Below are 115,343 nucleotides of genomic sequence, written 5' to 3'. Positions count from 1 at the left end.
AACAAAGCAGCATGGGGAGGAGAATTTTCTTCATAGCTGTTTTTTCAAGGCGCAAAGAACGCCCTCAAAAGTAAACTCAACATTAACATCTGGTAACTTTCCAATTACAAAACAATACGTTTCTGTGAATTTAAAACGTTTTATCAACAAATGACGATAAAGATTTCGGATCTCGGATTTTCGATTTCGGATTTTGGGTCTGAACCGTGATTTGGGGGATTAAGGGATTTTGTCTGAATCAGAATTTACAGAATTATAGGATTTTCAGAATTCTTGTGTTATAATTTAATTCCGCTAATTCTCAAATTCTGTAAATTCTGATTCAGACAATCCCACTCCAAATTTGAATATTTGTAAATATGGAAAACGCCGCTTTATTAAAAGCTATTATTCAAAACGCTATCGATGGCATCATCACCATTGATGAACGCGGACGCATAGAAACTATCAATCCATCAGCCTGTAAGCTGTTTCAATATACACCCGAAGAAGTGATCGGCAAAAATATAACCATCCTGATGCCTCCGCCCTACAAAGCAGAGCACGATCAATACATCAACAGGTACCAGCAAACCAAAAATCCTCATATTATAGGCATTGGACGCGAAGTTACCGGCTTGCGCAAGGATGGCAGCACTTTCCCGTTCAGGTTGGCCGTAAGTGAAGTTAAGTTTTTGGGCAGAGACGTGTACGCCGGCTTTATTCACGATCTGAGCCGCGAAAAAGAAGCAGAAGAGCAGCTTAAGGAATACGCATCGCACCTGGAAGAATTGGTGGAAGAACGTACCCTCTCCCTGAAACAATCTGTACTTGAACTGCAAAAGGCTAAGGAGGAAGTAAGCCAATCGTTAGAAAAAGAGAAAGAACTGGGGCAACTGAAAAGCCGGTTTGTATCTATGGCATCGCACGAATTCCGCACACCTTTAAGCGCTGTGCAGCTTTCGGCCTCGCTTATTGATAAGTACGCCGAACCTTTTCAAAGTACCAGCATCAGCAAGCACGTAGGTAAAATTAAAAACGCCGTGGGTAACCTCACCACCATCCTCAACGATTTCCTTTCGCTCGAAAAACTGGAGGCGGGCAGGGTGGAGCTGTCATACTCTACTTTTGATATTGTAAAAATGGGTGAAGAAATTACCGAGGAAATGCAATTGATGGCCAAGCAAAATCAAAACATCATTTACCAGCATACAGGTACCACCAGCATGGTAACACTTGATGCCAACCTGCTTAAAAATTGCATTATTAACCTGATAGCCAACGCCATCAAATATTCGGGGGAGGATAGTTTTATCGAATTTAATACCGAACTGAATAAACAGGCCTGTATTGTTACCGTAAAAGATAACGGCATCGGCATTCCCAAAAGTGACCAGAAGCATTTGTTCGAGGCTTTTTTTAGGGCAAATAATACCGGTAATATTCCGGGTACCGGTCTTGGTCTTAATATCGTAACCCGCTATGCCGCATTGATGAACGGCAAGGTTGGCTTTGAAAGCGAGGTTAATGAGGGTGCTACATTTACCATTTCATTCCCAGTACAATGAGCCAAAAGATCTTGATTATTGAAGATAATAACGATATCCGCGAAAATGTGGTTGAGATTCTGGAGCTGGCCGGCTACACTGTTTTTGATGCCGATAATGGTAAAACCGGCGTTGAACTGGCCCTCAAAAATCTGCCCGATGTAATTCTCTGTGATATCATGATGCCCGAGCTTGATGGTTACGGCGTATTATACATGCTGAACAAAAACCCCGAAACCGCCGCCATCCCTTTTATATTTTTAACTGCCAAAGCCGAGCGGATTGACCAGCGCAAAGGCATGGAAATGGGTGCCGACGATTACCTCACCAAGCCTTTTGATGATATAGAACTGCTTAACGCTATTGAAAGCAGGCTAAAAAAAAAGGTAGCTCAACAAAATTTCTACAGCCAGTCGTTAGATAGCCTGAACACACTGATCTCTAAAAACAATGGTTTTGCCGAGCTTAAACGCATCATCAGCGAACGAAAAGCCCGGCAGTTTAAAAAAGACCAGGTTATTTATTACGAGGGCGATAAAGGCAACGGCATTTATTTGGTACTACAGGGGCGTGTAAAAACCATAAAAATGGCCGACGACGGTCGCGAACTGATGACGGGTATTTATGCCGAAGAGGATTATATCGGCACCACAGCCATGCTGGCCAACGAAGCCTACAGCGATACCGCATCTGCCCTGGAATACAGCCAGCTTTGCCTCATTCCAAAAGATCAGCTTGATGAGCTGCTTAATTTATATCCGGAAGTAGCCCGCGAGTTTATTAAATTGCTCTCCAATCATATCCGCGAAAAGGAGGAGCAGCTATTACAGCTGGCTTATAACTCGGTACGCAAACGTTTGGCCGATACCCTGATACGTCTCCACAAGCAGCAGGGCGAACACTTCAAAATCTCTCGCGAAGATTTGGCGGCTATGGCAGGCATGGCAACCGAAACGGTAAGCCGTACCCTGTCGGATTTTAAGGATGAAGGCCTTTTAGAGAAAAAAGGAAGTAATATCAATATCCTCGCGCCAGATCGTTTAGCAAAAATGAAAAACTGACGGCAGTCACTTTTTGGCGTGATGTTGCTCATTCATTAACCGCGCGCATGGTTATAGCTTTGCCCATGGTAAAACAAGTAAGGGATGAAAGCGATAGCCTACAGTATTAAACCTTTTGAAAAAGAATTTTTGGCTATTGCCAACCGCAAAAAACACGAGATTACGCTGATCTCGAACGCGCTTGATATAGAAACGGCAATGTTTGCAGATGGGAAGGATGCCGCAATTGTTTTTACAGGCGATGATTTGTCGGCCCCGGTTATCGAAAAGCTGGCGGATTTGGGAATCAGGTATATCGTTACCCGATCATTAGATACAGACCATATAGATAAGACCGCAGCTGCCCGGTTTGGCATTAAACTGGCCAACATCCCCTCGCATCCACCGCTCCATGTAACATTAACAAGCGACATCCTGCAGGAAACTGCCAGCCAAACCATCCGCAACCTCGATTTATGGCAAATGAACAAATGCGTAGGCAAAGCCTGTGTTTGTGCCGGCGGGTGTAAAGCCGTGGTTTTGGATTTAGAAGCAGCAAAATAGGGCACAGCTTTTTTGCATGCGGAGTCGCTAAACTTTCCCGGCGTCTTCGTATCCTCGTATGGCTTTTATAACTGAATGAAAGATGTATTTAAAACATAAAAATGAAACTATATAATATCAGCCTCACATAGATTTAGCACTTAGCATGTTGGGTATCGGAACAAATTTGGTATTTGGTTTTTAATTTTATCCCGCTGTTTCCATAAACTTTGCGCCAACCTTACTTGCCTGCTTAAGTAAAAAGCCCGGAGCAAGCCTGCTCATTATTTTCATTACACGGGCTAAGCCGGGATAAATCTCTAACTTGTCCTTACCCAAACCTGCAATTGCCATATCAATCAGCTTGCCCGGATCCATCATCAGGTTTGCGTTAATGCCATCCATATCCATAAACTGATCGTTTAACGGTGTACTTGATCCCGGGGCTATCAGCTCAAAAACTTTAACCCGGCTGTTTTTTAACTGCACCCTTAATGATTTGGTGTATGATCGTAAACCTGATTTGGTGGCTCCATAAATTGGCGAAACCGGGAACGGCATCAAAGCTATGCCCGATGTTACATTCATAATAGCAGCTTCGTTTTGTTGTTTTAACAAGGGCAAAAACTGTTGCACCATACGCATAGGCCCCATTAAATTAATCTCAACCTCGCGGGTAAGATCGCGCAAGCCGGTTGATGCATCATTAAGGCTGATTGCCCGCATTTCGCCTGCATTATTGATCAGGACATTAAGCGAGGGGAACTGAGCGCTTACTTGTTTATAAAGTTGTTCGATAGCCCCGGCATCACTTACATCGCTTTTAAAAGTGTGCACGCCGGGCAGTTTTTTATTTATTTCATCAAGTTTTGCCTGGTTACGGCCTGTTATGATTATGGTATTGCCTAAAGCCAATAATTTGGATGCAAATTCAAGGCCGAAGCCGCTTGTGCCTCCGGTTATAAGGATAGTGTTGTTGTTGAGTTTCATTATTGATATTTTATTTGATAAAGGTAGGGTGGGTGGTAAATCAACGTTTACCGATTTCAATCCATTGTTTATCAAATTCAAATAACGGATACTGAACGGTGGGTGATTATACTGGTGTTTGTGGTTTTAACTGCTTGTATTTTAGTGTAATGGGTGGTGAGTATATGACTCACCGCTGACCAGGCTGTTTACCTGTTTCGTTTTTAATCGATAGCTTTGTTAGCATTAATGGAAATTAGCGTATGAAAACTGTAACTGTAGAAGACTTTTATAAAAATGCCGCCGCTTTTGCAAATAGTACGGTCGAATCGTTATTGCCTGCCGGAATTAATAAGGAGATAGGGCACTTTAACGTATTTAATGTTAAAGAAATTTTTGAGCGGATAAAAAAGGAGCCCGGACATGTACCCTATAATCGCCGTTTATACTATAAAATAAACCTGGTACAGGGGCACAATATTGCCGAATACGCTGATAAAGTGATCCATATCGAAAAAAATGCACTGGTATTTGGCACGCCAAAAATTCCGTACAGTTGGCAACCGCAGGATCTGAATCAATCCGGCCATTTTTGCATTTTTACTGATGAGTTTCTGGTGCAATCAAAAAGCGGCGTGGTGTTGGATGCATTGCCGATATTTAGTCCCGGAGGTTGCCCCGTGTTTTTGCTTAGTGATGAGCAGGCTGATGAAATAGCTGCCATCTTTTTAAAAATGCAGCAGGAAATAGCTTCAGATTACCTGTATAAATACGATCTGATCAGGAACTATGTGCTCGAGCTGATTCATTACGGGCAAAAGCTACAGCCGCTAACCACCTATAACAACTCGCACAATGCTTCAGCAAGAGTATCATCATTGTTTATCGAGCTACTGGAGAGACAGTTCCCGATAGCCTCGCCCGATCAAAAGATTGCCCTGCGTACCGCTAAAGATTATGCCGACAGGCTGGCCGTACACAGCAACCATCTCAATAAAGTTTTAAAAGAAAGTACTGGCAAAACCACAACCGAGCATATTGCCGCCCGCCTCATCCAGGAGGCCCGTATATTACTGCGGCAAACCGATTGGAATATCTCGGAAATAGCATATAGTCTGGGTTTTGAGCAGCTCTCGCATTTTTCAAACTTTTTTAAAAAGCAAACGGCATTATCGCCGGTAGAGGTGAGGAATTTGGCGGGGTGAGGTGATGATCTTTTGTTAAAATTTGTATATTTACTATATGACTACGTTAACATTACAGGTTCCGGATAGCCTTGGAGAACAGCAATACGATACCATAAGATTTATTGCGGCCAAATTATACGAGTCGGGTAAATTATCGCTTGGCCAGGCTGCGGAAATGGCGGGTTTGTCTAAACGCACGTTCGCTGATTTACTATCGGATTATGGTGTATCGCTTTTGAATTATCAGGTGTCTGAAATGTTAAGTGATGCAGAAAATATATGAGGTTGTAATAGCCGACACCACCTGTTTTATTTTGCTGGATAAAATTGGTGAGTTAGAACTTTTGAAGTCACTTTTCGGCAACGTACTCACAACGCAAATAATAGCAGATGAATTTGGAAGCCCTCTGCCGGATTGGATTATTGTAAAGGAAGTTGAAAATCTATATTTTCAGGCAAGTTTGGATATTGATAAAGGCGAGGCAAGTGCTATAGCCTTAGCAATAGAATCGCCGCCCTCATTAATAGTATTGGATGATGATAAGGCCAGAAAGAAAGCAAGAAAGTTAAATTTAAACGTAACGGGCACATTGGGACTTTTGGTAAAAGCAAAAAAGAAAGGGATTATTCCGGATGTAAAATCAATATTAGATAAAATTCAGAACACCAATTTTCATTACTCGTTGGCTATAGTTGACGAAATTATGAGGCTTGCTAATGAGTAGGATGATTTCTCTTTTCACACCTCCGTATCCAACGTCAACCCAAACAACCCCTCATAGTTCAATATATTTATCTTCTTTCCGTTGGTACTGATCAATTTTTCCTGTATTAATTCATTCACCACCCTGAATACGGTTTCGTAAGTGGCACCGGCGTATGAGGCCAGATCCTGGCGGGTAAGTTCAACATTGATATGACCTTCCGGGTTGATGCCAAATTGCTCGTTTAATGATATAAGGGCCTGAGCTACACGGCCTTTCACCGGCATGTGGGCAAGGTTACGCATTTTGCGCTCGGCTTCCTGTAGTTCATCGGCAAAAAACAGCATTAACTCGTAAGTAAACTGTGGATTTACTTTTAAGGTAGCTTCAAAAAAAGCCATGTCGATGTAGCAGATAATGCCCGGCTCGAGCGCAGTAGCCGAGATAGGGTAGTGGGTAGCATGTTTGCCCAGCACGCGATGACCAAAAATGGCACCCTTATTAGCAAAGCGGATAATGAGTTCTTTATCAGTCCCCCATTTTTTATGCACCTTTACGTTGCCTTCGTAAACAAAGTAAATTCCTGATACCGGATCACCTTCGCTGAAAATAACCTGCCCCTTCTTTACCGCAAAGTTTTTTTTATTGGCTGCTATCGCCGGAATCCACTCTTTAATGCAGCTTTTACATAAAAAACACGTATTGTTATCGCACTGGATGTTTTTCTTCATTAAAATTACCCGTAATTGTCAACTTTTAATGTAAAAGTATTAATCAGTATTGTAATTTTTATAATTTTTTACTGTTTGTTGTGTGATTTTTTTTCTTGTAGTTGATTATTTGTGGTTTAATTTAAAATAGTTTGATTTTTGATCGATTTAATAGCGTTAAATTTGTGTCTTTTTTTATTTGTAGTGATTTTCTGTGTTTAATTTGCGTTTTATTGAGTTTTTTAGGAGTTTTAGTGGTCGCCGGGGTTTATATCATGCCGTTTTTAACCGCAAACATCACCAATCCGGCAGTATTTCGCACACCAACCTTGTCAATAAGCCGCTGCCTGATGCCCTCAACAGATCGCGGACTGAGAAAAAGTTGTTGTCCCATTTCAGCTGCTGTTTTTTCGGCACATATCAGTTTTAAAACATCCTGCTCACGTTCGGTAAGCTGCACGCCTTCGTTAAACGATGGTTTGATGTTACCTTTTATTACCAGCTTTTTAAGGAGTGCATTACTCACCACATTATTAAAATAATAGCCGGTTTCGTGCACCGAGTATACCGCCCGCCTAATCTCGTCGGCATCGGCATTTTTTAGCAGGTAGCCGTTGGCGCCAATTTCCATCAGGTGTATCACAAACTTTTCATCATCGTACATGGTTACCACTACAATTTTTATATCGGGATATTTCTTTTTAATGAGTTTGGTTGCTTCCATGCCATCCAAAACGGGCATCTTGAGGTCCATAATAATTACATCAGGGCGGTTGTTTTCAATGCCTTTCAGCAGGTCTTCGCCGTCGCCGGCCTCCAGTATTACTTCAAGGTTGTCGTCGGTTGCAAGGCCTACCTTCAGGCCATCTCTAAAAATGGTATAGTCGTCGGCTATGGCTATTTTGATGTTTTTCATCGCCTTAAATATTGAATGGTAAATGTTTTAATATTATGCAGGGATACTCATGTCAACGTAATATCCGTCTTCTTTTTTTGAAAAACTGAGTTCGCCCTTTAACAATATAATGCGGGTTTGTATGGCTTTTAAACCCATCCCGTTTTTGTTAAACTTAAAAGCTTCGTATTCTTCATGGGCAAGGCCTTTGCCATCATGAAAAATACTAATGTTTAGCATGCCATCGCCATACACTGATGTAATATTGATATTTTTAGGTACAGCGTGTTTAATAATATTGTTCATCAGTTCCTGCACCATGCGGTAAATGCTCATGTCGTTTTCGGCATTTAGCGGGGCGTACGCACCATCCAGGTAAGTGGTGATCTTGATTACATCGTGCAGCGCTATTTTTTCGGCAAAGTGCCTTATGGCTTCATTTAAACCAAACTCCTTCAAAATACTCGAGTGCAGGTTGTGCGAAATGCCGCGCACCTGTTTAATGGCACCGTCAAGCAGTTCCTGGCCTTTTTCGTACCGGGGGGCGTTATTTTTATCGGCGGTAATTTTAACGCCCTGAAAGTGCAGTTTAGCCGATGATAGTATAGCACCTACCTCGTCGTGCAGCTCTTCGGCAATGCGATGGCGCTCGGTTTCTTCGCTTCGTACGGCGGCCTCAATTAATTGGTTTTGCTGGGTTTGATGCAGCTTTTGTATGTTTTTATGATACTGGTATTTTTTGCGCTGAAAGAAGATAAAAATAAGCAATATACTTGCGAATAACGAAAGCATAACTGCTATCCCCATAAAAAGCAGGAGCTTAATATCATCGTTCGTTTGATTCATAAAGGCCTTTTGCTATAAATATACATAAAATGGTATATGTAAAATTGTGGATGTTCCACAGGCTTATGGCAAAATTATGAAGGCGCAGGGTTAACTGGTTGTAAAGCAAAAAGATAAAAAAGTTTACCGTATAATAAATACCTATACCGGTAACTATCCAAAAGTCGGGCTGTTTTTTGCCGGGTTCCTCATCTTCGGTTATTTTAAACAGGTAATACTGCATGCAGTAAAACATCATAATTACCGCTTCGAACGAGAGCAGGCGACTGCTTAGGTGTCCGTAATCAAAAAAGTTTTGATAAAAACTGAAATTGATCAATACCAGTGCTAAAAATACAAAAGGAACTACCCGTTTGGTCCGCGATAAAAATGGTTGGTTTAGCCTGATGAAAAATGAACTGAACAGTAAAAGCCTGATAACCGAATGTAAGTTATATAAATAATTGTTGGTGTTATAGGGGGGCGGCAACACCAGTTTTAATTTCCATACGGTATCAATTATGGTGTTGATTATTAATGCTACCCATATATATGCCACTACCGGTTTGCTGAAAACCGGCTGTTTTTTCTTGAAAAACAAAATGGCCAAAGGAATGAGCAAAGCCCAAACCTCCGACCAGTCAGCTATACTTTTTATTAATTCAACCACGTTAAACTGTGTCTTCTAATACTATGGCAATTTTGCCGGAGGCGACGGGTTTGAATCGATATCGCCGTTACCCGTATCGGCATCGCGGTAATCAATAGGCATATCATTTTTTACCAGGCCTATGGCGTATACAACATGTTGGTTTGAAGCCATTATTTTAGGCGTAAATGTAAGATAGTCATAATCGCGTTTTTTGCCGCTATCCGTTGATATGATCGCTATGATGGCTTTTTTGGTAAGGTAAGTGTTACCTAAAACTGCTTTACCGGTAAGGCATATCGTAGTGTCTTTCGCAATACCCAGGGTATCAGGGTGCAGGGCATTAAGATAATTGCCTGCAGTATCAATTACATAAGACACCAGTTGATAAGGATGTTTTGGATCATCAGCATTGGGCGTGTAAAACTGGAAAATAAAATTGTCGGTTTTCGCCGAGTCGAGCCAGTGGTTAACCTGGGCGGCGGTGTATTTTACCTGTGCAAATTTGGTAGCCTGCTTGCATGATGTCATAAACAGTAATGAGCCGGCTATAACGGCAAGGTAAAATAGCTTGATAAAACGAGGGTCGTGTTTTTTCATGATATAATTAGGTTTTATTGTTTAAGAAAGGTAGAGATATTATTTCGATAATGGCAAATAATGATAAATAGTGATACATTGTTAATTATTGCTCATTAGTTTATTCGTGTTCTTCTGCTCTTTTTTTCTGGTAGTAGAAAGCAGGTGTGTATTTTTTGGATAATGGTAAAGTTAGCTTTGTTTTATAAGGCGCTGCGGCGTATAAATACCTATATTTTATATAACGTATTTGTACGTTGTTTTTGATAGTAGGAGTTGAGATATCAATTAATATGTTGTTATATGTAGCGATTTACTTTTTGTAAAATTATAATCCATGCAGATAATTTCTCCAATCGGCCAGCAACCGGGCTGGGGTGATTTTAAGAGCTGTTAGTATTTCGCTATTTTGGGTGTAGGATAACAGAGCTTTTAGTTTTGCACGACCATATTTATAATTAATGTATTGAACAACACTTCCCGAGATACTGTACCTCAAATTAATAAGTCCGAAATTTGACAGAGCGTCCAGATTTTTGGGTAGCTTATTTTGTGCTATGGCCGCTTTGATATCTTTTATATCGGCGGCATCCAATTGGCCCGAAGCATAATAGGCCAGGCCTTCTGTAAACCAGTCTATTTTCATGTGTTCAAGGTCGGTTTGCGGGTTTAGCTGGCCATGGTATACATGTACCAGCTCGTGGGTTATCAGCTTTTGTGTTTTAACTCTGTCGGCATAATCGGTATACCTCGAATCGCAGGGTTCTTTATCCCAGGTTTTGGGCGAGATGATATTGATGCTGCGGCCACCGCCAACGGCCACCAGCCAGCATTCTGATTTATAATCGGGCTGATGAGTTGTTTGCCGCCGCGCGAGATCAAAAGCGGCCCTGTCAGGAAAAAAGGAAACGTTAAAGTGTTTTTGATAGTTGCCGCAAAAAAAATGTATTAACCTTTTTTACGCCGGTATTAATCAGGTTTAAGTACTGTTGTTTGTCGGGCTCGTCAAACGCGGTGTAACGGAGGGTATATTGCAGGTGCTTTTCAATTTTCCATTCGGGCACATTTGGCTTTAATGCAAGCAGGCCCGAAAGGCAAAGTATAACAAACAGTTTGTTTAAAATATGGAGGCTCATGCGTAGCTATAGGGTTTCGGCTTTAAATATTGGCTAAGCTAAGCAGGCAGATGTTAATATTCAACTCTTCCGATGATATATTATTGTTATTTAAAGCGTGAAGGGGCGCCGCTTCGGTGGGCGGACTTCAACAAAAAAGCCTCCCCGTAAAACGGAAAGGCTTTTGAGCGAAAGACGAGATTCGAACTCGCGACCCCGACCTTGGCAAGGTCGTGCTCTACCAACTGAGCTACTTTCGCAGTAGTAATGATACATTGTGTATCATTTTTTGGTGGTGCAAAGATATAAAATCCCGGCTATTTAAAAGTGTGTTAACAAAAAATACACATGGTAATTATTTAAGGCCGTGATTTTCAGTTGGAAAATTTTACAATTTATTACCTGTTCAATCAATTATGCCCCTGCCTTTTTACGTAACCTTACCAAGCCGTTGGCTGTTGTGGCATAAATAGTGCCCTTCGAATCCTGCATCAACTGGTGAATTTTAAAGCCCGGCAGCGGCGAGTTGTTGTTATGATAGTTTTCCCAGTTATCGGTTAAATTAAACCTTACCAGGCCCGACTGATCGGTGCCAAGCCATAAAACATGCTCAAACTTATCATACAACATGCAATTAACCTTGTTTGAAGGCATGCCCGAATTAACATCATTATAATGCAGCCATTTTCCGCGCGAAGTTATTACGGCTATACCTTCTTTATCTGTTTCGGTACCGGGCTGGTTGCAATCCTGTAATGAGAAATACACATTGCCTGCCTCATCTTCAACAGCACCTGTTATGCAGGTGTTTTTCAGCGGTGTGTTTAAGGTGTTGTATGAGGTTATAATGGTACCATCAATCATAATAGTTCCTTTGGATGTACCTATCCAAAGGCGTTTGTATTTATCAACATAGGCAAAAACAACATTGCTTGAAGGTAACTCCGGCATCGATTTTTTGTTGATCACCACCACCTTGTCCTTACGTTTTACTACAAGGCCGTTTTGGGTAGCAAAAAGCAGTTCGCCATTCCGGCTGTTCAGGATCTGGGTTACCCCGCGCGATAAAAACTGCTTAAAATCAAATAGCTGCCAGCCGCTTTGGTTGTACAGGTATACCTGGTTATTGGCGTATACCCATTTATTGTTGTCCTTATCAATCAAAACCTCTTTAATAGCCGCATCGCTGGCAAAGGGCGAGTTATATTCAGTAACAGGGATAAAGGTGGTGCCTTCAAAGCGAGTCATCCCTTTGGTTGTAGCATACCACAACATGTCCGATTGATCGATAGCGCAGGATTGACTGATGTTATCGGGTAGGGGCGAGTTATACTTAGTCCAGGTAGTGAATTCGTAATTTTTTAACGAAAGGTTGGCATATCCGTTTTTATTGTAAATCACCGGGTCGCCGGGAGGGGCTTGTTCGCTCAGATCCATCCTGGCCATCTGGCCATAGATCCCCCCGCTGATAAAGCGGAAGATTACGTTTACAGACGATGCTACCGGTTTTCCATTAACTATGGCCGGTTTCCAGGGGCAGCCGTTAAGATAGGTGATCAGCTCGGCAGTGAGGGGGCTTTTGGTTGCGTCGTTATGGCTAAGTACACAGGCAAAGCCCTTTTCGTCAACATACACCTGGAAGGTTATTGAGCCCTGGGCATCCCTGAGCATGTAGCGCGTATTGATCCTCGCGGCCACAAAATCAAGCGTGAGCTGATCGCAATAGGCCCTCGGATCGCCGCACTCAACGCAGAATTGGGCTGATTGACAGTAATCTATTTTTTGAAGAAACAGACTTTGCGCCGAAAGCATCGACGGTAAAAAGCAGAAAAACAGGCCTGTAAGTAACAGCCTGCGCGTTTTAGTGTTAAAAAAAGAAGCCAGCATTACGCTTATAAATAAAAGAAAGCAAACGCGAAACAACAAATGAATGATAGTTAAATTATGTTAAACAAAGTTAGGGATAATAAATGAGGATAAGGTGAAGTGAAAATAATGGTGTTTGGATTGTTGCAGTACCTGTTTAATATTTTGTTTTTATAGATATAGTATACTTGTTTCTGCCCTGTTTTAATGAGCTCTCCCCATTCGTGTAATTTTTTCTTTACTTTTACCCCCGGTTCCGGTTTGCAGATCAGATCCACTTTTTTTAATTGACTTGACACCTTGAATATTCAGGAGCTTGTACATCTTATTCAGTTTAATGATGATGAGGCTGCGTTTAACCGGCTTTACCGCCTGCAGGTAAACAAGCTGTACCAGTTTGCGTACTCATTTTTAGGTGATAAAGAACCCGCCGAAGAAATTGTTAATGACCTTTTCCTGAAAATCTGGCTCAACCGCTCTTCGTTGGATAGCATTCGCAACATGCCGGTTTATATGTATATCACCGTAAAAAATGCCTGTTTAAATTACCTGCGCGGTACCTCAACAAAACAATCAAAAGAAGCCAATATTGCCGAAGCTTATTATTTTCACCTCTCGGTTGATCCTGCGCAGTTACTTATTGGTAAAGAATTGCAGTCGGAAATTTTAATGGCTGTTGATAGCCTGCCTCCCCGTTGTAAACTTATTTTTAAAATGGTGAAGCAGGATGGCTTATCGTGCAGGGAGGTTGCCGATATTCTTAATCTCTCTCATAAAACGGTTTTCGCGCAGTTGGTTATTGCTTTAAAAAAACTGGAAGAGGTTATAAAGTAGGTCCCTACTTTATAATAATATCCATGCAAATTCAATATTTAATGTTCAATTTGCATGGTAAATCTCCGCTTTATATAATTCGCATCCCACTGAAAGTATTGAGAGACCCTAAAAAATGGTTATAAACTTTTTTTAATTTTTCTTTAGGAATATCCCTACCCTCATGTGTCCTTACAACAGAACCACTGAACTATATGGGAAAATCGAGGTTTATTGAACTGATGGCTAAAAAAATGGATGGTTCGGCTACTGAGGCCGAGCTTACCGAATTGCAGTTTTTTTTAGATCAACATCAGGCCAATAAAAAAATTGAAGCATTAACCAATGCGCTTACCGGTACACTTAAAAATGATAAAGAGGGTTTATCAGAAACAACAATAAATAATAGCCTTAGCGATTTATGGGTAAAGATTAAAAGCCATAAACCATCCGAAACTTTGTCTCAGTATAATAATGTTAAACCCGTTAACTACTTTAAGTGGATTGGCTGGGCCGCTGCTATTGCTGTTTTCGTAATAGGCAGCTTGTGGTTTTATAACCGGCGTACTATTGAGCAGGAAGCCGAAGTTGTAGTTATTAAAAAAGTTGATGTGCCCTACGGCAGCCTGGCGCAGGTTTCACTGCCCGATGGTACCACCGTAAAATTAAACGCAGGCAGTCATTTCACTTATCCATCGGCCTTTGTGGGGTCGCAGCGCGAGGTTACGCTGGAAGGCGAAGGTTTTTTTGAGGTAACAAAAAATGCTAAAAAACCTTTTTTGGTGCATACCGAAGGTTTTACGGTAAGAGTTTTAGGTACTATTTTTAATGTGAAAGCCTACCGTGGCGATAAATCAAACGAAACTACGCTATTAAAAGGTAAGGTACAGGTTGAGTTAAAGGATGACCCGGAAAAGAAAGTGATCTTATCCCCTCATGAAAAACTAACCATCAATACCCGCCAATATACCGGCAGGCAACAAACAGCTGCCATAACAGCTAAGGTAAAATACGAAGTTTCAACGTTGCCTTTAAGCACAGGTAATACCTACGCGGAAAATGCCTGGACCGAGAACAAGATTATGTTTGCCAATAACGATTTTGAAGATGTGGCCCTGCAAATGGAGCGTAAATACAACGTGCATATGGTATTTACCGATGAAAAGCTGAAGAAGGAGCAGATAAGCGGCGTACTCGAAAACGAAAGTCTGGATACAGCGCTGAATTATTTAAAACAGATAGTTGCCCTGCAAACCAAAACGGAGGGCAATACCGTTTACCTGGCTTATAAAACAAAGAGATAATAAACTAACAATACTAACTTAAACAAAACGCATGAGAGAAAACATTTACTTATCAGATTCCTGAAAAATCCAGTAAATAAATTAGGGAAGAGGTGCAACTCTTCCCCGCAAAAATCTGGGATTTATCATTGTGAGTAAGCGAGTTGGAACCGAGCTTACTCTATCCATTAATTTTCAAAACAAATGTAATGAAAAAAACAAGAAGGGCATTTGCCATTCCGGGTGCCCCCGTATGCCTTAAAGTTATCTTGCTAATGAAAGCAGTTTTCTTTGTGATATTGGCTACCTGTATGCAGGCTTCTGCAAGTGTGTACTCGCAACAAAAGTTCACCCTTAGCCTGAAGCAAACAGAGGTAAGTACTATCCTCTCAAAAATTCAAAAACAAAGCGATTACCGCTTTTTTTACAACTACTCGGCCATTAAAAGGCTGGGCAAGGTTGATCTGGATGTAAAAGACGCATCCATCAGCGAAGTACTGAACTCGCTTATCGACGACAAACTCCCCTATAAAATAGCTGATGATCATGTGGTTATCATTTTAACCCCCGAGGCAGGCAACAACCCTGTTATAGTAAAAGGTAAAGTTACCGATGCCAAGGGGGAACCACTGATTGGCGTAAACATCAGGGTGCAGGGAACTAACCAGGGCACCACTACCGATATTAACGGTAACTTCAACATCAACGTGGCTGATAAAGCCGTACTGGAGATCAGCTACATAGGCTACGAAAAAAAAACGGTAGTTGTTGATGGGGCGCAATCATTAAACATAATCCTGACGGCTTTGCCATCTGCTTTAACCGAGGTAGTGGTTGTAGGTTACGGTACAACTAAAAAAATAGATGTTACCGGTGCTGTAGCCAGTGTAAAAGGCAGCGATATTCAAAATCTTCCAGTTGCATCGGCAACGCAGGCTTTGGATGGCCGTGCGGCAGGTGTTAACATAGTACGTAACGATGGCTCGCCGGGTGCTGCGTCAAGTATCCGTATTCGCGGTACCGGTACGCTTAACGATGCCAACCCGCTTATTGTTGTTGATGGTGTACCAACCAGTAACCCCGACGCTTTGAGCGACATCAACCCTAATGATATTGCTTCGGTTGATATATTAAAGGATGCATCTGCGGCAGCTATTTACGGTACCCGTGCTGCCAATGGCGTTGTATTGGTAACTACTAAAAAAGGTACTTACAATCAAAAGTTATCTACCAATATTAATTTTTATGACGGCTTTACCAATACAACCAAATATCTGAACCTGTTAACCGCACCCCAACTTTACCAGTTAAAAAGGGAACGTTATACTAATGACGGTGTTGCTATTGATGCGCCATGGAATGACAGTTACTATGCCACTCAGCGTACCGATTGGCAACGTGCTATCATGAAAACCGGTCACGTTATTAATGGCGACGTTAATTTAACCGGAGGTAATGATGTATCAACCTATTATTGGTCAACCTCGGCTTATAATGAGGACGGTATAATTGATAAAACTAACTTTAAGCGTTTCAGCACACGTTTTAACTCAGAGCATAAGGTAACCGAATGGTTAAAACTGGGCGAAAATATCCAGTTAAACTATGCCAATAACGTGGGCTTTGATAACAATAACTCGCAAACCGGTCTTATTTTTTCGGCGTTGCGCTTTAACCCGGCTATTCCGTTAGTTAATCCTGATGGTACCTTTGGTTCGTCAAAAGCTTTTGCCAACCAGTTAGGTGATATCAACAGTCCTTATTTTACCATACAGCAAGCCGATAGGTTTAACAAAAAGTACCGCGCTTTGGCCAATGCCTTTGCCGAAATTTCTTTTTTGAAAGAGCTGAAACTACGTGTTAACTACGCTTATGATGGTACTTTGAACCGTACCTACAACTTTAGCCTTGCCGATATTACCCAGGCCAGGCAAAACCCAAGCTCGCAACTAACACAAACCGAGGGCGAAATTTCATCACAATTGATAGAGTCATTCCTTACTTATGATAAGGTATTTGGTAAAAGCCACATCACGTTTACAGGTGGTTACTCTTATCAAAACTTTAAAGCTTATGGCTTTAGCGCGTGGCGAATAGGATACGATGATACTTCGATAGATCAGCGTGTGCTTGCTACAGGTAACAGCCAGTTCAACACCAGTGCCCGTATCGAACCATCATCGCTGCAATCAGGTTTTGGCAGGTTCTTTTATGATTATGACGGCCGTTTCCTGGCAACGTTAACGTTCAGGGCTGATGGGTCTTCAAATTTTGCACCATCAAAAAGGTGGGGTTATTTTCCGGCATTCTCTTTAGGCTGGAGGTTATCTAACGAGCAGTTTATTAAAAATATAACCTGGATCAGTAACCTGAAGCTATCGGGCGGTTACGGCGAGCTGGGTAACCAGAACATCGGTCCGTTTCAATATAACAGCTTGATCAGGCTTGGCAGCACTTACGAAAATAACGGTTATACCTTTGGCGGCGTTGGCTATACCGGCGCAGCTGTTTATAGCCTTGCCAACCCGGATATTGCCTGGGAACGTACAGCCATGACCAACATTAGTTTAGATGCAGGCTTTTTGAATAACCGGTTAAGCACCACGCTCACCTGGTTTAATAAAAATACAAAAGATATGCTTTTATCGCCGCCTGTTGTAGGAACCGCCGGTTCGGTAACTATTCCTAACCAAAACATCGGTACCATGAATAATAAAGGCGTGGAGGTTGAAATTAACTACCAGGGTGGCGATAACAAAGTAAAATACACGGTAGGTGCCAATGCATCTTTCATCAAAAATAAAGTAACCAGGCTTAATGGCGCGGGTACTTTTGTTGGCTCAACTGTTTACGGCCGTTCAAGCCAGGAAATTTCCCGTACATATGAGGGGCAGCCAATTGCTTCGTTTTACGGCTGGAAAACAAATGGTTTATACCAAACACAGGCTGATATCGATAACGACCCTGCGCTTAAAAATGACTCGCGCAAGGCTAATATCAGACCCGGCGATGTTCGTTTTCTTGACCTTAACGGCGATGGCCTGATTGATGGTAACGACCGTACCAACCTGGGTAATCCTAACCCTAAAGTTACAGCCGGTTTACAAGGCAGTATCTCCTATAAAGGCTTTGATTTTTCCGCAAACTTTACCGGCGTATTTGGTGTGAGCCTTTACAATGCCGACAGGATGCAGGGTATTGACCCAACCTATCCGTTTAACCTTTATGCCGAAACTTTGGGCAGATGGACAGGACCGGGCACAAGCAACACGATTCCGCGTTTATCGCTTGACAGGGCCAATGATAACTACCGTACATCCGATATGTTTGTTGAAAGCGGAAGTTATGTAAGCCTTAAAAATGCCACTTTGGGTTATACACTTCCAACCACCTGGTCGAAAAAAGCAGCTTTAAAAAGCGTACGATTATATGCATCCGGACAAAATGTATTTTTTATAACCGGCTACAAAGGCTACACACCTGAGTTGGGTTATACCAACGGCAACCTGCAACGTGGGGTTGACGTAGCTCAATACCCATCGGTACGTACAGTAACATTTGGTGTAACAGTTAAATTATAACATCATCATGAAAACCAACAAAATAATATATACGCTTATATCACTGGCCCTTGTGGGTAGCGGCTGTAAAAAAGCGCTTGATTTGAAGCAACAAGGTGTTTACAGCTCTGGCAACTATTTCCGCAACGAGGTTGACGCTGTTAATGCGGTAACCGGTATTTACAGTATTTTACCCGAAGAGGATTACATAGGCCACGCCGAATCGACTTTCGATACACCATCAGATGATTACTGGCGCTCGGGCGACCACGGTGAGGATGAAGGCATTGAAAACTTAACTTACGATGCATCTAACGCGGCTATCCGTTACCCCTGGAAATGGAGATATGAGGAAATTAATCGTGCTACCAACTGTATCATCAACATCCCTAAAATAACGGCCATCAGCACAGCTGTGAAAAACCGTAGCATGGGCGAGGCTTATTTTTTAAGAGCTTTTGGTTACTGGAGATTGATGATCATTCATGGTGATGTGCCGATTATTACCGAGGCCGATTATACTTCGCTTAATTTTAACGTACCAAAATCATCTATTGAGGATGTGCGTAAGCAGATAGAATCCGATTTGTTAAAAGCAGTTGATCTGCTGCCTGAAAGCTACGGCCCTGTTGATCGTGGCAGGGTAAGCAAAGGTACCGCGCTTGGCTTGTTAACCAAGTTGTATATGTATTGGGAGAAACTTCCGGAAGCTATTGCAACCGGCCAAAAGGTAATTTCAAACCCGGCTTATGCCTTAGCTGCCAATTATGCCGATAACTTTACCCGCGCGAATGAAAGCAGCACCGAGTTGCTGTTTTCTATCCAGGCGGTACAAAACGTTGTTCAGAACGACTTTACCGTTTATTATATTCCACGCCCGTGGGGTGGCTATGGCTTCAGCCAGCCATTACAAGGTCTTGCCGACGAATTTGAAGCAGGTGACCCGCGTAAGCAGGCAACATTGCTAAGCGTTGGCGATAAAGTTGACCTGGGCGATGGTGCTGGTTTAACAACTTTTACTGCCGATCTTTCGGCAACGGGTTATGCATTCAAGAAATATGCTGTATTTAATACGGAAGCCAATGGCGGTGGTGTTGACCACAGTTTTGCGGTACCGTTAATGCGTTCGGCCGATATTTATTTATTGGTTGCCGAGGCTCTGATCCGCACACAAGGTGCAGGAGCAGGCGACGCGCTTATCAACCAGATCAGGCACAGGGCATCAGCCTCGTTGCCGGCTGTTAAAAACGCCGGTATGAAGGAACTGATTCACGAGCGCCGTGTTGAACTGGCGGGCGAAGATCAGCGTCACCAGGATTTGATGCGCTGGGATAAAAAGAATATTGTTGACATCGCGGCTATTTATAACCTCGCTGTATCAAAAGCTCCGCTTGATAAATCAAAAACAGTAACCTTTGTTCGTCCTAAAAACTATTACTTCCCGCTGCCGCAGGTTGAAATTGATAAAAGTAAAGGCGTTTTGGTTCAGAACCCTAACTTTAAATAAGCCATGCTGATAAAATGCCGGTAAACAGTTTGTACTGTTACCGGCATTTTTATTGAATTTTACATCCCTTAATTTATACCGGTAATATTGATGAAAAAAGGCATACTTACAGCTATTGTTATTGCATTGGGTTTTAGCGCCCAGGCCCAGGTTGACCAGAAGGCCAGTCATGATTTTATTGAAAGGGTGATACCCGGCCGTTCGGTTTCGTTTTTGGTTGAAGCTATTCCGCAGGAAAATGGTAAAGATGTTTTTGAGTTAAGCAGCCACGATGGGAAGATTGTTTTGAAAGGCAACAACGGCCTTTCCATTGCCTCGGCATTAAATTACTACCTCAAAAATTATTGCAACGCCGATATCGGCTGGAATGGCACCAACTTAAACCTGCCTGCCACGCTGCCGATGGTAAAAGGTTTTATTCATAAAAACACGCCTTACCAATACAGGTATTACCTTAACTATTGCACCTTCAACTACACCATGGCCTGGTGGGATTGGGAGCGCTGGCAAAAGGAAATTGACTGGATGGCGCTTAACGGTATCAACATGCCGCTTGCCATTACCGGCGAGGAAGCCGTGTGGCAGGATGTATACAAAAGTATGGGCTTTACAGATAAAGAACTCGACGCCTTTTTCAGCGGACCGGCCTATTTTTCGTGGTTTTGGATGGGGAATATCGATGCCTGGGGCGGCCCGCTGCCGCAGCATTGGAAAGATTCGCATAAAGAATTGCAAAAAAAGATATTGGAGCGTGAGCGTTCATTTGGCATGAAGCCGGTGCTGTCATCATTTACCGGTCACGTGCCGCCATCGTTTAAGGATAGGTTTCCGAAAGCGAAAGTAAAACGCACCAACTGGGATGCCGGTTTCCCGGATGTATTTATCCTTGATCCGGATGATGAATTGTTTGAAACCATCGGCAAAAAATATATCGAAGCTCAAACCAAAGAGTTTGGAACCGATCACCTGTATTCGGCCGATACTTTTAATGAAAATGTGCCGCCAACCAACGATTCAACCTACCTGGATGGCATGAGTAAAAAGGTGTTTAACTCGATGGCCGCTGCCGATCCGAAAGCGGTTTGGGTAATGCAGGGCTGGATGTTCCATTATAACGGTAAATTTTGGGGGCAACCACAAATCAAAGCTTTATTGAATGCCGTGCCCGATGAGCACATGATAGTCCTGGATTTGTACAGCGATGCCCACCCTGTTTGGAACCGTACCGAAGCTTACTATGGCAAACCATGGATCTGGAGCATGTTGCAAAACTTTGGCGGTAATATCAGTTTATTTGGCAGGATGCGCCATGTGGCTGCCGATCCGGCGATAGCCCTGCACGATCCGGAATCAAAAAATATGCAGGGAATAGGTATCACCCCCGAAGGTATTGAACAAAACCCAGCTCTTTTTGCCCTGATGTTTGAAAACGTTTGGCGCGATACCCCGATTGATGCCGATGCCTGGATACAGGATTACGCGAAACGTAGGTACGGGCAATTGAATGCGAATGCCGGCGAGGCATGGCACATTCTGCTAAATTCGGTTTATGCAGGCGGACTTACCGAGGGCGGTCCGGAATCGATCATTGTAGCGAGGCCTACCATGCTGCCTAAAATTGATCGTGTTTTAACTCACCTGGACTATGATCCGAAAAAGCTAAACAAAGCCTGGGAATTACTCATTGCGTCGGCAGATAGCCTGAAACAAAGCGACGGTTTTCAGTACGATCTGGTAGATGTAACCCGGCAGGTATTGGCCAATTATGCAAGCCCGCTGCAACAAAAAATGGCTGCTGCCTACAAAAGCGGCAACAAAGAAGATTTTAAAAAATACAGCACCGCCTTTTTACAGCTGATGGACGATATGGACGCGCTATTGGCCACCCGCAAAGATTTCCTTCTGGGCAAATGGATAAACGAAGCCCGCGCCAACGGCATCACCGATAAAGAAAAAAACCTGTACGAATTTAATGCCCGCGACCTGGTAACTCTTTGGGGCGATAAAGAAAGCGGCCTCCGCGAATACTCAAACCGTCAATGGGCAGGTTTAATAAAAGGTTATTACGAACCACGTTGGGAGCTATACTTTACCCAGTTGAATAAATCACTATCAACTGGTGTGGCTTTCGATGAAAAGGCGTTTGACAAACAGGTGAAAGATTGGGAGTGGAGCTGGGTTAACCGCCACGATAATGCTTATAGCGATGCAGTGAAGGGTAATCCAGTTGAGCAGGCCAAGGCTTTGTTTGTGAAGTATAATGATGTTGTTAAGCAGGCTTATTAATACATAGTTATTAAAAAAAGCGGTGGGAAGTGCGATTCCCTCCCTTGGGAGGGTGTAGGGAGGGGTTTCTTCACCATGCTTTCAAATAAGCAGGGTGTACAAACCCCTCCCTGCCACCGCGCAGTTCACCGCACCCCTCCCGAGGGAGGGAATTGAAATTTCATTAGTATGAAGAAAATCTTCCACCTGTTTTTAACAGGCCTGTTTTTATCGATTTGCACCGTATCGTACGGCCAAGGCTCCAACGATCATATCTTCCCCGCATCTGCGGCAGCAAAACCTTATATCGATTTCGATAGCAAAGGATTCCTCGTCAACGGCAAACGCACGTTCATCGTTTCGGCAGGATTAGAGTACGCTCGTATCCCGCGACAGCTTTGGTACGATAGGTTATTAAAGATAAAACGTGCCGGTTTCAACTGTATCGAGATTTACACCATCTGGAATTTTCACGAACCAACGGAAGGCAAATTTGATTTTACCGGCGATCGTGACCTGAATGCTTTCCTGAAAATGGTGAAAGATTTGGGCATGTATTCTATAGTTCGTGTAGGTCCATATTACTGTGCCGAGTGGGATTTTGGCGGTTACCCCATCTGGCTCAAATTTAAACCCGGGCTAAAAGTAAGGGAACCTAACCCGCAGTTTGAAAAATATGTTGATCGCTTTTTTGATCATCTGCTGCCTATCGTAACCAATAATCAAATAAATAAAGGTGGTTCGGTAATATTGGTACAGCTGGAAAATGAGCATCCCAACGGCTGGGGAACCGCGATGCCCGATAGCTACTTTAAACATTTGCAAACCAGGGCGCTTGATGCAGGCATCCAGGTCCCTTACTTTTTCAGCGGCCTGCACCACGCCAGCGACCCCGCCGGGGATGGAAAGCTTGACGATGCAAAACGCCCTAATCCATGGTTCTCTACCGAGTTTTGGAGCGTATGGTACTCGCAATACAGCGCGAAACCGGGCGATGATGACTTGTACAACCGCCGCACCTGGAAGATCATTGCTCACGGAGGAAACGGTTATAACTACTACATGGTGCATGGTGGATCGAATTTTGGTTACACCAATAATGATGAAGACGCAGCATCATACGATTACGGCGCCGCCATTGGTCAGGCAGGTGATTTAAGGCCGATATACTACACCTTTAAACGTGCAGCCCTGTTTAGCCGTAGCTTTCAGGATGTTTTAGAAAACAGCGTTGCTGATTCATCTTACAGTAAATTGATTACGGATACTGCATTAAAAGTAACTGCGCGTAAAAGTCCGGCGGGCGATATCGTTTTTATTGACAATCCCGGTAAAAAAGCAATATCAACATTATTAAACACCGCTGGCGGTAAAAAGCCATTAACTGTGTTGCCCGGCGAGATTTATCCCCTCATCCATAACTTTAAACTTAATGATGAAGTTACGATTGATCGGGCCTTGACGAGGGTATTTGCCGTTGTAAAGCAAGCCAATACTACAACGGTTATTGTTGATGTTGAAAAGGGACAGGCGATTGATCTGGGCTTTAAAACTAAGAGCACACCTTCAACTGCAAACCCGGCAGTGAAAATTAGTGGTTCATCGGTAAATATTACTGAAGTGATGACTGCCATCCAAAAGCCTTTAGAATATCTCTTCAAAGCCGGTAACCAAACTATCCGCGTATTGGTTATGAACAGGCAGTGGACTGATAAAACTTTCATTACCGAAGTTAATGGCCTGAATTATGTTTTAAGCGGGGCGGGCTATATTGCCGGTACAACAATAAAAAACAACCAATTATCGGCTCAAATTGAAAGCCCGCTGTTATCAACAACAAACACCGCGGTTTGGCTCTATTCCGATAAAAAATCGACACAATTAACAACGTCAGAACAAAATACCTTTAATCAACCATCATCAATAGCGTTAAATAATTGGATGATTAAGGATGCAACCGGTTTTGCCGCGGCAAATTATAAAACGGTTAATTGGCTACCATCTGTTAACCCGTTGCCGATGGGTGCTGATGGTGATATCAGCCCGGATGCCTGGTACCGTACATTGGTCAATATCCCTGAAACGGGTAAATACACTTTACAGGTAAACGGCGGCGGTAGGGGGCAGGCTTTTATTGATGGTAAGCCAGCTGCAAAATGGAAATTAAACAACGCTGAACTTACTTTAGATCTGAAAAAAGGAAAACACACTTTAGCCATATTCGCTGCACATGATGGCCGTGATAAACTTGCCGCTTATATTGGGCCTGTTGATGAGGTTGACAGCAAAGGAGTTTTCGGCAAAGCACTTATTAAAAAAGGGGGACCGTTTATCAGTGAATTAGGTAACTGGTATTACACGCCTGCGCAAAAAGGAGACGTTAGCCAGGGGCCGCCGGCATTTGATACCACCAGGTTCAAAAAATACAAAATAGGCACCGACGTATTTAACACCAAAGAGGGATATGCATGGTTCCATACCATTATCCCGCAACAGCCTGCAGGTACCAGTAAGCTTGCTCTTTTATTTAAAAGCGTTGATGAAAATGCAACAGTATTTATCAACGGTAAAAAAGTGTTTCACCACAATGGCTGGAACCAACCTTTCCAGGTGGAGTTGACCGATGCTGCTACATTAAAAGCACCGATAGCATTAAGCGTATTTATTGAAAACTACTCGAACGAAGGCGGTATCGATCAGCCTGTAAAAATAAACGCCATTGGCGATGCACAGGTAATAACCAACTGGCAAATGAAGGGCGGCCCCGGAAACCCGGCGGATAAAAATGGCTGGCAAAAAATGATCGTTGGTAAAGATACAACCGGCGGCCCGCATTTCTATCGTTCGTCATTCAGCACACCGCAGGTAAAAGGCAAAACGCTCATCTGGCGTTTTGATCCTAAAGGCCTGGGGCATGGTACAGTTTGGGTCAACGGGCATAACATTGGCCGATATCCCGAAAAGATCCCGGTATCAAGTTTATATATCCCGGAGTGCTGGCTTAATAATGGCTTAAATCAACTGGTGATTTATGATGAAGATGGCAGGCAGCCAAATCAATCAACCATTGTGGCCGAACAGGTGGCAGGCCGCACAATAACACTACAAAAAGCAGATCTTAACTAATAAAACATGGCAATAGCAACAGAACGCTTTACGGCATTGGATATTTTCAGGGGGATGACCATCTGTTTCATGATCATTGTTAACGCCCCCGGCTCTGGCGCAACGGTATGGGCTCCGCTTGATCATGCGGCTTGGTTTGGTTTTACACCTACCGATCTGGTTTTCCCGTCGTTTTTATTCGCGGTGGGTAATGCCCTGAGTTTCTCGAAAAAGAAATTTGAAACAGACGCAGCTTTTATCACTAAGATACTGAAACGCACAGCGATCATTTTTCTGTTGGGTTACCTGATGTATTGGTTCCCGTTTTTCCATCGCACGGCCGATGGATGGGCTTTTAACCCCTTAAGCCATACCCGCATTATGGGGGTTTTGCAACGCATTGCACTTTGTTATTTTTTTGGCGCGCTGATAGTTCATTACTGTAGCCAGAAAACAGCGGTATTGATTTCAGTGGTATTACTTTTAGGCTATTGGTTATTCCTGGTGATGTTTGGCGAATTGGGCAAAGAGTTTACCATGCTGGGCAATGCAGGCACAAAGCTGGATATCGCGATAATGGGTAACGATCATTTATACCACGATAAAGGCGGACCGATAGCTTTTGATCCCGAAGGTTTGCTGAGCACACTCACCGGTATTGTGAACGTGATAGGCGGCTTTTTAGCAGGCGCATTCATCCAGCGCAAAGGCAAAACTTACGAAACTGTAGCCAAACTGTTCATCTTCGGTGGTTTGCTGATCGTATCGGCATTATTCTTCGGCCAGTTTTTCCCGATAGCTAAAAAATTGTGGACCAGCACTTTTTCGCTGCTTACTATCGGCATCGATTTGGCGATACTCGGTTTGCTGATTTTTATTATTGAGATAGAAAAAGTAAAGAATGGTACTAATTTCTTCCTCATCCTGGGGCGTAACTCGTTAGCTATTTATTTGCTATCGGAGTTGCTGCTAACCGTATTACAAACCATTTGGGTAGCCCCGCAGCTAAGTTTTTACGATTGGATAAACCAGGTGTTTTATCAGCGGATATTTCCCGGTCCGCTGGGGACGTTGGTGTTTGCCATTTGTTATATGATGCTGTGCTGGGCCGTTGCTTATGTGTTGGATAAGAAGAAGATTTATATAAAGATATAGTTTTTAATATAGGTTAAAGCGAGGGATTGTGCGATTCCCTCCCTTGGGAGGGTGTAGGGAGGGGTTTCTACGATATGCCTGATCAAATGGCATCGCGAATAAACCCCTCCCTGCCACCGCATCGCCAACCGCACCCCTCCAAAGGGAGGGAATTAAAAAAACGCCGCTTTCGGTGTACCGATGTATTCTTAATAAGAAACTGATTTGAAAAAGCATCTTCCTCTAATTTTAATAGCCATTTTATCGCTGATATTAAGCGATAGTGTTATCGCCCAGCAAGCTAATCACCTGCGCTATGTCAACCCCTTCATCGGCACCGGAAAAAGCAATGTATTCACCAAATGGGGCAGCGAAGGCGGTACATACCCCGGCGCGGTTGTTCCATCAGGCTTTATCCAACTAAGCCCTGAAACGCGCACCGGCAAAGGCTATAATTATGCCGATACCAGCATCTGCTACTTCAGCTGCTTCAGGCACATGAGCGGTTTCCCGGAGGGCTCGGCAGGAAGTTTTCATATTATGCCGGTTAATCCGGAAGCAGGTATTTATGATCGAAAGTTCTCTCATGCCAATGAAACAGTCTCTCCCGGGTATTATAAAGTGGCTTTTAATGAGATAACAATCGAGGCTACTACAACTGCAAGATCTGGCTTATTTCGTTTTACGTTTGCAGCAGGTGTAACCCCAATGATTTTTATTTCGGATGCCGGCGAAATTTCCGGGGTAAACAATCGTGTATTGCATGCCTCAAACCACCATACCGTTATCAATTTTACCGGGCCTTTCACCGATAAAAAGCAGGTTAAAGATGGCTGGCTCTTCACTTTCAAATCAACCCCTGGCAATGTTATCGGTCTTAAAATAAGTGCTTCATCAGTAGATTATGCCGGTGCACAAAAAAATATCGATGCAGAAACAGGCGCGGCATCCTTTGACGAAATTCATGCCCGTGCAGAGCGTGAATGGCTCCAAAAACTTGCGGTAGTTGATGTTAACGACAGCAACGAGCAAAACAAAACCGTTTTCTATACCGCGCTATACCATTCGCTTTTAATACCCTGGGTTATTGATGATGCTGATGGCAGGTACAGGGGCGCCGATGGCAGTGTTCATCAAAAATCGGGAGCCGATCAGTACGGCGCTTTTTCTCCATGGGATACGTTTCGCTCGCTGCATCCTTTATTAACGTTGCTTTATCCCGATAAGCAGAAGGATGTGATATTATCCATGCTGGATATCTACAGGCAAACAGGCCACTTGCCTACCGAATCCATGACCGGCAACCACGCTATTCCTATTATTGTTGATAGCTATTTAAAAGGTATTACCGGTTTCGATAAGCAACTGGCTTACACGGCCATGAAAAAAAGCATTTTAGAATCTCCGTTTGTGCAACCGGATATGGAGGTATACAATCAAAAAGGATACATCCCCTTCACCCGTTCCGAATCAGTTACCCGCACGGTAGAGTATGCTTATGACGATTGGGCTTTATCGCAATTTGCAAAGGATGTGATGCACAATGATAAAGATTACAAGCTGCTGCAGGCCAGGGGCCTTAATTATCGCAATCTGCTCAATATTGATCAGTTGTTAATGTTGCCCCGCAGTGATGCTGAGTTTAAGCTAAATCCGGGAATGTCGGGTTATAAGGAGGGGGATAAATGGGTGTATTCCTATTTCGGTCCGCATAACGCCAAAGATCTGATTAACATCACAGGTGGAAACGCACGGTTCATAGCCCGGTTGGATTCGGCGCTTGCTGATGCTATCCCGTTTGATAATGAAACGGTATTTCATATACCTTACCTGTTTAACCAGGCCGGCAAACCATCATTAACCCAAAAATGGCTGCGCGAAATTATGCTGCAACGTTTTGGTAACAGCCCCGGCGGTTTACCGGGAAATGATGATCTGGGCTCAACATCAAGCTGGTACATGTTTAGCGCGATGGGTATTTACCCGGTTTGCCCCGGCAGGCCGTATTATGCCATTGGAGCACCTTTGTTTAAATCGGTTACGCTGCACCTGCCTAAAGGAAAGACGTTTACCATTAATGCTAATAATTCATCGTTAGAGAATAATTATGTAAAAGATTTGAAAGTTAATGGTAAATCTTGGCAGCAGTTAATTATACCACATCGGTTGATTGCTTCGGGGGGATTGTTAGCTTTTGATATGGCTGATAAGCCAACCCAATGGCCTGTTGATAAAAATCCGGGTGTGTTATCCGAAACTAAGCAAAGTCCACAATTTAAAATTCTTAGTTACACTTTATCAACCAAAAACATCAGAGTAAATGAGCCTTTCACCATTCATTTTTCAATCAAAAACACTGGTGCTGCAGGCGTTAAAATAGTAAGATTGCTGGTAGATGACAAACCTTATGCCTATAAAAACTGCATGGTAGCTTCGGGCGAGGTAAAAAAAGATTCGATAATCTGTCGTCTTTATCCATTAGGTAAAACGACGTTGATGCTGGAAGGGATGCCCTTTATAAATATTGAGGTGAAACAAGCATTAAATCCACCTTCGCATCCGTTTAAAGTTTCTGAATTGAGTATTATACAGATGCTTAGGTTAAACGAGCAGCAGCAGATAACTTACAGCGTGCAAAATATAGGGGGTGTTAAGCAAGTTTTTCAAATCCCGGTAACCCGGAACGATGAACTGCTTTTTACAGACACAGTTGAATTATTGCCGGGTGAAAAGAAACTGATAAAACATTCAATTGAAGGTATATCAATTGGCTTTCAAAACATATTGATCGGAGGAGAGAAATCTATTTACAAAGTTTATAAGGATAACCTTGCTTCGTTATTGCTTGATCTTTCACCGGTAGCTTATGTTCCTGATAAATTACTAAAAGATGGATCTGGTTATCAAAATAATGCGCACATCATCGCGCCTGTAAATGTAGCGGACAAACTAACTTTCGGTGAAAATACTTTTGTAGAAGTGCCTAACGCGCCATCTCTCGATAATATGGGCGAAACCTTAACCATGATGGGCTGGGTTTATCCAACCGGTAACGAAGCCGGATTGGTTGATATGATTACCAAAGGCGATAGCCACGTGTTACAGGTAAGCGATCATAAAACCCTTACTTTTTTTGCCGGTGGCTGGGGCAGAGGCGATTGTACCGTTAACCTGCCTGCCGGTTGGAACAATAAATGGCATCACATTGCCGGCGTGTGTGCAGGTAAAACGCTGTATTTATATATAGATGGGGTATTAGCGGGTAAAACGGTAGTTGAAACTTCGGCTAATTTATCCAATAACAACAAATGGACTTTGGGACGGAATGAAGAGTTTCCGTCCGAGCGTGTTTTTCATGGCTACATGGATAAGGTTAAGGTTTTTAAAGAGCCTTTAACAGCTGATGAGATCAAAGGGATTGTGGATAGTGAAGGTAGTGATTTGAAATAGACTGCTCGTTGCCAATGGCTACCGCAAGCGTCCTCCCCCTTGCGGCAGTTGTGAAAGTATCCTATGGCTGGGATAACACCGTTGCAACAACCGAATCAATCAGTTCCTGCGACATTTGCATAACATTAGCCGATGCATTCCGCCATTTTTCGCCTTGCTTGCGCAAAGTGTAAGGCGTGCTGTACATCGTGATCTTGATCTTCTCAGGTGTTTGCTCTACAACATAAAAATAAAAGATCCGGGTCTCTAACTGTGCTGCTAATCTTTCGGTGCTCATCGTGGGGCGAAGATAAAACATCTTATTGGGATACGATAAAGGATTAAAAAACTTACAGAACGTTAATTGGAAGCCTGTGGTAATCAAAACTCTTAATTAATATTTCTATTACAGCCGTGCGCATTGATGAAAATAAATGTCCATCCCACAATAAAAAAATACAGTAAAGGATGGCATTATCCGATAAGGCTTGTAATTTGCATCGAAATTATAAACCTGCTGAATTTACCATGAACAAAGCTAAATCAATTTACCTCGCATTGATGGCATTAACGTGCAACGCATTCGCCCAGGATAAAGCGCCGGTACCAACTCCGCACTGGCGACCGGCATATCATTTTACCCCAGCCAAAAACTGGACTAACGACCCCAACGGCCTGATATTTTTAAACGGCGAGTTTAACCTCTATTACCAGCACAACCCCTTCGAAAACAAATGGGGCCACATGAGCTGGGGGCACGCCACCAGTAAAGACCTCATCAGCTGGAAACATCTGCCGGTTGCTATCCCCGAGGTAATCAGTCATGATACCACCACCTGGATCTACTCAGGTTCGGCGGTGCTGGATGTTAAAAATACGAGTGGCTTTGGCATAAATGGTAAGCCTCCGCTGGTAGCTGTTTTTACTGCCGATCAGCCTAATCAGAAAAAAGAATCACAGTTTATAGCTTACAGTAATGATGGCGGTTTAAGCTTTAAGCAATATGCCAAAAATCCGGTCATCGATCTCCATATGCGCGATTTTCGCGACCCTAATGTTTTCTGGTATGAGCCAACTAAACAATGGGTGATGACCGTATCGATGGTGGATGACCACATGGTACGCTTTTACGGTTCTAAAAATCTGAAAGACTGGACTAAGCTAAGTGATTTCGGCCCGGCAGGTTACACCAAAAATGGTTGGGAATGTCCATCATTATTGCCATTAGTGGTTGATGGTGACCAGAAAAATATCAAGTGGGTATTGTTTGTATCCTTAGGCGGCGAGCATGGTCCGTTGATCCAATACTTTGTAGGCGATTTTGATGGTACCACGTTTACCAGCATCACCGATAAAAGTAAAGTAATGAAAGTTGATTATGGTGATGCTTTTTACGCCGCTATTGCCTGGCGCGATGCTCCCGAAAATAAAAAGATACTGTTAGGTTGGTTGCAAAACGGCAGGCAGGAAACTTATCCTTGGAAAGGACAGATGTCCATCCCACATGATTTATCACTAAAAACTACCGATGAAGGTTTGGTGCTTAACCAATTGCCCTCGGTATTTGTAACCCGTTCGCTATCAAAATATGCCAATGGTAAGCCTATTGAGAAAAAGAATGTGGCGGTAACTGATAAAGGATTGAAGCTGCCAACCAATAGTAACGCTTATTGGATAGATGCTGAAATTGATCTTAAAAACGCCAAAAAAGCGGGTCTTAATGTAGTTGAAAAACCCGGTACCGATAAAAAGGTAAGGGTAGGCTACGACATTGAAAAACAGGAACTGTTTGTTGATTGCACTACGTCCGAAAAAAATAATAAATCGCCGGAGAATCTGTTGCAAACAGCGCCCATGAATATTACCGGCGGGGTGCTTAAAATAAAAGTTTTGGTTGATGGCTCATCGCTCGAGGTTTTTGGTAACGATGGCGAAAAAGTGATCTCAACGATGATTTATCCTGATCAGGATGCTACCGGGGTATCTGCTTTTGCTGATGGTGAGGCGGTGATTAAGAGTTTGAAGATGTGGGGTTTGAAAGGAAAGAGTTAGGAACTCTCAAAAACGTCATTGCGAGGCACGAAGCAATCCCCGACTTTACAGGGCCGATTTGCATAGCCGCTTTGCATATCGGGGATTGCTTCGTGCCTCGCAATGACGTTGTTATATAACTATTCGTGTTAGGATCAATACCCCTCGTTCTGTATCAAATTGGGTTTATTCCTATCCACTTCCGATTGTGGCAATGGCCAAAAATCAAAGTTGTCTTTGTAAATGGTTTTGGTAGCCGGGATCAGCGGGTTTTGGATAAAGCCGTTCAGCTTATCTTTAGCAATCCCCCAGCGGCGCATATCAAAATAACGCAAACCTTCCAACGCAAACTCAACGCGGCGTTCATGTCTTATCTTATCGCGCATGGCAGCTTGCGATAAACCTGAAGCTAAAGCAGGCATATTCACACCCGGACGTGACCTTACTTCATTAACCTGTTTGTAAACGCTTGCATCCGGACCGGCTACTTCGTTTTGTGCTTCGGCATACATCAGCTTAATATCGGCAAACCTTATCCATACATAATCCTGGTCGTCAAGTAAACCAGGTTGCGGGTTGGTGATTTTTGGATCGAGCCATTTTTTTGATGGATAGAAACCTTCTGTCCAGTTATTAACGCCGGGCTTGCCAACAGTTTGGGTGTAAGGCCAGCCATCTGCGGGGGTATCGCCGGGGAAGAAGAACGTCATTTTTTTACGCGGATCGTTAGCCTCATACTCATTGATCATATCCTGGGTACCTTGCAAGTCAACATAACCTGGCAGGATCAGGATCATGGTCAACGCATCCGGGTGAGGAACAGTAGGCGCGCTATACTGCACCGAAAACATAATCTCCGGACTGCTTTTCTGATCGGGCTTATAAAAATTGCCCGAGTAGTTATCATTCAGCGAAAATAAACCGCCATCAATAATGGTTTTGGCCATAGCTGCCGCTTCGGTGTATTTCTTTTCAAACATCAGTACCCGGGTCATTAACCCCTGTGCCGAACCTTTAACCGCATGACCGGTAGTATATTTTTGATTGGGTAAACCGGCTATCGCGTTATTCAGGTCGCTTTCGATCTGTTTCAAAATATCCGTTCTTGGCGATTTACTTACTTTCTGCTTAAAATCCGACGTAATAGGATCGGCAGTTAACAAGGGAACATTACCATAAGTTTCGGCTAATAAAAAGTAGCTGAAGGCACGGATAAAATAAGCCTCGGCTTTGTATTGGGTCAACTTATCGCCGGTAAGCACCTTATCAACATTAGCCAAAAAAGTATTGGTAGATGCGATGCTTTTATAAGCGTTAATGTATAAGCTGTTATTGCCATCGCCCACAAAACCACCGCTTGATGGGGTTAAGCCTGCTACCAGCGCCTGCTGCGCGCCGGCCTGGTTGTTTTGCGTGTACGAATCGTCGCTAAAATTTTCGTACCACATGGGGGCGTAGGTTGCTATCTGTCCGCTACGGGCGTATAGGGTGGTATACATGCCGGTAAGGGCCAGGTCGGCATCGGCAGAGGTTTTCCAGAAATTTAAGTTCGATAATTTATCGGGAGGTGTAACATCCAGTTTTTTACATGAAGTAATACCGGCCACCGTTGCTATAAATATGATGATATATTTTTTCATTGTTTACTGATTAAAATTGAACGGATGCACCAAATGAGAAGGTCCTGTTTTGCGGATATCCGGCAAAGCCATACCAGGCATCAGGCCTGTAGTTGATGTCCTGCCTTTCGGGGTCGGCACCTTGTTTAAGCGGGGTAAACAGCGCCAGGTTATCAACCGAAGTGTACACACGCAGCGATTTTACGCCGGGAATCAGGTTCTTTTTGAAAGTGTAGCCAACCTGTACGTTTTTAACGCGCATAAAACTTGCGCTGTACAGGTGGAAGGTTGATTGTACGCTGGTAATTTTAGGATAGCCATAAAAACCCATATAAATTTTAGGCATGGTGGTAGATGGGTTTGTCGGTGTCCAGCGGTTCAGCCAGTCGGTTGTTGGCATGGCACCTTGCGCAAACGGGTCAACACCCCATTTGTACAGGAAAAGTTTAGCACCGTACGATCCGTATAACTGTACGCTCGCATCAAAATTGCCCCAGGTTGCACCCATGGTGTATGAGTACTCAAATTTAGGGTACTGGCCGGGAATGATGCTGCGGTCGTTAGCGTCCACTTTACCATCGCCGTTGATGTCTTTATACCTGATATCGCCGGGAGTTGGCGCACCACCAAGGGTTGATTGATCGGGCGCGGCGTTGATCTCGGCCTGGCTTTGAAAAATGCCCTGCATGGTGTACAGGTAAAACGAGTTGATAGGATAGCCGTTTTGCATAATGGTTTGCTGATCGGGACCGCCTACCTCCGGCGAGCCAAATTGTACCAGTTTGTTGCGGTACATCTGGAAATTGGCGGTGGCATAGTAGCTGAATTTTTCGTTAACGCGATCCTGGTAGTGCAGGCTAAGCTCAATACCTTTATTGCTTACCGCTCCGTTGTTAACGGTAGGAGCATTAACACCCAACGCCAGCGGCACCTGCGAACTTCTTAAAATATCGTAGGTGTATTTATTAAACCAGTCGAAAGTGAAGCTAAGCTTATTATTAAAAGCCGAGAGATCGAGGCCGATATCCGTCATCCGGGTTGATTCCCAGGTAAGCTTGGGATCTACGAGTTGATTAGCCTGGAAACCACTCGAAATTGAACCGTTAAAAGCATATACGCTTTGTACCAGGGTAGGTTGGTAAGGATAGTTACCGATGTTCTGGTTACCTAACACACCCCACGATCCCCTGATCTTCAAATCGTTTAACCAGGTTACGTTTTTCAGAAAATTCTCTTTCGAGATCCTCCAACCGGCCGAGAACGATTCGTATAAACCCCAGCGCGAATTGCTTGGCAAACGTGATGTACCGTCGTAACGCATGCTGGCACCTAACAGGTACTTATCATCAAAATTGTAGTTGGCATTACCGTAAAACGAGCTGATGGCCCATTGCGATGAGGTGCCGTTGTTTTGTAAGCCGTTTAATGATCCGGCATCAATTTCCTGCAAATCATTGGTAGGGTAGTTGGTACGGAACGCGCCTAAATTGCTGTAATGGTCAACTTCCTGCTGCGCACCGCCCAAAATGGTTAAATCGTGCTTGCCGAACAGTTTGTGAAAGTTTAACTGGCTATAAACGGTTGAGTGCGATTCGTCTTCTTCAGAAGATTTAAGACCCGGCGTACCCACATCGCTGTTGCGATAATACGACAGATCGCTGTACAAATACATCGGCACAACAGGCGTAAAAGTTTTTGATTTTACCAGGTTGAAGCTGATGCCCGCACGGTTTTCCCATTTCAATGCATCAAAAATCTGTACATCTAACGAGATATTGCCCTGCCCGTAATAGTTAGGGTTATGGGTTTGAATTTGCGAAGCCAGTACCGGGTTTTTGTTACCCAACTCTTTATCATAAGCTTTGGTTATCCATAAACCGTCGGCAGTTTGGGCCGGGTAAAGTGGTGATTGGGCTAAGGTAGAAATGTAAAGGTCGGTAGCGTTGTTAAACGGATAATTTCTGTCGCCATAACGCAGCTGGAAGTTTGTTCCTAAAGTTACCCTTTTATTGATTTTTGAGTTTAAACCCAGATCCAACGTATATTTTTTGTACTCAAAACCGCGCATGGTACCGGGCTGGTTGGTGAGGCCCAGGCCAATGCTGTAAGTAGTGGCTTCGTTACCACCGCTTAGGTTAAGGTAATGGTTTTGCACGGTGGCGGTGCTAAACATATCTTTCAGCCAATCGTGGTTGGGGTATTTTACCCGGTCGGTAGCGTTTTTATAAAGGTCGATCTGTGCCTGCGTATAAATAGGGGCGTTGCCCGAGTTGGCTTCGGCCTCGTTTAGTAATTCCATAAACGTTGCCGAGTTGGTGATGAGTTTAGGTAACCTTGTAGGAGTGGCAAAGCCAACATTGTAGTTATAACTCAGGCTTAAAGCGCCTGCTTTACCTTTTTTAGTTTTGATAACCAATACGCCATTGGCACCGCGCGAACCGTAAATGGTGGCCGCCGCCGCATCTTTCAGTACCGTGGCCGATTCGATATCATTTGGGTTGATAATGCCCAGGTTACCCGGAATACCATCAACAATTACCAACGGATCGTTACCGGCACCGCTAAAAGTACCCACGCCGCGGATACGTAACTGCACATTTTCGTTACCCGGTTCGGCCGAGTTTTGAATTACCGAGAGGCCCGGTAACTGGCCTTGCAATAAAGCAGTTGGATCGGTAGCTACCCTTTTGGTAATTTCCTCGCCTTTAACAGATACGATGGCACTGGTTAGGGTGTGTTTGCTTTGGGTGCTGTAACCTGTTACCACTACCTCGCCCAGGCTTTTTTTATCCTCGGCCAGCGTAACGTTTATCTCGGTTTTGCTGCCTACAGGTACTTCCTGTTTCACAAAACCTACAAAGCTGAAAACCAGCACCGCGTTATCATCAGGTACGTTTATGCTGTAAGTGCCATCACTTTTGCTGATAGTGCCGGTTTGGGTGCCTTTTACCTGCACGTTTACCCCGGGGAAAGGCTGGCCTTTTTCATCAACAATTTTACCTTTTACGGCGATGGCAATGGGGGCCTCAGGTTCGGGCCTGGCCTTGATGGTGATGGTTTTTTTATTAACGAGATAAGTAAGCGGCTGGTTGGCGAAAATAATATCCAGCGCTTTTTTAATATCCACATTTTTAAGCGATAACGAAACCGGCGTGGCCGAGTTCATTATAGTGGAGCTGTAAATAAAATCGTAACCGCTTTGCAGCCGTAAATCGTAAAGCACATCCTCAAGCGATGCTTTCTGCACATCAAGGCTCACCTTTTGCGCGTAAGTTCTGGCGCTTACCTGCATGATCACCATCATGACCAGGGCACACGTTAATTTCATAATCCGGATAAATTTGAGCAGCGCATAGTGGTGCCGCCTGAACTTTGATTCAGTAAATATTTTATACATTTGAATGTCAGGTTTTAATTAATAATTGGTTGGTGCACAATCGGTAGTTGATTACCCCGGCATTAAATCAGGGGCGCGCCAACGCTCCTGATCTTTTTTTACAGGGTAACCGTAAGTAAGTGTTAATTCATTACGATTATCCTCCTTTCTTCAATTTTAAAGTGAACAAGTCCGGTTAATTCAAGTCCTTTTAATAATTCGGTTATCTCTTTATTTTTTGAGTAGATGCCGCCAAAGGTTTTGTGGGTGATATTGCCCTGGTATTCAACTTCAACATCATACCAGCGCGAAATCTGTTTCATAATATCGCGGATGTCGTTTTCCCTGAAAAGGAAATAACCCGTTTTCCAGGCTATCACCTGGTTTATATTAGCCTTGCGGGTAACAATGCCCTGGCCCGCGCCTGTAACCCCCTGCTGCCCCGGAACCAATAGGGCCGATGCGTTTTTGTTAGAGAGGCTTACCGAGCCTTCAAGCAGGGTGGTTTTGCTGTTTTTATCGTCATCATAAGCCTGCACGTTAAAATGAGTGCCCAATACCTTTACGTCAACATTGCCGGTATGCACGGTGAAAGGTTGGCGCGGGTTTTTGGTAACCTCAAAATAAGCTTCGCCGCTTAAAGTAACATTTCGGGTTGCGCCGGTAAAGGCTACCGGGTACGATAGGGAAGAGGCCGAGTTTAGCCAAACCATAGTACCATCGGGCAATTTAACGGTATACTGGCCGCCGCGCGGTACCGAAATAGTGTTCATTGCCGCCTGGGCCGCAGGTTGATCGCCATTATTGCCGCTGTATTCGATAAGTCCGTTAGCCAGTTTTTTAATAGCTGTTTTGCCTGATGTTGCCAATACCCCGTTTTGGGCAGAATCTAAAGTAATGGTTGAGCCATTGGCCAGGGTAAGCACCGCCGTGTTTTTACCCGGTTTAATTGGTATAAAAGGCGATTTTTTTTCAGAATTTACAGCTATGGTATTTTGAACCGGCTGTTTTTTTTGAAAGAAGAAAATACCTGAAACCAATACAATAACAGCAGCGGCAGCTATCCGGCTCCACATTTTGAAGGTGCGTCCTTGTTGTGGCTGTTCAGTCAGCGATTCGCGGATGCGGGCATAGATGCGGGCGCGTTTTTGTTTATCGGCGCCGTTGACGGGGCCGTTGCTGGTTTCAGGTAAGTGAAACTCGTCCTGGTATTCCATCAGTCTCGCTTCTTCTTCGGGAGTGCAGCGGCCCGAAGCAAACTTTTCGTACAATTCGATGTATTCTTCCGGTGTCATTATTGGTTGGGCCGCTATGGGATTGGGGCCTTTACTTATATAGTGTATCCCAAAGGAAGCCTACACACATACATTTGAAAAAGAAGTATCAAATTAAATTTATGTACGGTTGACATTTGCAAATGATAAATAATTTCTAATTTTATCGCACCAATCATGACCAACAAACTTACTGACAACGAATTATGGGCCGCCGTTGTGTCGGATAGTTCCAGGGCTTTTGTGGTCCTGTACAACAGGTATTGGCATAAATTGTATCAAACGGCAAAAAAGTACCTGAAAGATGATACTGCTTCCGAAGAAATAGTTCACGATGTTTTTGTGGCCCTGTGGCAAAAAAGGCATACCTCAGGCATTATCGATTTTCAGAAATATATTTTGGTTACTGCCCGGTACCATGTTTACAAACAGATGCGTGTACTGGCAACCGAAATAGTTGAATACCGGGAGGAATTACCTGAATATCCGGCATTGGCAGTTGTTAGTGATGTTGATGTAAAACTTGGCTATGAAGATTTGCAAACCGAGCTGAGCAATGTGCTTAAACAATTACCGCGGCGCTGTCAGGAAATTTTCTGGATGAGCCGGGTGGAGAATTTGAGTAATGATGAGATAGCGGAAAGGCTTCATATTTCTAAACGTACGGTGGAGAATCAGATCACCATCGCTTTGAAGTTTTTGCGGTCCTGGTACCCGCAGTATAGCGGGGTTGCGGTTTCGTTGCTGTTTCTCTTTGTTTTTTGATTGAATGCTTTTTTCTTGCGCTCATCTGTGATGAGTGCTTAACGTGGGCTTACATTTGCAACGTAAGAAAAAAAACGCGTTACAAACGCGAGCCCAGGTTAAGCGCTCGTTGCAAACGAGCGCAAGGTATACATGTGGTAGGCGCATGTAATCCGACTCTGCAAAAATGAATTTTAAAATCACTGTGTGTAAAGCTTCTCTCATCTACACTATATATTCGTAACCTGAATGTATACCATGAGAAACCTCGCCCTGAAAAGCCTCGCAGTTTTGTGCTTAATGCTGATAAGTAACTTATTACAAGCCCGAAACAAACCGGCCGACTATATTTCAATCAAAGCCCGCCGCACATCCCCGGGCAATCAAACGTATTTTATCGACCCGGTAAAAGGCAACGATCAAAACAACGGAAAAAGCAAAATCAAAGCCTGGAAAACTTTTGTGCCTGTAAACCGACTTATTTTATCGCCGGGTGATGATGTTTCTGTGCTATCACCGGGCGATTTCCACGAATCGATGGCTGTGGTTGCCCGCGGCTCGTCTTCAAAACCGGTAAACATTAAATTCGCGCCGGGTAAATATAATTTTTTCCCGGATGGGGCTTTTAAAACGCAGTTGCAAATCTCTAATACCAACGATGTTCCTTATGGTTTAAAAGCCATCGCCCTGATGGTTGATAGCAGCAGGTTTGTTAATGTAGCAAGCGCAGGAGCCTTAATTAACCTGCGGGGTAAAATGATTGAAACTTATGTCAATCATAGCAACAACATCAAGCTATGTGGTTTAAGTTACGATTACCACCGGCCAACAGTTTCCGAGCTTACAGTAACCCAGTTGGCAGTAAATTATGCCGATGTGCGGGTTAACAAGGGCGACGAATTTGCTGTTAAGGATAGCGTACTCACCTGGATAGGCGAAGGCTGGAGTTACCAACCCGATGGGTATTGGCAGCAATATAACCCTGCCACGCGGGAACTTGAAAGGATTGAAATAGAGCAGCAACAGCTCCGCTACGTAAATACCAGCGAAAACCAATTGCGCATCTACTTTAAACAAAACCCCGGTTTTAAAACAGGCCTGACATATCAAAACCGTGATGTAACCCGTGATTGTGCGGGCATTTTTATTCAGAAAAGTAAAAATATCAGTTTCAACCATGTGCGTATTTATTTTATGCACGGCATGGGGGTAGTGAGCCAGTTTAGCCAAAACTTAACTTTTAACCACGTTAGTGTAAAGGCCCGTGCCGGGCGTACCTGTGCGGCCTGGGCGGATATCCTGCATTTTTCGGGCTGCAGCGGTAAAATAGAAGTGGCTAACAGTTACCTCTCGGCAGCTAATGATGATGCGATCAATATCCATGGCACATTTTTAAAAATCACTGAGCGACTTTCTTCAACCGAAGTGAAAGTGAAATTTATGCATAATCAAACCTATGGCTTCGATGCCTTTTCGGCTGGCGATAGTGTTGGCATGGTAAACCCGGCAAGCCTGCTTACTTATCAAAGCAACAAACTGTTATTGGTACAAAAACTTAATGATAAAGAGTTTATGTTAAAGCTGAGCAAGCCCTTGCCTGTCGAAATGCAAACCGGCGATGTAATAGAAAACGTAACCGCTACCCCACAGGTATGGATCCACCACGATACCATCGAAAAAATACCAACCCGTGGCATCCTGCTAACCACCTTGCGAAAAAGTATAATTGAGCACAACGTATTCAATCGTACGCACAACAGTGCCATCTGGATAAATGATGATGCTTCCGGCTGGTATGAATCTGGAGCGGTGAGGGATGTAACTATCCGTAATAACCGGTTTTTTGAATGTGGGGGACCGGTGATTGGCACCTTACCGGAAACTAAAGTGCCGGTTAAAAAGGCAGTACATTCGGGGATTAAAATTCTTAATAACAAGGCTGTTATAAAGGAAGGTTTGTTTTTAAGTGCTTCTGCTAATTCGGGGTTACGGGTTACAGGTAACCATGTAAAATCAAAAGTTCCGGTTAAAAATTTTGATGCTTTGATGAGTATTAAAGATTGTTTTGACTTGCCGAAAGGTGGGTTTAAGGGGAATGTTTTGGGGGAGTGAAACGCAAAGAAGCAGGCTTTTTTAGATTCCCCTCTTGAGAGGGGGAGCGAAGGATAGCGGGGAGCAGGGGTGTGTTGCGCAAGCGATAATCCGTGCGCAGAAACACACCCCTCCGCCCCTCTCAAGAGGGGAATCGCACAATCCGCCCTGTATTTATTCGGATTCTCCTACCTAAACCCAAACACCAACGGAAACACAAACGTCACAATAACCACCCAAACAAAATAAACGGGGAGGTAAAATGAAATAGTTTTACCTACGCTGCCAATCTCTCCTTGTTTAAATGCCGCTTTAAAAAGCTGTAAAGTAACCAGCAACAGGTTAACCATAATCAAAACATTTGCCCCTAAAACGGCGGTACGGTTAGGCGAAAAACCCCACTCCGAAATGCGCAGCACAATAGCCGAAAGCGCTACCCCGTTAACCACAATAGTCACTACTGACAAGAGGAAAAGTATAAGGGTTTGAACTTTGCTTTTATTCCCCCCGGTTGATTCTGCCACCGAGAAAAAGATAATAGCCATAACCGCAAGCAGGACCCCATTAAATATCATTAAAAAATCGCGGTTGTTGTATGGGTTTTCGCGCGAGGTGATCATGGCAAAAAGGTAAATAACCAGGGTGATCAATACCAGCGGACAAAAGATTTTGGCAATTACCGGCGAGATTTTACCTACCAGCTGCGGGTTAGTTTGTGTAAGATAGGTAGCTATAATTGGGGCCGCGGCAAGGCCCATAATACCGATGTTTTGGGTGTAAAATTTTTCGATGTTGAAATGAATGAGCGAGAAAAGGCCAATGGTTACACCCGTCATGATAGCGCCTGCAATTACAATGAGGGCCGTCATTACCACTACATCGCCGTTAACTTTTAAAAAGCTGAGCCGTTTATCTGTATCGTTTTGCGCCCCGCCAACAAAAGCGAACCCTAAAACCGACCATAAAAACAAAACAAGATGAATGCATGATAAAATGAGGGTATCGCTTTTATTATTTTGGGGAAGTAAATTGATAAAAATGATCCCCAAAAAAACAGCACCTGCTGTAAAAGCTATTTTACTGGGTGATAATTTGTTTTTCCACGCAAAATAGCTTGTAAGCAAGGGGAAAATGATAAACCCGATGTTGCGCGAATAAAAAGTTTCCTGGTTGATGGATAAAATAGCCGGGAGTTTGGCAATTAAACCTGCGGTGAGCGCGGCCAGTATTACCAAAACTAATTCGCGGCTGCTACCCCAGCTAATTTCGTCGTTTTCGTAGTTCAGCCGCTCGTTCCAGAAATCGGCTAAGGCGTTTCCTTTCACATCGGGATAAAGTGATGCAAATTCTTTTTTAAAAGGCCCGCGGTTGCCGCGGTACATTTTTTCAAGGTATCCGGCATCGTTTAGGTGAGCTATGATCTGATCTCTCATGGATTTATATTTTAATTTTTTGGTTGGAATATCAAAAGATTGCAGTGAAAATTAAATCGACATAAAGGTATGTAAAAGAACTTTGTATTTCAAAGTAAATGATTGAGATTTTTTATTTCGATGTGGATTCATTTGTAAGTATGTGAGATATTGTTCCTTGAGGTGCTTGATCAATTTAAAAAATAAATAAAAATTTGCGTAGCTAAATAACTACATATATATTCGTAGTCAAATAGCTACACGATGAATTTACGACGCGACGTATTCCAGGCCATTGCCGATCCAACCCGCAGGGCCATCCTCACCCTGGTTGCCACCCAGGCTATGACAGCCGGGTTAATAGCCTCTAATTTTGATACCGCAAGGCCAACAGTTTCCAAACATTTGCAGATCCTCACCGAATGCGAATTACTGAAACAGGAGCAAAGCGGCCGGGAAATTTATTACCATATCAACGCAAAAAAAATGAAAGAAGTAGCCGATTTTATCGAACCGTTCCGCCAGATGTGGGATGAGCGCTTCAACAAGCTGGAAGCCATCATGAAACAATACCAATCAAAACAAACCGAATAATATGGAACTGAAAACCAAAATTACCGCCCAAACCGGCAAGCAGGACCTGCTCATCACCCGCGAATTTGACCTGCCGGTGGAACTGCTGTTTAAAGCCTACGCCGAACCCGAAATTGTGGAGCAATGGATGGGCACTAAAGTGCTGAAACTTGAAAACCAAAATCACGGCAGTTACCGCTTTGAAACTTCCGATCCGAAAGGAAACGTGGTATTCAAAGCCAACGGAACCATTCACGAGTTTACGCCTAACCAAAAGATAGTCCGCACTTTCGAAATGGAAAACGCACCTTTTCGCGCGCAACTGGAAATTTTGTCGTTCGAAAAACTTACTGATAATACCTGTAAGCTAAATATGCATTCTATATATCAATCGGCAGCTTTGAGGGATGAAATGTTGAAACTCCCTTTCGCACAGGGCATCAACTGGGCACATAACCGTTTACAAGAAGTTGTTAACAAATTAAAATAAACCATCATGAGCAAAAGAAATAAGATCATTTACTGGGTTGCCACCCTTTGGCTGGCTTTAGGAATGACATCTACAGGAGTAGTACAGCTGATAAAAATGAAAGAGGAAACTGCGTTGATGACACATTTAGGCTATCCTGCTTATTTGTTAACGATCATTGGCGTTTGGAAAATTTTAGGTGTAATAGTGGTGCTAATCCCTAAATTTACTTTGCTGAAAGAATGGGCTTATGCAGGCTTCTTCTTTGTGATGTTAGGCGCGGTGTTTTCGCATTTGGCTGTGGGCGATGGCGGGAAGGAGTTTTTCGGGCCAATATTGTTGATCGTGCTAACTATCATATCCTGGTATTTTAGGCCTGCCGACAGAAAAATCATTTCAGCAAACCAATAAAATAAACCTGATGAAAAAAGAACTTTCTACCGAGCAACGCGAGGAGTTGCTCGGTATACTGAAAACCCGTTTTGAAAAAAATAAACATCGCCATAAGGGTATTGAATGGGCTGATGTACTGGCAAATCTTAATGCTAATGCGGTGAAATTATGGTCGCTTAGCGAAATGGAAATAACCGGCGGCGAACCTGATGTTGTTGGTTATGATGCAAACACCGGCGAATACGTTTTTTGTGATTGTGCAGCTGAAAGCCCCAAAGGTCGCCGGAGCTATTGTTACGATCATGAAGCACTTGAGGCCCGAAAAGAACATAAACCTGCCAACAGCGCCGTAGCTGCGGCTGAAGATATGGGCATAGAGATGCTAACCGAAGAACAATATCGCGATTTGCAAAAGCTGGGCAAGTTTGATCTGAAAACATCAAGTTGGGTAAAAACTCCTGCCAATATCCGCAAACTTGGTGGAGCTATATTTTGCGATAGGAGGTATGATACCGTTTTTGTGTATCATAACGGTGCCGAATCATATTATGCAGCCAGAGGATTTCGTGGTGTGCTAAAAGTTTAAAATTAATAAAGATGATGATGAACCCCAAGGTTGATTTTTATTTCGCTAAATCTGAAAAATGGCGGCAGGAACTGGAGCAATTACGAATAATAGCGCTTGATTGCGGGTTAACCGAAGAATTAAAATGGGGATCGCCTTGCTATACGCTTGGCCAAAGTAATATTGTACTGATTCATGAATTTAAAGAGTACTGTGCCTTCCTGTTTTTTAAAGGTGCTTTGCTGAGTGATACTGATAACATCCTCATCCAACAATCAGAAAATGTACAGGCAGCCCGGCAAATCAGGTTTACCAATCTTGAGCAAATAACAGGCCTTGCCACCGTACTCAAAACCTATATTTACCAGGCTATTGAGGTTGAAAAAGCCGGGCTGAAAGTGGAGTTGAAAAAGACCACCGAATTTCTCGTGGCCGAAGAGTTTCAAACCAAATTGAATGAAATGCCGGCTTTAAAAATCGCGTTCGAAGCGCTTACACCGGGCCGGCAACGGGCCTATCTGTTGCATTTTTCGCAACCTAAACAATCCAAAACAAGGCAGGAAAGGGTTGAAAAATACATACCCCAAATTTTAATTGGTAAAGGTTTAGCTGATTAATTTGTGTTTGATTATCAGTTATTTAAATTGTTTTTGATGTGCTTTTTTAACCCTTGCAACCAGGGCCGTTTAACTTTTTAGCAACCCTGCATTCAAAAAAAACGTACAACCACAAGCTTTCTTAAATCGGAATGCCCTGAAAGATGATTTGAGTAAATAATGTGATACGTACTTTTTTTAATTGACAGATGGGAACTAAAAATTACTTAAATTATCTGATAGCCGGTACGCTGATGCTGTCAACTTTTGGGGCTTGCACCAAAAAAATTAACACGCTGGAGAAGCAGCCCTTAACCTCAACCATGGCCGATGATACCGCGCGGGTTGGGATGCATGTAGCCGCAGTATCCAATTTTACCTATACTGTTAAGCCTAACGAGTGGATGGTTGACGGTACAAATATCCCCGCGGGTGGCGTAGTATACATTCCGGCCGGCCGGAGAGGAGCGCTGCTGCTCAAGAATTTCAAGGGCACATTAACAGCTCCTATCATTGTGGTTAACCAGGGTGGTAAGGTTACTTTTTCAACAGATGTAACAGCTTCGTATGGCTTTAAAACCCAAAACTGCCGCTATTTTAAAGTGTTAGGCAATGGCGATCCGGCTGTTAAATATGGCTTTGAAGTAGAAGGCGGAAACATCGGCATGACGATGGACGACCTGAGTACCGACTTTGAGATAGGCTACTTTGATGTACACAACAGCGGTTTTGCCGGTATCATGGCCAAAACCGATCCAACCTGCGATCCTGCTACATGGCGCGGCCATTTTACCATGCGCAACGTGAATATTCATGATAATTATATTCACCAAACCGGTGGTGAAGGCATTTATATCGGAAACTCTTTTTATGAAGACGGCGTATCATCATCATGCGGAACAGTTTTACCGCACGATGTGGTAAACCTTAGGGTATTGCGCAACGTTACTGATTCAACAGGTTCAGAAGGGATCCAGGTAGGCAGCGCCACTTCGGGCTGCATTATTTATGGTAACAACGTAAATCACCCGGGTATATCTCCGTTTTCGGCTTACCAGGATAATGGCATACAAATAGGCGAGGGGACCGGCGGAAAATGCTACAATAACGTAGTTAAAAATGCGCCGGGCAATGGCATTATAGTTTTAGGTTTGGGCGATAACCTGGTATACAATAACTATATCCTCAACTCAAAATCGTACGGTATTTTTGCCGATTCGAGATATACACCTGGTCCTAATTTTCAGTTTATTAACAATACGGTGGTTGGTTCGCTTTTAGGCGGTATTAAATTAAATTCAGAAACCATCCCCATGAATACCGTTATCAACAATGCTTTTATACAACCGGCCGGAGTTCAGGCCATCATCAAAAAAAGCAGCGATGTTAAACTTACTGCCCTGAACAATTATGTGGGTACCAATGTAAACGATTGTAAGTTTTTAAACTATAATGGCGGGAATTTCCGTTTGCAGGCATCTTCGCCGTTTATTGATAAAGGAACCGATGTGGCTGTTTACGGTGTACAAATAGATTACTACGGTAAAGACCGCGACAATGGCGAGGGTGTTGACGTAGGTGCAACCGAATATTGATTAATATCTCTTAGATTCAATAAAAAAAGGCTGCATCATAAAACAACGATGCAGCTTTTTTTTGAACGGCATTATTTTACGATATTACTTCACATCAGGCTTAAATGTTGAACTATCAACATCTTTTAAGAAGCCTAAAAGCGCTGTAAAGTAATTTTGCTGATCATCATACATAGCCATGTGGCTGCCTTTAGGGCAAAGATATGTACGACTGTTTGGCAGCAACTGCCCTTCTTTTTTCATACTTACGGGGTTCATCTCGTCGTTCATACCGCCAAGCACCAGTGTAGGCACTTTAATTTGAGGTAACTTATCCCAAAATTCCCAGTTTTTAAAATTACCGGTTACATGAAATTCATCCACGCCCTGCATCTGGATGTATACATTATGATTGGCTTTTTTAAAGGCGCGCATCAGCGGCTCGGGCCAGTTGCTTACCGGGATCTGGCAAATCACTTTTGAATAAAGTTTATTCATCAGCAGATCATTATACTGTGGCGAATCATATTTTTTAAGCCTGTCGAGCGAATCGTAAACAGCAATGTCTCTTGCCGAAAAAAGCTTTTTCTTCAACTCGGCCGAGTAGCCGGTATAGTCCTTCATACCTGCCGTCATGTTTGATAGGATGGCACCCTTAACATGCGATTGATATTTGTGCAGGTACTCCATGGCCAGCAGGCCACCCCACGAGTGGCCGAAGATATAAAAGTTATCAAGCCCCAGTCCTTTTCGTACCTGTTCAACTTCTTCAACATACCGTGCAATGTTATAAAGTGAAGTGTCGGCAGGCGCATCCGAGTTTCCGCAACCTAACTGATCATAATAGTAAAACTCAATGCCTTCTTTAGGTAAAAAATCTTCAAAGCATTCCATGTAATCGTGCGAAAAACCGGGGCCGCCATGCAATAGCAATACTTTGATTTTTCCCTCTCCGATTTTTTTTGTCCATACATTGTACTTGCCATCAATGCTTATAAGTTTGTTCCCCCCGGTTTTTACCGTTGTGTCTGTGAGGGGTGTTGATGAACCGGCTTTTTTTTCGGGCGCGTTGCAGGCCAACATAAACGCGGCCGATAGCAGAATGAGTAGTTTCTTCATTAAATAAATGTATTTGTATAAGGGAAATTATACTTTCCCGGTTAAAGGCCGCGAAAATAAAAATGTTATTTAATTATAGTATTAATAATTGTGCTAATTGTTAATTAATATGGATGTGGGATAAGCCATCGTTATAACGGGAAAAGCCAATACCTGCATGGTCCTGAACCGAAAAATGAGATTGAACAGCTTGAAAGAAACTAAAGCGTATTTGCGGCGCTTGCAATTTCAAAATCCTGGGCAGGGCTACCGCCTGATATGCCGATGTAGGCCACAATGGTATCACCATCCCTAACCGGCATGCCACCCTGAAAGCCGATAAGCCCGCCGTTTGTATCTATCATGCCATAAGCCCGTGCTTCGGGGGCAAAATAGGTTTCGCCTACGGTTTCAGTATTGGCCCTGAAAAGCATGGCAGTTTTTGCTTTTTTGATAGCGATATCAATAGCGGCCAGGTAAGCATTATCCATGCGCTGAAATAATTTGATATAACCCGAGGTATCCATAATAACAATGTTTACGGGCATGGCTATTTCTGTAGCTTTTGCAATTGCGCGCTGCATTATGGTAAGCGCCTGTACGGATGTTATTTCCATAGCTTTGTTGGTTGTTTGTGATTTGATTAACGCAGGCCAATACCGGATGTACTGCGATATTGGCCTTTTTATTTTAATGGATAGCTCCGAAAAAGCTATCCATTTTTAATTGGGATGAGGTTGGTGGTTAACCGCTATTTTTAAGCTTGATGTTTTTGCAGATGTATGATTAAGCAGGGCATTGAAACGATTAAAAATCCTGCACCGTAGGCCTTAGTACAATTTCGTTAATGTCAACGTCGGCGGGTTGTTCAATAGCAAAAGCAATAGCTTTTGCAACAGTATCTGCCGGGATGGCTTTCTCATAAAACGCATTTACGTTTACAGCGCTTGCCGAATGTTTTGTGCTGTGTTTTAATTCCGAATCAACTGCTCCGGGTTCGATGGTTGTTGTACGGATGGTACCGCCTACTTCCTGGCGTAACCCGTCGCTTATCGCCCTTACGGCATACTTGGTACCGCTGTAAACCGTACCACCCGGACTAAAAACCTTAATCCCCGCAACCGACCCTAAATTGATAAAGTGGCCCGATTGCTGTTTTATAAAAATTGGCAGGGCCGCTGCAATGCCATACAACACACCTTTTATGTTGATATCAATCATGCTGTCCCATTCGTCGGTCCGCACTTCGGCCATAGGGGCAATGGGCATGATGCCGGCATTGTTAATAATTACATCAAGTTTTCCGTAAGTGCTTATCGCTTTATCAACCAGTGCCAGTACATCATCTTTTCGGGTTACATCAGTAACCTGGTAAACTGCTTTACCTCCGTTTGCAGTTATCTCGTTTACAATATCTTTCAAATTATCTTCACGCCGTGCACCCAATACTAACATGGCTCCTTTTTTTGCAAGGTATTTTGCTGTGGCTTCGCCCAGGCCGCTGCTGGCCCCGGTAATTACGATCACTTTATTTGCTATCATGATTTTCGCTTTAATAATGCTCTAAATGATGTGAATTTGCCGGATGAATAATTCCACCGGCAAATGATATTGTTACCTGATATAAACTGTTTTGATGTTTACAAATTCGCGGATACCAAATTCGCCCAGTTCCCGGCCATAGCCTGATGTTTTTACCCCGCCAAAAGGCAAACGCGGATCAGATTGTACGCGCTCATTAACATAGGATGAACCTGCCTGTAGTTCGGTAGCGGCTATACGTTCGCCCTTTGCCAAATCTTGGGTAAACACCGCCGAACCCAGGCCAAATACACTGTCGTTAGCAATCCTGATGGCGTCTTCTTCATCTTTTGCCGCTATAATTGATGCTACCGGGCCAAAAAGTTCTTCGTGATATGAGGGCACATCGCTGTTAACATTGGTTAAAATGGTTGCAGGATAAAATGCATTGTTTCCCGGTGGTATTTCACCGCCCAATATGCAAACCGCACCTTTCTCTACCGATCGTCGTACCTGGTCGTGAAGCTCATCACGAAGATCAGCCCTTGCCTGCGGACCGATTTCTGTAGCCGGGTCAAGCGGATCGCCCAGGCGTTTGGCCTTCATTTTTTCGAGCACCAGTTGGGTGAATTTTTCCAGTACAGGCTCTTCAACAATAAACCTTTTTGATGCAATACAGCTTTGCCCGCTGTTAATTAAGCGGCTGTTTACACAGGTTTGTGCCGCCAGTTCAAGGTCGGCATCGGCCAAAACAACATAGGCATCGCTGCCGCCCAGTTCAAGTACAGTTTTCTTAAGCATTTCGCCGGCTTTGCGGGCAACGCTTATCCCGGCCGCCGTACTGCCTGTTAAGGTAACGGCAATGATGCGCGGGTTTTCAATAACCTTTTCAACCATCGAACTGCTAATGAGCAGGGTTTGAAATACATTGGCCGGAAAACCTGCCGCAACAACCATTTCTTCAATAGCCAGCGCGCAGCCCGGCACGTTTGATGCATGTTTCAGTACACCACAGTTACCCGCAGCCAGTGCAGGCGCCAAAAACCGGAATACCTGCCACAGCGGAAAATTCCAGGGCATCACAGCCAGCACAATGCCAAGCGGCTGATAGGAAGCATAACTTTTACTTGCTCCGGATGAGAGGAGCTTATCGGCCAGGTGGGTTTCGGCAAACTGAGCATAGTATTCACAGCAAACGGCGCATTTTTCAACCTCAGCCGCGCCCTGAATTACTGGTTTGCCCATTTCGTTGGCCATCAGTTCGGCCAGTTGTTGTTTACGCTCGCGCAGTACACCGGCAAGTTCATATAAAAGTGCACGGCGCAAATCATGACCTGTTTTTCGCCACGAAAGCCAGGCCTGGTGTCCCTGCTCAATTTTTGCTGCTACCTGTTCGTCGTTAAGGGTAGCATACTCCTTAATTTGCTGCCCGTTGGCTGGGTTTATTGAAATAATGCTCATGGATTTTTGTGGTTTTTAGTTTTGCTTTTCAATTACTGGTTTACCGTTTTATTAGCTTATTACAGCCCCGCAACGGGTATAAAATGCCCGCTGCCACAGGCGGGATAACAGGAGTTCAAGTTCGGTTTAGTTGGGGCTTAAACGAAATAAGTTAAATTATATAAGGTATTAGTTATGTGATAAATTGCTTGGTTTTGAGTTGATTATACTTTTGGGATAGCTGTAGGTAATTGATAATAAGAGATGTTTATCTTTGAATAAAGCGCAGGAAAATGTGTTGCCGTTTTTGCGCTTATTGTATTTTACCCAACTAATCGCTTGCAATAACTAATGATGAAGAAGCCTATACCTTTTGATTTTCTGCTTGATTACCTGCCTCAGGGCATTATCATCAAGCCTGCAATCGGTATGTTTAATATTTATTTTGACAGAAAAATTGTGCTGATCTTTCGCAAAACAGGCAAAAATCCACAGCACAACGGTATTTGGATCTCGACCAGGCGGGAATATCATGAAGGTTTGATGGCAGCAATACCGGCTGTTAGTCAATTTGAGCTGGAAGAAAGTTTTGATACATCATGGCTGTTATTAAGCGACAGCCATGATGAGTTTGAGAATGCTGCGATACAGCTTTGCCAATTGGTGGTTAACAGGGATGAAAGGATAGGGAAGGTTACGCCCTTGAGTGCTGCTTTGTTTAGCCGGTAAGCTTATTTATCAGGAGTGCCTTCGCCTGTGGTGATCAGCTCATGCAGGCTGTTGAGGTAATATGTCCAGCCGCCGCTGCAGCCCTCGTAACATGCCAGTTGGGGTACAAGCCCTATATGTGTAAACTGCAGCGTAGTGTTACCATCGTTTTCGGCTATATCAAATACTATGATAGTGCCGTTCCATTCGGTTTTATCATCAACAAAATTAATGCTGCTATCGGTAGTTACCCAAACCACCTTTTTATCGGGTATAACTTCGGTTAAGCGGTGTTTGCTGTAGTGGATATCTTTATGGCGGTAAACAAACTCATCGCCCTGCTGTTTTGATTGGCCTTCAAGGCTCTCAGACCACCAGCCGCGTACATTGGTTACCGCGTTAAAAACCTGTTGTGGTGTTTGGGTAAAGGTAAATGATGTTTTAAAATCGTTCATGATTTAATTATCGATCTTTAAAGTGAAATGTTTTTGGGTACAAACGGGCAAAAAATTGACATCAGTTTTTCGGAAAACCGGCATCTGCTTTTACTTCATCAATTTGCCGGGTATGCCTGTTGGTATGCGCTGCAATAAGCAGGATAAACTGGTAGGCATCATACGTGCCAAGAGGAAGCACCAATACATGGTTACGCAAATCCAGCTTTGTACTGCCAACAAAAGTTATCAGCTTTGCACGGTTTTCTTTAAATGCTGCAAGCGCCTCCGGTTCGGTTTTATAAGGCGAGTTTGCAGGCTCGAGGGCGGCAAAAGTTTTTGATTTATGCGAGCGGTCTTCCACCGCCGTAATCAATTGTTCATCACTAAATTTAATCTCCGCTCTTTTTTCGGGGTTTGCAGGTTGTTTTAATGAGGCTTCAGCCATATCCCAAAGGGTTTTTTCGGCTGCGGCAATGTGCTTAACGCAGTCTCCGGTGCTCCACTTATCTGCTGCGGGTTTAAAATTTAACTGCGTTTCATTTAAATCTTTAACTGCGTCAAAAACACCCGCTTCGGTTTGCGTTAAAAGTTTTATGGCATCAGCTCTTTCCTTTGCAGTAAGTTCGGCCGTTGCCGGGGTAGTTTGTGTTGCTATCATGGTTTTTATTTTAGGGAAGCTGTTTTTTATTATTGGTGTGCCGTTGTAAGCGCTAAGGCTTAACAGCGCCGGCAAAAGGCATAAGCTTATCTTTTTCATTGGTTTTTATTAATGGTTAAATATTTTACATAACAAATGTAATGCGCCAATGTCACCTTAACAGGGTGGTATTTAGACAACATGACGGGTTGATTTGGACATATTTAAACCCGTACCTTTACTGCAAACCTGTTGTTATGAAACACCTTACCATCCTTGTACCCGAAGGCGAAAACAACCTGAGCAGTATTGTGGGAGCTTATAAAATTTTTACCCGTGCCAATGCTTACCGTAAGCAGGCCGGTAAAAAAGAAGTATTTAATATTGAGCTGGCCGGTATTTCGGGCCAGGTTGATTTTTACGATGGGCTATTTACCGCCAGGCCACACAAGCACGTAGCTGCTATAAATAAAACAGACCTGGTTATTGTACCATCTCTTAATCATAACTATCAGCAGGCCATCAAACTCAATGGCGAATTAATTGACTGGATAAGCAAGCAATACCGAAACGGTACTTGCATAGCCAGCATTTGTACCGGGGCTTATCTGCTGGCCGCCGCAGGTTTGCTGGATGGGAAGAATTGTTCAACCCATTGGTCGGCAGCCGACCAGTTGAAACAACTTTATCCAAAAATTAACCTGCAAACCGACCGGCTAATTACCGACGAGCAGGGGATTTATACTAACGGCGGAGCGTATTCCTTTCTCAACCTGATCATCTACCTGGTTGAAAAATATTACGATAGGGAAACGGCCATTTATTGTTCGAAGGTTTTTCAGATAGAGATGGATCGGCAAAGCCAATCTTCGTTCATTATTTTTAAGGGCCAGCGCGCTCATGGCGACGAACTGGTAAAAAAAGCGCAAACCTATATTGAAAGTAAATTGGACGAAAAAATATCCATCGAACATTTGGCGGCCAGTTTTGCTGTTGGCCGGCGCAATTTTGATCGCCGGTTTATTAAGGCTACCGGTAATACCCCCACAGAATATGCGCAACGGGTTAAGATAGAAGCTGCAAAAAAAGCGTTCGAAACCAGCCGCAAAACCGTTAACGAAGTAATGTACGAGGTTGGTTATGCCGATTTGAAGGCTTTTAGAGAGGTATTCAGGAGGATCACGGGTTTTTCGCCATTAGAGTACAGGGGGCGGTATAACCATGATGCGGCAGTGGGATAAGCAACAGTTTATTCCTTTTTTATATTCAATCGGCACAACACAAAGCCATACACTCCGTATAATTGTATATTGTTAAAAATGGCGGTGATGTTAAATTGATGCGAATAATAAAAATACTACTAAAAAGTTCTTTTTTTAAACTTTTAATACTAACCCAGTTTTTATTTTCGGGCGTTTATGCCGATACGCCTTACCAGGTAGTTTACCTGAAAAACTACAGCGCGCCTGATGGTTTGCCAAGTTCGCGGGTTAATTATTTGATGCAGGATAGTAAAGGCTTTACCTGGATAGCTACAGACAAGGGGGTAAGCAGGTTTGACGGGCAGCATTTTAAAAATTTTACTTCGGCGGATGGATTGGAAAGTAATGAGTGTTTCCGGATAGCCGAAGACAATTACCACCGCATTTTTTTTCAATGTAATAATTACAGGGTTTGCTATTATGAAAACGGGAAGATTCATAAACTCAGCAATCCGCAAAAAATTGTGGTATGGCCCTTTGCCAATTTCTTTTTTAACCGCTATAACGAGCTTTGTGTAAATTACAGGCTAACCACCAAGGTTTACAATTTTCCCGAATTAAGATCAATACGGCATCCTATTCAAAATTTAACCGGCAATATTTATGGTGAAGAAGGAGAAGAAGTTTCTCTATCCGAAAATGATCTTGATATACTTCAAAAAGAGCTTTTAGCCGGGCAGCTAAGCTATCAAACGGCCAATAACAATTTCAGGCCGTACAGGCTGGCCGTGCATCAAAATCATTTGCTATTGATTACTAAAGATTGGGTGCACGTTTATCGCTATCAAAACACCGGGATAGTGCCGCTTAAAAAAATTTATTTTACGGGCAATGTTACTTCTGTTTACGTTACCGGCAAAAATACATTTGCCGTTACAACAGTGAAGCAAGGTACCTATGTTGTTAATTACATTACCGGCGAGCGGAGAAATTACCTTAATAATCATATTACCACTTCCACGCTTATCGATAAGGAAAATAACTTATGGTTTGGCAGCTATGATAAAGGCTTTTTCCTGAGCACCAACCCCGAGGTAAAAGTGATTAACCAGGAAAGTGGTCTTGAAAATGAAGATGTTTTAAAGCTGAGCATAGCAGGCGGGTATCTTTTTACAGGCCATGTTTTAAGCACATTGAATTATATTAAGCTTGATACCAATCAACGCCCGGCCATAGGCAGCATGACCATTATGCAGGATCGATCAGATTTTAACCGGATCACCAGCCTGGTCACCATCCCCGGCGATACATTGATCATTGGTACCGATAATGGCATATTTGGTTTAAACGTATCCCGTAACAATCCGGCAACGTGGCAGGCGAAGAAAATTTTCTATGGCCCTATAAAAGGAATTACCTGGCGACCCGATACGGTGTATTTTATCTCGCAAAATGCGGTGGGTATAGTTTCGCACCAACTTAAAAGCCAGGTAGGATTCAGGTTTGAATCCATCCGCATGACCTCACTTGCCTGGTATAAAGGCAGGCTGCTGGTAGGTTCGCTTTATGGTTTATACACGTTTGTACCTAATATCCCCATGGTTGACGCAGGCGAGTATAAACGCGAACGGATCCTGGCCGACAATGGAATAAATGTAGTTAAAAGCCTGGCGTCTACCGATAAGGTATGTGCTATAGGCACCGAGGATCAGGGAGTATTTTTATTGGTAAATAACAGAGTTGTTCAGTTTAGCGCGCCCCTCATTTCCTCGGGTGATATCCGCAAATTGATATGGACTGATACTAATACCCTTTGGGCATGCACTGCAAATGGTGTAAGCATCATCCGCTTTAGCGATAATTATCAAAATTACAAGGTAAGCCTGCTTAATACCAGTAACGGGCTTCCGTCAGATAATGTTGCAGATGTTGTTAGGTACAAAAATGATTATTATATAGCCACAGACCGGGGCATTGCTGTTACTCAAAACTTAGGGAACGCCAATTTACCCAGACCAGTATTAATTAACGACGGCATACCCGGCGAAGCGAGCTTTACCTATGGTCAGTCAGTCGTGTTTAATTGTGTTGCCCTATCCTACAAAAGCATGGGTAAAATACAATACAGGTTCAGGCTTAAAGGCGTTGATAAAAACTGGAGTATTGCGCCCACTGGCGAAAAACGCTTTGATTTGCTGCCCCCCGGAAACTATGAGTTAGAAGCCGTTGCTGCAGATCGTTTCAATCAGCTGAGCCGGTCGCTCATTTTTCAATTCTCGGTTACGCCCTTGTGGTACCAACAGCTATGGTTACAAATTATGGCCGTTATAGGAGCAATAGTTATAGTTTTTTTCCTGGTGAGGAAATATTATTTGTCTATCATCGGTCTGCAAAAAAAAGATTATGAAAATGAGCTTGCCCTGCAGCGCGAGCGCCAGCGCATCAGCAGCGAAGTACATGACGATCTGGGGGCGAGCATATCAGGTATTAAGTTGCGAACCGAATTATTGAGTAATAAAGTAGCCGATCAGCCTGCTTTTAAAGATATTGATGGCATTCATGAGGCCATTACGGATATATCCACCCAGATGAGGTTGATTATCTGGAGTTTGGACCCGGAAAATGATGAAGTAAGCAACCTCGTTAACTTTATCCATAAGCAGGCTGTTAAATTGTTTGAATACAGCAACATCCGCCTGCACGAAAGTACTGCAATTGGCGAAAACGTTGTTGTTATCAGCGGCGAAAAAAGGCGGCAGCTGTACCTGTTGGTAAAAGAGGGTTTAAATAACGTTATTAAACACTCTGACGCAAAAAACGCCTACCTCGAAATCGGCCTTTATAAAAAACGGCTGCATATAATCATTCGCGATGATGGTAAGGGTTTTGATGCCGAAAGCCGTAAACACGAAAACATGGGGATCCGCAACATTTACGCGCGGGCGAAAAGGCTGGAGGCCGAATTAAAAATTGATACAGCTCCCGGAAAAGGTACCTCCATAAGCCTTAAAATACACCTGTAAACTACTCCATAATAGGTATAAGTAAAGCAGGGATAATTTAGGATATTAGCGCGTCATATTTAAATGAAGGCATGCTCCAGATTGTTTTAATAGAGGATAATTTACATTTCAGGCGCGGACTGGAACAGATTATTCATGATATGAGCGGTGTAAGTTTGATGGGATCGTATGCCAATGCCGAATCGGTATTGAAAAAGATCAGTCAGCTTAACCCCGATATTTTTATAGTTGATATCAACCTCGACGGGATGTCGGGCATCGAATTTATACGGCGGGCTAAACCCTTGCTGCCGGGTGCCGAGTTTTTGGTATGCACCATAAACGATGATAATACCAATATCTTTGAATCGTTGAAGAGCGGTGCCACTGGTTATGTACTCAAAGAATCATCGGCCGATGAGATCAGGAGTGCCATTACCGAAATTGCTGCCGGCGGCTCGCCCATGAGCGCCTATATTTCACGCAGGGTAATAGCTTCGTTTGCTAATGCGGCTGCGGCAAAACCGGCCCCCGCTGCCACCGAAAACCTTACCGAGCGCGAAGTTGAAGTACTTCACTACCTGGCACGGGGTCTGCAATACAAGGAAATTGCTGATCGCCTCGAAATCTCGACCGGTACCGTTAAAAAGCACATCCGCAATACATATGTCAAGTTGCAGGTACAGAACAAAGTAGAGGCCATTAACAAGTTCCGGGCATTTTGATATACCACTTTTTCAGTATTGCCCGGATCAGGGGTTACGTTTAACTTTGTATTATTAATAACGGAAAGGAAATTTACCTTTCATGGATTTGAACCTAAACCCTATCATAGATAAATACGGTTGCTCTCCTGATTTTTGTTGGGAGGGCTTCTTTTTTTTAAGACGTTTTGTTGGTAGCGAAATGCTAATCCTATAATTATCAATTTAACTTACCTCAGCAACCGCCTGGCTAATTTTACATCACAGGTTTATTCGCAACCCATTTTCGCAACAGGCCTGTATTTGCTGTTAAGCTGCCAATCATGAAAAACTTACTGGCGTTCAAGGCCCGCGATGTATCTGTTTTCTCCTTTATCACACCTTCGTTTTTTTTGTAATAGGAATGAAAAAAGTAAGTATTAGTGGCTGTTTTTATGATATACCCGGTATGGAAATCGAGGCCAATAATAAATATCGAATTAATAGGCTGCTTAGCTAAGTAGCTATTCAATTTATCAATCGTGGTAAATGATTTAATTTCTACACAAAGTTTTTTAATCATTTTGGCCGAAGCGGCTTCGGCAAGGTCAATCCTGTTAATCTTAAAGCCCAGATCGCTGAGCGTATTGGTTACAAAATATCCGCAGGCAATATTTCCTGTTTTGGGTTGCCGGGTAGCTCCATAAAAATTCCAGGGTGTACCGGCCCAGTAGTTATAAATATCGTCATCTATCAGTTTAAATAAATAGTTGCGGATATCGTTTGCCGGGTGCCTGATGAGCACAGATTTAGTGTGTTCTACACCTTTTTTAAACTCGCTGTAATTGGGTTTGTTATCAACGTTGGATGCCGGGGTTTGATAACCGCCATTGGTAAATGCATTGATAATAATGCAAATGCAAATTAAAACTGATTTAACAGGGAACATAAATTGTTAAGGATGAGGCTTTGCTGTAAACAACGTGGCAAAACGTTATTTATTGGATGCTTGCCTCTCCCTTCACCAGATTATTTTGCCAGGTAAATACCTTTTTATCTATCAGTTATTAATTTATCGTCTCAGCTTTATAAAAGAAGCTCATCCTCATTTCTTCATTATTTTAAATGTATACTGGCTGCCGTCAATTGTTAACCTCAGTGTATAAATGCCGGCAATGTGGATGTTTGAAACATCAAGCCTGAACGGGTTAGGCGGGCTGTTAAATTTATTGCTGTATACCAAAGCACCCATAGCCGAGTAAATTTCGGCACGAACAGAAGAGGGGTTTTGGTTAGTTAAATTGATGTACAGCGAATTTTCGAAAGCGTTAGGGTATATCAATATACTTTCAGATACATTAATAATTTTTTCAATAACACCCTGGCAATATTTATCGCTGGTAATGCTGAGACTATTTTTACCCGTCATGAGCGGTAAATTTACCAGGCTATCGCGGGTAATATACGAAGTTCCGTTAAGGTTAATATGGTACTCGCCTGCGCCGCTCATGGATAATTGAACTGTTTTTTTATCCTGGCTAACCAGGGTATACATCGAAAGATCTTTTGGTTCGGTAATCACGAGGGTATAGCATTGGCTATAGCCGCTTTGCCCGGCAATAGTTATGCAGAGGTTATAAGCGCCGGCACCCAGGTTGTTGATTACGCCGTTAGTTGTAAACGGCATACTAACGTTGGTGCCGCCTGTAAGCGTAGCCGTATAGTCAAGGCTTTGCGCTGCTGTGATACTGATACTGCCGTTTTTTGAACCCTTGCATGTGGCGCTTGTTACCGCTACAGCAAAGTTGCCCGGCGGCAGGGTATTGGTAATTGTTAACATGCCCGGTAAATAAGTTATATCATAATTGGTTACCACTGCGCCGCTTACGGTAATGGGATAAGTACCGGCCGCCGAAGATGTGGTAGCTTTTGTGAAGGCGCCTGGAAGCACATTGATGTTAGCCTTACTATCGCCATTTACAAAACCGGTATAAGTAAATGTAAAAGCAGGGTTAGGTTGGCCGATATAACGGATTTTATCGTCGGCTGCAATACTTAGTGTTGCTGGTTTTATCTCCAATTGTCTGGTTGCCTGGCCTGGATACAAACCTGATGAGGTTGCTACAATTATAACGGTACCCACTGCGTTGACGTGTATTTTATTATCCTCAATACTGGCCACTAACGGGTTGGTACTGCTTAATTTAACAGTACTGCCTGTGGGGGGCACTATATCGGGTGCAAAATCTGCGGCGCCGTAAACCACTGCATTCATCGGATTAAACACAATTACTTTATTAACATCGGCAGTAGCGGTAAATGACTTTGAAATACTCGCTCCGGTGCTATCGGCAGCAGTAATGGTAACCGTTACTTTATCCGCGGCATTAATTTTGGTGCCGGCCGCAGGCAATTGCGATATTTTAACCAGGGCGGTGCCGCAACTGCCCGAAACAGAAACATTATTGGTGTAATTTGGCAAAGTTGCTTTACCATCGGTGCCCAACGGCAATAGCTTATCGGTAAAAGCGGTATTTATAATAAGCATGCTCATTACTTTAACCTTTACCTGGGCTGTTACCGACGATGCTGCCGAACCGATGCTACCGTTAAGGTAGCCTTTTTCGCCACCTGCAAACGTGCTTACCTTGCCGGTTTTTCCGTCTATTTTACGGATGCAGTTATTGCCGTCAGCCACGTATATGTTGCCACTGGCATCAAGGGCTATATCTGCCGGGTTTTTAAACCTGGCCATATTGCCTGCTCCGTCAACATAAGCTCCGGCAGCATCTTTACTACCCGCTATGGTTTTAACCGTACCATCGGCAGCTATTTGTGCTACTGAATTACCGTTTAAAATATATAAGGTATTTGCCGGCCCGGCCGCAATAGCCGTAGGGTATATAAAAGCTTCGGGGCCTTTTAATGCTAAGGTAGATACTACTCCGGCGGGCGTAACTTTGCGGATAGCACTGTTATTGGCATCGGCTACATACAGCATACCGTTGGCGGCAATGGTTATATCTTCGGGACTATCAAATGATGCCTGCCTGCCGGGGCCATCTTGTTTTCCTCTGCCATAAACGCCGGCTAATAAAGTTGCAACCCCTGTTTGCGTAACTTTAACAATTGTTCCGCCGCCATCGTAAGCGGCATATAAAGTACCATCGGGCGCAATGGCCATACCAGATACACCAAAGGCTGCACTCATTCCCGAGCCTGGATAAGCATAACCATCAACAGGAGGCCTGCCTCCCGCTAATGCGGATACGTTAAGCTGGGCATCTATTTTGATGATACCGTTTCCTCCTACATATAAATTGTTAAAGGCATCGGCCGCTACCGCCATAGGGAAGGCAATGCCGGCAGCAGTTCCCTTTCCTTCCTTAGCTTCATTATTGCCGTTACCTGCTACTGTACTTACTACACCACCCGGCGTAATCTTCCGCAGCCTGTAATTATTATAATCGGTAACATACATGTTGCCCATGGCATCAAAAGCGATTGACGTTGGCCTGTCAAATTTCACCGCTCCCGGGTTAATTGCTGCCCCTGTATCATCAACCTTTACAGTAACGGTTTGATTACCAACCGTGGCGCAGCTAAAGCTTGACGGAGAGAGCGTTATTTTGGGACTGGCACTTGCTGAGGTAACCGTAGCAATATCGGCCAGGGTAATATTTTTATCTCCTTTTTTATCCAAACTTAGGTTAACTACATCGGCCAGCGGTGTTATAACTGCGCCGACGCTTTTGGGCGGGCCATAAGTAAAACCACCAAGCTGGCCGGTACCCAATGGTGTAGTAACCGACACCGCTCCGCTGTTACCATCGCCAATTACGGCTGTAATTATACCCGGTGCTGCTACGTTAAAGGATGCGGCTGGCGTACCGCCAAAACTAACACCGGTTGCACCCGTGAAATCGGTGCCTTTTATGGTAACAACAGCACCCTTAGCTGCTTGTGTTGGTCCAAAAGCGCTTATTACCGGTTTGCCTGCTGTGTGCGGGTTATTTTGAAATAAAGCCAAAACCCCGTAATCGGCATTAACCACAAGGTCGGGTTTGCTGTCGCCATCCAGATCGCCGGCGACGATATGTAAAATAGAGCCGGTTGTTACCTCTATTACAGGCGAAAGCGAATTGGTGTTAAAACTACCAACCGAACTTACATTTCTGAAAATGCCAAAACCGGTTGGCTTTGTATAATCATTTGTTTGCGATGTAATGATATCGGGTTTTCCGTCGCCATCCAAATCGGCCAGTATCAGCCTGAACAATTGCGTGGTATGAAATTCGACTTTAGGCGCAAAACTGATTTTACCTAAAACCGAGGTGTTGCGCAATACACAAAAAGTAGAATCGATTGTACTGCTTAAAATAATATCAGGCTTACCGTCGCCATCAATATCGCCAACTACCGGTATAACAGGTAAGGTTTTGCCGATATTTATATTAATTTCTGAATCGAAAGACGCATAGCTGATCTGGCTGGCAATTGCCTTATTCCTTAAAACCGAAACACTACCGTTAGCATTGCCTGTTATAATATCCGGTTTACCGTCTCCATCAAGATCATTAACTACCAGCCCGGCCGCGGTCGAACTTGTGGGGTAGTTTATTTCGGCATTAAATTTAAGCGGTTGCAGCCTGGTAGAAATATTAGCAGATACCCTAACTGCGCCGATATCCTGATTACCGGTTGATATAATATCAACCAGCCCATCGCCGTCAATATCGGCCGCTGTTGTTGCCAGCGTAGAGTTTGCCGTTAGGGTAAAAGTAGCCGGACCAAATGATAATTTGCCTGGTGTAGAAGTGTTGGGGTAAATGCTAAAACTATTACCGTTTGGATAAGGTCCGCCGCCTCTGCTTAAAATATCGGGTTTACCATCGCCGTTAACGTCTGTTACAGCAATAACGTCGGCAGGGTAAAAATTAACTTTGGCCGCAAATGAGGCGCTGTTAAGCGCCTTTCCCTTTGAGGCGATATTGCGGTAAATTGACATGGTACTATGATGATAATTGGAATCGATAAGGCTCACAAGGTCGGGTTTACCATCGCCATCCATATCGGCCAGTATAAGGTTATCATCATTGGAGTTGGTACGGATATATGCAGGATCACTAAAATCTGTAGCCAGGATGCTGTTTTTCGAATTAAACGTGGTAACAAATGGCTCCCACGAATTACTCACCCGGTTATTATAATTATTGGTAACGGTAATTTTGTCATAAACACTGCTGGCAGGCAGGGTTGCGGTTAAGCTGGTAGCCGAGGTAGTAGTAACCACCTGGCTTATCTTACCTATTACAACTGTATTACTTGATGATTGTGTGTTAAAGCCGCTGCCCGTAATATTTACCTGTGTACCCGCCGGGCCTTTTAACGGGCTAACTCCGGTTATTTGAGGCGGAGTAACGGGTACCTGGGGGTTATAATACAAAGGTTGTATCCCATAGTTAAACGCCGGCAATAAATCCGGGAAGCCGTCGCCGTTAATATCTGCTATGGCCAGGTTGCCGGGGTTGTTGGTTATATCAATATCTACAGAAGGATCGAAATCGATGTTAGAGCGTATACTTTTATTATGAAAAATAGCTGTGACGCCGTGCTCGTAAGTAGTTGATTTTGAAAGTACGATATCCGGTTTTCCATCACCGTCTATATCGCCTACGTTAAAGGCTTCGTATGGATCGGGATTACTGCCGGTATTTAAAATATACGGAGTCGCCATGGATTTATCATCAATAACACCTTTAACAGACGCGTTTTGAAAAATCCATTGGCCCGCTATCGCAATATCCAGTTTATTATCACCGTTAAAATCTGCCAGTTTTATCGCGCCTGAATAATACGAATAATAATTAGACATCTTTACCGCCTTGCTGAAAGCAGTTTTGTTACCCGTAGAAATGTTCCTCGAAATATAAAGACCCGTATTGTAGTCGAAACCTGGATCGTAATAGCCAAAAATAAGATCGGGTTTGCCGTCTCCGTCTATATCTCCAAAGTTTAAATCCCGCCCGCCATTACTCTCAAAAAATGTACTTGTTGTTGTGAATGACAGATGTCCGGCAGTTGATGTGTTACGGTAGTAAGTAATGCCGGCACTGTAAAAAGCGTCTGATACAATATCCGGCTTGCCATCAGCATCCATATCGGCCAGGATCATACCGCTTTGGTAATTATATTGATCGATAACCAAAGCGAGAGGTGGCTCGAAAGCTATATTTCCGGCAGTTGAAATATTTCGCAATACATACACCTTTTCGGCCGCGGCGCTTACAACTACGATATCCGGTTTCCCATCACCATCCATATCACCAATTTGAAGCCCGTTAATGAGGTTGCCCATGTTCATCTGTACCGGGTTATCATATTGATCAGACTCGTGGCCCGGCAAAAGCCCCTTGCTGTGCGCTATAGAAAGAACCTTGTCCTGAAACGAGGCAAATACCAGGTCGGGAGCACCGTCTCCGTCTAAATCGGACAGATCGATATTCATGAAGCGGTTGCCGCCATAAGTAAGCGGAGCAGTTTCAAAATCCAGGGCCTTAATGCCGGGGTTGCCGGTGTAAGTAACATTAAACGGTTGAGCCGAGGCGGTAGAGCGCCCCGTCTCCTTATTTAATATAGTAATAGGTTTATAGGTTGATCCGGCAGGAACAGTAACAATAATTTGCGTATCAGTAGCCGATTTTACTGTTGCCTTTGCCCCGCCAAAATAAACCACGTTATTAGCTATGGCTTTTTTATTAAAATTGGTGCCTGTAATAGTAACTGTAGAACCTACAGGCCCGTTTAGCGGGAATATAGATGTAATTATTGGTGGATTGGTTGGGTTATTCCGAAAAAGCGATACTATACTGATATTATTGGTAACCACAATATCCGTCCGTCCGTCTCCGTCAATATCGCCCAGTGCAACATTGCCCGCAAACTGAGCAACGGGGAGATCTAATTTACCGGTAAATGAAACAGCGGTACCATTACCATTATTTTTCAGAATAGAGATGCTGTTGTCTCCATTATTTGTTGCCACTATATCTAAGCGCCCATCGCCGTCAAGGTCATCAAAGGCTAAATTATTGGGCTGTTTGCCGGTTGTAAAACTGATTTTGGGTAAAAATGCAGAGTTGTCAATACCGTTGCCATTAGTTGTATTGACTAATACGGATACACTGTTATTGAAGCCATCAACGGTTACCAGTTCCGGCTTGGTATCATTGTTCAGGTCGGCAGCTGCAATTGTTGTGGTATTCCAATCGGCAGGGAAATTTATCCCGGCCGCAAATGTGTTTTTATCAATTACACCGGTAAATTGTTCCTGGTTTCGCAATACCGAGATCCCGTCGGCGCCAAGGCCCGCCATATCAAGCTTGCCATCAGCATCAAAATCGGCAAGTATAATACCGTTTAATGGCACCGTAATGTCAAACCGGGTTGCAAAAGAATTACTTGTTATGGTACCTTTGGTTGTTACGTTACGCATTACAGATACAACGGTTCCGTTTGTGGTAACAATGTCAGGACGCCCGTCGCCGTCAACATCACCGATAGCCATGCCTGACGGAGCGGTGTCTGTTGTAAAATTAGCTTTCTGACTAAATGATGCCGCATTAATAGTTCCGTTTACACTGCTGTTATGATAAACCGTTACGTTATTATCGGTTTGATTAGCTACAACCAAATCGGGCTTGCCGTCGCCATCCATATCCTGCAATGCCAGCGCCACAGGCTTGGTGCCGGTTTGTATATCAACCCTGGCAGCAAACGACGAATTGATTATGGTACCCTTAACAGCTATATTACGATAAACTGAAATGCTGTAGCTGTTGCTGGATGTATTTAAAATGGCCATATCCAGTTTGCCGTCGCCGTCAATATCAGCCATGCAGATGTTTTTAGGCAGGTAACCGGTTTGCAGATCAACCTTTGGGTCGATATCGGCAGCGCCCAATGCACTTTTACTATCTGAAGTAAGTATGAAAGGAGAGATGGAATAACCTGTTAAGCCGTTAGCTGTATTTAAAACCGAAACAGGTTTATATGTAGCGCCAACAGGCACTTTTACAGTTAAAGATGTGCCGCTTGCCGTTACTACATCAGCCTTTACGCCACCAAAAAACACGATATTATTTGCTGCGCTTGCGTTGAAGTAGCGCCCGCCTATTGTTACTGTTGAACCAACGGGGCCGGTTGTGGGGCTAATAAAACTAATATTGGGCGATTGTGCAAAGGCGTTTATAGCAAACAGTAGTAATATACTATAAAGTAATAAGGCTTTTTTCATTTTGTGATTAAGGTCAACGGTATACAATATTATTGCCGTGTGTTTCAGGCGGTAAAGATATCATTTCGATGGCAAACAGCAGGGGGAGAGATCAATTTATTTTGCTGATCGGGCGGGATAAACAACAAAGCCCGATATTTTTATATTGGGATTTGTGTTGATTTGCTTTTGTACCAATACCTGGGAAATAGTCGAACACATTTATGGCTTCTTGATGATAGTAAAGCGGGTTTTAAAAAAATATGCCAATAAGCATTCGAGCGAGAAAAGTGAGTAATCATTGCGATTTTCTTTTAAAAGCTGTTCGAAAATTTAACCTGCCGGATTTTTTGAACACTTAAAAAAAATTAACATTGCGCCTAAATTCATTTTACGTAATGTCAAATTGTAAACTAATTTCCAGCAATTGATGTGGCATTTCATTTTCTTGATAAAGATCGTACGCCCCTAATAAATTAATTGACCACCAATAAATTATTAGAACAATTGTTGTGAAGCTTTTAAATTTAATATTTATTCCAATATTTGTATTAAACCGCCTGAACCATTTTCGAATTGACAGATTTATAGTTGCATATTTAATGACTTTAATTCCGAAAAATATCTGGCTCATCCTTTTTTGTATGCACTGATCATATTTGTAAGCTATTTCCTTTATTTAAATTCCAGAAATCATGATTGTCAACTTTAAAGAAATAAAAGATGATGTTGAATGGGAGTTGTTTGCAAAAGCTTTTTTCAGGTCCATGGGAAAAACTATTGAGGAAAGACCTACAGTTGGCAGTGACGGTGGAACAGGGAAAGACCTAATCATATCAGAAATTCTCCCCAGCGATCTTGGCACGCCTATTAAACGACAGTATCTGGTAAGCTGTAAGCATTATGCACACCGGAGTAAGGGCGGTGCCGTGAGAGAAAGTGATGAAAAACCAATTATAGATGTTAACCTCAGATTAGAAGAATGTGATGGCTTTATTGGTTTTTATTCGACTTATCCGACCACTACATTGATAGACATATTAAAAAAATACGAGAAGGTTTCCAAACGAACGTATAAAATCTATGATAGGGATGATATTCAAAGCTATTTGTTAAAAGATGACGAGGATAATTTACTGTTAAAAAGTTACTTCAAAGATTCTTACAAGGAATGGGTTCAATTAGGAAGTCCCAAGATAGACCGCAATAGCAATTTTGAAAAGCTAACAAAGCATCATTTTGAGGAAAAGGATAGGGATTATTTTAAAAAATACTTTGAAGGCCAGCCTGTCGACTGGAGTGTTATTCGGAAATATACTTTTAAACGTTCCTGTTTCAGCCAAGTGATCGAAAATCTCGAAGCCAATAAAGTGTGCCTGATTACAGGTGCCGGAGGGGAGGGGAAAACTACTTTGTTGATGCAAACGGGTGATTATTATTTTAAGAAAAACTACGAAGTGTATTTTTCCTGGAATGTATTCAAGCATTTGGACCCGCAAAACCTTCAGTTTGATCCTAAAATTAATTACCTGATCATTATAGACCGTGCAGATACCATAGCAGAATTGAATGATTTTGTAAAAAAAATCAAATTCCTGAATAATGTAAAAGTTATTTTTGCAGCCAGGAAAAACGAATGGCTGCAATCATTATTGAAAAGAAAAAATGCGAAGGAGTTAGAGGCATGGCTGGGTGTAGAAATAGCTCTGCGTAAGATTTCAAACCTTGAAACTGAAGCAATAACAACATTGCTACAAAAAACCGGCTACAATACGGTCATATCGACTGAAAGGCTTAAAAAATTTATAGAAGAAAATAAAGATTTTAATTTCCTTCTGTCCATCATGATCTATGCTACACAAGGTAAATCTTTTAAAGCTATCATTATCGATATAATCAGGAACATCAAAAAATGGGAAAATTGTGATCGAATCTTGCTGGCTATAGGCTACATCGTTAGTATTGAAATTCTCGGAAGGGGACTGCACGGATCCCTTTATTGCCAGGAGACAATGCTGAGAAAACTCATAGGAATTGGATCAATAGGCGAATATTCAGCAATACGCGACCAGCTTTCACAAGAGGCGTTTTTTCAAGAATCAGGGGATAATTTAATTTATACCAGGAATATCCAAATTGCCAAACTTTATTTTGAGGTCCTGTTTGATCAGGATTCGGGGATATTAAATTTATTCGATACCTATGATAATATATTACAGGAAACTGTCAAAGGGGATTATTTTAACAAATTTGATCTTGTAGCTCAAATACCAGTTTTTATGAGGTCCGTTAACCTGGAAACTGCGATTTCCCTGTTAAAGGCTGCAATTAGCTATAGATATTTTTTCCATCAGTACTACATCTTCATTAAGGATGAAATCCAAAAAGGTAATTTCGGAAATTATGATGAAGATTTATATTCTGCACGATGGTTATTTAAGGAAGCTTTTAACAAAAATCCAAAAAATCCTAAATTATATCACTTATGGGCAGACTTTGAAAAACAACAACAAGATCGGGGAAATATTAAACTGTTATATGTTCCGACATTAAGCGAGGACGACTTGCAATTTTCACCCCAATGGATTCTAAAAACTGGTGTAGAAATTTGTCAGGACGATTCCGTGTATATAGCGTTGGCAAAGTTACATATTGAAAATAGACATATAGAAAATGCTATAGAAGTTCTTAATGATGGGATAATTATAACAAAAAGCCCTAGTTTATACTGCGCTCTGGCATCACTGGAATTTAAGGAAGGAAATCCTAACCTTGCAAGAGATATTATAGAACAGGTAAATCCAAGCGCCTTAACTCCTGAATTATATTTATTGAAATCACAAATTGAATTAAAGTCGGGCAACAATCAGGAAGCAAGAAATATCTTGAAAACTGGAATAAAGAAATTTAATATTGACAAACTGGTTGTTGCTTTAGCTAAAATTGATATCATGGAAGGAAAACTTCAGGAAGCAAAGGCACTAATTAAATCCAAAGTTGATCTATTAAGAACTCTACCGCTTGACTATTGTTTAATAAATATCGAAAAAATGATGGGCAATTGGTTGGTTGCCAGAAAACTATATAAGGAGGTTGATGAATTGTACAACGATTTTTCAATTAGAATAAGCTGGGCATATTTTGAAATCAACTTGAATAATGTTGGTGAAATCGGAATACCAGAAACAGCGAGAGGTATTTTTTTTAACGGATGGGAGAGATATAGCAAAATATGGAATTTTGTTCACTCATTTTTGTTGATGGAGGCTGGTTTAGCATGTAATGAAGGGATAAACGAACCATATAGTGCGCAATGGCTATTTAATTATTATCTTCAATTAATAGAGAACGATCACTTTATTCATTACGGAAAAATTATCAGAAGCCTCTCGGACCTTAAACAAGCACTTTCTGTAAATAATGTTAAAAACCCGCAAGAGTTCGAAGATTTTGAAATAGATGATTGATGCTTAAAAAAACGATCAATCCTCATTTCAAAGTGAAAATTTTTTGTCTCAATGTTTATACTGATGTGGACTGCTATAGATTAAAACTTCTCCTCCTCATCTACGCTAAACCAATCTATTACGGTGCCATCACATTCAAGAGCGTTGGGACAGCAAATATATTCGAAGCCAGTCTCATCCTTGAATACTTTGAAATCTTTTACCGTAAAAACTTTATCGCAATGAATACAAAGTTTTTTATCGGATAGTTTTGGTACATCTTCAAAAGGATAATGTTCCTTAAGATACGTTCCCTTTGCTTTTACTTCTATTTCTATCATGACAGGTTTATAATTATTTCAAGGTAGTTAAAGTTCGGGAGAAAAATCAAATTAATAAAAAGGCAAAGAATGATAGATACAACAATTTTCGGACTGATCCTTAGTATACTCGCAAATCAAATACTTTTTTTATTCCCCCCCCCCCCCCAACTTTTCAGACTGATCCCTGTAAATGTTAGACCAATGTTAGACCAGAATTTTTTGACAACAAAAAAGCGATTAGTGTCTTTCACCTAATCGCTTGATTTTCAAGTACTCAGAGCGGGAATCGAACCCGCACTCCGTTTACGGGAACAGGATTTTAAGTCCTGCGAAATTTAAACCATCGAAAAACAAAATGTGCTTTAATTGGCTTTAAATGCGGTTTTAAATTCATTAGCAACCATCGAAAATCATTAAAAATTAGAAAATGTTGTCCTATTGTTGTCCTGATATTGATTGAAAATGCTTATCTTTGAGTAATCAAAATCACTAATTTATGGCTTCAATAAGTGCGGTTCTTCGTAAGAACAAAAAGGCCGATGGCACCTATCCGCTTGTTATCAGGATAACTAAAGATCGTAAAACGACTTATATTTCGTTAGGGCATCATGTGGCCTTAAGCGATTGGGATGCCAAGAAGCAACGCGTTAAAAAGTCTTATCCGAATGCGCCGCAACTTAATAATATGATTGCCAAAAGGCTCTCGGAAGCAAGCAGCAAATTAATCGAACTGGAAACCAATAACACCGATACATCATCGCAGGTGATTGGTAAGGCTTTCCAAAAAGCAAAAGAGAATACATTTTTCAGACAGGCAGATTTATATATTGCCCGCCTTGAAAAAGCCGGGAACTTTAACCGTATCTCTGCTGAAAAGCCACGTATCAAGCGATTGAAAGAGTTTTTGAATAACCGGGACGTGTATTTCCCGGAAATCGATGTGACTTTCCTCAAAGACTTTAAAGCATGGTTGAAAGGGACACGCACCATTACTGAACGCACGGCGGTTAACCATTTGGTGGTTATCCGTTCAATTTATAACCAGGCTATTACCGATAAGCTGGTCGATCCCAAATATTACCCGTTTGGCAAAGGCGGCATTGTTATCAAGTTTCCCGATAGTAAAAAGAGTGGTTTAACACCTGCCGATATTATCGCCCTTGAAAACGCCGAATTGGATGAAAAGCCAAACCATGCCCGTAACTTGTGGTTGTTTGCATTTTACTTTGGCGGGATGCGTGCCTCGGATGTGCTGCGCCTGCAATGGTCGGACTTTGAAGATGGACGTTTGTATTATAAGATGGGCAAAAATGAAAAGGGCGGCTCTCTAAAGGTATCGCCAAAAGCGGAAGCCATCTTAGCCCAATACAGGCGCGACAATCCAAAACACAATTTGGTGTTTCCCGATCTGGAAAAACTGCCTGACCTGAAAGACAAGGCGGCAGTACAGGAATATATCAAAGTTCGCATCAAGGCGAATAACAAGTTCATGGTAAAGGCCATGGAAGGGGCGAAGGTCAATAAACAGGCTACCTCGCATAAATCCCGCCATAGCTTCGCACAGATGGCGAAAGGCGTTATCAGCGCTTCTGCACTGCAAGAAATCTTCCGGCACTCGGATTTAAAAACAACAGAGGGCTATATGGGGAATAACTTTGTGAATGAAGAAATAGATAGTGCGATGGATGATGTAATGGCGCGGCTTAGTTTAACAACTCAAAAATAACAATGGGAGAAAAGCCCCCAAAACCCTCGCGGTAAGGGGATCTTTAATTGGCGGGTTATATACCGCTAATCATAGTGCTCAAATATAATAAATGAATTTCTCTTTATAAATATTGCGGCGCGGATTTTTGTTCGTACCTTCGGGAGTATTTATTTCCTGAATAGCGAACTCGTTTCAGACCGTCGAACCCGCCAAGTAAAACACCTCTGAAATATGCGAGATCAAGTTTATTGCTGCACGCCATAGCGTGGGGTTACTTGCTCGCATATGCGCTCTTGGCGGGGCGTGACGGTCTGTGAGGCCCCACGCTGTTTTTTTATTCACCTGTCTGATAGGGGCTAAGGCAATCGTTTTAACCCCTTTTATGAAGCATTTCTTATTTTTTCTTTTCATGGCCTCCATGCTGGCGCCACACTGCAATCTTGCGCAAATCAAAGAACGATTACCTAAAGTCGAATTGATTGCGATGGCTACAACCTATCAGCCAGAAAACACAATTGTTAAAGCCAGTGTGTATAAGTCGGGCGCTCCTAATCTCTCCATTTCTTAAACAAATTCTTTAAAAACAATCAAGCTATGCAATGCACACAATGTAATTCCGACAATGTACAAAGGCTCAGCCTCGTTTATGAACAAGGAACGCAGAATATCAGCGCCACAAGCCGCACCACGACAAACTATGGATTTGGGCAAGGTTTTTCAAGAGGTACAACCACAACGACGGGAAAATCCCAATCGATAACAGCAATGAAAGCAGCGCCGCCTAACAAGAAGAAAATAATCATCCCAATTGTTTTGATTGTTATAGGGCTTTTCCTGATGAAACAGGGCGAGCTGTGGGCTTTGGTTATTGCAGGCTTTGGCGGCTATCTGTTCTACGCGTATTTCAACTACAACAGGAATGTTTATCCCCGCTTATATGCCGATTGGGAGAAATCATGGCTTTGTAACAAGTGTGGGGCCATCTACCTGCAATAACCAGTCTTTGTACTTAAGAAAATTTACCAACCCAAAATCACAATAACATGCACATAAAACAATTCTTCCTTATATTATTTACTGCGCTATGGCTCTTTAGCTGCGGTAAAAGCAATACACCTGCGCCGGGTAACAACAATAACAACGGCGGCAACAATAACGGCGGCACAGATAACGACCCCAATAAAGGCGTGACCGTTGGCAATACAACAACCTATAAAAGTTATGTGGTGAAAACGGTCGGCATCAGCACGATTAGGCTGGCGACAGATGCCAATGAAAAAATTACCGCTGCTGAATTTTTCGGTGGTGGCAATCATATTGTCGTAAGGGCTGGCAACACCAACAGTATGAGTTTTATAAATACCAATAACTTTGAGCCAACTGTCGGCCCTTACGATAACAATACGCACCAGTTCTTAGGTTCATGGTCGAATGCCAACTATCCTGTTGCGCAAGGAGGTGGCATTGATAATGGTAAAATGCTGGACACAACTAATTCTATCACCATTAAGCTCAAAGGGTTTGACCAATCTAAAACAGGCTATAACCAGCTTAACCTTGTGCTTTGCGGCGCGCCATATCTGCAAACGATAAAAGATTGGGTGCAATATAACTTAGTCTATATTTATCATGATGGAACTTACCCGGACGCGGTGAGGAAAAATGCGCTTTATGCGCGTCTGTTAACCACCCCGGTAACAGTCCGTAGTGTTGAACTGGCAAAGCCGCTTTCTGAAAACCCTTATATTGTAAAAGATGTCGTGATTTCATCACTCCGCACGGTAACGGATGCACAGAACAAAACAACACTCATGGAATTTGGCACCAATGCGCTTGGTTTGTTAAAGCTTGGCAATGATGCCTCCGGCGATAAAAAAGCGGGTACAATCCTCAAAACCGAGTTGGTCAATGGAGACAAAGGGCAACTAACGTATTCTTCCCAAAATGACGGATTTGGCACGTTGTACCTGCCAATGTTTTCCAACCTATTCCCAACCTCGTTTGGGCCTGTGCCGGAAGCGGCAGACAGTTTAAGCAAGGTATTTGTAAGGGTAAGCGGTTTTGATGCATCAAAATGCGGTTATAACCAGTTGCGGTTTTATCTCATGTTAGACCCTTATGATATAAAACAGGGTTTTGAGCCGCGCCCGATCTTCAATGTTCTCTTGCAACATGATAAAAAACAATCACTGGCAGATTTGAAAGCCTCCATTAAAACAAGCGGGCTATATTGCTATCAGTTACTAAATGATTGATATTTGCATCACCAGCAGATGAAACGTCTGCTGATAATAAGTTTAGGTTAACGCCCCGCGCTGCAAGAGAACGGGGCGTTTATTTTTAACTATCAATCTAACTCAATCCCGTTATCCCGATCATGCCCGTGATCGCGGCCTGCTTGCCGCTCTTTCTTAAGCGCCTGCCGGATGCGGTCGCTTTCGCTTAACTTTTGATCGGATTTGTTTTCTGCAAAACTCTGGCGGTGATCTTTTTCTTTTCCTGGCTCCGGTGTTATTCCCGATTTATTGCGCATCATATCTTTAAACAATTGGTCGCGCTCTTCCTGTGTTTGGCGTTTAGGCTCGGGTGCTTTCGTGGTTTGTTGTTCCGCATTGGTTTTGAACTGTTCAAAACGCTGCTCTGTGCTCGCCTGTGGTCTGGCTTTTTGTTTTTCGCTTTCGCGGCCTTCGCGTTCGGTTTTCTCCTTGCGCATGAGGACAATGGCTTGTTTCTCCGTCATCAGGCTATACCCGCGCAAACGCTGGCGAACGTCATAAAGCCTTACGCCGGACAACTGGCGCACAAGGTTGAAGGAGTGTCCATGTTCATCAACAACAATAAACGGCGTGCGGCCAACACCCTGCGCAATCATATAGCCATTATTACGGCATGCTGCGAGAAACTGCGCCCCTGTGCCCGTTTGATGCCAAAGCTGGTTTAATGACGCTTTCATCTCCGGTTTATGGCGGTTGCGGCGCGGGGTTTGCTTATGGCCGAACTCAATCTCCATGCGCTGCCGTGCCCGATCCTGTTGCAGGCGGCTGAAGCTATCGGAGCGCATTTTATCCAGTTCATGATCGTAACGCTCCCAAACAACATGGGCATGCGTGCGGCCTTTCTTTTCATGCAGGACGATCACACGGCGCTGGTCTTCAAGGCCCAATTCAGCGGCCAGAATATCGGCGGCCTTGTACCAGTCTATGTTTTTATCTTCACCAATAGCCGGGTTGATCTGCGCATGGTATAAACCCTTTTTTGCTTTGGTAAGTTCGGCCATGGCATCCATGCTTAAAATGGTATTGCGCAAATATTCATCATCGGCGTTTTCCCGTCCGTCTACGTCCAAAATGCGGATGCGTTCGTTTTCAGCCTGCGTAATCAGGTAGTCGGCCAGTTGCCTGCCGTTGCCGCGTGTATTGCCTCTAATCACCATAGCCTAAAACTTTCAGTAAATAGCGTGTCATGGTATCAATGCTGTGCATTGCGTTGCTGATATCGTCATCGGTGACGGATGTGATTTTGCCCTCGGCTCTGCGATTGTAAGCGCGGGCAATCTGATTGACGTTGCTGCCGATCTTGCCAAGTTCGCCTTTAATGCGAATAAGCAATTCGGGATCAACGTTTAGCGCAAAGGGTTTAACCCGATTGCCTAATCCAAGATGCCGCAAATACTCGCTTGCCGATTTAAAACGGCCAAGCCTTGCATTCAGCAAAATCTGTTTTTCTTCTTCCGCTGTCACGCGGATACGCATGGTTTTGGTGCGCAAATTTGCGCTTTCTTTTGTTGGTCGTGCCATAAGGTTCAGGGTTGAACGGGGGTCAAGGGGGCGTATGCCCCTTTGCAAGGCGGTTTGTTGCGATCAAAACCCCGGAGGGTTTTTGTAGCTACAAACCACGTCTTGCAACTGCACGAACAATATAACCAAAACCATAATAAAAGTCAATATATACAGCAACTTATACAACCGCAGCCGATACCGTCCAACACGCTCCCACACCGTCAAAACCATACAGCCATAAAAAGAAAAAAAGAAACAGCCACCGAAAAATCACAAAACAAAACTGTAGATTAGATAGAACCAAAAACCGATCACATGGCCGAATTCGATAAAACAAAAGACTACGGAACCTTTAGCGCAAAATTCAACAGCTACTCATCAGGCGAACCAAACAAACAGGACAGCTCACCCAAACCGCAACCGGAAATTTTAGATGACGATCACGATGTATGGCACAGGCTCGGCATAACCAAGGCAGAATTTAAAACCCTGCTTGAACTCCGTTCCAATGGCAACGCGCGAATCCAAACCATCATATTCCTGCTTGGCGTGTTCCTGACCCCGATAACCGCCATTGGTGCCTTATTAGGTTTTGTTCATGCGTATCAGCGTATTTTGTGGCCTGAAAAAATCCTGCCGCATTTTTACCCGATGCGGCCAATCATACGCCTTGCCATGTTCCTCGGGGCAATTTTGTTATGGGTTGTTGTGATTATCGCCGCAATCGTCGTGCTGCCGCTTGTCGGGTTAAGTGGAAATGGAGAACAGCTATTATTAGTGGTGCTTGTTGTGAATTTTCTGCTGACCTCGGGAGCTTATGGCATTTTTCACCAATGGCAAAAGGGTGTAAACAATGCCGTGCTGCACGGCGAAAAATTCGGGACTGCCCGTTTTGCTCGGCAAGAAGAACTGGAAAAATACAAACAGGCAAAAGGCCTGTATATCGGTGGTGAGCATTACCGTTACAGCAAACAGGGGCATTTGCTCACGATTGCCGGAAGCCGTTCCGGGAAATTTACGAACCTGATTGCGCCTAACCTGTTAGGCTGGGCCGATATCGACGGTTCTTTCGTGGTCATTGACCCGAAAGGCGAGATCGCCGCTTGCACAAGTAAATACCAGGGCGAAGCCGGACAAAATGTTGTCGTCCTTAATCCGTGGGCTATCCTGCCGGATAAATTGCCCGATAGCGTCAAATACAATCCGATGGATATCCTTGATGCGGATAATCCGAACCTTGTCGATGATTGCCAGATGCTTGCGGAAATGATTGTCCCGCAGGACACAGGCAAGAATAAGTTTTTTTCAGATAGCGCCCGCGCCATCCTTACCGGGCTAATCATGTATATTGCCCTGTCCGAAGAGGGGCATAACCGAAGCCTTAAAACCTTATGGAAGTGGGTGCGTTACCCGCAGGAGATGTGGGACAGGGTATTGGCGGAGATGGAAAATTTTGAGGGGCAGCACGGCGATACATTGTTATATGCGTCGACAGAGATAGCAAAATATACGAAAGCCGGTAGCCAAACATGGGGCAGTATTTTAGCAACCGTTATGCAGTCTACGGATTTCCTGAAAAGCCCCGCCCTGCAGGTTGGCATGGAAAGCGGTTACGATCCTTACGAACTGGCGAAAAGCAAAACGACTGTCTACGTCATCATCCCGACCGATAAACTGCAAAGCCACGGGCGGTGGTTAAGGCTTGTTACAACCAGTATGATGCGGGCGGTAATCCGCAAGCCGGGCAAGCGTGTTGTGTTCATGCTCGATGAATTTGCAGCGCTTGGCTATCTGCCGGAGATTGAGACGGCGCTTGCGGCCTATGCCGGGTATAACGTAACCGTTTGGGCTATCCTGCAATCCCTTGTCCAGTTACAGGCCCTTTATCAAAATAACTGGCAGGTATTTATCGGCAATACTGCCGTGCGGCATTTCTTTGGCATACACAATAATTTTGACGCTAATTATATCAGCGCCGCCATCGGGCAAACGTCCAATGTGCTTATTGAACGGCACCGGATGGGGATAGGCAAGGTAGAATCCAATCAGCGCCCTCTGATAACGCCGGATGAGTTGCGCATCGCATCAGGCAAAAGTATTTTTACATTTATCGATGATATGCCGCCCACTTATTTTGACAAAGCGCCTTATCATGATAAAGAGGAATTGAAGGCAAGAGCGAGTAAAAATCCTTATCTTTAATATTAAAATCATATCACAAAAAAAATGAGATTTCTTTTGTTTGCTTTGTTTCTCGCAATGATTTGCAGCGGGTGTAAGAAAAATGACCCTACAATGCATGTTACGTGGGTTGATGGCGGCACGCCAAGTAATCCAGATACAACAGTCATTAGCGGACCAACAAATGGCAATAATCCAACAAAATTGAGTCCATTGGACTCGATAAATCTTAGTATCACATTAAGCGAGCAATGCGGTGCGATTGCTGACAATGCCATAAGCCAACTTACCGGGGATTTTTCAAATTTAGATGCTAATGGTATTGTTAGCTCTGTTGCTAAAATTAAAGGAGTGAAGTCAGTAAGCTTAGATAATTCAAAAACCTCACTTTATATCCAGCGAAATGACAATGCGTATTTTTCTGTGCCGTTGTATGATTGGAGCAGTCAGCATTTTATTTATTCTTCTGTCAATCAGCTTGGAAGTTCGACTAAATTAAATTTAAATTCAGCTATTCCCAATATTCCATCAACTCCGCACATATCTCCAAAGAGCAAAAAAGCAATTATTTTGTCACCTTTTACCAGTAGCCTACAAGCTACTGGGCACATTCAATTACTTAAACAGCTTTTAATTGGAGCGGGATATGAAGTTGTATGTCCAGAACCTAATCAGATAACAATTAACACCTTCAATGGAGACTATCTTTCAGGTTTTGGCGTAATTTATATTCTTACCCATGGACGTGTTAGTCTAATTTCGGGTAAGCAAGTCACAGAGTTAAACACAGGATTGAAATACGACGCTTCGTTGGCACTAACTTCTGCTTATAAGAATACCGACAAATTTACTCTTGTCGAAAACAGACATATTCACTATTTCGCAGTCACTACCGATTACTTGAAAAGGACGCTTTCAAAGAAATTTCCCAATTCAATTGTCTATGTGAATGGATGCGGTTCTCTTGAACAAACGGATTTAGCAAATTTTTTTATTTCAAATGGAGCCCAAGTAATTAGTGGAAACACGTCAGTAATAGATCGTTTGATTGCTATATCAAACGCAAGCGAATTATTTACATCTTTAGTTTCAGGAAATGAATTTTCTTATAGTCTTTATTTTACAAAGAATTTACAAGGGATAGGAAGTAATCAGAAAATTATAGCGAATGATCACTATCTGTATAATTCTCTTGATGCATATGCAGCAAACTCAAGTAAAACATACCTTGTCGATAACGTTTCAATGATTGGTTTTATAAGTAAAGGTTTTGGTATGGGAAACGACGCGGTAACGTTCACTGCTAATTTATCGAAGCAGATCGGCAACACGGATTCTAAAGTTTATGTTACCAACAATATAAATAAAACTTCATTTGAGATGATACTTTCCCAAATTTCAATCAACGGTCATAGCCTTGAAGACGATTTACCTTTCACCCAATTTATGAATCCTAATTTGCCCTCCGTGAAAGACATTACGCCTGTGATTTTTACATTTACAGCTAAGGGCAAGAGTGGTAATACATTAACACAGACTTACGTTCCATATACACTTCTTCCTAAATAGCGATGAAAAGAAACCTCATTCTATTGTTGTTCTCTGTTGTTTTGGCTTTTCCATTTGAATGTACGGCAAAGCCGCTTTCAATAATGGCTGATTTTTATAATCCTAAAGTTGATAAAACTACTGACAAATATGTAGATCGCGTTTATTGGTTTGTGATGGATCTTTCTTTTAACAAATTAATGGGGTTAGTTCCCTCCCTGAAACATGCAGTTTTGTTAAATGATGATAAAGTACACATAGCGCGAGTAGTGCTTATTTCAAAGCTTTTAAAACAAAACCCCAACATTGATAAAGTGTGTCAAGATGCTTATTGGGTATCCTATCACATGAAAGATGTTGATCAGACTGGTTCATTACAAAACTACAATCCTCGCTTCAAGAACGTCTTATAGGGGTTTATTGATCAAAACGGCTGCATAGCCTCATAGTAAATTGCCCCATGCCGATCTACCTTTCGGTAAGCCATTTCCTCTGCAAATGAATAAAACCCCTCATCTGTAATTATCAGGTGTTCAATAACCTGAATATCTAATAATTTGCCCGCCTCCATCATTTGCCGCGTCATTCTTTGATCCTGTGCGCTTGGGTTTAAATTGCCTGACGGATGGTTATGGGCGAGAATGATGGCCGATGCGTTGGCTTTCAGGGCTGTGACAAATACCAGTTTAGGATCAACGATTGTTCCGGCAATGCCTCCGGTTGATAGGTTGGTAATCCCTAAAACCCTGTTTGCCTTATTCAGTAGCAACATTTTCGCCTGTTCAACAAATTCAAGTTTATTTTTATCCCACTGGTCAAGTAACAGGCGATAGGCCTGTTCTGCTTTATTGATCTGTGGGCGTTCCGATGCTTTGCATCCGCGTTTGTAAATGAGTTCGATTTCTGCGACCTGGTAGAAATTCATTTATAGCTCCTGCTGTGTTGGGGGAAATGGAGATTTGCTATGTGCCTTATGGCTGCGGCTTTTCGGTGCTTTTACCCGATGCCCAAAACTCATTAAGGTCTTTTTTGCCGTTATATAGATGCGCCATCGAACCGACAGCAAAGCTGGCTTTAAGATTTTCGGTAAGCGCAAGGGCGGCCATTTTTCCCGCTTTGTCGTTATCCATGAAAAGAAAAATAGTGTTAAGGCTATTCTCAAACACCATGATCTTGTCACTTACTTCATTTACAAGTGATACTGAATTGAGAACGTAAGCATGATTGAGCGGATATAATAAGGCGTTTATTTCCATCCAAGACAGAAAATCCCAAAAGCCCTCAAATATCTCTGCTGCGTTTGCTTCTTTATTTTTTGATAAAATGCGGGATGACGCTTTTCGTCCGATGATTGTTTTAAAGCAGGTATTAAGGGACGGGTTGGGAATGCTGACCTCATAACCGCCTTTATCATTTTCAAATAAAAAGCCGGTATAGTGTTTACCTGTTATTGTATCGAGAATCATGCCCTGCTTTAGATAGATGTTTGCCAGTGTGGTTGAAATCCTGCGGCGGGATAATTCATGAAGCAGTCCGTGGTATGCAATTCTTTTGCTAATCCTTTCTATTTTGTAGCGCGGACTCTGATTCTGTAGGGTTGGCCGTTCAGATCTCGGCTGATGCTGTAAGCTTTCTCCCCGGATAGCCAAACTTCCATATTTTGCCGTTATTGCTTCTGCTGCCTGATTAATGCCAAGTCTGCGGTCTTTGAAATGGTAATCACACCATAAATCCAAGATATCGCCGCCGCTGCCTTGATTTCGGTGGATGGCCGTACCTGACAGCCCAAAATCATGCCATGTGTTCAGCTTGACATTGATTTTGAATGAGGCCGTTCTTTCATCCGGGCGAAACGGCGAATAATACCACAAGTCGCCGTTTCGGTCGGTTTTGCAGTACCGACCGCCAAGTTCTTCGGCAAGAACATGGACGGGAATCGTTTTGATTTCAGATAAGGGAAGGTTCATTTAATTTCCTTTTTTAAGCACGCGTTTGGACACACAGGCGGTTAGGCCTGTGGGCGGGTAGGGTGGTTAGTTTTTAGAAGTTGGTTCCGTTTATCTAACGGCGTTTATTTGCTCGATCTGTTCACAGAGCTTTTTAATGTCGGCAATACGCCATGCGGTGATGCCAGTGCTGATTTTTATAGGTTGCGGATATTCGCCTGTTTTTACGCCGTCCCACCATTTGGACGCGCTCACAGGTATGATCTTCAGGACTTGATTTAAACGTAGAAAGCCGATTTCAGGCAAGGTCTTCATTTAGTTCTCCGTATATTTAAGGGACGCGAATAATGCGCCAAAAACCTTTAAAAGTCAATGGGTTATATTTAGAATAACAATGGACTATATCGGACAGTAATGTGCATTTTGATTAAATATAATCATTTCTCATAAACTGCTCACGAACTAAATACACATGTACAGAGTAGGATGCAAGGCGATTCGTTATTATCAAATGAAGATATATTTATACAGCGTGTCGTGTTGGTATCCGGTTGATTTTTGATTGAACGAAAGCTGACCAATCTAACATTAGCTTGGTACGTTTTTGAAATAAATCGCCGCGCGCATAAGCCGCTTCCGCTTTGTCTTTCAGTTGGTGAGCCAAAGCATGTTCAATGACTTCTCTGGAATGTTGGGTTTCCTCACCTGCCCAATCGCGGAACGTTGAACGAAAACCATGGGCAGTGAAGTCTTTTTTCATTCGCTTTAAAACCATGGAAAGCGCCATATCACTTAGCGGATTACCCCTATAGTTGGTAAATAAGAAATCTTCAGGACCGGTCAATTTCTGTTCGCTTAAAAGTTGCTCAACTGCAGGGGTAATTGGTATCCGGTGCTCTTTCCCTGCTTTCATACGTTCGGCCGGAATAGTCCATACTTTTCTTTGAAGGTCAAATTCTTTGAATTTTGCTCCGCGGGCTTCACCTGACCTGGCTGCGGTTAGCACGCATAATTCAAGTGCGCGGGCACTGTCACCATCCACCGTTACAAGTTCAGCGTAGAAATCAGGGCAATCATACCATGCTGCAGCTGCATGATGTACAACCTTTGATACTTTGCTTCGTGCGGGAAACACGCTTTCAAGGTTTCCTTTCCATGCCGCTGGATTATCTCCACTGCGATAGTTTTTAGCTTTCATCCAGTCCAAAACTGCCTCAATACGGCCACGTAACCGGCTTGCAGTTTCCGTCTTTTCCATCCAAATAGGCTCAAGAATTTCAATTATATGTTCTCTGCTAATTTGAGAGCCTGATAATTGTCCTATTATTGGATATGCATACTGTTCAAGGGTCTTTACCCATTGTGCTGCATGCTTAGCGTTTTTCCATGAAGGGCTATGCATTGCCATGTATTGAATGGCTGCCTCACGGAATTTTATTTTTGTTTTTTGTTCGCTTTTTAACCGCTGTTTTGTTTCATGTCGGCTATCGATTGGGTCGATACCCTGTAACAGTTGACGACGATAATCGATAGCATTATCACGCGCTACTTGCAAACTAACAGTGCTGAATGACCCTAACCCCATATCTCTTTTACGGGAACCGATTGTTAGCCTTAAAATCCAACTCTTCGCGCCAGATTTGGTAATATGAATTCCTAAACCATGTACATGCCCGACAAAGTGCAAGCCCGGTTTGGTGAGCTTCTTAATTGCGAGCGGTGTTAATGGTGCGATAATTCTTCCCATCTTCCTTCCCATCTTAAAAGTTAAGATTTGAGCTTATCGCATCCTACAGTAAAAAACAAGATATATTTTATTATATCAAATACTTGATTGTAATTTTTGGATGGTATTATATTACATAGGATAGCTAAAAAACAGACTTCCTCTCCGCCATAAGTACTTGATTTTGTTAAATTAATTGTACTTAAATGAGTTTTCCCATCTTCTTTCCCATCTATAAAATATAGTCGTTTTTTAAGTTTGGGTACAGGAGGCCCACAGTTCGAATCTGTGTATCCCGACCATTTTAAGTTATTAAAAAAGCTCACTAAAAAGTGAGCTTTTTTAATGCCGAGTAGGGTTCTAATCTTTTAAAACTTACTTGTGGCCGCCATTACGGCCGCCAATAATTTTTTATTCTATCGAATTACATCGTACAAAATTGCCTGATAGCCGTTATTGTTTTTGCAAAGCTCTTTTTTTTGTTGATTTCTATGATATGCAAGAGGTCTCCAGTTCGATCCTGGTAGGCTCCACCAATTATTTCAATAACTTAATTTGTCTAAAAAAAGCAAAAGCAAGTAACGTTTTTTGATGGGTACCACTGAATGCTGGACGGTATAAGTTTCAATCGGCAATAAACTATCTTTCGAAAAGGGATTTGCATCGTTTGAATTGATTAAAATTTGTAGCTTTACGCACAGCCTTTATAGGAGCATTCATTTTTGAATGAAAAAATGGACGTGTAGCTCAATTGGATAGAGCATCAGATTGCTAATCTGGAGGTTATGGGTTCGAGCCCCATCTCGAAGATGCATAGCGATATCTTCGAGATGGGTTTCTGAAAAGTAATCTCAAATTTTTATAACTTAATTCCGTCGATTTTATCTGAGTTCTATTTATTAAAAATTTTAACAGCCATTCGGTTGAATAAGAGATTATACTAAATATAAAGCTAAAACACTTTATAGGGATTAAGGTTGTAACCAATCTCTATCAGGTTTAGCTATTTGGCGGGCGTTATTTATTGCCATATCTAATGTAAGGCATGTAGAGGCTCTATACATTTGGCCATAATCTTCTACCACTAAAGCCAAATCGGCTATCTTGGGATCAGTCAAACATAAGGGTATAAGCAATTGTATATTGTTTCTGTAATATTGTGGGACAGCCGTTTTATAGCTTCTTTTTACACGTTCATTGGCGTTTTGAATGGACCCATTAATATATGTTTGAAGTTGAAAATCGTTCATTGATTTATAAGGCTCAGGAAAACGTTCCTTATTATCTTCAATTATATGCTCAATATTTGCAACTAAAGGCTTTCTAATATCATACACTAACTTAGAAGGCTCATCAAAATAGAACGCCATTTCCGGTAAGCTTGGAAATTTGCTTAGCTCATATTCTCCCCTCCGCATAAATTTATAGAAATGCCAAAATTGCTTCATTGTTGGATCCGTCAATTTATTTTCCTCAAAAACCATGTATAGCGGTTCCTGATTTTTTGTAACCAAACCCGTATTTAGGCAGGCAAAACTTCCTGTTTTTGAATAAGAAATCTTTTTTTCTTCAGCGAGCCGTTTGTAAGCATATTTTATGTAGTTGCCTAATATTGGATGTTTAACGTCTGAAGTAGCACGGTGATAATCCCAATCCTCCGGTTCTGCAAGTGCAGAAAGCTGCTCAACATTTTCTTGGAATTTTGGCATAAATGCAAATTCATAAAAATTTTCGGGTAGGTCTAATTTGTCGTTTCTCATTGTCTTGTTTAATAATCTATTCCGTTGTCTCGGTTTATATCTTGTTGTTGGTCTTCGCGCTCCTGTTTAATCCTCTGCATCGTTTGCCGGATTTTGTGCTCTTTTCTTCCCGCCGCAAGTCCTTGTTTGAAATCCTTATCGGTTTCGTTTGAGTTCACCAACTGGTCAAATACTTTCGGCTCCTGTTCACTTAATGATGGAGCGCTTCTAAAACCATTCTTATACTCAGGGCTTAAATCTTTTTTGGGGATAGCAGTTTCAAATTCCTGCTGTTCGCGGGCGTTCTTCATCACTTTGACAAACTCATTGTTTTCGTTTTGCTTAATGATTTGGTCTAACAGCTTTGGCTCGTAGGTGCTTAGAGTGTAGCCAGAGTTATAAGCCCGGATTATTTTTGCTTCTTCGTCGATTGCCATGTTTATTTAATTGATTTGGCTTTTAGATATTCATTGATGGATGAAGCGCTGTACAGGATGACGCGCGGAGAGGCATAAACGCAGGTGATTTTTCCTTCATCCCGAATTTTAAACAGCGTGGTTTTGCTGTTGATGCGAAGTTTTTGCATGGCTTCTTCTCCCGATAGCCATTCATCCTCTTGTACTTTGTTTTGATCTTTTAGCCGATCGACGACTTTTTCGATGAGTTTATAAAACGCCGGTTCTTCGAGGCAAATTACTTCCATAGCCTTTGAGGTTTAGATATAAGGCAAGATAAAAATTAGCCGGGAAAATAAAAAATAGGGGAATGCTAAAATTGAAGTGTTCAGGACAACATGTTGTCTTTGAAAAATGTTGTCCTATTGTTGTCCTGAAAATAAAAAAGCGATTAGTGTCTTTCACCTAATCGCCTCATTTTCAAGTACTCAGAGCGGGAATCGAACCCGCACTCCGTTTACGGGAACAGGATTTTAAGTCCTGCGTGTCTACCAGTTCCACCATCTGAGCGGTTGTATGAACCTTTTAAAAATAAAACCCTTCTTTGTTACCGGAAGGGCTTTGAGCGAAAGACGAGATTCGAACTCGCGACCCCGACCTTGGCAAGGTCGTGCTCTACCAACTGAGCTACTTTCGCATTTGTATTCCTCGCTTTCTGAGCTGGCTTTTGTTAACCGTTGGCCTATCTCGTTTGCGGGAGTGCAAATATAGGCAGAATTGAATAGCCTGCAAGAAAAATTTTCACTTTTTTTAAAATAGTTTATAACCCGCTGTTTTTCAAAACCTCAGCAATCAGTTCTGCCTCATAACCCCGGCCCATGGCATACTGTTGTAGTTTGTAGCGGCGTTTAAGTTCATTTTTTTCGGTTAGCGTGGCGGCCTTTTTTTGCAGCAGTTTGCTTAACGCTTCTAAATAATCATCCAGGTTAATACCAAGCAGGGCCTTTTTTATCAATACGTCGGGTACCCGCTTTAGTTTAAGGCCCTGTTTTATCTTGATTTTGCCCCAGGCTTTCTGGTTAAACTTGCCCTGGGTGTATGCATTGGCAAAACGGGCTTCGTTTAAAAAATTTTCCTCAATCAGCCGGCTTATAATTTGTTCAATGGCATCGGGCCATAATCCCCATTCGTAAAGCTTATCGCGTACTTCCTGTTGCGAGCGTTCCTGGTAGGCGCAAAAATGTTCGGCTTTGGCAAGAGCTACTTTGGGATCGGTGATTTTTTTTGCCTGGGGCTGGTCCATCATGAGTCAAAATTCGTTAAAAATTATGCTATTTGTTTTAAATATCTCCAAATTAGCAGCATGCCCAACACTACATATACCATAACTGCCATTAAAGAAATTATTAAGGCCGACGGTAATATTGTGCACGATTACAATATCAGCGCGCTTTTTACCGATAGCCGCCGCATCAGCAATCCGGCCGAAGGGCTGTTTTTTGCACTGAGCGGCAGGCGTAACGGTCATGAGTTTGTTGCCGAAGCCTATGCTGCGGGGATACGTAATTTTGTAGTGGAGCACGGCCCGGAGTTTAATTTGCCCGAAGCTAATTTTTTACTGGTTCCTGATCCGTTGGCTGCCTTGCAGGCCCTGGCTGCCTACCACCGCAGCCGTTTTAATTTACAGGTGATAGGTATTACGGGCAGCAATGGCAAAACTATTGTTAAAGAGTGGTTGTACCAGTTACTCTCGGCCGATAAAAATATTGTACGTAACCCTAAAAGCTATAACTCGCAGATAGGTGTACCGCTTTCGGTTTGGCAGATTAACGAGCGTAATGATCTGGGTATTTTTGAAGCCGGCATCTCTACCACAAACGAAATGGAGCGCCTTGAAGCTATTATTAAGCCAGAGATAGGCGTGCTAACCCATATCGGCCCGGCGCACGACGAGGGCTTTGAATCGCGCAGTCAAAAGATTGCAGAAAAGCTCCGGTTGTTTAAAAACAGTAAGCTGCTTATCCATAATTATGATCAGCTGCTTGATTTTAAGAAGGAGCTTGGTGCAAAGGAAACTTTTACCTGGAGCCGTAAGTTTCGCGAAGCAGATCTGTATGTTTTCAGCGAAACAGTGATCAGCAAAAATTATTACCTGCGGGCACGATACCATGGCAAGGAAATTGAGTGCCTGATCCCTTTTACCGATCAGGCCTCGGTTGAGAATGCCATTACCTGCTGGGCTACCATGCTGGCATTGGGCTATAGTGCCGTGGAGACAGATAAACGCATCGAACGACTGAGCCCGGTAAGCATGCGCCTCGAACTAAAAAATGGTGTAAACAACTGCTCGGTTATCGACGATTCGTATAATTCCGATCTGCAATCGTTAGAGATAGCGCTTAATTTTTTATCGCAGCAAAATCAGCATCAAAAAAAGACACTCATCCTGTCGGATATTTATCAATCGGGCCTGCATCAGGATGTATTGTATAAGCAGGTTGCCGAATTGATCCGCACTAAAAAAGTTGACAAATTTATTGCTGTGGGAGAGGCTTTGCAGGCACATCAACAATATTTTGATGCAGCAGAACAACATTTTTATTCAGATACCAACACATTGCTGCAGCATTTAAAATTGCTTGCCTTTAAGGATGAAACCATCCTGATAAAAGGTTCGCGCAGTTTTGAATTTGAGCAGGTGAGCCGTGCGCTGGCCCAAAAAGCGCACGAAACTGTAATGGAGATTAACCTTAACTCGCTGCTTAACAACCTTAACTTTTATAAATCGAAGCTTAAGCCCGGTGTAAAGGTAATGGCCATGGTTAAGGCTTTCAGCTATGGCAGCGGCACGTTTGAGGTGGCCAATATGCTGCAATACAATAAGGTTGATTACCTGGCAGTTGCTTATATTGACGAGGGCGTGGCGTTGAGACAGGCCGGTATTAACCTGCCCATCAAGGTGCTTAATCCCGAGGCCTCGGCATTTGATAAATTGATTGAGTATAAACTTGAACCGGTTATTTACAGCTTTGGTTTGCTTGATGATTTTGTAACCTACGCTATTGGCCGCAGCATGGTAAATTACCCTGTTCACCTTAAAATTGATACCGGCATGCACCGCCTCGGGTTTGAAAACCACGAGATAGAAATCCTTTGCGATATGCTGGAAACCAACCGGTATGTACGGGTGCAATCGGTATTTTCGCACCTGGCGGCAAGCGAAGCTCCGGAGCATGATGAGTTTACCAAAAAGCAGATCAAACGTTTTGAAAAGGCCTTTAAAGAGATAGAGCGAACGCTGGGTTATAAGGTGATTAAACATATTTGCAATACATCGGGCATCACCCGCTGGCCATCGGCACATTATGATATGGTGCGGTTGGGGATAGGTTTGTATGGGATAGATTCGGCTGTACCGGCATCAGATGCCGGATTGCAGCCCATAGCCAGTTTAAAAACCAGTGTGGCACAGGTAAAAAAGATAGGCGCGGGCGATACCATCAGCTACAGCCGCAGCGGCAGCCTGGCTAAGGATGGCAAAATTGCTACCGTACGCATTGGTTATGCCGATGGCTATTTGCGCGCATTTGGCAAAGGCCTGGGCAAAATGTTGGTGAAAGGCACGCTGGTACCAACCGTGGGCAATATTACCATGGATATGTGTATGCTTGATGTAAGCGGCCTCGACGTGCGCGAAGGCGACGAGGTGATTATATTTGATGAACACCAGCGTATTGAAGAACTGGCCAAACAGATAGGCACCATTCCTTATGAAATATTAACTAATATTTCGCAACGGGTTAAAAGGGTGTACTTTTACGAATAATTTCAGGTACGACAGATGAACAGGATAGCACGGGCATTATTCAGGTATTTTATAAAGGGCATGCTGGTGGTTGTACCGGTAGGTGCCGCTATCTTCCTGATGTATTGGGCCGTAGCAAGTATTGATAAAGCCCTTAACCTGAGTGATTTGTGGGTTGATAAAACCGGCAAGCACATGTATATTCCCGGTTTGGGCATATTAAATGTAATTGTGGTGATTATGGTGATGGGCGTACTGGTAACCAATGTAATCACCGAACCCATCAAAAATTGGTTTAAACGCTGGTTTGCACGTTTGCCTATTTTCGCTTTCCTGTATTCATCTATCAAAGATCTCACCGAAGCCTTTGTTGGTGAGGAGAAGAAATTTAATGAACCGGTGCTGGTTGAGGTGAATGAGTTCGGCTTAAAAAAGATTGGTTTCCTGGTACAAAAGGATCTGGCTAAAATAGGTTTGCCGGGCGAGGTTGCGGTGTACTTTCCATATTCATACTCCTTTGCCGGGCAGGTAGTTATTGTTGCTGCCGATAAGGTAAAACCGATGGATAAAAGCGCCGCCGATGTAATGAAGTTTGTAATATCGGGCGGGGTAAGTGGATTGGATTAGCAGAGGGGATAGGAAGAGAATCAGGAAATCAAGAATCAGGACTCAAGATATCAGGAATTAGGATAGAACAGGAGAACTGGTATTTAGCATTTCAAAGTGCGTAGGGCTGACAGAAAAGCGGGCCGGGAGTTGGCCTTGCGGGTGGAAGCTTTTTTCTGTCTTGACTTTTTGGTTACTTTTGTGTCAAGACAAAAGTAACAGCCTCCGCGGCAAATGAGCGGCCAATGTTGTTGTGTTACTCAGAATATAGTTAGAACGCTCACTGATATCACTACGATAGCGTTTCCACTTCTTTCGTCTCCGCCATCTTTGCTTTCCTGAAACTCCTTATCGCTAAAAAAACAGCTATCAACATCAAAATCGCTCCCAAAATATAAGGTGCCCCCGGAAAATAGGCCGAGGTATTACGATGCGTAAACAAATGAAAAACCGAACTCATCAGTAACGGTCCGATAATTACGGCCAAACTGCTGATGCTGGTAAGCGAACCCTGTAATTCGCCCTGTTCGCGGGCGGAAACGGTAGCGGTGATCATGCCCTGCAACGATGGTCCTGAAATGCCGCCGAGGCAGTATGGGATCATAAACACAAACATCATCCAACCCCTGTTGGCAAAGGCTATCAGTATTAAGCCGGTGGTATAAAAAAGTAACCCCGCAATAATATTTTTCTCCTGCCCGAATTTTGGGATGGTGAACCTGATGAGGCCGCCCTGTATAGCCACAAGCACAATGCCAATAAAAAAACCCAGCAGGCCGATGCTCTGCAAAGTCCAGTTAAATTTTTCGGTAACGTAGAATGATAGCACATACTCAACCGATTTTTGAGCAATATACACCAGCGAGAACGCTCCAATTAACCCGGTTAAGGCCGGATACCTGCCCAGGTTGCGCAACGAACTGATAGGATTGGCTTTTCTCCATTCAAAACGCCGGCGGTTTTTGATAGCCAGTGATTCTGGCAATACAAAATAGCCATAAGTAGCGTTAATAAGTGCCAGGGCAGCAGCCAGCATAAAAGGGAATTTTACATTTAAATTGCCCAGAAAGCTGCCGGTGCCAATGCCTATGATGAAACCCAGCCCTGAGGCAGCGCCCACCAAACCAAAGTTGGCCGCCCGGTTTTTACCGGTACTGATATCGGCTATGTAAGCCGTGGCCGTAGTGTTACTTGCCCCGGCAAAGCCTGCTATAGCCCGGCCTACAAACAGCCAGCCTATGGTAGGCGCAAAGGCCATAAAAATATAGTCAATTCCAAAGCCGATTAATGAGCCAAGTAAAACCGGTCGCCTGCCATACCTGTCGCTCAGGTTACCCAGAACAGACGAGAATAGGAACTGCATTGAGGCGTAGGTAAATGTGAGGTAGCCGTTATATTGCGCGGCTGTGCTTACATCAACATGCCCCAATGTTTCGAGCAGTTTGGGCATTACCGGGATAATGATGCCTAAACCAAGCACATCAATAAAAAGGGTTACGAAAATAAATCCTAAGGCGGCGGTGTGTTTATTTTTAGGTTTGGCGCTCATTAATAATGATAAAGGTTTAAGCGGCTTAAAAGTTTTAAAGCACGCAGCTTTGGTTTTATCCTAATGCAGGGGCGTTGCAGCTTCCAGGTTTTCTGTTGCTGCTTTTTTTACGTTTTTAAAATTGCGGATAGCCAGCAATGCACTTGCTAACATTAATATTGCACCTAAAATAAAGGGCGCGCCCGGCAGGTAAAAAGGCCTTTTATCATTAGTGAAATAATAAAACAAGGTAGTCATTACCCATGGACCGAAAATGGCGCTCAGGCTCATTAAGCTGGTGAGGCCGCCCTGTAGTTCGCCCTGTTCATTGGCGGGTACCTGGTTGGTCATGATGCCCTGTAGCGCCGGGCCTGCTATGCCGCCAAGTGCATAGGGTACCATAAAGGCAAACATCATCCAGCCCTGCGTTGCCATGGCAAACAGAATAAGACCGGTGCTGTACAGTAATAATCCAACCCAGATACACCGTTCCATGCCCAGTTTAGGCAATATGATACGCATTAGGCCGCCCTGTACAACCGCAAACATCAAACCCACAAAGCCGAGCGAATAACCAACCATACCCGGACCCCATTTGAATTTTTCGAAGGTGAAATAAGTCCACACGTTTTGCACAGCCTGGCCGGCAAAGTATACCAAAAACAATGACAGTGCCAAACCTACTACAGACGGGTATTTTTTAAGCTGAAGCAATGAACCCAGCGGGTTGGCGCGTTTAATATCAAACGGACGACGGTGTGCTTCATCTAACGACTCGGGCAAAATAAAGAAACCGTAAATAGCGTTTAAAAAAGCCAATCCTGCGGCTGCAAAAAACGGGAGTTTTACACCCATTTCACCCAGCCAACCGCCAATTGTAGGGCCGATTATGAAACCCAAACCAAAAGCCACTCCGATCATCCCAAAGTTTTGAGCCCGTTTTTCGGGTGTACTTACATCGGCAATATAGGCAGATGCTGTAGTAAAACTGGCACCGGTAACGCCCGCAATGGCCCTACCTAAAAACAGCCAGCCTATAGATGGGGCAAAAGCCAGGAAAAGGTAATCGATACCAAAACCCATTAATGAGCATAGCAGTACCGGCCGGCGGCCATATTTATCGCTCAGGTTGCCTATCACCGGCGAAAATAAAAACTGCATTACTGAATACGCTAATGTTAAAAAACCTGCATATAGGGAGGCTTCACTTAAACCGGCATGAATTAGTTTTTCAATTAGTTGGGGTAACACCGGTATAATGATACCTAAGCCAACAACATCAATCAGTAAAGTGATAAAAATAAAGCCTAAGGCTTTTTGAGGTTTATTTTGAGCGGACTGCATGCCCGCAAATTAAATTATTAAGGTTAATAATTGTTAAAATAATTGTATTTAAAGTGTTTAGGTTGCTGTTTGGCTGCAAAAGTTTTGAAGTTCGCTACCGGTACCGGGTAGCCAGGCAAATCGCTTTTAAAACACGAGGCACCTACGGAGCCCTGTTTCCACTCTAATCACTGCTATAAACACGATACTCCTAACGGAGTTATAAAAAGTTCCCCAGCGGGGTAACGTGTTTATAGGGGAAATCTAAACGTATTTTAGGGCTCCATAGGAGCCTCGTATCGCCGATTTGTTAAAAGCGATTTCCCTGCCGGGTAGCCGGGCAGGGAAACATTGTTAGGCAAAAAACGCCTCCTGGTAATGAGCGGCGTTTTGCATTGTAATAGCTTAAAAATTGGGCTTAAGTACGTATTTGTTGTAAAAACGGGTGATATGCTCAACCGCTTCCTCTGGTGTATCAACCACGCGGTACAGGTTCAAATCATCCGGGTTGATGTTGTGCTGATCATTCAGCATTTTATCTTCAACCCAATCAAATAAACCTTTCCAGTAATCAACACCTACAAATATGATAGGGAAGCGGGCAATTTTACCTGTCTGGATCAGGGTGATGGCTTCGAATGATTCATCCATAGTGCCGAAACCTCCCGGCAGGATAATAAAACCCTGCGAGTATTTCATGAACATGACCTTGCGGATAAAGAAGTAATCAAACTCCATCAGTTTATCCCTGTCGATGTATTTATTATGGAACTGCTCAAACGGCAACTCAATATTTAAACCTACCGATTTACCGCCGTTTTCGTAAGCACCTTTGTTAGCTGCCTCCATAATACCGGGACCGCCGCCCGATATTACGCCGTAACCATGCTCGGTAAGCAGGCGGGCGGTATCTTCGGCCAGTTTGTAATATTTGTTTTCGTTGGCGGTACGCGCCGACCCGAAGATGGATACGCACGGACCTATTTTGGCCAGTTTTTCAAAGCCGTCAACAAATTCGGCCATTATTTTAAAAATCTGCCAGGAATCGGTAACCTTAATTTCCTGCCAGTTTTTATTCTCGAATGCTTGTCTTATTTTATCCTCTCCGGTCATATTCTTTTTTTAGTCCGAAAGTTCGGGAAGTCCGAAAGTCCGGAAGATGTTTCTTTAGTCCGGAAGTTGGAACGTCCGCAAGTCCGGAAGTTTTTTATCCTTTATTAATTAATGCAAAGTAAGAAGAAAATTGAATGCCGTTTGTGTGTTGTTTAAATTTTGATTGCTCAATGGCAATACTAAGCGATTTGCAGACTCACGGACTGAAAGCTACCCGATTTCAATACTTTCCGACTTACGGACTTCCCCGACTTTCGAACCTGAAGTAACCAACAACCCAACAAAAGTAAGTAATCCGTTTACAATGATGAGTTCGTTACCAAAAACATATCCGCCAAAATATTTTTTTGATTCGGCATTTAGTAAATAACATATAGCAGGAGAGAGGATACAAATAAAAGGCACCAGCTTATCCCTTACCTGCCTGTTGCTCACAAACAAGCCAAAAGAATAAAGCCCCAATAACGGCCCGTAAGTATACGAGGCAACGGTGAATATGGCGCTAACCACGGCATCATCATTAATAACATTGAATATTATAATGGTAAGAAACATTAAGCCCGAAAACGCTATGTGAACCCAATGCCGTACGGCTACCATTTTAGGGGTATTTACATCGGCACGTTTGTTAAAGCCTAAAAAATCTACGCAAAAAGAAGTGGTTAAGGCGGTTAGCGCCGAATCGGTAGTGGCAAAGGTAGCGGCGGTGAGGCCGAGCATAAATACCATTGCCGGCACAATGCCCAGGTATTGCAGCGCGATAGTAGGATACAGGTAATCTGTTTTGGTTACGCTGATGCCGTTTTTAGCGGCATACATATAAAGCAAAGCGCCAACACTTAAAAAGAAAATATTGATAAGCACAAAAACGCCAACAAAGCTGAACATGTTTTTTTGTGCCTCCTTAATATTTTTTAGGCTGAGGTTTTTCTGCATCAAATCCTGGTCGAGCCCGGTCATGCCGATGGTGATGAATAGCGCGCCGAAAAACTGCTTACCTAAATGCAGTTTGCTTGCAGCAAAATCTTCAAAGAAAAAGATTTTGGAGTAGCTGCTGTTTTTGATGGTTTCGGCAGCCTCGAAAATATTCATGTGCAGGCTTTGGCAGATGAAATAGATAGACAGGAAAACAGAAGTTACCAGGAAAAACGTTTGCAAACTATCGGTAATAATAATGGTTTTTAATCCCCCCTTAAAAGTGTAGGACCAAATGAGGAGTAAACAAATCAACACCGTAACTGCAAAGGGGATATGATAGCTATCAAAAATAAACTTCTGCAATACAATAACCACCAAATACAACCTGAATGCCGAACCGATAACCCGGCTCACTAAAAATATAGCCGCGGCTGTTTTGTAACTCCAGGTACCTAAAGCACCTTCGATGTAGCTGTAAATAGATGTTAGCTTTAGCCGGTAATACAAAGGCAGTAAAACAGTGGCAATTACTATAAACCCCGCCGCGTTGCCCAGCACAAACTGAAAATAAGCAAATTGATCAGAACCCACCTTGCCCGGCACCGAGATAAAAGTAACGCCGCTTAACGCCGTACCTATCATCCCGAAAGCCACCAAATACCACTTGGAGTTGCGGTTGGCTACAAAGAAAGTATCGTTATCTGATGATTTTTTAGAGGTGAGCCAGGAAATGATGAGCAATACCAAAAAGTAACCGATAATGAATGATAATAATACTCCGGGCGACATAGGCGTTGTTTATGTTTTGTTCTAAAGTCGGAATCTTTTTTTAAATAAAGGTAATTATTGTTGTAACGCGGATGGTATTTCATCACCACGTCATTGCGAGGAACGAAGCAATCGCACGGAAGCGTGGCCGCCCTGTATAGTTCGCGATTGCTTCGTTCCTCGCAATGACGGGGTGGGTTATGTTGTGTAAAACCTTTATCTTCGCACAATGAATTTCTCGTCCAAATTACTGGAAAATGCTGTAGCCGAATTTGCCAAATTACCGGGAGTGGGTCAAAAAACCGCCCTGCGTTTGGTGCTGCATTTGCTTAACCAGGATAAGCAGGATGTGGAGCGTTTCAGCACCGCGGTAACCAAGCTGCGTAACGAAATTCAGTTTTGCGAGGTTTGCCATAACATCTCCGATCAAAAAGTTTGCGAGATATGCTCATCGCACCGCCGCGATCATGGTTTGATCTGCGTGGTGGAGGATACCCGCGACGTAATGGCTATCGAAAATACCAACCAGTTTAACGGCGTATATCACGTGTTAGGTGGCTTAATATCGCCGATGGATGGCGTTGGGCCGTCAGATTTGCAAGTGGAGAGCCTGGTTGAGCGGCTAAAGCAAACGGGCGACAAAGAGGTGCGGGAAGTGGTTTTTGCCCTCAGTGCTACCATGGAAGGGGATACCACACTGTTCTATCTTCATAAAAAATTAAAAAATTTCAACATTCCTATCACAACTATAGCCCGTGGCATAGCTTTTGGTGGTGAATTAGAGTACGTAGACGAAATAACGCTCGGCAGATCGATCGCTACCCGGATACCGTACGAGAATTCACTATCTAAGTAAGCATGAAATTATCAATAGTTGTAGTAAGCCATAACGCATGTAACCTGCTAAGGATTGGCCTCAATGCAGCCATCAGGGCGGCACAAGGCATCAGTCACGAGGTTTTTGTGGTTGATAACGCTTCTGTGGATAGTTCTATCGCCATGCTTAACAATGATTTTCAGGATATCAACATCATTGCTAACGATAAAAACGAGGGCATTGCCAAAGCATATAACCAGGCTTTAAGACAGGTACAGGGAGAGTATGTTTTACTGGTCAATGCGGATACAATTACAGGCAAAAAGACTGTGGAGAAGGCCCTTGAGTTTATGGATCATCACCCCGATGCCGGTGGTTTGGGCGTAAGGATGATCACTCCCGAAGGCAGCTTTTTAAAAGAATCAAAACGAGGCTTCAACCGCCCATGGGAAGCTTTTTTCAGGCTTACCGGCTTGGCCCGCTATTTCTCAAAATCAAGGTTGAACAATCCGCCAAGTAAGGATTGGGTGGATGAATTTCAAACTTCCGAAACCGATGTGGTAAACGGCGCATTTATGTTACTACGCCGCAGCGCGATAAACAGTGCGGGCTTAATGGATGAACATTTTCATACCTATGGGTATGATATTGATTATTCGTATCGCATTAAGCTGGCCGGTTTCAGAAATTACTACTTCGGTAAAACATATATTATCAACTTCGATATACAAAATAAGGTTAAATTTAGCTGGAAACACGTTAAGGAATATTATGGAGCGATGATTATCTTCGCCACCAAATATTTATTTAAGGTGCCCGAAATTAAGGTTGAAGGCATCCCCCAGCTAATACCGCCTTCGTATGAAGTTAAATGATAAAGTTGTTATAATTACCGGCGCATCATCTGGCATAGGTAAATCACTCGCTTATGAATGCGCCAAACGCGGCGCAAATGTGGTACTGGCAGCCCGCCAGTTTGTTACCCTTTGCCAACTCACCGAAAAACTACAGCAGGAATATAAAATTAAAGCCCTCGCTATCCAATGTGATGTTACCAATGAGGAAGATTGTAAGCAACTCGTTAAACAAACCCTCACCACCTTTGGTAAAGTTGATGTGCTGATCAATAACGCGGGTATCACCATGCGTGCCCTGTTCCAGGATACCAAGGTTGATGTACTTAAACAGGTTATGGACGTTAATTTTTGGGGCATGGTAAACTGCATTAAATACGCCCTGCCCGAAATTATTAAAACAAAGGGCAGCATAGTAGGCGTATCATCTATTGCGGGTTATAAAGGTCTGCCGGGTCGCTCGGGCTATTCGGCATCTAAATTTGCTATGAATGGCTTTTTAGATTCACTGAGGATCGAAAACCTTAAAACCGGCGTACATGTATTAACCGCCTGCCCGGGCTTCACGGCGTCAAACATCCGCAACAGCGCCCTTAATAAAGATGGCAAGCAACAAGGTGAAAGTACGCTCGAAGAGCAAAAAATGATGAGCAGCGATGAGGTAGCAAAACACATAGCCGATGCTGTTGAAAATCGTTCACGCGCATTAACGCTAACAGGTCAGGGTAAACTTACCGTGGCGCTAAGCAAATTTGTTCCGGCGTTTTTGGATAAGATGGTTTATAAGCATTTTACAAAGGAGCGGGATCCGCTGCTTCATTAATTGTCATTGAGTCATTAGGTCATTGAGTCATTTTTTAGCCGGTCATTTAAATCATTGGGTCATTAAGTCATTTTTTTCAAAGCGTAAGAGAAAATGACTTAATGACCCAATGACCTAATGACCAACAACGTCATACTCACTAATCCTGCTCAAATCCAAAACCACCCGCCCGGTTTCATCCCTTTCAAAGGCTGGTTTAAACTTAGCATCCCATACAAAATCTTCGGCAGTATAAGAGGTACGGGAATGTACCGTTTGCGAAAAAGTATCATCAAAGGTTTTTAATATCACCGATACGCTAACCTGTCTACGCTCCAATTCTTCCGGGGTGATGTCTTTTATAGGGCTGTTATCATCAAGCGGGTGCACTACCGTCCAGTTGAGGGTTAAGATACTCACAAATTTGCGTTCCAGCTCTAACTGAAAAAACTTGCGGACAGTTTAGCCGTTTTCTTCATCGTTATAGCTGAAAACCACCTCCATCTCCAAATCGATCAATATGTTTTTACGTTGATTAGCCAGGCGGAACATCAGGCCTTTACCACCATCACGATAAGGGGCGATCAGCACATTACGGCTGTACATGATCTTAGCCGAAGGTCGCGAAAATCGCCCATACAATAAACCCGTAGCCAAAGCAAAGGCCAGCAAACCCATCATCGATTCGAGCGCGGCGATGGTGTTGGGGATGATCCCTTTTGGACTGATATGCCCGTAACCCACCGTTGATATAGTTTGAGCCGAAAAAAAGAAGGCATCCATAAACCTATCGAAATCGCTACTGCCGCTTTTACCATCCAATACATCAGAACCAAGCGAAAAGTAAATAACCGCGAAAATGATGTTAACTACAAAATACGCGCTGAAGACAATAACCCAAAACTTGCGCCAGCTCATGGTGATAAGCGAGTGATAGTTGTTTGAGGTGTTAAAAAACGGAAGCCCGGTACGTTTTACGTTAATACTCCCATCCTTATTAATAACCGGCTGGCTTTTAATAACCGGCTGGGTGCCAAAGCCAAGGTCATCTTCGGGATTAATTTTCTCTTTACGTATCATGGAGCTAATTAGTGAATTAATGATTTAGCGATTTAGTGAATTTTTTTTTAGAACATGCGCAATGTCACTAATTCAATAAATCATTAGCTAAAGTACCTAATTTTAGTAATCTGAGATTGCTCTCCACATTAATTCGCTAAATGATCTTAAATCACTAACTCACTAATTCACTAAATCAATAATTGATCTATTTCGTTTGTTTTTATAAAAACAATTTCCATATTTGTGCCAGCGAATGAAAATGATAAAATTAAACAACAATTGGTGGTGGCTTAACGAGTAATCGTAAGGCAATTCCATGTTTGTTTTTAACAAGATATATTCAGGAGGGTTGCCATACGGCAACCCTTTTTTGTTGCCCGAACTATTTGGGCGACGCGAAAAATAACAATATTAAACAATTAACTCCTCCGTAAGGGGCAGGGATCATGAAACAGATATTAAATCACCTTTTTGAACACAAAACCTTTACAAGGGAACAGTCGAAAAATATTTTGATGAATATTGCCCAGGGGCAGTACAATAACTCGCAAATGGCTGCCTTCATGACGGCCTATTGCATGCGCAGCATTACTGTTGATGAGCTGGAAGGCTTCCGCGATGCCATGCTGGAACTTTGTTTGCCTATCGATCTGGGTACTAATGATCTCATCGACCTTTGTGGCACCGGCGGCGATGGTAAGGATACCTTTAATATCTCTACCCTGGCATCTTTTGTGGTTGCCGGTGCAGGTTATAAAGTGGCTAAACATGGTAACTATGGCGTATCATCGGGTTGCGGTTCATCAAACGTGATGGAGTTTTTGGGTTACCAGTTTACTAACGATACTGATAAACTGAAACGTAACACCGATGAAGCTAACATCTGTTTTCTGCACGCGCCGCTGTTTCACCCGGCTATGAAAACGGTGGCACCTATCCGTAAAGAACTGGGCGTGAAAACGTTTTTTAATATGCTCGGTCCGCTGGTTAACCCGGCAAAACCTTCAAATCAGTTGGTTGGCGTGTTTAACCTGGAGTTGGCGAGGGTGTACGCTTATTTGTACCAAAAATCGGATGCTAATTATACCATTGTAAATGCCCTTGAAGGTTATGACGAGGTATCACTTACCTGCGATTTTAAAACCTTTTCGGCCGATGGAGAGAAGATCAATTCGGTTGAAGACCTGGGCTTTAAAAAACTAAACCCCGAAGAAATTGCAGGCGGGGCAACCGTAAGCGAATCGGCAGCGATATTTAGTAATGTGTTAAAGGGAGACGGTACATCGGCACAAAACAATGTGGTATTAGCCAACGCTGCGCTGGCCATCCGCACCATCAACCCCGAAAAAACTTTTGCCGATTGCTATTACGAAGCAGAAGAAGCTTTGCTGGGCAAAAAAGCATTAACCAGCTTTAACAGGCTGGTACAAAACTAAGCTATGAAAATTAAGGTTTGCGGTTTAAAATATCCTGAAAATATTGAAGCGGTAACCGCTTTACAACCCGATTATGTGGGCTTTATTTTCTATGGGAAATCGCCTCGCTATATGGCCGGTTTAGCTGCCGATGTTTTGAAAAGTTTACCTGAAGAAATAAAAAAGACAGGTGTGTTTGTAAACGAGAGCGCCGAAAACATCAACAGCCTGATAGCTAAATATGGTTTCGAAGCTATTCAATTACATGGAAATGAAAGTCCGGAGTTTTGCGCCGAATTTAAAGGCAAGGTAATAGTACTTAAAGCTTTTGGTATTAACGAAGACTTTGATTTTGAACAACTAAAAGCCTACGCCAACAATGTCGACTTTTTTCTGTTCGATACCAAAACAAAGAAGTACGGCGGATCGGGCAAAACATTTGATTGGGGCATTTTAGATCAGTATACATTGGATGTGCCCTTCTTTTTATCAGGCGGACTTGGGCCTGAAAACATTGAAGAGGTTAAAAATATCACTCATCCGCAATTTTACGGGGTTGATCTGAACAGCCGGTTTGAGATTGAACCGGGATTAAAGAATATCGAAAAATTAGAGAGGGCATTTGCCATCATCAAACAATAAAATATAACAAATGGAATACGGAGTTAATGAGCAGGGCTATTACGGCGATTTCGGCGGGGCATACATTCCCGAAATGTTGTACCCTAACGTAGAGGAATTAAGGCAGCAATACCTCAATATTATAAACGATGAGGGCTTTAAAGCCGAGTTTGATGATCTGCTTAAAAACTACGTAGGCAGGCCTTCGCCGCTGTATCATGCTAAAAGGTATTCGGAAAAATATGGTGCCAACATATTTTTTAAACGTGAAGACCTTAATCATACGGGTTCGCATAAAATTAACAATGCCCTGGGGCAGATATTATTGGCCAAGCGCCTGGGTAAAAAACGGATCATTGCCGAAACCGGTGCAGGCCAACATGGTGTAGCAACGGCTACTGTTTGCGCGCTGATGGGTATTGAATGTGTGGTTTACATGGGCGAGGTTGATATGGTACGCCAGGCACCCAACGTGGCCCGTATGAAAATGCTGGGTGCCAGAGTAGTTCCAGCAACATCAGGCAGCAAAACGCTTAAAGATGCCACCAACGAGGCTCTGCGCGATTGGATAGGCAACCCCGTTGATACGCATTACATTATCGGTTCGGTTGTAGGCCCGTATCCTTATCCGGATATGGTAGCCCGTTTTCAATCCATTATCTCCGAAGAAACAAAAAAACAATTGCTGGAACAAACCGGTACCGAATTACCGCAATATGTACTGGCCTGCGTAGGCGGCGGCAGCAACGCTATGGGTATGTTTTATCATTTTATTGATGATGAAAGTGTAAAACTGGTTGCTGTTGAAGCAGCAGGTAAAGGCGTAAACAGCGGCGAATCTGCAGCTACTACAGCTTTAGGTAAAGAAGGTGTATTGCACGGCAGCCGTACCATATTAATGCAAACCGAAGACGGGCAGGTGGTTGAGCCGTACTCCATTTCGGCAGGTTTGGATTATCCGGGCATCGGCCCCCAGCATGCGCATTTGTTTAAAACTAATCGTGGGCAATATGTAAGTATTACTGATGATGAAGCTTTGCAAGCCGGCTTACTTTGCTGCCAGCTGGAAGGTATTATCCCGGCTATTGAAACTGCGCACGCGCTGGCTCAACTGGAGAAAATGACTTTCGAACCTAATGATAATGTGGTAATTTGCATATCGGGCAGGGGAGATAAAGACCTGGATAATTATATCAACTATTTCGGCTATTAATTTGGAAATAGTTAAATACCGTGACTGGGTTTTTGAGGCAGATAGCGTAGTAAATGAAACGCTTTATCAAACGGTGGAAACTCCGGGTACCCAAAGCTGCGCCTGTGAAGACTGCCAGTATTTTGAAAGCATTGCCGCTGAACTTTACCCCGACGATGTAAAGCAGCTTTTTAAACAGTTAGGCATCGATATTAAAAAGAATTTTGATGTAAGCAGTTTTGGCGGGGGACAGATGGGGAATGCCTTTAACGGTCAGTTTCATTTTAAAGGTGGCTTGATTGAAGGGCCAGATTGTTACCAGCTTACCGAATTTGGGGGTTACCAGGTTAACCTGTTGCCGGTTAGCGATAACTTTAAAATAGGCTTTACAAAAATGGCTTCGCAATCATTTTTTACCGGCGAAGCTGATATTATAAAAATTGAATTTATGGCCAGGGTGCCATAACAAACAGATAAAAACAAAACAACCGGCTATATCATGAACCCTTTAAACAAGCTTTTTGCAACAAAAAACAATAACCTGTTATCCATTTATTTTACAGCCGGTTACCCTGCACTGAACACTACGGTTGATATTGCCGAAGCCCTCGAAAAATCGGGTGCTGATTTTCTGGAGATCGGTTTTCCTTATTCCGATCCTGTGGCAGATGGCCCGACGGTTCAGCACAGCTCAGAAGTGGCTTTAGAGAATGGCATGAGCCTTAAAGTTTTGTTTGAAGAACTTGCTGAATTACGGAGCCGGGTGAGCATTCCCATTTTGTTGATGGGCTACCTGAACCCTATTGTTCAGTATGGTATTGAAAACTTTTGCAAAAAAGCGGCCGAGGTAGGTGTTGATGGCATCATTGTGCCCGATTTGCCTTTGTATGAGTATGAAACCATGTATTCATCATACTTTACTGACAACGGCCTGAGCAATATATTCCTGGTAACTCCTCAAACATCCGAAGAGCGCATCCGCAAAATTGACGACCTGAGCAGCAGTTTTATCTACCTGCTTTCGTCATCAACCATAACCGGTTACGATTTGAAACTGAGCAATAGTGTTGAAGATTATTATAAGCGTATCACCGCCATGCAGCTCAAAAACCCAACTATTATTGGTTTTGGTATTACCGATGCAACCAGTTTTGCCAAGGCAGCCAATTATGCTAACGGTGCTATCATTGGCAGCCGTTTTGTGAGGCTTTTGGGTGAGGATGGATATATGGATAAGATAGAGGCGTTTGTAAAGGGGATAAGGCCGTAAAGGAAAACTACTTCCACCGTACCCACCACGTCATCGCTTCGTACCTACCCATGAGATAAAAAAAACGTTGTCATCCTGAGGAACGAAGGATCTTCTGCAGTATGCATAGCGGCTATACAGGGCGAAGAAGATACTTCGTTCCTCAGGACGACAAAATAGTGATGTCATATCTCCTTCAGAGGCGGCCGCTTTTACTTACTGGCAATGGCGAGTAGGGGGAATTATTTACAAATACAGCTCCAAATCGCCTTTACCTTCACGTATAATATCAAAATCGCCGGTGGTGCAGTCAACCACTGTTGATGGGATGTTATCACCATAACCGCCATCAATCACAATATCCACCAGATCCTCATATTTCTCATGGATCAATTCCGGATCGGTTGAGTATTCAATAATGTCATCATCATCCCTGATAGATGTAGAAAGAATAGGGTTTCCTAACACACGCACAATTTCGCGGGCTATATTATTATCCGGTACCCTTATACCAACCGTTTTTTTGTTGGAGCTAAGCATTTTCGGTACCATGTGGCTGGCATTGAAAATGAAAGTAAACGGCCCGGGCAGGGCTTTTTTCAATACACGGAACGTAGTGTTATCAATCGGTTTGATATAATCTGAAATATGGCTCAGATCGTAGCAAATGAAAGAGAAATTAGCTTTTTCGGGTTTGATGTTCCTGAGTTTGCAAATGGCCTCGATGGCCCGGTGATTAGTGATATCGCAGCCTAAACCGTAAATTGTATCGGTGGGGTATATGATTAAACCGCCTTTTTTTAACACTTCAACCACCTGTTCGATGGCTTTGGGGTTAGGGTTTTCGGGATATATTTTAAGTAGCATAAGTATAGGAACAAATATACGGCTACTTGGTTTAATTACGCCGTCGAAACTGGCTTAATATCAATGCTATTAAACCAATTTTAATAATTAGCGTATTGAAATGTTCTTGCGTTTTCCAAATAGAAATAATCGGTTATCAGGTTATCCAGTTCTTTTACAATTTCAAACAACTCTTTTTTAACTTTTGGTTTTTCCTTATCCAGGAACTCAAAGTTTGAGTTTAACTCATCAGTTATTTGTTGTTTAAGTGCGTTTAGATATAGTTGTTTTTGCTTGCTGATATCATATTGCTTTTCATCATAACAATCACTGTATTCACCAGAAGAAATTGAATATTCTGCGTCGGCCAAAATGCGGGTATGTTGATGCCCGAAATAAGTTCCGCCATGTACTAAAGTTGAAAAAATGTAATTGATATCTCTGTAAATCTTGATTAACGTTTGACGCCTGATTGCCGATTTTTTGTAGGGGTGGATTTTCTTTAAAAAATGGGCATATAGTGCATAATAAATGTCCTGACCTAACTCGCTTTCAAAATCCGGCACCTGCCGGATAGCATAGGCAATTTCCGGGGCATCGGGATAATGGCCTTCATGAAAGTTAAAAGAAGGTTCTTTCTTCAGAAGTTCCTGCAAATCGTGCTTAGCTAATTTAAACTCCCGTTCACTATCAATAACAACCGTATCCCTGTCGCCTTTAGAAATAGTGTCATGATTAACAGCACCAACGGGTTTTGTGACAGCTGTATTTTTAGCGCTCTGATGAGTACAGGCCGCTGTTAAAATTGAGATAAATAGCAGGGTAATCGGGCTTTTCATAAGGTTTAGCGATAACGCTAAAATAATCAATTTTACAACCAAACTTCCCGAAAACAAAAAAGCCATCCCGATTAAATCGAAATGGCTTTCTTATCTAAACTTTAAACCGTTTGCCGTTTCAATAATGCCGTGTTGTTTGGATCCATTAAACAACGGCGGCATTTTAAAAGTTAAAACACAGCAACAGTATTAAAACAATTAAGCTTGTTTAGTGAACTGAATGTTGATCAGCAATTTAATATCCTCACCAACAACTATCGAACCTGCTTCGGTTACGCCGTCCCAGGTTAAACCAAAATCTTTACGGTTAATTTTACCGCTGATTTCGAAACCTGCTTTGGTATTGCCATAAAAATCAGCAGCCGAACCGCCAAATTCTACGTCAAGAGTTACCGGTTTGGTTTGATCTTTAATAGTCAGGTTACCTTTCAATTCATATTCTTCATCATCAGTTTTGGTGAATGAAGTTGATTTGAAAGTGATATGTGGGTATTGAGCAGCGTCGAAAAATTCGGCTGATTTTAAGTGCTCGTCGCGTTGGGTCTGGTTAGTGTCGATGCTGTCGATATCCAAAGTGAAATCAATTTCAGCATTTTCAAAATCGTCACTGTCGGTTAATAACTCACCGTTAAAGCTTTTGAAAAAGCCGCTTACAGTTGAAATAACCAAATGTTTAACTTTAAATTGTACTTCTGAGTGCATTGGGTCGATAACCCATTTTGTTGCTGTTTCTGTTGCCATGATTTTTTTATTTTTTTTGTTGATACAAAGATAAGTACAAAATTAGATGTTTAAACATGTATTTATACTTTGTGACTTTAAAACGACATTGAGTAAGTTTGTTAACCACAAATTTGGGCCTTTGTTTAAATTATAGCTTTACTTTTATCAAACTTAATAGCCGCTTTATATAAAATTAACCGCTCATGAGAAAGCTCTTCGTTGTTTCATTCTTCATCATATTCAGCATGCTGGCCACCTGGACTATCATTTGGCCACCGGCAGCATGGTCATTCCTTTTTATGGGGCCTATATATCTGATCGGTTTTTATGATATGGTGCAGCCCAAACATAGCATTGTGCGTAATTACCCGGTGTTTGGCCACCTGCGCTATTTGATGGAGGAGTTGAGGCCGAAGATTTACCAATATTTCATCGAGAGCGATACCAACGGTACGCCATTTAATCGCCAAAACAGGAGCGTGGTTTACCAGCGCGCCAAAAAGGTTGATGATACCCGCCCGTTTGGTACTGAGCTGGATGTGTATGATAACGGTTATGAGTGGCTTAACCATAGCATTGCTGCAATCGATCATCATAAATTAAACATGGATCCGCGTGTGAAAGTAGGCGGTCCGGCATGTACGCAGCCTTATATGGCGAGCGTGTTCAATATCTCGGCCATGAGTTTTGGTTCGTTGAGTATGAATGCTATCCTGGCCCTTAACGGCGGGGCCAAGTTGGATAATTTTGCCCACAACACCGGCGAGGGTGGCCTGAGCGATTACCACCTGCAACCCGGCGGCGATATTATCTGGCAGATAGGCACAGGCTATTTCAGCTGCCGGCATAAAGACGGAACGATTAATTACGAGGCTTTTGCTGAGCGCGCCGTTTTGCCACAGGTAAAAATGATCGAAATTAAACTATCGCAAGGGGCAAAACCCGGCCACGGTGGTATTTTACCGGCGGCCAAGGTAACGCCCGAAATTGCCCGCATCAGGCTGGTGGAGATGGGGGAGGATGTAATATCGCCGCCCTATCATACTGCCTTCACCAATCCCCTGGAGCTGATGACTTTTATTCAAAAACTTCGTGATCTGTCGGGTGGTAAACCAGTTGGCTTTAAACTTTGCGTAGGGCATAAAAGTGAGTTTTTGGCCATTTGTAAAGCTATGGTGAAAACAGGTATCAGTCCGGATTTTATTACTGTTGATGGGGGAGAGGGCGGTACCGGCGCCGCCCCGCTCGAGTTTAGTAATTCGGTAGGGATGCCATTGCGTGAAGCTTTGGCTTTTGTATATGATGCGTTGATAGGCTTCGACCTTAAAAAGAATATCAAGCTCATTGCATCGGGCAAAATGGCTACCGGTTTTGACCTGGTAAAAAATTTCGCTTTGGGTGCCGATATGTGCAACAGTGCCCGTGGTATGATGTTCGCCCTTGGTTGTATCCAGGCTTTGGAGTGTAATAACAATACCTGCCCAACGGGCGTGGCTACGCAGGATAAGAGCCTGATGAAAGGCCTTGTAGTTGAGGATAAAAAAGTACGCGTAGCTAACTTTCATAAGCTAACGGTAAGCAGCGCCATCCAGATGATAGGTGCCGCAGGCTTAACCAAACCCTGCGATCTGCACCGCATGTACATTTACCGCCGCATAAACCACAGCCAGATCCTTACCTACGGCGAATTGTTCCCATACATCCCCAAAGGCAGCCTGCTCAATACTCCTTACCCCGCATCCTTTGAGTTTGATATGGCCATCAGCAGCGAAAATACTTTTGTGCCCGATTATAGCGGGGTAACTAATATTGATTACAGTAATGTGAGTTCGTATTGAGGAGATTAGAGTTTGGAGATTAGAGATTAGAGATTAGTTTGAGAAGCTCTTGCATTTCAGGTTTGAGCGTGGGCGCTTAACCTGGCAATGCAAGCAAAACAAAACTCTCAAAAAAATCATTATCCCAAAACAAGTCATCAACGAAATCAACGTAATCATCCCAATCAACGGTGCAGGCAGCAGATTATGAAAACCTAACTCCCGAACAGGCAATTGCCTATCAACAGGAGTTACGCCGTCAAATCGACATTCGGCCTTTAGATAAACCCGTTAAGATAATTGGTGGTGCCGATATCTCCTTCAACAAATATTCGGAAGTTGTTTATGCCGGGATTGTCCTGCTTAAGTATCCCGAAATGACCATCATTGGCCACGCTACGGCCATTAGCAAAACAAAATTTCCGTACATCTCCGGCTTGCTGGCTTTCAGAGAGGTGCCTGCCTTGCTGGAGGCCTGGGAAAAGCTCCCCGTTAAACCCGATATAATGGTTTTAGACGGGCAGGGAATAGCCCACGAACGCCGTACCGGGATAGCTACACATTTCGGACTGCTTACCAATGTCCCATCCATTGGCAGCGCAAAAAGCAGGCTTTACGGCCGTTACCAGGAACCTGGCAACGAAGCGTTTAATGAAAGCCCGATGTACGATAAAGGCGAACTGATAGGTATCGCCCTGCGCACAAAAAAGAAATGCAATCCCATTTATATCTCACCGGGCCACCACATCAACATGGAGCAAAGCGTCGAAATTATTAAAAACTGTATCCGCGGTTACCGCATCCCCGAGCCAACCCGCCAGGCCCATCTGTTAGTGAATAAAATTAGAATTGCCGACGGAGAAAATTTTAATCCCCAGCCTACGTTATTTTAGCAAACCTGTCATAACCGGCTAAATGCGTAACATCCTAAAAATTACCTGGTATTTTTATAAATCGATATTGTGGTGGTGCGTAATCACCAGTTTAGCTTGTGCTTACTATGTGCTTCCGGGTTATATCAATGTTGTTGAATCCTATCTTTTAAAGCTGATGGCTTATGGCGTAATCGTTGGTTTTCAATACATTTATCATAACTCCAATAAAACATTCTTCTATTTTCGTAACGCGGGTTACCATATTGATAGCTTGTACATCTATAGCTTCACTGCCGATGCTGTGGCTTATGGTATATTCATTTCCATCTTAAAACTTATACTGCATTGGGGCCGCATATTTTAAAAACCGACAGCATTCATCTCGAGTTTGATGGGCGTAAGATTTTGCAGGATATTTATATCGATTGCAGGCAGGGCGAGGTGGTTGGCCTGCTTGGGCGTAATGGCTGCGGCAAATCGTCGCTGTTGCGTATTATATTCGGCTCGCTGAAACCATCGTACAAATACATCAGTATTAATGATATGCCGATAGCCAAAGGTTATCACAACGGCCGTGTTGCGTACCTGCCCCAGCACGGCTATCTGCCCTTAAACGTTAAGCTGAAAAACCTTGCCGAACCGATTATCGACCCGCAGTTTTGGAACGATTTCAGCAACCATCCCATCTATCAAAAATATCAAGATCAAAAAGCTGCCCAACTATCCGGCGGCGAATTAAGGCAGCTTGAAACCTTGATGTGCATTTACAGCAGGGCCGATTTTATCTTGCTTGATGAGCCGTTTACCCATGTATCGCCGGTGCAAACAGAGCTGTTTAAGCAGATTATCCGCAGGTGTGCAAAAGTTAAAGGCATTATCGTTACCGATCATCAGTACTATAATATTTTGGATGTTGCTGATAAGATCGTTCTCATTACCAATGGTGCTACAAAGCCCATTGCAAGCCCTGATGATTTGATAGCACACGGTTATGTAAGCCATTTGCGGGAGGTATAAAGTATGTCATGCAAAGGCGCGGTAGAGCCTTAGTGCTTTCGCTGTTATAGGTAAAGACAATGGTGGCAGGCTTTTTTTATTCCTCGTCTCTGTAACTTCCTTAATCCCAATGTTGTCTATTAGGTATAGTATTTAATGCGATGCCTAAGGTTTTTATATTGATCACAATTTTCTTTTTCTGCTGCTTCAGCGCGGTAGGGAGCGATCATGTGACCATAAATGGCATCAGCTTTAAAAATGCGAAAGCCGATCCGGACTTATCACCCACAGGCGATTTTAAAACCCTTGTTATTCCCATAAAAAGGGCAGGAAACCTTATTGTGATTGAAGCACAGATAGATACCCTTGAGGGTAATTTTGTGCTTGATACCGGTGCACCGTACCTGGTGTTAAACGAAACCTATTTCAGGGATCTGCCTCATGTATCCGAACAAGAATCGGGGGGGATTAATGGACAGGCAGGTAGTTCGTTCACTACATACGTTCGTGATTTTAATATCCTCGAACTTCATTACCCCAAATTGAAAGCAGATGTTACCGATTTGTCGGCCATCGAAAACGGTAAAGGGATGAAAATACTGGGCTTGCTTGGCACTAAGCTTTTTGCTGGTTTTGCCATTACGGTAGATCTTTTCCGCAACACTTTGTACATTCAAAAAGTGGATGAAAAAGGCGAAATCCCTGAAACTGAAAAGATATTTCATGATAGGTTTATGTTAAGCCCTTTTAGCTTGCTGAACGACGTTATTTTGCTGAAGGGTACCGTGAACGACAGGGTGCTTTGGTTTGCCTTTGACAGTGCTGCCGAAACAAGTTTGCTTGATTATAGCCGGGCCAAAAAGCTGTTGCCGCAAATGGAAGTGATCAGCCGATCAAAAATTATGGGCATAGGCGGTACTTCTATCGAAGTAATTTATACCCGTTTTGATGATCTGGTGGTGGGCGACCGCAAGTATATGAAAAACCGTATCTTAATCACCAATCTCGAAAAAATGAGTACCGCTTATGGTTATAAAATAGATGGTGTTTTGGGGTACGATTTTTTTGTGCGCGGTATATTCAGCATCAACTTTGTTAAAAAACAATTTGAAATGTACATTTACAACAATCAGTAGCATGAAAAGGAGCGGGCGTATAGTTATTGTGTTTTTTGCGATGCTTTGCATGGTACTGCATGCCAGGGCGCAAAAACGTAACAGCCTGCTTATTGGTGATGATAAACTTGAACTTTTTATTGATACGCGCTCATCTAAAACCGAAATAGAGGCACTGTTAAAAAAGGCAGGGTTAAAAAGCCCTAATGCTTCGGCCGTTTTACAAGGCGATTTTACGTCGCTTAAAAAAGACGGCTGGGTAATGATTGAAAAACGGGGAACAATTATCGAATTTCAACGGTCATTAAAAGACCTTAATTTAAACCCGCAACTGCATCCCTACCTGGTTACCGCTAACGTAAAGGATGATGATGATGGTTCGCCCGGTTATCCTGCCGATGTAAATTTCGGTATCAATAACTTTAACAAGGTTACGGTACATGATCTGCCATCGGGCCTAACACGTTTTTTTGTTCCGGGCTATCAGCAAAACAGGCGCATGCTGCTCTCCGGCGATTTCAATAACTGGAGCACCCTTAAAGGCAGCATGACCAAAACAGACAGCGGTTGGATTGCCGATGTAAAGCTGAAACCCGGTAAACACGAATACAAGTTTATTGCCGATGGCCACTGGATGGGCGACAGGTACAATAACCTAATGAGCGATCATGATAATAATGCCATATACTACCGCTACAATTATACTTTTAAATTGAATGGCTATGCCAATGCCCGCAAAATAACGCTGGCGGGCAGTTTTAATAACTGGGATGCCAATAATATTGTGATGGAAAAAAAGGCAGGTGTATGGCAAAAACAGCTTTACCTGCACGAGGGTACCCAGGCCTATCGCTTCCTGGTTGATGGCAAATGGATAACCGATCCGGCCAATCCGAACACCATAAAAGACGCCGATGGAAACACCAACTCGGTGCTTAACCTGGGCGAAACGGTTTTGTTTACGCTGGATGGTTATCAAAATGCACAAAAAGTTTACGTGGCCGGCGGCTTCAATAACTGGAAACCAGGCGAAATTCTGCTCAGCAAAACTAAAACAGGATGGACGCTGCCGCTCATTATTCCGGCTGGAAACTATGGCTACAAATTTATTGTGGATGGCAACTGGATTACCGACCCGAAAAACCCGCGCAATATGGAAGAAGGCGGGATTGTTAACTCCTACATTTCGGTTAAGCCTAACTATACGTTTAAATTAAGCGGCTTTGCCAATGCCAAAAGTGTGCGTTTAGCAGGTAGCTTTAACAATTTTAACCAGTTTGGATACACCCTTGCTTTTAACGGGAAGGAGTGGACAGTAGATGTAAACCTGAAACCGGGTAAACAGCTTTATAAGTTTATTGTAGATGGCAAGTGGATTATTGATCCCGGCAATAAGCTTTACGAACCCAACCAATATAACTCGGGCAATTCCGTTTTATGGATAGAGTAAGTTAGAAGCAAGAGGTGAGAAGCAGGAGACAAGATGAAAAAAGTGAAGAAAAACCCTGATTAAAGGGCTCAATGAGAGATATCCCGAACCTCTTATTTCTGGTTCCCAAAATCTTGATTCTTATAGTCTTGCATCTTGCTTCTAAACAACTATATTAGCTAAAATACAATAACTTATATGACTATCCCTATATACCAGGCCGATGCTTTTACCGATACGCTTTTTGGGGGCAACCCGGCTGCAGTTTGCCCGCTTAACGAATGGCTGCCCGATGCTACTATGCAAAAAATTGCCGTTGAGAACAACCTTGCCGAAACCGCTTTTTTTGTAAAAACAGATACCGGCTATAAGCTTCGTTGGTTTACGCCCGAGTACGAGATTGACCTATGCGGACATGCAACCCTGGCATCAGCGCATATACTTTTTTCGGAGTTAGGGTTTGAAGGAGATAGCATCAGTTTTGAAACCGTAAAAGCCGGAACGCTGATTGTAAAGCGTGATGGTGATAAATATACGATGGATTTTCCGTCGAGGCCGCCTATTCCCATAGAAGCGCCCAATGGCCTCGCCGAAGCCCTTGGCGATAAGCAACCGGTGGCTTTTTTACGCTCGCGCGATTATTTTATCGTTTACGAAACGGAGCAGGATATCAGGGAACTTACGCCCGATTTCTTTGCCATGTCGAAAATGGATACAGTAGGCATTATAGCCACAGCGCCCGGCGATAACTCCGATTTTGTTTCCCGCTTTTTTGCCCCGGGAGCAGGTATCCCTGAAGATCCGGTTACAGGCTCGGCACATTGTAATTTGATACCTTATTGGGCTAAACGTTTAGGTAAGGATACCTTACATGCTTATCAGCTTTCGGCCCGTAAAGGTGAGCTTTGGTGCGAGTTAAAAGGGGAGAGGGTGCTGATGAGCGGTAAGGCGGTTACTTATTTGAAGGGGGAGATAAGGTTTTAGGAGGAAGATTAAAGAAGTCGAGATTCAAGAAGCAAGAGAAAGAATAGAGGATACTATCGTATCAAACGAGCGGTGGCCCGACAGAAAAGCGGGCCGGGAGTATGGCCTCGCGGGGGGAAGCTTTTTTCTGTCTTGACTTTTTGGTTACTTTTGTGTCAAGACAAAAGTAACAGCCTCCGCGGCAAATGAGCGGCCAATGCTCTCTGTATTGAACCAAAGCCTGTTATCTAACGAGAATAACGAAAGCCCTTTGCAAAGGAGCACCTGTATATCTACGAGATTTCTAACAATGAACTTTCTGTTATCCAACAAACATTGGCCCGCTCAATCGCTGCGGGGAGGCTTTGTTCTTTTTCTTGATAAAAAGAACCAAAAATCAAGTCACCAGGAAGGCTTCTTTGCGCTGCGGGCCTGCGCACCATCCCCTCGCTTGCCTTTGCCCTGCAAACCGGGCAGAACCACGGGCTGCTAAATTTTGCCCTACTGCGTTCGCTCATGGCCCACGCTTCTGCAAAAAGTAGCTATGCCCCTTCCTGCGCGCAATGGCCACCATCGTTCTGCCCGCTTTCGCCCGAAGCTTTCCTGCTGACGGTAACATCTACGCAATAACAATCCACTATATAAACAACTATAATATCGAAACAGGAAGAGAAGTTCCCTTTCGCCTTTTTCCTTTAACCTTTTCCCTTTCACCTAAAAATATTCTTTCAAAACTCAATTATTTATGATTACTTTGAAGGTTTGAACTTTGCACGGTACTTAATAAATTAAATGCAGCTTACCCGTTTAGAAATCAAGGGCTTCAAGAGTTTTGGCGATAAAATAACCATCAATTTTAATGAGGGTGTTACCGCTATTGTGGGGCCAAACGGTTGCGGCAAATCAAACGTTGTCGATTCTATCCGTTGGGTTTTGGGCGAGCAAAGTACCAGGATGCTCCGGTCGGAGAAGATGGATAACGTTATTTTTAACGGTACCAAGAGCCGTAAATCGGCCAACCTGGCCGAGGTTTCTCTCACTTTTGATAATACCAAAAACGTACTCCCTACCGATTATTCGCAGGTTACCCTTACCCGTAAACTTTACCGCACCGGCGAGAGTGAGTACCGGTTAAACGATGTACAATGCCGTTTAAAGGATATTACCGATCTGTTCCTGGATACCGGCATCGGTTCAGACTCGTACTCTATCATCGAGTTGAGGATGATTGACGAGATCATTACCAACAAGGAAGGTTCGCGCCGTAATTTGTTCGAGGAAGCATCGGGGATATCTAAATACAAACTCCGCAAAAAGCAAACTTTTAGTAAGCTTAAAGATACCGAGGCTGATTTGGAGAGGGTGGAGGATTTGCTTTTCGAGATCGAAAAAAACCTCAAAACACTCGAGAACCAGGCTAAAAAAACCGAGCGTTATTATCGCCTTAAAGAGCAATATAAAACGCTGAGCATTATGCTGGCTTCGTTCAGGATAGTGGCTTTTAGCGAATCGTTAAAAAAGATAGAAGACCAGGAGCAAAAGCAAAAGGTTGAAAAAAGTGCCATTATAGCGCAGATGGATACTTTGGAGGCTACCCTGCAGCAACAAAAGCTGGATAGCATCACCAAAGAAAAAAACCTCTCTGTTCAGCAAAAAACAACCAACGAGTTTGTTTCGAAGATTCGTGCTTACGAGAGTGAGAAGAAAATCAAGAACGAGCAGCTGAAATTTCAGCAGGATAAAGAGTCGCGGTTAACCGAGGAATTGGAGCGTGATAAACAGCAGTTAAACCACGTGCTGTACAATATTAAACGCTTAAGCGAAGAAAAAGCTACAGAAGAGGAAACCCTGCAAGCTGTTCAAAGCCGGGTTACTGATCTGAAAGAGGCCGTCGATGAACTCCGTGCCCAACAAACCGAGGCCCGTAACGAGCTTAACGAACTTAACAATATCAACACCCGCTTGCAAAGCCAGGCTTACAAGGCTGAAAAAGACCTGGATATATTACAGATTCAACAGCAGGCTTTGGAACAGGAAAGCCAGCGCAATATGGAAGATGCCACCAATAAAGAGGTGGAACTTTCGCACTTTAACCAGGTAGTTGCCGAGTTGCAATACCGCAAGGAGTCGTTGGATAGTGAGTTTGAGCAAGCCGTTGAGTTTGAAAATAAACTAAAAGAGCAAATTGCCGAAACCGATATCGAACTGAACTCGGTTAAGGATACCATTATAAAAGAAAGCCGCCGCCTTGATGCCAAACAAAACGAATACAACCTTACCAAAAGTATGGTTGACAGTTTGGAGGGTTTCCCCGAGTCGATCCGCTTCCTGAAGAAGAATACCGACTGGGCCAAAAACGCACCGTTGTTTAGTGATGTGCTTTTTTGTAAGGAAGAGTACCGGGTAGCTATCGAAAACTACCTCGAGCCGCTGATGAACTACTATGTTGTTGAAACATATGATGAGGCGGTAAAAGCCATTAACCTGCTCAGTAACTCGGCAAGGGGGCGTGCCAATTTTTTTGTGCTGAACAACTATGCCGATGAAACCTCGGTACAGGTAAGCTTTGATGGCCCGAATGCTATTCCTGCTTTAGGAGTTATTGAAGTTGAAAAACGCTATCTGCCGCTTTGTAACTACCTGCTTAAAGGGGTTTACCTGGTTGATGACGATAAGGAAGGCCAGATAAACGGCGAAGCTTTACCGCCGGGTGTGGTGTTGGTAGGTAAAAGCGGTAAGTTCAACAAATCAAAGCATACCATGGCCGGTGGTTCTGTAGGTTTGTTTGAGGGTAAAAGGATCGGTCGTGCTAAAAATTTAGAGAATTTAGCTAAAGAGATCAGGGGTATTGAGAACGAGGTTGGTGGGTTACGTTCAAAATCGGATGAATTACAAACCAAATTAGGTGCTTTAAAAGCATCTACCAAAGCGGCGGAAATCAATGAACAGCAACAGATCCTGAACAGGTTGAATAACGAGCTCATCACCGTTAAAACCCGCCAGGAACAATATCAAACTTTCATCGAAAACAGCCTGAATCGTAAGGAAGACATTGCACGCAAAATTGCCGGCATTAACGATGAAATGGCTGCCCTGCAACCGCAACTGGCCGAGCTGAAAACGCAAAAGCAAATTCAAAGCGATTTACTTGCCGATAAGCAAATGGCTTTTAATGAGCTTAACGAATATGTTTCGGTACAATCAAACGCCTATAACCAGGAAAATATCCGTTTTCACCAGCAGCAAAATAAGGTATCAGGCTTGTTAAAAGATCTTGACTACCGCGATACACAGCAGGAAAGTTTGGAGAGCCGCATCAGGCAAAACAGCTCCGAACTTGAAAAAGTAAAAGTAGCTATACAGGAAAACCTGAAACAGGCCGACAACTCCGACGATAACCTGCTGGAAATGTACGAGCAAAAGGAAAACCTGGAAAAAGCCACCCAACAAGC

At 43.1% G+C, this 115,343-nt stretch carries 96 protein-coding genes and 3 tRNA genes (2 of these 99 cut by a window edge); 53 read left to right on the top strand and 46 right to left on the bottom strand.

The window, feature by feature from the left end; translation table 11 throughout:
* On the bottom strand, positions 1-34 hold the 5' portion of the coding sequence (locus tag HYN43_RS16200; RefSeq protein ID WP_119410341.1) for a YdcF family protein. The gene continues 1,214 nt to the left of window position 1, outside the view; the window shows 34 of its 1,248 coding nt (coding positions 1-34); it begins with the start codon at positions 32-34; its stop codon lies off the left edge, out of view.
* Between the two features lie 325 nt (positions 35-359).
* Here HYN43_RS16200 and HYN43_RS16195 point away from each other — a divergent pair, with 325 nt between their 5' ends.
* The 3 genes from HYN43_RS16195 (at position 360) to HYN43_RS16185 (ending at position 3,130) form a co-directional block, all read left to right on the top strand.
* Positions 360-1,547: a PAS domain-containing sensor histidine kinase gene (locus tag HYN43_RS16195; RefSeq protein WP_119410340.1), complete on the top strand. Its 1,188-nt coding sequence runs from the start codon at positions 360-362 to the stop codon at positions 1,545-1,547.
* Positions 1,544-2,587: a response regulator gene (locus HYN43_RS16190; RefSeq protein ID WP_119410339.1), complete on the top strand. Its 1,044-nt coding sequence runs from the start codon at positions 1,544-1,546 to the stop codon at positions 2,585-2,587. Before HYN43_RS16195 ends, HYN43_RS16190 begins: the two co-directional genes overlap by 4 nt.
* Before the next feature lie 84 nt (positions 2,588-2,671).
* The gene (locus HYN43_RS16185) at positions 2,672-3,130 is read left to right on the top strand and encodes a Rossmann-fold NAD(P)-binding domain-containing protein (protein WP_119410338.1); all 459 of its coding nucleotides are present in this window, start codon (positions 2,672-2,674) and stop codon (positions 3,128-3,130) included.
* A gap of 186 nt (positions 3,131-3,316) precedes the next feature.
* On the opposite strand, the gene HYN43_RS16180 is transcribed toward HYN43_RS16185, so the two are convergent.
* Positions 3,317-4,099 (bottom strand): SDR family oxidoreductase, encoded by a 783-nt coding sequence (locus HYN43_RS16180; RefSeq protein ID WP_119410337.1) that lies wholly within the window; start codon positions 4,097-4,099, stop codon positions 3,317-3,319.
* Between the two features lie 242 nt (positions 4,100-4,341).
* Between HYN43_RS16180 and HYN43_RS16175 the strand changes: the two genes are divergently transcribed.
* Genes HYN43_RS16175 through HYN43_RS16165 form a run of 3 tightly spaced genes read left to right on the top strand, consistent with a single transcriptional unit; the run spans position 4,342 to position 5,990 of the window.
* On the top strand, positions 4,342-5,283 hold the full coding sequence (locus HYN43_RS16175) for a helix-turn-helix domain-containing protein (RefSeq protein ID WP_119410336.1): 942 nt from the start codon (positions 4,342-4,344) through the stop codon (positions 5,281-5,283).
* A gap of 37 nt (positions 5,284-5,320) precedes the next feature.
* Complete coding sequence (locus HYN43_RS16170; RefSeq protein ID WP_119410335.1) at positions 5,321-5,548, top strand: UPF0175 family protein; 228 nt, start codon at positions 5,321-5,323, stop codon at positions 5,546-5,548.
* Positions 5,532-5,990 (top strand): PIN domain-containing protein, encoded by a 459-nt coding sequence (locus tag HYN43_RS16165; RefSeq protein ID WP_119410334.1) that lies wholly within the window; start codon positions 5,532-5,534, stop codon positions 5,988-5,990. Before HYN43_RS16170 ends, HYN43_RS16165 begins: the two co-directional genes overlap by 17 nt.
* 14 nt (positions 5,991-6,004) lie before the next feature.
* Here HYN43_RS16165 and HYN43_RS16160 read toward each other — a convergent pair whose 3' ends face one another.
* The 9 genes from HYN43_RS16160 to HYN43_RS16120 all read right to left on the bottom strand — a co-directional run bounded on the left by HYN43_RS16160 (position 6,005) and on the right by HYN43_RS16120 (position 12,629).
* Positions 6,005-6,700: a Crp/Fnr family transcriptional regulator gene (locus HYN43_RS16160; protein WP_119410333.1), complete on the bottom strand. Its 696-nt coding sequence runs from the start codon at positions 6,698-6,700 to the stop codon at positions 6,005-6,007.
* Between the two features lie 247 nt (positions 6,701-6,947).
* On the bottom strand, positions 6,948-7,595 hold the full coding sequence (locus HYN43_RS16155) for a response regulator transcription factor (RefSeq protein ID WP_119410332.1): 648 nt from the start codon (positions 7,593-7,595) through the stop codon (positions 6,948-6,950).
* Positions 7,596-7,628: 33 nt separating this feature from the next.
* Positions 7,629-8,420: a sensor histidine kinase gene (locus HYN43_RS16150; RefSeq protein WP_119410331.1), complete on the bottom strand. Its 792-nt coding sequence runs from the start codon at positions 8,418-8,420 to the stop codon at positions 7,629-7,631.
* Entirely contained in the window at positions 8,401-9,069 is a 669-nt protein-coding gene (locus HYN43_RS16145; protein WP_119410330.1) for a hypothetical protein, read from the bottom strand. The genes HYN43_RS16150 and HYN43_RS16145 overlap by 20 nt, the downstream gene beginning before the upstream one ends.
* Before the next feature lie 21 nt (positions 9,070-9,090).
* Positions 9,091-9,648: a hypothetical protein gene (locus tag HYN43_RS16140; RefSeq protein WP_119410329.1), complete on the bottom strand. Its 558-nt coding sequence runs from the start codon at positions 9,646-9,648 to the stop codon at positions 9,091-9,093.
* Positions 9,649-9,955: 307 nt separating this feature from the next.
* Positions 9,956-10,450 (bottom strand): peptidase MA family metallohydrolase, encoded by a 495-nt coding sequence (locus HYN43_RS16135; RefSeq protein ID WP_162996521.1) that lies wholly within the window; start codon positions 10,448-10,450, stop codon positions 9,956-9,958.
* An 88-nt stretch (positions 10,451-10,538) separates the two neighbouring features.
* Positions 10,539-10,763, bottom strand: coding sequence for a hypothetical protein (locus HYN43_RS16130; RefSeq protein ID WP_119410327.1), 225 nt, complete (start codon positions 10,761-10,763; stop codon positions 10,539-10,541).
* Positions 10,764-10,929: 166 nt separating this feature from the next.
* A tRNA-Gly gene (locus HYN43_RS16125) sits at positions 10,930-11,002 on the bottom strand.
* Between the two features lie 154 nt (positions 11,003-11,156).
* A complete protein-coding gene (locus HYN43_RS16120; protein ID WP_119410326.1) occupies positions 11,157-12,629 on the bottom strand; it encodes a ligand-binding sensor domain-containing protein in 1,473 nt (490 codons plus the stop codon).
* Positions 12,630-12,908: 279 nt separating this feature from the next.
* Here HYN43_RS16120 and HYN43_RS16110 point away from each other — a divergent pair, with 279 nt between their 5' ends.
* The 8 genes from HYN43_RS16110 (at position 12,909) to HYN43_RS16075 (ending at position 29,725) form a co-directional block, all read left to right on the top strand.
* Positions 12,909-13,442, top strand: coding sequence for an RNA polymerase sigma-70 factor (locus tag HYN43_RS16110; RefSeq protein WP_119410324.1), 534 nt, complete (start codon positions 12,909-12,911; stop codon positions 13,440-13,442).
* Positions 13,443-13,636: 194 nt separating this feature from the next.
* Positions 13,637-14,725, top strand: coding sequence for a FecR family protein (locus tag HYN43_RS16105; protein WP_119410323.1), 1,089 nt, complete (start codon positions 13,637-13,639; stop codon positions 14,723-14,725).
* A 188-nt stretch (positions 14,726-14,913) separates the two neighbouring features.
* Positions 14,914-18,285: a SusC/RagA family TonB-linked outer membrane protein gene (locus tag HYN43_RS16100; protein WP_119410322.1), complete on the top strand. Its 3,372-nt coding sequence runs from the start codon at positions 14,914-14,916 to the stop codon at positions 18,283-18,285.
* Between the two features lie 7 nt (positions 18,286-18,292).
* On the top strand, positions 18,293-19,771 hold the full coding sequence (locus tag HYN43_RS16095; protein WP_119410321.1) for a RagB/SusD family nutrient uptake outer membrane protein: 1,479 nt from the start codon (positions 18,293-18,295) through the stop codon (positions 19,769-19,771).
* Between the two features lie 90 nt (positions 19,772-19,861).
* The gene (locus HYN43_RS16090) at positions 19,862-22,057 is read left to right on the top strand and encodes an alpha-N-acetylglucosaminidase (RefSeq protein ID WP_119410320.1); all 2,196 of its coding nucleotides are present in this window, start codon (positions 19,862-19,864) and stop codon (positions 22,055-22,057) included.
* Positions 22,058-22,225: 168 nt separating this feature from the next.
* Complete coding sequence (locus HYN43_RS16085) at positions 22,226-25,162, top strand: beta-galactosidase (RefSeq protein WP_119410319.1); 2,937 nt, start codon at positions 22,226-22,228, stop codon at positions 25,160-25,162.
* A gap of 6 nt (positions 25,163-25,168) precedes the next feature.
* Positions 25,169-26,296 (top strand): acyltransferase family protein, encoded by a 1,128-nt coding sequence (locus tag HYN43_RS16080; RefSeq protein ID WP_119410318.1) that lies wholly within the window; start codon positions 25,169-25,171, stop codon positions 26,294-26,296.
* 204 nt (positions 26,297-26,500) lie between these two features.
* The gene (locus HYN43_RS16075; RefSeq protein ID WP_119410317.1) at positions 26,501-29,725 is read left to right on the top strand and encodes a GH92 family glycosyl hydrolase; all 3,225 of its coding nucleotides are present in this window, start codon (positions 26,501-26,503) and stop codon (positions 29,723-29,725) included.
* A 61-nt stretch (positions 29,726-29,786) separates the two neighbouring features.
* On the opposite strand, the gene HYN43_RS16070 is transcribed toward HYN43_RS16075, so the two are convergent.
* Entirely contained in the window at positions 29,787-30,002 is a 216-nt protein-coding gene (locus HYN43_RS16070; RefSeq protein WP_119410316.1) for a hypothetical protein, read from the bottom strand.
* A 230-nt stretch (positions 30,003-30,232) separates the two neighbouring features.
* Between HYN43_RS16070 and HYN43_RS16065 the strand changes: the two genes are divergently transcribed.
* Positions 30,233-31,756 (top strand): glycoside hydrolase family 32 protein, encoded by a 1,524-nt coding sequence (locus HYN43_RS16065; RefSeq protein ID WP_119410315.1) that lies wholly within the window; start codon positions 30,233-30,235, stop codon positions 31,754-31,756.
* 134 nt (positions 31,757-31,890) lie between these two features.
* On the opposite strand, the gene HYN43_RS16060 is transcribed toward HYN43_RS16065, so the two are convergent.
* The 3 genes from HYN43_RS16060 to HYN43_RS16050 all read right to left on the bottom strand — a co-directional run bounded on the left by HYN43_RS16060 (position 31,891) and on the right by HYN43_RS16050 (position 38,025).
* Positions 31,891-33,375 (bottom strand): RagB/SusD family nutrient uptake outer membrane protein, encoded by a 1,485-nt coding sequence (locus tag HYN43_RS16060; RefSeq protein WP_119410314.1) that lies wholly within the window; start codon positions 33,373-33,375, stop codon positions 31,891-31,893.
* A 10-nt stretch (positions 33,376-33,385) separates the two neighbouring features.
* Positions 33,386-36,682: a TonB-dependent receptor gene (locus HYN43_RS16055; protein ID WP_162996520.1), complete on the bottom strand. Its 3,297-nt coding sequence runs from the start codon at positions 36,680-36,682 to the stop codon at positions 33,386-33,388.
* Between the two features lie 191 nt (positions 36,683-36,873).
* Positions 36,874-38,025: a FecR family protein gene (locus HYN43_RS16050; RefSeq protein ID WP_119410312.1), complete on the bottom strand. Its 1,152-nt coding sequence runs from the start codon at positions 38,023-38,025 to the stop codon at positions 36,874-36,876.
* Positions 38,026-38,181: 156 nt separating this feature from the next.
* Here HYN43_RS16050 and HYN43_RS16045 point away from each other — a divergent pair, with 156 nt between their 5' ends.
* The gene (locus HYN43_RS16045) at positions 38,182-38,769 is read left to right on the top strand and encodes an RNA polymerase sigma-70 factor (RefSeq protein ID WP_119410311.1); all 588 of its coding nucleotides are present in this window, start codon (positions 38,182-38,184) and stop codon (positions 38,767-38,769) included.
* Between the two features lie 237 nt (positions 38,770-39,006).
* Entirely contained in the window at positions 39,007-40,860 is a 1,854-nt protein-coding gene (locus tag HYN43_RS16040; protein ID WP_162996519.1) for an alpha-1,3-galactosidase-related protein, read from the top strand.
* A 167-nt stretch (positions 40,861-41,027) separates the two neighbouring features.
* Here the strand turns inward: HYN43_RS16040 and HYN43_RS16035 are convergent, their stop codons facing one another.
* Positions 41,028-42,272, bottom strand: a complete 1,245-nt coding sequence (locus tag HYN43_RS16035; protein WP_119410309.1) for a hypothetical protein — start codon at positions 42,270-42,272, stop codon at positions 41,028-41,030.
* Positions 42,273-42,515: 243 nt separating this feature from the next.
* Here HYN43_RS16035 and HYN43_RS16030 point away from each other — a divergent pair, with 243 nt between their 5' ends.
* The 6 genes from HYN43_RS16030 (at position 42,516) to HYN43_RS16005 (ending at position 46,442) form a co-directional block, all read left to right on the top strand.
* Positions 42,516-42,845, top strand: a complete 330-nt coding sequence (locus HYN43_RS16030) for an ArsR/SmtB family transcription factor (protein ID WP_119410308.1) — start codon at positions 42,516-42,518, stop codon at positions 42,843-42,845.
* A gap of 1 nt (position 42,846) precedes the next feature.
* The gene (locus HYN43_RS16025; protein ID WP_119410307.1) at positions 42,847-43,314 is read left to right on the top strand and encodes an SRPBCC domain-containing protein; all 468 of its coding nucleotides are present in this window, start codon (positions 42,847-42,849) and stop codon (positions 43,312-43,314) included.
* 6 nt (positions 43,315-43,320) lie between these two features.
* Complete coding sequence (locus HYN43_RS16020; protein ID WP_119410306.1) at positions 43,321-43,704, top strand: DoxX family protein; 384 nt, start codon at positions 43,321-43,323, stop codon at positions 43,702-43,704.
* 10 nt (positions 43,705-43,714) lie between these two features.
* On the top strand, positions 43,715-44,272 hold the full coding sequence (locus HYN43_RS16015; RefSeq protein ID WP_205589783.1) for a DUF4256 domain-containing protein: 558 nt from the start codon (positions 43,715-43,717) through the stop codon (positions 44,270-44,272).
* Positions 44,273-44,283: 11 nt separating this feature from the next.
* Positions 44,284-44,868, top strand: coding sequence for a YdeI/OmpD-associated family protein (locus HYN43_RS16010; RefSeq protein WP_342633806.1), 585 nt, complete (start codon positions 44,284-44,286; stop codon positions 44,866-44,868).
* A 188-nt stretch (positions 44,869-45,056) separates the two neighbouring features.
* The gene (locus tag HYN43_RS16005) at positions 45,057-46,442 is read left to right on the top strand and encodes a right-handed parallel beta-helix repeat-containing protein (protein WP_119410304.1); all 1,386 of its coding nucleotides are present in this window, start codon (positions 45,057-45,059) and stop codon (positions 46,440-46,442) included.
* Positions 46,443-46,526: 84 nt separating this feature from the next.
* Here HYN43_RS16005 and HYN43_RS16000 read toward each other — a convergent pair whose 3' ends face one another.
* From HYN43_RS16000 to HYN43_RS15985, 4 genes are all read right to left on the bottom strand, one after another.
* Entirely contained in the window at positions 46,527-47,540 is a 1,014-nt protein-coding gene (locus HYN43_RS16000; RefSeq protein ID WP_205589782.1) for a proline iminopeptidase-family hydrolase, read from the bottom strand.
* Positions 47,541-47,740: 200 nt separating this feature from the next.
* Positions 47,741-48,136, bottom strand: a complete 396-nt coding sequence (locus tag HYN43_RS15995; RefSeq protein WP_119410303.1) for a GlcG/HbpS family heme-binding protein — start codon at positions 48,134-48,136, stop codon at positions 47,741-47,743.
* A 190-nt stretch (positions 48,137-48,326) separates the two neighbouring features.
* Positions 48,327-49,061 (bottom strand): SDR family oxidoreductase, encoded by a 735-nt coding sequence (locus tag HYN43_RS15990; RefSeq protein ID WP_119410302.1) that lies wholly within the window; start codon positions 49,059-49,061, stop codon positions 48,327-48,329.
* 72 nt (positions 49,062-49,133) lie between these two features.
* Positions 49,134-50,501, bottom strand: coding sequence for an NAD-dependent succinate-semialdehyde dehydrogenase (locus HYN43_RS15985; protein WP_119410301.1), 1,368 nt, complete (start codon positions 50,499-50,501; stop codon positions 49,134-49,136).
* 330 nt (positions 50,502-50,831) lie between these two features.
* Between HYN43_RS15985 and HYN43_RS15980 the strand changes: the two genes are divergently transcribed.
* Positions 50,832-51,209, top strand: coding sequence for a hypothetical protein (locus HYN43_RS15980; RefSeq protein WP_162996518.1), 378 nt, complete (start codon positions 50,832-50,834; stop codon positions 51,207-51,209).
* A 2-nt stretch (positions 51,210-51,211) separates the two neighbouring features.
* On the opposite strand, the gene HYN43_RS15975 is transcribed toward HYN43_RS15980, so the two are convergent.
* Entirely contained in the window at positions 51,212-51,643 is a 432-nt protein-coding gene (locus HYN43_RS15975; RefSeq protein WP_119410299.1) for an SRPBCC family protein, read from the bottom strand.
* Between the two features lie 61 nt (positions 51,644-51,704).
* The gene (locus HYN43_RS15970; protein ID WP_119410298.1) at positions 51,705-52,382 is read right to left on the bottom strand and encodes a DinB family protein; all 678 of its coding nucleotides are present in this window, start codon (positions 52,380-52,382) and stop codon (positions 51,705-51,707) included.
* A 137-nt stretch (positions 52,383-52,519) separates the two neighbouring features.
* Between HYN43_RS15970 and HYN43_RS15965 the strand changes: the two genes are divergently transcribed.
* The 3 genes from HYN43_RS15965 (at position 52,520) to HYN43_RS15955 (ending at position 57,191) form a co-directional block, all read left to right on the top strand.
* Positions 52,520-53,503 carry a GlxA family transcriptional regulator gene (locus HYN43_RS15965; protein ID WP_119410297.1) on the top strand — a complete coding sequence of 328 codons (984 nt, stop codon included), beginning with the start codon at positions 52,520-52,522 and terminating at the stop codon, positions 53,501-53,503.
* 98 nt (positions 53,504-53,601) lie between these two features.
* Positions 53,602-56,487, top strand: coding sequence for a sensor histidine kinase (locus tag HYN43_RS15960; RefSeq protein ID WP_162996517.1), 2,886 nt, complete (start codon positions 53,602-53,604; stop codon positions 56,485-56,487).
* A gap of 71 nt (positions 56,488-56,558) precedes the next feature.
* A complete protein-coding gene (locus tag HYN43_RS15955; RefSeq protein WP_119410295.1) occupies positions 56,559-57,191 on the top strand; it encodes a response regulator in 633 nt (210 codons plus the stop codon).
* Between the two features lie 235 nt (positions 57,192-57,426).
* Here the strand turns inward: HYN43_RS15955 and HYN43_RS15950 are convergent, their stop codons facing one another.
* Together HYN43_RS15950 and HYN43_RS15945 are read right to left on the bottom strand one after the other, a co-directional pair.
* A complete protein-coding gene (locus tag HYN43_RS15950) occupies positions 57,427-58,098 on the bottom strand; it encodes a hypothetical protein (RefSeq protein WP_119410294.1) in 672 nt (223 codons plus the stop codon).
* Positions 58,099-58,254: 156 nt separating this feature from the next.
* Complete coding sequence (locus tag HYN43_RS15945) at positions 58,255-65,445, bottom strand: FG-GAP-like repeat-containing protein (protein WP_162996516.1); 7,191 nt, start codon at positions 65,443-65,445, stop codon at positions 58,255-58,257.
* 674 nt (positions 65,446-66,119) lie between these two features.
* Between HYN43_RS15945 and HYN43_RS15935 the strand changes: the two genes are divergently transcribed.
* Positions 66,120-68,891, top strand: coding sequence for a P-loop NTPase (locus HYN43_RS15935; RefSeq protein WP_119410291.1), 2,772 nt, complete (start codon positions 66,120-66,122; stop codon positions 68,889-68,891).
* 80 nt (positions 68,892-68,971) lie between these two features.
* On the opposite strand, the gene HYN43_RS15930 is transcribed toward HYN43_RS15935, so the two are convergent.
* Positions 68,972-69,211, bottom strand: coding sequence for a hypothetical protein (locus HYN43_RS15930; protein WP_119410290.1), 240 nt, complete (start codon positions 69,209-69,211; stop codon positions 68,972-68,974).
* A gap of 478 nt (positions 69,212-69,689) precedes the next feature.
* On the opposite strand from HYN43_RS15930, the gene HYN43_RS15925 reads away from it, so the two are divergent.
* The 4 genes from HYN43_RS15925 (at position 69,690) to HYN43_RS15910 (ending at position 73,156) form a co-directional block, all read left to right on the top strand.
* Entirely contained in the window at positions 69,690-70,919 is a 1,230-nt protein-coding gene (locus tag HYN43_RS15925) for a site-specific integrase (protein ID WP_119410289.1), read from the top strand.
* Between the two features lie 364 nt (positions 70,920-71,283).
* Positions 71,284-71,469, top strand: a complete 186-nt coding sequence (locus tag HYN43_RS30425) for a hypothetical protein (RefSeq protein ID WP_162996515.1) — start codon at positions 71,284-71,286, stop codon at positions 71,467-71,469.
* A 197-nt stretch (positions 71,470-71,666) separates the two neighbouring features.
* The gene (locus HYN43_RS15915; protein ID WP_119410287.1) at positions 71,667-71,897 is read left to right on the top strand and encodes a hypothetical protein; all 231 of its coding nucleotides are present in this window, start codon (positions 71,667-71,669) and stop codon (positions 71,895-71,897) included.
* A gap of 47 nt (positions 71,898-71,944) precedes the next feature.
* On the top strand, positions 71,945-73,156 hold the full coding sequence (locus tag HYN43_RS15910) for a hypothetical protein (RefSeq protein WP_119410286.1): 1,212 nt from the start codon (positions 71,945-71,947) through the stop codon (positions 73,154-73,156).
* A gap of 92 nt (positions 73,157-73,248) precedes the next feature.
* Here the strand turns inward: HYN43_RS15910 and HYN43_RS15905 are convergent, their stop codons facing one another.
* Together HYN43_RS15905 and HYN43_RS15900 are read right to left on the bottom strand one after the other, a co-directional pair.
* Entirely contained in the window at positions 73,249-74,334 is a 1,086-nt protein-coding gene (locus tag HYN43_RS15905; RefSeq protein WP_205589781.1) for a relaxase/mobilization nuclease domain-containing protein, read from the bottom strand.
* Positions 74,324-74,698: a plasmid mobilization protein gene (locus HYN43_RS15900; protein ID WP_162996514.1), complete on the bottom strand. Its 375-nt coding sequence runs from the start codon at positions 74,696-74,698 to the stop codon at positions 74,324-74,326. Before HYN43_RS15900 ends, HYN43_RS15905 begins: the two co-directional genes overlap by 11 nt.
* 297 nt (positions 74,699-74,995) lie before the next feature.
* Between HYN43_RS15900 and HYN43_RS15895 the strand changes: the two genes are divergently transcribed.
* The 3 genes from HYN43_RS15895 to HYN43_RS15885 are packed head-to-tail and all read left to right on the top strand — an operon-like array spanning position 74,996 to position 78,822.
* The gene (locus HYN43_RS15895) at positions 74,996-76,882 is read left to right on the top strand and encodes a type IV secretory system conjugative DNA transfer family protein (protein ID WP_119410284.1); all 1,887 of its coding nucleotides are present in this window, start codon (positions 74,996-74,998) and stop codon (positions 76,880-76,882) included.
* Positions 76,883-76,906: 24 nt separating this feature from the next.
* On the top strand, positions 76,907-78,430 hold the full coding sequence (locus tag HYN43_RS15890) for a hypothetical protein (protein WP_119410283.1): 1,524 nt from the start codon (positions 76,907-76,909) through the stop codon (positions 78,428-78,430).
* Between the two features lie 2 nt (positions 78,431-78,432).
* The gene (locus HYN43_RS15885) at positions 78,433-78,822 is read left to right on the top strand and encodes a hypothetical protein (RefSeq protein WP_119410282.1); all 390 of its coding nucleotides are present in this window, start codon (positions 78,433-78,435) and stop codon (positions 78,820-78,822) included.
* Between the two features lie 11 nt (positions 78,823-78,833).
* Here HYN43_RS15885 and HYN43_RS15880 read toward each other — a convergent pair whose 3' ends face one another.
* The 10 genes from HYN43_RS15880 to HYN43_RS15835 form a co-directional block, all read right to left on the bottom strand.
* Positions 78,834-79,334, bottom strand: coding sequence for a JAB domain-containing protein (locus HYN43_RS15880; RefSeq protein WP_119410281.1), 501 nt, complete (start codon positions 79,332-79,334; stop codon positions 78,834-78,836).
* Positions 79,335-79,380: 46 nt separating this feature from the next.
* Entirely contained in the window at positions 79,381-80,376 is a 996-nt protein-coding gene (locus HYN43_RS15875; RefSeq protein WP_119410280.1) for a toprim domain-containing protein, read from the bottom strand.
* Positions 80,377-80,466: 90 nt separating this feature from the next.
* Complete coding sequence (locus tag HYN43_RS15870) at positions 80,467-80,670, bottom strand: helix-turn-helix transcriptional regulator (RefSeq protein ID WP_119410279.1); 204 nt, start codon at positions 80,668-80,670, stop codon at positions 80,467-80,469.
* A 208-nt stretch (positions 80,671-80,878) separates the two neighbouring features.
* The gene (locus HYN43_RS15865; protein ID WP_119411251.1) at positions 80,879-82,102 is read right to left on the bottom strand and encodes a tyrosine-type recombinase/integrase; all 1,224 of its coding nucleotides are present in this window, start codon (positions 82,100-82,102) and stop codon (positions 80,879-80,881) included.
* Positions 82,103-83,052: 950 nt separating this feature from the next.
* Complete coding sequence (locus HYN43_RS15860; protein WP_119410278.1) at positions 83,053-83,841, bottom strand: DUF3825 domain-containing protein; 789 nt, start codon at positions 83,839-83,841, stop codon at positions 83,053-83,055.
* Between the two features lie 8 nt (positions 83,842-83,849).
* Positions 83,850-84,257: a hypothetical protein gene (locus tag HYN43_RS15855; RefSeq protein WP_119410277.1), complete on the bottom strand. Its 408-nt coding sequence runs from the start codon at positions 84,255-84,257 to the stop codon at positions 83,850-83,852.
* A gap of 2 nt (positions 84,258-84,259) precedes the next feature.
* Complete coding sequence (locus HYN43_RS15850) at positions 84,260-84,523, bottom strand: MerR family transcriptional regulator (RefSeq protein WP_119410276.1); 264 nt, start codon at positions 84,521-84,523, stop codon at positions 84,260-84,262.
* Positions 84,524-84,700: 177 nt separating this feature from the next.
* Positions 84,701-84,785 (bottom strand) — tRNA-Leu (locus HYN43_RS15845).
* Between the two features lie 54 nt (positions 84,786-84,839).
* Positions 84,840-84,912, bottom strand: a tRNA-Gly gene (locus tag HYN43_RS15840).
* Between the two features lie 123 nt (positions 84,913-85,035).
* Positions 85,036-85,521: a regulatory protein RecX gene (locus tag HYN43_RS15835; protein ID WP_119410275.1), complete on the bottom strand. Its 486-nt coding sequence runs from the start codon at positions 85,519-85,521 to the stop codon at positions 85,036-85,038.
* Positions 85,522-85,578: 57 nt separating this feature from the next.
* On the opposite strand from HYN43_RS15835, the gene HYN43_RS15830 reads away from it, so the two are divergent.
* Complete coding sequence (locus tag HYN43_RS15830) at positions 85,579-88,041, top strand: bifunctional UDP-N-acetylmuramoyl-tripeptide:D-alanyl-D-alanine ligase/alanine racemase (protein WP_119410274.1); 2,463 nt, start codon at positions 85,579-85,581, stop codon at positions 88,039-88,041.
* A gap of 15 nt (positions 88,042-88,056) precedes the next feature.
* Positions 88,057-88,647, top strand: a complete 591-nt coding sequence (locus HYN43_RS15825; protein WP_119410273.1) for a DUF502 domain-containing protein — start codon at positions 88,057-88,059, stop codon at positions 88,645-88,647.
* A gap of 271 nt (positions 88,648-88,918) precedes the next feature.
* On the opposite strand, the gene HYN43_RS15820 is transcribed toward HYN43_RS15825, so the two are convergent.
* The 4 genes from HYN43_RS15820 to HYN43_RS15805 all read right to left on the bottom strand — a co-directional run bounded on the left by HYN43_RS15820 (position 88,919) and on the right by HYN43_RS15805 (position 94,297).
* The gene (locus HYN43_RS15820) at positions 88,919-90,175 is read right to left on the bottom strand and encodes a TCR/Tet family MFS transporter (protein ID WP_119410272.1); all 1,257 of its coding nucleotides are present in this window, start codon (positions 90,173-90,175) and stop codon (positions 88,919-88,921) included.
* Between the two features lie 60 nt (positions 90,176-90,235).
* Entirely contained in the window at positions 90,236-91,498 is a 1,263-nt protein-coding gene (locus HYN43_RS15815) for a TCR/Tet family MFS transporter (protein WP_119410271.1), read from the bottom strand.
* A gap of 384 nt (positions 91,499-91,882) precedes the next feature.
* Complete coding sequence (locus tag HYN43_RS15810) at positions 91,883-92,590, bottom strand: LOG family protein (protein WP_119410270.1); 708 nt, start codon at positions 92,588-92,590, stop codon at positions 91,883-91,885.
* Between the two features lie 210 nt (positions 92,591-92,800).
* The gene (locus HYN43_RS15805) at positions 92,801-94,297 is read right to left on the bottom strand and encodes a sodium:solute symporter (RefSeq protein WP_119410269.1); all 1,497 of its coding nucleotides are present in this window, start codon (positions 94,295-94,297) and stop codon (positions 92,801-92,803) included.
* A 208-nt stretch (positions 94,298-94,505) separates the two neighbouring features.
* Here HYN43_RS15805 and recR point away from each other — a divergent pair, with 208 nt between their 5' ends.
* The 3 genes from recR to HYN43_RS15790 are packed head-to-tail and all read left to right on the top strand — an operon-like array spanning position 94,506 to position 96,770.
* Positions 94,506-95,132, top strand: coding sequence for a recombination mediator RecR (recR, locus tag HYN43_RS15800; RefSeq protein WP_119410268.1), 627 nt, complete (start codon positions 94,506-94,508; stop codon positions 95,130-95,132).
* 2 nt (positions 95,133-95,134) lie between these two features.
* A complete protein-coding gene (locus HYN43_RS15795; RefSeq protein WP_119410267.1) occupies positions 95,135-95,968 on the top strand; it encodes a glycosyltransferase family 2 protein in 834 nt (277 codons plus the stop codon).
* Complete coding sequence (locus HYN43_RS15790) at positions 95,955-96,770, top strand: SDR family oxidoreductase (protein WP_119410266.1); 816 nt, start codon at positions 95,955-95,957, stop codon at positions 96,768-96,770. Before HYN43_RS15795 ends, HYN43_RS15790 begins: the two co-directional genes overlap by 14 nt.
* A 114-nt stretch (positions 96,771-96,884) precedes the next feature.
* Here HYN43_RS15790 and HYN43_RS30780 read toward each other — a convergent pair whose 3' ends face one another.
* Positions 96,885-97,169: a hypothetical protein gene (locus HYN43_RS30780; RefSeq protein WP_245446926.1), complete on the bottom strand. Its 285-nt coding sequence runs from the start codon at positions 97,167-97,169 to the stop codon at positions 96,885-96,887.
* A 42-nt stretch (positions 97,170-97,211) separates the two neighbouring features.
* Positions 97,212-97,829: an ion channel gene (locus tag HYN43_RS15785; protein WP_245446925.1), complete on the bottom strand. Its 618-nt coding sequence runs from the start codon at positions 97,827-97,829 to the stop codon at positions 97,212-97,214.
* A gap of 428 nt (positions 97,830-98,257) precedes the next feature.
* Between HYN43_RS15785 and trpD the strand changes: the two genes are divergently transcribed.
* From trpD to trpA, 5 genes are read left to right on the top strand one after another with little or no spacing between them, the layout of a single operon-like run.
* A complete protein-coding gene (trpD, locus tag HYN43_RS15780; protein ID WP_119410265.1) occupies positions 98,258-99,247 on the top strand; it encodes an anthranilate phosphoribosyltransferase in 990 nt (329 codons plus the stop codon).
* A gap of 3 nt (positions 99,248-99,250) precedes the next feature.
* Positions 99,251-99,868, top strand: coding sequence for a phosphoribosylanthranilate isomerase (locus HYN43_RS15775; protein ID WP_119410264.1), 618 nt, complete (start codon positions 99,251-99,253; stop codon positions 99,866-99,868).
* A gap of 10 nt (positions 99,869-99,878) precedes the next feature.
* Positions 99,879-101,060 carry a tryptophan synthase subunit beta gene (gene trpB / locus HYN43_RS15770; RefSeq protein WP_119410263.1) on the top strand — a complete coding sequence of 394 codons (1,182 nt, stop codon included), beginning with the start codon at positions 99,879-99,881 and terminating at the stop codon, positions 101,058-101,060.
* 1 nt (position 101,061) lies between these two features.
* Entirely contained in the window at positions 101,062-101,505 is a 444-nt protein-coding gene (locus HYN43_RS15765) for a hypothetical protein (RefSeq protein ID WP_119410262.1), read from the top strand.
* Positions 101,506-101,538: 33 nt separating this feature from the next.
* Positions 101,539-102,309 carry a tryptophan synthase subunit alpha gene (gene trpA, locus HYN43_RS15760; RefSeq protein WP_119410261.1) on the top strand — a complete coding sequence of 257 codons (771 nt, stop codon included), beginning with the start codon at positions 101,539-101,541 and terminating at the stop codon, positions 102,307-102,309.
* A 225-nt stretch (positions 102,310-102,534) separates the two neighbouring features.
* Here the strand turns inward: trpA and HYN43_RS15755 are convergent, their stop codons facing one another.
* The 3 genes from HYN43_RS15755 to HYN43_RS15745 all read right to left on the bottom strand — a co-directional run bounded on the left by HYN43_RS15755 (position 102,535) and on the right by HYN43_RS15745 (position 104,714).
* Positions 102,535-103,155, bottom strand: coding sequence for an L-threonylcarbamoyladenylate synthase (locus HYN43_RS15755; protein WP_119410260.1), 621 nt, complete (start codon positions 103,153-103,155; stop codon positions 102,535-102,537).
* Between the two features lie 80 nt (positions 103,156-103,235).
* Positions 103,236-103,973, bottom strand: coding sequence for a hypothetical protein (locus tag HYN43_RS15750; RefSeq protein ID WP_162996513.1), 738 nt, complete (start codon positions 103,971-103,973; stop codon positions 103,236-103,238).
* A gap of 198 nt (positions 103,974-104,171) precedes the next feature.
* Entirely contained in the window at positions 104,172-104,714 is a 543-nt protein-coding gene (locus HYN43_RS15745) for a YceI family protein (RefSeq protein WP_119410258.1), read from the bottom strand.
* Between the two features lie 185 nt (positions 104,715-104,899).
* Here HYN43_RS15745 and HYN43_RS15740 point away from each other — a divergent pair, with 185 nt between their 5' ends.
* From HYN43_RS15740 to smc, 8 genes are all read left to right on the top strand, one after another.
* Complete coding sequence (locus HYN43_RS15740) at positions 104,900-106,534, top strand: FMN-binding glutamate synthase family protein (RefSeq protein WP_119410257.1); 1,635 nt, start codon at positions 104,900-104,902, stop codon at positions 106,532-106,534.
* Positions 106,535-106,704: 170 nt separating this feature from the next.
* Positions 106,705-107,406: a deoxyribonuclease V gene (gene nfi, locus HYN43_RS15735; RefSeq protein ID WP_119410256.1), complete on the top strand. Its 702-nt coding sequence runs from the start codon at positions 106,705-106,707 to the stop codon at positions 107,404-107,406.
* A gap of 22 nt (positions 107,407-107,428) precedes the next feature.
* Positions 107,429-107,752 (top strand): hypothetical protein, encoded by a 324-nt coding sequence (locus HYN43_RS15730; protein ID WP_119410255.1) that lies wholly within the window; start codon positions 107,429-107,431, stop codon positions 107,750-107,752.
* A complete protein-coding gene (locus HYN43_RS15725; protein WP_162996512.1) occupies positions 107,734-108,405 on the top strand; it encodes an ATP-binding cassette domain-containing protein in 672 nt (223 codons plus the stop codon). The genes HYN43_RS15730 and HYN43_RS15725 overlap by 19 nt, the downstream gene beginning before the upstream one ends.
* Positions 108,406-108,545: 140 nt before the next feature.
* Positions 108,546-109,520, top strand: coding sequence for an aspartyl protease family protein (locus HYN43_RS15720; protein WP_119410253.1), 975 nt, complete (start codon positions 108,546-108,548; stop codon positions 109,518-109,520).
* Between the two features lies 1 nt (position 109,521).
* Positions 109,522-110,949 carry an early set domain-containing protein gene (locus HYN43_RS15715; RefSeq protein ID WP_162996511.1) on the top strand — a complete coding sequence of 476 codons (1,428 nt, stop codon included), beginning with the start codon at positions 109,522-109,524 and terminating at the stop codon, positions 110,947-110,949.
* Between the two features lie 177 nt (positions 110,950-111,126).
* Entirely contained in the window at positions 111,127-111,912 is a 786-nt protein-coding gene (locus HYN43_RS15710; protein ID WP_119410251.1) for a PhzF family phenazine biosynthesis protein, read from the top strand.
* Positions 111,913-112,683: 771 nt separating this feature from the next.
* Positions 112,684-115,343, top strand: the 5' portion of a protein-coding gene (gene smc, locus HYN43_RS15700; RefSeq protein WP_119410249.1) for a chromosome segregation protein SMC. 883 nt of this gene lie beyond the right edge of the window; only the first 2,660 of its 3,543 coding nucleotides appear in the window; it begins with the start codon at positions 112,684-112,686; its stop codon lies off the right edge, out of view.

The sequence above is a fragment of the Mucilaginibacter celer genome, assembly GCF_003576455.2.
In the GTDB taxonomy this organism is placed as follows: Bacteria; Bacteroidota; Bacteroidia; order Sphingobacteriales; family Sphingobacteriaceae; genus Mucilaginibacter; species Mucilaginibacter celer.
The sequence above is the reverse complement of the archived record's forward strand: the minus strand, read 5'-3'. Positions and strand labels throughout refer to the sequence as shown.

Bases quoted from the DNA above. Each gene is read 5' to 3' on its own strand.
- HYN43_RS15970 (WP_119410298.1), bottom strand. From the start codon at position 52,382: ATGAAAAAGATAAGCTTATGCCTTTTGCCGGCGCTGTTAAGCCTTAGC.
- HYN43_RS15980 (WP_162996518.1), top strand. From the start codon at position 50,832: ATGATGAAGAAGCCTATACCTTTTGATTTTCTGCTTGATTACCTGCCT.
- HYN43_RS16085 (WP_119410319.1), top strand. From the start codon at position 22,226: ATGAAGAAAATCTTCCACCTGTTTTTAACAGGCCTGTTTTTATCGATT.
- HYN43_RS15860 (WP_119410278.1), bottom strand. From the start codon at position 83,841: ATGAGAAACGACAAATTAGACCTACCCGAAAATTTTTATGAATTTGCA.
- HYN43_RS15870 (WP_119410279.1), bottom strand. From the start codon at position 80,670: ATGAAGACCTTGCCTGAAATCGGCTTTCTACGTTTAAATCAAGTCCTG.
- HYN43_RS16010 (WP_342633806.1), top strand. From the start codon at position 44,284: ATGATGATGAACCCCAAGGTTGATTTTTATTTCGCTAAATCTGAAAAA.
- HYN43_RS15890 (WP_119410283.1), top strand. From the start codon at position 76,907: ATGAGATTTCTTTTGTTTGCTTTGTTTCTCGCAATGATTTGCAGCGGG.
- HYN43_RS15825 (WP_119410273.1), top strand. From the start codon at position 88,057: ATGAACAGGATAGCACGGGCATTATTCAGGTATTTTATAAAGGGCATG.
- HYN43_RS15775 (WP_119410264.1), top strand. From the start codon at position 99,251: ATGAAAATTAAGGTTTGCGGTTTAAAATATCCTGAAAATATTGAAGCG.
- HYN43_RS15975 (WP_119410299.1), bottom strand. From the start codon at position 51,643: ATGAACGATTTTAAAACATCATTTACCTTTACCCAAACACCACAACAG.
- HYN43_RS15785 (WP_245446925.1), bottom strand. From the start codon at position 97,829: ATGATACGTAAAGAGAAAATTAATCCCGAAGATGACCTTGGCTTTGGC.
- HYN43_RS30425 (WP_162996515.1), top strand. From the start codon at position 71,284: ATGAAGCATTTCTTATTTTTTCTTTTCATGGCCTCCATGCTGGCGCCA.
- trpA (WP_119410261.1), top strand. From the start codon at position 101,539: ATGAACCCTTTAAACAAGCTTTTTGCAACAAAAAACAATAACCTGTTA.
- HYN43_RS16090 (WP_119410320.1), top strand. From the start codon at position 19,862: ATGAAAAAAGGCATACTTACAGCTATTGTTATTGCATTGGGTTTTAGC.
- HYN43_RS16025 (WP_119410307.1), top strand. From the start codon at position 42,847: ATGGAACTGAAAACCAAAATTACCGCCCAAACCGGCAAGCAGGACCTG.
- HYN43_RS15885 (WP_119410282.1), top strand. From the start codon at position 78,433: ATGAAAAGAAACCTCATTCTATTGTTGTTCTCTGTTGTTTTGGCTTTT.
- HYN43_RS16070 (WP_119410316.1), bottom strand. From the start codon at position 30,002: ATGAGCACCGAAAGATTAGCAGCACAGTTAGAGACCCGGATCTTTTAT.
- HYN43_RS16185 (WP_119410338.1), top strand. From the start codon at position 2,672: ATGAAAGCGATAGCCTACAGTATTAAACCTTTTGAAAAAGAATTTTTG.
- HYN43_RS15720 (WP_119410253.1), top strand. From the start codon at position 108,546: ATGCCTAAGGTTTTTATATTGATCACAATTTTCTTTTTCTGCTGCTTC.
- HYN43_RS15995 (WP_119410303.1), bottom strand. From the start codon at position 48,136: ATGGAAATAACATCCGTACAGGCGCTTACCATAATGCAGCGCGCAATT.
- HYN43_RS16120 (WP_119410326.1), bottom strand. From the start codon at position 12,629: ATGCTGGCTTCTTTTTTTAACACTAAAACGCGCAGGCTGTTACTTACA.
- HYN43_RS15950 (WP_119410294.1), bottom strand. From the start codon at position 58,098: ATGTTCCCTGTTAAATCAGTTTTAATTTGCATTTGCATTATTATCAAT.
- HYN43_RS15710 (WP_119410251.1), top strand. From the start codon at position 111,127: ATGACTATCCCTATATACCAGGCCGATGCTTTTACCGATACGCTTTTT.
- HYN43_RS15965 (WP_119410297.1), top strand. From the start codon at position 52,520: ATGAAACACCTTACCATCCTTGTACCCGAAGGCGAAAACAACCTGAGC.
- HYN43_RS16080 (WP_119410318.1), top strand. From the start codon at position 25,169: ATGGCAATAGCAACAGAACGCTTTACGGCATTGGATATTTTCAGGGGG.
- HYN43_RS16055 (WP_162996520.1), bottom strand. From the start codon at position 36,682: ATGAAATTAACGTGTGCCCTGGTCATGATGGTGATCATGCAGGTAAGC.
- HYN43_RS15880 (WP_119410281.1), bottom strand. From the start codon at position 79,334: ATGAATTTCTACCAGGTCGCAGAAATCGAACTCATTTACAAACGCGGA.
- HYN43_RS16190 (WP_119410339.1), top strand. From the start codon at position 1,544: ATGAGCCAAAAGATCTTGATTATTGAAGATAATAACGATATCCGCGAA.
- HYN43_RS15945 (WP_162996516.1), bottom strand. From the start codon at position 65,445: ATGAAAAAAGCCTTATTACTTTATAGTATATTACTACTGTTTGCTATA.
- HYN43_RS15990 (WP_119410302.1), bottom strand. From the start codon at position 49,061: ATGATAGCAAATAAAGTGATCGTAATTACCGGGGCCAGCAGCGGCCTG.
- HYN43_RS15875 (WP_119410280.1), bottom strand. From the start codon at position 80,376: ATGAACCTTCCCTTATCTGAAATCAAAACGATTCCCGTCCATGTTCTT.
- HYN43_RS16045 (WP_119410311.1), top strand. From the start codon at position 38,182: ATGACCAACAAACTTACTGACAACGAATTATGGGCCGCCGTTGTGTCG.
- HYN43_RS15830 (WP_119410274.1), top strand. From the start codon at position 85,579: ATGCCCAACACTACATATACCATAACTGCCATTAAAGAAATTATTAAG.
- HYN43_RS15955 (WP_119410295.1), top strand. From the start codon at position 56,559: ATGCTCCAGATTGTTTTAATAGAGGATAATTTACATTTCAGGCGCGGA.
- HYN43_RS15935 (WP_119410291.1), top strand. From the start codon at position 66,120: ATGATTGTCAACTTTAAAGAAATAAAAGATGATGTTGAATGGGAGTTG.
- HYN43_RS15715 (WP_162996511.1), top strand. From the start codon at position 109,522: ATGAAAAGGAGCGGGCGTATAGTTATTGTGTTTTTTGCGATGCTTTGC.
- HYN43_RS16030 (WP_119410308.1), top strand. From the start codon at position 42,516: ATGAATTTACGACGCGACGTATTCCAGGCCATTGCCGATCCAACCCGC.
- HYN43_RS15795 (WP_119410267.1), top strand. From the start codon at position 95,135: ATGAAATTATCAATAGTTGTAGTAAGCCATAACGCATGTAACCTGCTA.
- HYN43_RS16105 (WP_119410323.1), top strand. From the start codon at position 13,637: ATGGGAAAATCGAGGTTTATTGAACTGATGGCTAAAAAAATGGATGGT.
- HYN43_RS16065 (WP_119410315.1), top strand. From the start codon at position 30,233: ATGAACAAAGCTAAATCAATTTACCTCGCATTGATGGCATTAACGTGC.
- HYN43_RS16140 (WP_119410329.1), bottom strand. From the start codon at position 9,648: ATGAAAAAACACGACCCTCGTTTTATCAAGCTATTTTACCTTGCCGTT.
- recR (WP_119410268.1), top strand. From the start codon at position 94,506: ATGAATTTCTCGTCCAAATTACTGGAAAATGCTGTAGCCGAATTTGCC.
- HYN43_RS15805 (WP_119410269.1), bottom strand. From the start codon at position 94,297: ATGTCGCCCGGAGTATTATTATCATTCATTATCGGTTACTTTTTGGTA.
- HYN43_RS16015 (WP_205589783.1), top strand. From the start codon at position 43,715: ATGAAAAAAGAACTTTCTACCGAGCAACGCGAGGAGTTGCTCGGTATA.
- HYN43_RS16180 (WP_119410337.1), bottom strand. From the start codon at position 4,099: ATGAAACTCAACAACAACACTATCCTTATAACCGGAGGCACAAGCGGC.
- trpD (WP_119410265.1), top strand. From the start codon at position 98,258: ATGAAACAGATATTAAATCACCTTTTTGAACACAAAACCTTTACAAGG.
- HYN43_RS15930 (WP_119410290.1), bottom strand. From the start codon at position 69,211: ATGATAGAAATAGAAGTAAAAGCAAAGGGAACGTATCTTAAGGAACAT.
- HYN43_RS16170 (WP_119410335.1), top strand. From the start codon at position 5,321: ATGACTACGTTAACATTACAGGTTCCGGATAGCCTTGGAGAACAGCAA.
- HYN43_RS15820 (WP_119410272.1), bottom strand. From the start codon at position 90,175: ATGAGCGCCAAACCTAAAAATAAACACACCGCCGCCTTAGGATTTATT.
- HYN43_RS15750 (WP_162996513.1), bottom strand. From the start codon at position 103,973: ATGAAAAGCCCGATTACCCTGCTATTTATCTCAATTTTAACAGCGGCC.
- HYN43_RS15960 (WP_162996517.1), top strand. From the start codon at position 53,602: ATGCGAATAATAAAAATACTACTAAAAAGTTCTTTTTTTAAACTTTTA.
- HYN43_RS16155 (WP_119410332.1), bottom strand. From the start codon at position 7,595: ATGAAAAACATCAAAATAGCCATAGCCGACGACTATACCATTTTTAGA.
- HYN43_RS15790 (WP_119410266.1), top strand. From the start codon at position 95,955: ATGAAGTTAAATGATAAAGTTGTTATAATTACCGGCGCATCATCTGGC.
- HYN43_RS15745 (WP_119410258.1), bottom strand. From the start codon at position 104,714: ATGGCAACAGAAACAGCAACAAAATGGGTTATCGACCCAATGCACTCA.
- HYN43_RS16175 (WP_119410336.1), top strand. From the start codon at position 4,342: ATGAAAACTGTAACTGTAGAAGACTTTTATAAAAATGCCGCCGCTTTT.
- HYN43_RS16095 (WP_119410321.1), top strand. From the start codon at position 18,293: ATGAAAACCAACAAAATAATATATACGCTTATATCACTGGCCCTTGTG.
- HYN43_RS15900 (WP_162996514.1), bottom strand. From the start codon at position 74,698: ATGGCACGACCAACAAAAGAAAGCGCAAATTTGCGCACCAAAACCATG.
- HYN43_RS15865 (WP_119411251.1), bottom strand. From the start codon at position 82,102: ATGGGAAGAATTATCGCACCATTAACACCGCTCGCAATTAAGAAGCTC.
- HYN43_RS15925 (WP_119410289.1), top strand. From the start codon at position 69,690: ATGGCTTCAATAAGTGCGGTTCTTCGTAAGAACAAAAAGGCCGATGGC.
- HYN43_RS16100 (WP_119410322.1), top strand. From the start codon at position 14,914: ATGAAAAAAACAAGAAGGGCATTTGCCATTCCGGGTGCCCCCGTATGC.
- HYN43_RS16060 (WP_119410314.1), bottom strand. From the start codon at position 33,375: ATGAAAAAATATATCATCATATTTATAGCAACGGTGGCCGGTATTACT.
- HYN43_RS15835 (WP_119410275.1), bottom strand. From the start codon at position 85,521: ATGATGGACCAGCCCCAGGCAAAAAAAATCACCGATCCCAAAGTAGCT.
- HYN43_RS16020 (WP_119410306.1), top strand. From the start codon at position 43,321: ATGAGCAAAAGAAATAAGATCATTTACTGGGTTGCCACCCTTTGGCTG.
- HYN43_RS16130 (WP_119410327.1), bottom strand. From the start codon at position 10,763: ATGAGCCTCCATATTTTAAACAAACTGTTTGTTATACTTTGCCTTTCG.
- HYN43_RS15730 (WP_119410255.1), top strand. From the start codon at position 107,429: ATGCGTAACATCCTAAAAATTACCTGGTATTTTTATAAATCGATATTG.
- HYN43_RS15895 (WP_119410284.1), top strand. From the start codon at position 74,996: ATGGCCGAATTCGATAAAACAAAAGACTACGGAACCTTTAGCGCAAAA.
- HYN43_RS16160 (WP_119410333.1), bottom strand. From the start codon at position 6,700: ATGAAGAAAAACATCCAGTGCGATAACAATACGTGTTTTTTATGTAAA.
- HYN43_RS16035 (WP_119410309.1), bottom strand. From the start codon at position 42,272: ATGAGAGATCAGATCATAGCTCACCTAAACGATGCCGGATACCTTGAA.
- HYN43_RS15810 (WP_119410270.1), bottom strand. From the start codon at position 92,590: ATGACCGGAGAGGATAAAATAAGACAAGCATTCGAGAATAAAAACTGG.
- HYN43_RS15905 (WP_205589781.1), bottom strand. From the start codon at position 74,334: ATGGTGATTAGAGGCAATACACGCGGCAACGGCAGGCAACTGGCCGAC.
- HYN43_RS15740 (WP_119410257.1), top strand. From the start codon at position 104,900: ATGAGAAAGCTCTTCGTTGTTTCATTCTTCATCATATTCAGCATGCTG.
- HYN43_RS15910 (WP_119410286.1), top strand. From the start codon at position 71,945: ATGCACATAAAACAATTCTTCCTTATATTATTTACTGCGCTATGGCTC.
- HYN43_RS16195 (WP_119410340.1), top strand. From the start codon at position 360: ATGGAAAACGCCGCTTTATTAAAAGCTATTATTCAAAACGCTATCGAT.
- HYN43_RS16000 (WP_205589782.1), bottom strand. From the start codon at position 47,540: ATGAAGAAACTACTCATTCTGCTATCGGCCGCGTTTATGTTGGCCTGC.
- HYN43_RS16040 (WP_162996519.1), top strand. From the start codon at position 39,007: ATGAGAAACCTCGCCCTGAAAAGCCTCGCAGTTTTGTGCTTAATGCTG.
- HYN43_RS15985 (WP_119410301.1), bottom strand. From the start codon at position 50,501: ATGAGCATTATTTCAATAAACCCAGCCAACGGGCAGCAAATTAAGGAG.
- HYN43_RS15855 (WP_119410277.1), bottom strand. From the start codon at position 84,257: ATGGCAATCGACGAAGAAGCAAAAATAATCCGGGCTTATAACTCTGGC.
- HYN43_RS16005 (WP_119410304.1), top strand. From the start codon at position 45,057: ATGGGAACTAAAAATTACTTAAATTATCTGATAGCCGGTACGCTGATG.
- HYN43_RS15915 (WP_119410287.1), top strand. From the start codon at position 71,667: ATGAAAGCAGCGCCGCCTAACAAGAAGAAAATAATCATCCCAATTGTT.
- HYN43_RS16165 (WP_119410334.1), top strand. From the start codon at position 5,532: ATGCAGAAAATATATGAGGTTGTAATAGCCGACACCACCTGTTTTATT.
- HYN43_RS16050 (WP_119410312.1), bottom strand. From the start codon at position 38,025: ATGACACCGGAAGAATACATCGAATTGTACGAAAAGTTTGCTTCGGGC.
- trpB (WP_119410263.1), top strand. From the start codon at position 99,879: ATGGAATACGGAGTTAATGAGCAGGGCTATTACGGCGATTTCGGCGGG.
- HYN43_RS15815 (WP_119410271.1), bottom strand. From the start codon at position 91,498: ATGCAGTCCGCTCAAAATAAACCTCAAAAAGCCTTAGGCTTTATTTTT.
- HYN43_RS16150 (WP_119410331.1), bottom strand. From the start codon at position 8,420: ATGAATCAAACGAACGATGATATTAAGCTCCTGCTTTTTATGGGGATA.
- HYN43_RS15755 (WP_119410260.1), bottom strand. From the start codon at position 103,155: ATGCTACTTAAAATATATCCCGAAAACCCTAACCCCAAAGCCATCGAA.
- HYN43_RS15850 (WP_119410276.1), bottom strand. From the start codon at position 84,523: ATGGAAGTAATTTGCCTCGAAGAACCGGCGTTTTATAAACTCATCGAA.